The 114510-nt window shown below is 68.1% G+C and carries 105 protein-coding genes, 3 tRNA genes and 2 pseudogenes (1 of these 110 only partly in view); 69 read left to right on the top strand and 41 right to left on the bottom strand.

What is annotated here, in order from left to right:
- The 5 genes from ACWIBS_RS02370 to ACWIBS_RS02350 all read right to left on the bottom strand — a co-directional run.
- Positions 1-53, bottom strand: partial view of a Crp/Fnr family transcriptional regulator gene (locus ACWIBS_RS02370; RefSeq protein ID WP_376128568.1) — the beginning only. It extends 673 nt beyond the left edge of the window; 53 of the gene's 726 nt are visible here — the first part of the coding sequence; it begins with the start codon at positions 51-53; its stop codon lies off the left edge, out of view.
- Positions 54-68: 15 nt separating this feature from the next.
- On the bottom strand, positions 69-2099 hold the full coding sequence (locus tag ACWIBS_RS02365) for a heavy metal translocating P-type ATPase (protein ID WP_376128570.1): 2031 nt from the start codon (positions 2097-2099) through the stop codon (positions 69-71).
- Positions 2100-2149: 50 nt separating this feature from the next.
- Entirely contained in the window at positions 2150-2386 is a 237-nt protein-coding gene (locus ACWIBS_RS02360) for a heavy-metal-associated domain-containing protein (protein WP_376128572.1), read from the bottom strand.
- A gap of 195 nt (positions 2387-2581) precedes the next feature.
- Positions 2582-2654 (bottom strand) — tRNA-Lys (locus tag ACWIBS_RS02355).
- Positions 2655-2773: 119 nt separating this feature from the next.
- Entirely contained in the window at positions 2774-3433 is a 660-nt protein-coding gene (locus ACWIBS_RS02350) for a fasciclin domain-containing protein (RefSeq protein WP_376128574.1), read from the bottom strand.
- Between the two features lie 162 nt (positions 3434-3595).
- Here ACWIBS_RS02350 and ACWIBS_RS02345 point away from each other — a divergent pair, with 162 nt between their 5' ends.
- The 7 genes from ACWIBS_RS02345 to ACWIBS_RS02315 all read left to right on the top strand — a co-directional run bounded on the left by ACWIBS_RS02345 (position 3596) and on the right by ACWIBS_RS02315 (position 9932).
- On the top strand, positions 3596-5314 hold the full coding sequence (locus ACWIBS_RS02345) for a cytochrome c biogenesis protein CcdA (RefSeq protein WP_376128576.1): 1719 nt from the start codon (positions 3596-3598) through the stop codon (positions 5312-5314).
- 35 nt (positions 5315-5349) lie between these two features.
- Complete coding sequence (sigK, locus tag ACWIBS_RS02340; protein WP_376128578.1) at positions 5350-5952, top strand: ECF RNA polymerase sigma factor SigK; 603 nt, start codon at positions 5350-5352, stop codon at positions 5950-5952.
- A complete protein-coding gene (locus ACWIBS_RS02335; protein WP_376128580.1) occupies positions 5949-7304 on the top strand; it encodes an anti-sigma factor in 1356 nt (451 codons plus the stop codon). The genes sigK and ACWIBS_RS02335 overlap by 4 nt, the downstream gene beginning before the upstream one ends.
- Positions 7305-7325: 21 nt before the next feature.
- Positions 7326-7733: a helix-turn-helix transcriptional regulator gene (locus tag ACWIBS_RS02330; RefSeq protein WP_376128582.1), complete on the top strand. Its 408-nt coding sequence runs from the start codon at positions 7326-7328 to the stop codon at positions 7731-7733.
- 55 nt (positions 7734-7788) lie between these two features.
- A complete protein-coding gene (locus tag ACWIBS_RS02325) occupies positions 7789-8193 on the top strand; it encodes a VOC family protein (RefSeq protein WP_376128584.1) in 405 nt (134 codons plus the stop codon).
- A gap of 30 nt (positions 8194-8223) precedes the next feature.
- Positions 8224-8862, top strand: coding sequence for a DNA-directed RNA polymerase subunit beta (locus ACWIBS_RS02320; protein ID WP_376128586.1), 639 nt, complete (start codon positions 8224-8226; stop codon positions 8860-8862).
- Positions 8863-9044: 182 nt separating this feature from the next.
- A complete protein-coding gene (locus ACWIBS_RS02315) occupies positions 9045-9932 on the top strand; it encodes an aminodeoxychorismate lyase (protein ID WP_376128588.1) in 888 nt (295 codons plus the stop codon).
- A 146-nt stretch (positions 9933-10078) separates the two neighbouring features.
- On the opposite strand, the gene pstB is transcribed toward ACWIBS_RS02315, so the two are convergent.
- The 7 genes from pstB to ACWIBS_RS02280 form a co-directional block, all read right to left on the bottom strand.
- On the bottom strand, positions 10079-10858 hold the full coding sequence (gene pstB / locus ACWIBS_RS02310) for a phosphate ABC transporter ATP-binding protein PstB (RefSeq protein WP_376128589.1): 780 nt from the start codon (positions 10856-10858) through the stop codon (positions 10079-10081).
- A 37-nt stretch (positions 10859-10895) separates the two neighbouring features.
- Positions 10896-11981: a phosphate ABC transporter permease PstA gene (pstA, locus tag ACWIBS_RS02305; RefSeq protein ID WP_376128591.1), complete on the bottom strand. Its 1086-nt coding sequence runs from the start codon at positions 11979-11981 to the stop codon at positions 10896-10898.
- An 11-nt stretch (positions 11982-11992) separates the two neighbouring features.
- On the bottom strand, positions 11993-12955 hold the full coding sequence (gene pstC / locus ACWIBS_RS02300) for a phosphate ABC transporter permease subunit PstC (protein ID WP_376128593.1): 963 nt from the start codon (positions 12953-12955) through the stop codon (positions 11993-11995).
- Positions 12956-13070: 115 nt separating this feature from the next.
- Positions 13071-14180 (bottom strand): phosphate ABC transporter substrate-binding protein PstS, encoded by a 1110-nt coding sequence (locus ACWIBS_RS02295; protein WP_376128595.1) that lies wholly within the window; start codon positions 14178-14180, stop codon positions 13071-13073.
- 141 nt (positions 14181-14321) lie between these two features.
- The gene (locus tag ACWIBS_RS02290) at positions 14322-15260 is read right to left on the bottom strand and encodes an NUDIX hydrolase (RefSeq protein WP_376128597.1); all 939 of its coding nucleotides are present in this window, start codon (positions 15258-15260) and stop codon (positions 14322-14324) included.
- Complete coding sequence (locus tag ACWIBS_RS02285; RefSeq protein WP_376128599.1) at positions 15257-17422, bottom strand: RNA degradosome polyphosphate kinase; 2166 nt, start codon at positions 17420-17422, stop codon at positions 15257-15259. Before ACWIBS_RS02285 ends, ACWIBS_RS02290 begins: the two co-directional genes overlap by 4 nt.
- Before the next feature lie 42 nt (positions 17423-17464).
- The gene (locus ACWIBS_RS02280) at positions 17465-18181 is read right to left on the bottom strand and encodes a response regulator transcription factor (RefSeq protein ID WP_376128601.1); all 717 of its coding nucleotides are present in this window, start codon (positions 18179-18181) and stop codon (positions 17465-17467) included.
- Positions 18182-18282: 101 nt separating this feature from the next.
- Here ACWIBS_RS02280 and ACWIBS_RS02275 point away from each other — a divergent pair, with 101 nt between their 5' ends.
- From ACWIBS_RS02275 to ygfZ, 3 genes are all read left to right on the top strand, one after another.
- Complete coding sequence (locus ACWIBS_RS02275) at positions 18283-18573, top strand: hypothetical protein (protein ID WP_376128603.1); 291 nt, start codon at positions 18283-18285, stop codon at positions 18571-18573.
- A 134-nt stretch (positions 18574-18707) separates the two neighbouring features.
- Positions 18708-19313 carry an FABP family protein gene (locus tag ACWIBS_RS02270; RefSeq protein ID WP_376128605.1) on the top strand — a complete coding sequence of 202 codons (606 nt, stop codon included), beginning with the start codon at positions 18708-18710 and terminating at the stop codon, positions 19311-19313.
- The gene (gene ygfZ, locus ACWIBS_RS02265) at positions 19313-20425 is read left to right on the top strand and encodes a CAF17-like 4Fe-4S cluster assembly/insertion protein YgfZ (RefSeq protein ID WP_376128607.1); all 1113 of its coding nucleotides are present in this window, start codon (positions 19313-19315) and stop codon (positions 20423-20425) included. Before ACWIBS_RS02270 ends, ygfZ begins: the two co-directional genes overlap by 1 nt.
- Positions 20426-20438: 13 nt before the next feature.
- Here ygfZ and ACWIBS_RS02260 read toward each other — a convergent pair whose 3' ends face one another.
- On the bottom strand, positions 20439-21269 hold the full coding sequence (locus tag ACWIBS_RS02260) for a class I SAM-dependent methyltransferase (protein ID WP_376128609.1): 831 nt from the start codon (positions 21267-21269) through the stop codon (positions 20439-20441).
- Between the two features lie 40 nt (positions 21270-21309).
- Between ACWIBS_RS02260 and ACWIBS_RS02255 the strand changes: the two genes are divergently transcribed.
- Positions 21310-22059: a phosphoglyceromutase gene (locus tag ACWIBS_RS02255; protein ID WP_376128611.1), complete on the top strand. Its 750-nt coding sequence runs from the start codon at positions 21310-21312 to the stop codon at positions 22057-22059.
- Position 22060: 1 nt separating this feature from the next.
- Here ACWIBS_RS02255 and phoU read toward each other — a convergent pair whose 3' ends face one another.
- On the bottom strand, positions 22061-22753 hold the full coding sequence (gene phoU, locus ACWIBS_RS02250; protein WP_376128613.1) for a phosphate signaling complex protein PhoU: 693 nt from the start codon (positions 22751-22753) through the stop codon (positions 22061-22063).
- 185 nt (positions 22754-22938) lie between these two features.
- On the opposite strand from phoU, the gene ACWIBS_RS02245 reads away from it, so the two are divergent.
- Together ACWIBS_RS02245 and ACWIBS_RS02240 are read left to right on the top strand one after the other, a co-directional pair.
- Positions 22939-24150 carry a sensor histidine kinase gene (locus ACWIBS_RS02245; protein WP_376128615.1) on the top strand — a complete coding sequence of 404 codons (1212 nt, stop codon included), beginning with the start codon at positions 22939-22941 and terminating at the stop codon, positions 24148-24150.
- Positions 24147-24830 carry a response regulator gene (locus tag ACWIBS_RS02240; RefSeq protein WP_376128617.1) on the top strand — a complete coding sequence of 228 codons (684 nt, stop codon included), beginning with the start codon at positions 24147-24149 and terminating at the stop codon, positions 24828-24830. Before ACWIBS_RS02245 ends, ACWIBS_RS02240 begins: the two co-directional genes overlap by 4 nt.
- Before the next feature lie 12 nt (positions 24831-24842).
- Here the strand turns inward: ACWIBS_RS02240 and ACWIBS_RS02235 are convergent, their stop codons facing one another.
- A complete protein-coding gene (locus tag ACWIBS_RS02235; protein ID WP_376128619.1) occupies positions 24843-25346 on the bottom strand; it encodes a DNA modification methylase in 504 nt (167 codons plus the stop codon).
- A 131-nt stretch (positions 25347-25477) separates the two neighbouring features.
- On the opposite strand from ACWIBS_RS02235, the gene ACWIBS_RS02230 reads away from it, so the two are divergent.
- Complete coding sequence (locus ACWIBS_RS02230; protein WP_376128621.1) at positions 25478-25960, top strand: CarD family transcriptional regulator; 483 nt, start codon at positions 25478-25480, stop codon at positions 25958-25960.
- 26 nt (positions 25961-25986) lie between these two features.
- Complete coding sequence (gene ispD / locus ACWIBS_RS02225; RefSeq protein ID WP_376128623.1) at positions 25987-27174, top strand: 2-C-methyl-D-erythritol 4-phosphate cytidylyltransferase; 1188 nt, start codon at positions 25987-25989, stop codon at positions 27172-27174.
- 6 nt (positions 27175-27180) lie between these two features.
- On the opposite strand, the gene ACWIBS_RS02220 is transcribed toward ispD, so the two are convergent.
- The gene (locus ACWIBS_RS02220) at positions 27181-28107 is read right to left on the bottom strand and encodes a DMT family transporter (RefSeq protein WP_376128625.1); all 927 of its coding nucleotides are present in this window, start codon (positions 28105-28107) and stop codon (positions 27181-27183) included.
- An 80-nt stretch (positions 28108-28187) separates the two neighbouring features.
- Here ACWIBS_RS02220 and cysS point away from each other — a divergent pair, with 80 nt between their 5' ends.
- Genes cysS through ACWIBS_RS02205 form a run of 3 tightly spaced genes read left to right on the top strand, consistent with a single transcriptional unit; the run spans position 28188 to position 31260 of the window.
- Positions 28188-29624 (top strand): cysteine--tRNA ligase, encoded by a 1437-nt coding sequence (cysS, locus tag ACWIBS_RS02215; RefSeq protein WP_376128627.1) that lies wholly within the window; start codon positions 28188-28190, stop codon positions 29622-29624.
- Positions 29624-30613 (top strand): 23S rRNA (guanosine(2251)-2'-O)-methyltransferase RlmB, encoded by a 990-nt coding sequence (gene rlmB / locus ACWIBS_RS02210; RefSeq protein ID WP_376128629.1) that lies wholly within the window; start codon positions 29624-29626, stop codon positions 30611-30613. The genes cysS and rlmB overlap by 1 nt, the downstream gene beginning before the upstream one ends.
- Before the next feature lie 5 nt (positions 30614-30618).
- A complete protein-coding gene (locus ACWIBS_RS02205) occupies positions 30619-31260 on the top strand; it encodes an NAD(P)-dependent oxidoreductase (protein ID WP_376128631.1) in 642 nt (213 codons plus the stop codon).
- A gap of 12 nt (positions 31261-31272) precedes the next feature.
- On the opposite strand, the gene ACWIBS_RS02200 is transcribed toward ACWIBS_RS02205, so the two are convergent.
- Both ACWIBS_RS02200 and ACWIBS_RS02195 read right to left on the bottom strand, forming a co-directional pair.
- Entirely contained in the window at positions 31273-32577 is a 1305-nt protein-coding gene (locus ACWIBS_RS02200; protein ID WP_376128633.1) for a DUF4032 domain-containing protein, read from the bottom strand.
- A gap of 64 nt (positions 32578-32641) precedes the next feature.
- Complete coding sequence (locus ACWIBS_RS02195) at positions 32642-33745, bottom strand: ABC transporter ATP-binding protein (RefSeq protein ID WP_376128635.1); 1104 nt, start codon at positions 33743-33745, stop codon at positions 32642-32644.
- 246 nt (positions 33746-33991) lie between these two features.
- Here ACWIBS_RS02195 and ACWIBS_RS02190 point away from each other — a divergent pair, with 246 nt between their 5' ends.
- The 3 genes from ACWIBS_RS02190 to ACWIBS_RS02180 all read left to right on the top strand — a co-directional run bounded on the left by ACWIBS_RS02190 (position 33992) and on the right by ACWIBS_RS02180 (position 36057).
- Positions 33992-34948 (top strand): DsbA family protein, encoded by a 957-nt coding sequence (locus ACWIBS_RS02190; protein WP_376128637.1) that lies wholly within the window; start codon positions 33992-33994, stop codon positions 34946-34948.
- A gap of 63 nt (positions 34949-35011) precedes the next feature.
- A tRNA-Thr gene (locus ACWIBS_RS02185) sits at positions 35012-35084 on the top strand.
- 1 nt (position 35085) lies between these two features.
- Complete coding sequence (locus tag ACWIBS_RS02180; protein WP_376128639.1) at positions 35086-36057, top strand: DMT family transporter; 972 nt, start codon at positions 35086-35088, stop codon at positions 36055-36057.
- Here ACWIBS_RS02180 and ACWIBS_RS02175 read toward each other — a convergent pair.
- Positions 36054-36605, bottom strand: a complete 552-nt coding sequence (locus tag ACWIBS_RS02175) for a nitroreductase family protein (protein ID WP_376128655.1) — start codon at positions 36603-36605, stop codon at positions 36054-36056. The two genes, ACWIBS_RS02180 and ACWIBS_RS02175, sit on opposite strands and share 4 nt — an antisense overlap.
- A 56-nt stretch (positions 36606-36661) precedes the next feature.
- Entirely contained in the window at positions 36662-37069 is a 408-nt protein-coding gene (gene msrB / locus ACWIBS_RS02170; RefSeq protein WP_376128641.1) for a peptide-methionine (R)-S-oxide reductase MsrB, read from the bottom strand.
- A 263-nt stretch (positions 37070-37332) separates the two neighbouring features.
- Between msrB and ACWIBS_RS02165 the strand changes: the two genes are divergently transcribed.
- The 4 genes from ACWIBS_RS02165 (at position 37333) to groL (ending at position 40886) form a co-directional block, all read left to right on the top strand.
- Complete coding sequence (locus ACWIBS_RS02165) at positions 37333-38322, top strand: DUF2332 domain-containing protein (RefSeq protein WP_376128643.1); 990 nt, start codon at positions 37333-37335, stop codon at positions 38320-38322.
- A 9-nt stretch (positions 38323-38331) separates the two neighbouring features.
- Positions 38332-38574, top strand: a complete 243-nt coding sequence (locus tag ACWIBS_RS02160) for a DUF3263 domain-containing protein (RefSeq protein WP_376128645.1) — start codon at positions 38332-38334, stop codon at positions 38572-38574.
- A 9-nt stretch (positions 38575-38583) separates the two neighbouring features.
- Complete coding sequence (locus ACWIBS_RS02155; protein ID WP_376128647.1) at positions 38584-39156, top strand: LytR C-terminal domain-containing protein; 573 nt, start codon at positions 38584-38586, stop codon at positions 39154-39156.
- Between the two features lie 110 nt (positions 39157-39266).
- Entirely contained in the window at positions 39267-40886 is a 1620-nt protein-coding gene (groL, locus tag ACWIBS_RS02150; RefSeq protein ID WP_376128649.1) for a chaperonin GroEL, read from the top strand.
- Positions 40887-41019: 133 nt separating this feature from the next.
- Here groL and ACWIBS_RS02145 read toward each other — a convergent pair whose 3' ends face one another.
- From ACWIBS_RS02145 to ACWIBS_RS02130, 4 genes are all read right to left on the bottom strand, one after another.
- Positions 41020-41307, bottom strand: a complete 288-nt coding sequence (locus tag ACWIBS_RS02145; RefSeq protein WP_376128092.1) for a WXG100 family type VII secretion target — start codon at positions 41305-41307, stop codon at positions 41020-41022.
- A gap of 135 nt (positions 41308-41442) precedes the next feature.
- Positions 41443-43185, bottom strand: a complete 1743-nt coding sequence (locus ACWIBS_RS02140; protein ID WP_376128091.1) for a HAMP domain-containing sensor histidine kinase — start codon at positions 43183-43185, stop codon at positions 41443-41445.
- Positions 43186-43212: 27 nt separating this feature from the next.
- Positions 43213-43905: a response regulator transcription factor gene (locus ACWIBS_RS02135; protein WP_376128089.1), complete on the bottom strand. Its 693-nt coding sequence runs from the start codon at positions 43903-43905 to the stop codon at positions 43213-43215.
- A gap of 203 nt (positions 43906-44108) precedes the next feature.
- Positions 44109-44660, bottom strand: a complete 552-nt coding sequence (locus tag ACWIBS_RS02130) for a TetR/AcrR family transcriptional regulator (RefSeq protein WP_376128087.1) — start codon at positions 44658-44660, stop codon at positions 44109-44111.
- Between the two features lie 67 nt (positions 44661-44727).
- On the opposite strand from ACWIBS_RS02130, the gene ACWIBS_RS02125 reads away from it, so the two are divergent.
- On the top strand, positions 44728-45600 hold the full coding sequence (locus ACWIBS_RS02125; RefSeq protein WP_376128085.1) for an alpha/beta fold hydrolase: 873 nt from the start codon (positions 44728-44730) through the stop codon (positions 45598-45600).
- A 32-nt stretch (positions 45601-45632) separates the two neighbouring features.
- Here the strand turns inward: ACWIBS_RS02125 and ACWIBS_RS02120 are convergent, their stop codons facing one another.
- Positions 45633-47273 carry a DNA repair helicase XPB gene (locus tag ACWIBS_RS02120; protein WP_376128083.1) on the bottom strand — a complete coding sequence of 547 codons (1641 nt, stop codon included), beginning with the start codon at positions 47271-47273 and terminating at the stop codon, positions 45633-45635.
- 90 nt (positions 47274-47363) lie between these two features.
- On the opposite strand from ACWIBS_RS02120, the gene ACWIBS_RS02115 reads away from it, so the two are divergent.
- A complete protein-coding gene (locus ACWIBS_RS02115) occupies positions 47364-47648 on the top strand; it encodes a DivIVA domain-containing protein (protein WP_376128081.1) in 285 nt (94 codons plus the stop codon).
- 43 nt (positions 47649-47691) lie between these two features.
- Here the strand turns inward: ACWIBS_RS02115 and ACWIBS_RS02110 are convergent, their stop codons facing one another.
- Both ACWIBS_RS02110 and ACWIBS_RS02105 read right to left on the bottom strand, forming a co-directional pair.
- Positions 47692-49392, bottom strand: a complete 1701-nt coding sequence (locus ACWIBS_RS02110; RefSeq protein ID WP_376128079.1) for a helicase-associated domain-containing protein — start codon at positions 49390-49392, stop codon at positions 47692-47694.
- On the bottom strand, positions 49393-49668 hold the full coding sequence (locus ACWIBS_RS02105; RefSeq protein WP_376128078.1) for a multidrug ABC transporter ATPase: 276 nt from the start codon (positions 49666-49668) through the stop codon (positions 49393-49395).
- A gap of 111 nt (positions 49669-49779) precedes the next feature.
- Here ACWIBS_RS02105 and ACWIBS_RS02100 point away from each other — a divergent pair, with 111 nt between their 5' ends.
- Positions 49780-50163 (top strand): cold-shock protein, encoded by a 384-nt coding sequence (locus ACWIBS_RS02100; RefSeq protein ID WP_376128076.1) that lies wholly within the window; start codon positions 49780-49782, stop codon positions 50161-50163.
- A gap of 415 nt (positions 50164-50578) precedes the next feature.
- Complete coding sequence (locus ACWIBS_RS02095; RefSeq protein WP_454136373.1) at positions 50579-51277, top strand: DUF3027 domain-containing protein; 699 nt, start codon at positions 50579-50581, stop codon at positions 51275-51277.
- Positions 51278-52210: 933 nt separating this feature from the next.
- Here ACWIBS_RS02095 and serC read toward each other — a convergent pair.
- Positions 52211-53329 carry a phosphoserine transaminase gene (gene serC / locus ACWIBS_RS02090; RefSeq protein ID WP_376128072.1) on the bottom strand — a complete coding sequence of 373 codons (1119 nt, stop codon included), beginning with the start codon at positions 53327-53329 and terminating at the stop codon, positions 52211-52213.
- 131 nt (positions 53330-53460) lie between these two features.
- On the opposite strand from serC, the gene ACWIBS_RS02085 reads away from it, so the two are divergent.
- The 8 genes from ACWIBS_RS02085 to ACWIBS_RS02050 all read left to right on the top strand — a co-directional run bounded on the left by ACWIBS_RS02085 (position 53461) and on the right by ACWIBS_RS02050 (position 64799).
- The gene (locus ACWIBS_RS02085) at positions 53461-54162 is read left to right on the top strand and encodes a metal-dependent transcriptional regulator (RefSeq protein ID WP_376128070.1); all 702 of its coding nucleotides are present in this window, start codon (positions 53461-53463) and stop codon (positions 54160-54162) included.
- Between the two features lie 204 nt (positions 54163-54366).
- Entirely contained in the window at positions 54367-55230 is an 864-nt protein-coding gene (locus ACWIBS_RS02080) for a M23 family metallopeptidase (protein WP_454136370.1), read from the top strand.
- Positions 55231-56079: 849 nt separating this feature from the next.
- Positions 56080-56577 (top strand): HNH endonuclease, encoded by a 498-nt coding sequence (locus tag ACWIBS_RS02075; protein WP_376128068.1) that lies wholly within the window; start codon positions 56080-56082, stop codon positions 56575-56577.
- A gap of 272 nt (positions 56578-56849) precedes the next feature.
- Positions 56850-57416 (top strand): cysteine hydrolase family protein, encoded by a 567-nt coding sequence (locus tag ACWIBS_RS02070; protein ID WP_376128066.1) that lies wholly within the window; start codon positions 56850-56852, stop codon positions 57414-57416.
- 160 nt (positions 57417-57576) lie between these two features.
- On the top strand, positions 57577-58284 hold the full coding sequence (locus ACWIBS_RS02065) for a hypothetical protein (protein ID WP_376128065.1): 708 nt from the start codon (positions 57577-57579) through the stop codon (positions 58282-58284).
- Entirely contained in the window at positions 58281-60065 is a 1785-nt protein-coding gene (locus ACWIBS_RS02060; RefSeq protein ID WP_376128064.1) for a DNA polymerase Y family protein, read from the top strand. The genes ACWIBS_RS02065 and ACWIBS_RS02060 overlap by 4 nt, the downstream gene beginning before the upstream one ends.
- Positions 60066-60386: 321 nt before the next feature.
- A complete protein-coding gene (locus ACWIBS_RS02055) occupies positions 60387-64004 on the top strand; it encodes an error-prone DNA polymerase (protein WP_376128062.1) in 3618 nt (1205 codons plus the stop codon).
- Between the two features lie 126 nt (positions 64005-64130).
- On the top strand, positions 64131-64799 hold the full coding sequence (locus ACWIBS_RS02050; protein WP_376128094.1) for a polyamine aminopropyltransferase: 669 nt from the start codon (positions 64131-64133) through the stop codon (positions 64797-64799).
- 65 nt (positions 64800-64864) lie between these two features.
- On the opposite strand, the gene ACWIBS_RS02045 is transcribed toward ACWIBS_RS02050, so the two are convergent.
- Positions 64865-65140, bottom strand: coding sequence for a Fe-S cluster assembly protein HesB (locus ACWIBS_RS02045; RefSeq protein WP_454136367.1), 276 nt, complete (start codon positions 65138-65140; stop codon positions 64865-64867).
- A gap of 158 nt (positions 65141-65298) precedes the next feature.
- Here ACWIBS_RS02045 and ACWIBS_RS02040 point away from each other — a divergent pair, with 158 nt between their 5' ends.
- Positions 65299-65661: a nuclear transport factor 2 family protein gene (locus ACWIBS_RS02040; RefSeq protein ID WP_376128058.1), complete on the top strand. Its 363-nt coding sequence runs from the start codon at positions 65299-65301 to the stop codon at positions 65659-65661.
- Positions 65662-65703: 42 nt separating this feature from the next.
- A tRNA-Arg gene (locus ACWIBS_RS02035) sits at positions 65704-65775 on the top strand.
- Between the two features lie 209 nt (positions 65776-65984).
- Here ACWIBS_RS02035 and ACWIBS_RS02030 read toward each other — a convergent pair.
- On the bottom strand, positions 65985-67124 hold the full coding sequence (locus tag ACWIBS_RS02030) for a tyrosine-type recombinase/integrase (RefSeq protein WP_376128057.1): 1140 nt from the start codon (positions 67122-67124) through the stop codon (positions 65985-65987).
- Between the two features lie 402 nt (positions 67125-67526).
- On the opposite strand from ACWIBS_RS02030, the gene ACWIBS_RS02025 reads away from it, so the two are divergent.
- The 7 genes and pseudogenes from ACWIBS_RS02025 to ACWIBS_RS01995 all read left to right on the top strand — a co-directional run bounded on the left by ACWIBS_RS02025 (position 67527) and on the right by ACWIBS_RS01995 (position 79109).
- Positions 67527-69557: a type I restriction-modification system subunit M gene (locus ACWIBS_RS02025; RefSeq protein WP_376128055.1), complete on the top strand. Its 2031-nt coding sequence runs from the start codon at positions 67527-67529 to the stop codon at positions 69555-69557.
- Positions 69554-70837, top strand: coding sequence for a restriction endonuclease subunit S (locus ACWIBS_RS02020; protein WP_376128053.1), 1284 nt, complete (start codon positions 69554-69556; stop codon positions 70835-70837). Before ACWIBS_RS02025 ends, ACWIBS_RS02020 begins: the two co-directional genes overlap by 4 nt.
- Positions 70838-70866: 29 nt before the next feature.
- Positions 70867-73932, top strand: coding sequence for a type I restriction endonuclease subunit R (locus ACWIBS_RS02015; protein WP_376128052.1), 3066 nt, complete (start codon positions 70867-70869; stop codon positions 73930-73932).
- 16 nt (positions 73933-73948) lie between these two features.
- Positions 73949-75313, top strand: coding sequence for an AAA family ATPase (locus ACWIBS_RS02010; protein ID WP_376128050.1), 1365 nt, complete (start codon positions 73949-73951; stop codon positions 75311-75313).
- Positions 75306-76139, top strand: coding sequence for a hypothetical protein (locus tag ACWIBS_RS02005; RefSeq protein WP_376128048.1), 834 nt, complete (start codon positions 75306-75308; stop codon positions 76137-76139). Before ACWIBS_RS02010 ends, ACWIBS_RS02005 begins: the two co-directional genes overlap by 8 nt.
- A 225-nt stretch (positions 76140-76364) precedes the next feature.
- Positions 76365-77234 (top strand): annotated as a pseudogene (locus tag ACWIBS_RS02000) (relaxase domain-containing protein); the annotation flags it as partial.
- 177 nt (positions 77235-77411) lie between these two features.
- Positions 77412-79109, top strand: coding sequence for an ATP-dependent DNA helicase (locus ACWIBS_RS01995; RefSeq protein ID WP_454136523.1), 1698 nt, complete (start codon positions 77412-77414; stop codon positions 79107-79109).
- A gap of 158 nt (positions 79110-79267) precedes the next feature.
- On the opposite strand, the gene ACWIBS_RS01990 is transcribed toward ACWIBS_RS01995, so the two are convergent.
- Positions 79268-79909, bottom strand: a complete 642-nt coding sequence (locus ACWIBS_RS01990) for a hypothetical protein (RefSeq protein ID WP_376128044.1) — start codon at positions 79907-79909, stop codon at positions 79268-79270.
- A gap of 205 nt (positions 79910-80114) precedes the next feature.
- Here ACWIBS_RS01990 and ACWIBS_RS01985 point away from each other — a divergent pair, with 205 nt between their 5' ends.
- From ACWIBS_RS01985 to ACWIBS_RS01975, 3 genes are all read left to right on the top strand, one after another.
- The gene (locus tag ACWIBS_RS01985) at positions 80115-80762 is read left to right on the top strand and encodes a helix-turn-helix domain-containing protein (protein ID WP_376128042.1); all 648 of its coding nucleotides are present in this window, start codon (positions 80115-80117) and stop codon (positions 80760-80762) included.
- A 464-nt stretch (positions 80763-81226) separates the two neighbouring features.
- A complete protein-coding gene (locus tag ACWIBS_RS01980) occupies positions 81227-82546 on the top strand; it encodes an SIR2 family protein (protein WP_376128040.1) in 1320 nt (439 codons plus the stop codon).
- Positions 82547-82569: 23 nt separating this feature from the next.
- The gene (locus ACWIBS_RS01975; protein WP_376128039.1) at positions 82570-83016 is read left to right on the top strand and encodes a TIR domain-containing protein; all 447 of its coding nucleotides are present in this window, start codon (positions 82570-82572) and stop codon (positions 83014-83016) included.
- An 84-nt stretch (positions 83017-83100) separates the two neighbouring features.
- On the opposite strand, the gene ACWIBS_RS01970 is transcribed toward ACWIBS_RS01975, so the two are convergent.
- Positions 83101-83484 carry a hypothetical protein gene (locus ACWIBS_RS01970; RefSeq protein ID WP_376128037.1) on the bottom strand — a complete coding sequence of 128 codons (384 nt, stop codon included), beginning with the start codon at positions 83482-83484 and terminating at the stop codon, positions 83101-83103.
- A gap of 77 nt (positions 83485-83561) precedes the next feature.
- Between ACWIBS_RS01970 and ACWIBS_RS01965 the strand changes: the two genes are divergently transcribed.
- From ACWIBS_RS01965 to ACWIBS_RS01955, 3 genes are all read left to right on the top strand, one after another.
- A protein-coding gene (locus ACWIBS_RS01965) for an IS3 family transposase (protein WP_376128035.1) occupies positions 83562-84751 on the top strand; the annotation gives its coding sequence in 2 pieces (ribosomal slippage) (positions 83562-83840 and positions 83843-84751; 1188 coding nt in all).
- A 421-nt stretch (positions 84752-85172) separates the two neighbouring features.
- Positions 85173-85658 carry a TIR domain-containing protein gene (locus ACWIBS_RS01960; RefSeq protein WP_376128033.1) on the top strand — a complete coding sequence of 162 codons (486 nt, stop codon included), beginning with the start codon at positions 85173-85175 and terminating at the stop codon, positions 85656-85658.
- Complete coding sequence (locus ACWIBS_RS01955) at positions 85655-86140, top strand: HIT family protein (RefSeq protein WP_376128031.1); 486 nt, start codon at positions 85655-85657, stop codon at positions 86138-86140. Before ACWIBS_RS01960 ends, ACWIBS_RS01955 begins: the two co-directional genes overlap by 4 nt.
- Here ACWIBS_RS01955 and ACWIBS_RS01950 read toward each other — a convergent pair.
- On the bottom strand, positions 86091-86537 hold the full coding sequence (locus ACWIBS_RS01950; protein WP_376128029.1) for a hypothetical protein: 447 nt from the start codon (positions 86535-86537) through the stop codon (positions 86091-86093). The two genes, ACWIBS_RS01955 and ACWIBS_RS01950, sit on opposite strands and share 50 nt — an antisense overlap.
- A gap of 148 nt (positions 86538-86685) precedes the next feature.
- Entirely contained in the window at positions 86686-86865 is a 180-nt protein-coding gene (locus tag ACWIBS_RS01945) for a helix-turn-helix domain-containing protein (protein ID WP_376128028.1), read from the bottom strand.
- Between ACWIBS_RS01945 and ACWIBS_RS01940 the strand changes: the two genes are divergently transcribed.
- The 3 genes from ACWIBS_RS01940 to ACWIBS_RS01930 all read left to right on the top strand — a co-directional run bounded on the left by ACWIBS_RS01940 (position 86864) and on the right by ACWIBS_RS01930 (position 89730).
- Positions 86864-87592 carry a hypothetical protein gene (locus ACWIBS_RS01940; RefSeq protein ID WP_376128026.1) on the top strand — a complete coding sequence of 243 codons (729 nt, stop codon included), beginning with the start codon at positions 86864-86866 and terminating at the stop codon, positions 87590-87592. The genes ACWIBS_RS01945 and ACWIBS_RS01940 overlap by 2 nt on opposite strands.
- A 626-nt stretch (positions 87593-88218) precedes the next feature.
- Positions 88219-89046, top strand: coding sequence for a nitroreductase family protein (locus ACWIBS_RS01935; protein ID WP_376128024.1), 828 nt, complete (start codon positions 88219-88221; stop codon positions 89044-89046).
- A gap of 450 nt (positions 89047-89496) precedes the next feature.
- Positions 89497-89730, top strand: a complete 234-nt coding sequence (locus ACWIBS_RS01930; RefSeq protein WP_376128022.1) for a hypothetical protein — start codon at positions 89497-89499, stop codon at positions 89728-89730.
- 549 nt (positions 89731-90279) lie between these two features.
- Here the strand turns inward: ACWIBS_RS01930 and ACWIBS_RS01925 are convergent.
- Entirely contained in the window at positions 90280-91947 is a 1668-nt protein-coding gene (locus ACWIBS_RS01925) for a dihydroxyacetone kinase subunit DhaK (protein ID WP_376128020.1), read from the bottom strand.
- 194 nt (positions 91948-92141) lie between these two features.
- On the opposite strand from ACWIBS_RS01925, the gene ACWIBS_RS01920 reads away from it, so the two are divergent.
- The 8 genes from ACWIBS_RS01920 (at position 92142) to ACWIBS_RS01885 (ending at position 99790) form a co-directional block, all read left to right on the top strand.
- Complete coding sequence (locus ACWIBS_RS01920) at positions 92142-93041, top strand: dihydrodipicolinate synthase family protein (protein WP_376128018.1); 900 nt, start codon at positions 92142-92144, stop codon at positions 93039-93041.
- A 75-nt stretch (positions 93042-93116) separates the two neighbouring features.
- On the top strand, positions 93117-94142 hold the full coding sequence (locus ACWIBS_RS01915) for a DctP family TRAP transporter solute-binding subunit (protein WP_376128016.1): 1026 nt from the start codon (positions 93117-93119) through the stop codon (positions 94140-94142).
- An 87-nt stretch (positions 94143-94229) separates the two neighbouring features.
- The gene (locus ACWIBS_RS01910) at positions 94230-94793 is read left to right on the top strand and encodes a TRAP transporter small permease (RefSeq protein ID WP_376128014.1); all 564 of its coding nucleotides are present in this window, start codon (positions 94230-94232) and stop codon (positions 94791-94793) included.
- Positions 94790-96073 carry a TRAP transporter large permease gene (locus ACWIBS_RS01905; protein WP_376128012.1) on the top strand — a complete coding sequence of 428 codons (1284 nt, stop codon included), beginning with the start codon at positions 94790-94792 and terminating at the stop codon, positions 96071-96073. The genes ACWIBS_RS01910 and ACWIBS_RS01905 overlap by 4 nt, the downstream gene beginning before the upstream one ends.
- A 1-nt stretch (position 96074) precedes the next feature.
- Positions 96075-97112: a LysR family transcriptional regulator gene (locus ACWIBS_RS01900; RefSeq protein ID WP_376128011.1), complete on the top strand. Its 1038-nt coding sequence runs from the start codon at positions 96075-96077 to the stop codon at positions 97110-97112.
- Positions 97109-98101: a Gfo/Idh/MocA family protein gene (locus ACWIBS_RS01895; RefSeq protein ID WP_376128009.1), complete on the top strand. Its 993-nt coding sequence runs from the start codon at positions 97109-97111 to the stop codon at positions 98099-98101. Before ACWIBS_RS01900 ends, ACWIBS_RS01895 begins: the two co-directional genes overlap by 4 nt.
- Positions 98098-99045 (top strand): fumarylacetoacetate hydrolase family protein, encoded by a 948-nt coding sequence (locus tag ACWIBS_RS01890; protein ID WP_376128007.1) that lies wholly within the window; start codon positions 98098-98100, stop codon positions 99043-99045. Before ACWIBS_RS01895 ends, ACWIBS_RS01890 begins: the two co-directional genes overlap by 4 nt.
- A gap of 52 nt (positions 99046-99097) precedes the next feature.
- Positions 99098-99790, top strand: coding sequence for an SDR family oxidoreductase (locus tag ACWIBS_RS01885; protein WP_454136356.1), 693 nt, complete (start codon positions 99098-99100; stop codon positions 99788-99790).
- 10 nt (positions 99791-99800) lie between these two features.
- Here the strand turns inward: ACWIBS_RS01885 and ACWIBS_RS01880 are convergent, their stop codons facing one another.
- The 3 genes from ACWIBS_RS01880 to ACWIBS_RS01870 all read right to left on the bottom strand — a co-directional run bounded on the left by ACWIBS_RS01880 (position 99801) and on the right by ACWIBS_RS01870 (position 107951).
- On the bottom strand, positions 99801-100787 hold the full coding sequence (locus tag ACWIBS_RS01880) for a hypothetical protein (protein WP_376128003.1): 987 nt from the start codon (positions 100785-100787) through the stop codon (positions 99801-99803).
- A gap of 41 nt (positions 100788-100828) precedes the next feature.
- Positions 100829-103528 (bottom strand): OmpL47-type beta-barrel domain-containing protein, encoded by a 2700-nt coding sequence (locus ACWIBS_RS01875; protein ID WP_376128001.1) that lies wholly within the window; start codon positions 103526-103528, stop codon positions 100829-100831.
- A gap of 241 nt (positions 103529-103769) precedes the next feature.
- Positions 103770-107951, bottom strand: a complete 4182-nt coding sequence (locus ACWIBS_RS01870; protein ID WP_376127999.1) for a DUF5979 domain-containing protein — start codon at positions 107949-107951, stop codon at positions 103770-103772.
- A gap of 208 nt (positions 107952-108159) precedes the next feature.
- On the opposite strand from ACWIBS_RS01870, the gene ACWIBS_RS01865 reads away from it, so the two are divergent.
- Positions 108160-108555 carry a hypothetical protein gene (locus ACWIBS_RS01865; RefSeq protein ID WP_376127997.1) on the top strand — a complete coding sequence of 132 codons (396 nt, stop codon included), beginning with the start codon at positions 108160-108162 and terminating at the stop codon, positions 108553-108555.
- Between the two features lie 4 nt (positions 108556-108559).
- Here ACWIBS_RS01865 and ACWIBS_RS01860 read toward each other — a convergent pair whose 3' ends face one another.
- Positions 108560-109246: a hypothetical protein gene (locus tag ACWIBS_RS01860; protein WP_376127995.1), complete on the bottom strand. Its 687-nt coding sequence runs from the start codon at positions 109244-109246 to the stop codon at positions 108560-108562.
- A gap of 169 nt (positions 109247-109415) precedes the next feature.
- On the opposite strand from ACWIBS_RS01860, the gene ACWIBS_RS01855 reads away from it, so the two are divergent.
- Positions 109416-109862 (top strand): SRPBCC family protein, encoded by a 447-nt coding sequence (locus ACWIBS_RS01855; RefSeq protein WP_376127993.1) that lies wholly within the window; start codon positions 109416-109418, stop codon positions 109860-109862.
- A 42-nt stretch (positions 109863-109904) separates the two neighbouring features.
- On the opposite strand, the gene ACWIBS_RS01850 is transcribed toward ACWIBS_RS01855, so the two are convergent.
- Positions 109905-110246: a DUF6804 family protein gene (locus ACWIBS_RS01850; protein ID WP_376127991.1), complete on the bottom strand. Its 342-nt coding sequence runs from the start codon at positions 110244-110246 to the stop codon at positions 109905-109907.
- A 237-nt stretch (positions 110247-110483) separates the two neighbouring features.
- On the opposite strand from ACWIBS_RS01850, the gene ACWIBS_RS01845 reads away from it, so the two are divergent.
- Together ACWIBS_RS01845 and ACWIBS_RS01840 are read left to right on the top strand one after the other, a co-directional pair.
- Positions 110484-111593 carry a cystathionine gamma-lyase gene (locus ACWIBS_RS01845; RefSeq protein ID WP_376127989.1) on the top strand — a complete coding sequence of 370 codons (1110 nt, stop codon included), beginning with the start codon at positions 110484-110486 and terminating at the stop codon, positions 111591-111593.
- A gap of 254 nt (positions 111594-111847) precedes the next feature.
- Positions 111848-112234, top strand: a complete 387-nt coding sequence (locus ACWIBS_RS01840; RefSeq protein ID WP_376127987.1) for a hypothetical protein — start codon at positions 111848-111850, stop codon at positions 112232-112234.
- 101 nt (positions 112235-112335) lie between these two features.
- On the opposite strand, the pseudogene ACWIBS_RS01835 reads toward ACWIBS_RS01840, so the two are convergent.
- A pseudogene (locus ACWIBS_RS01835) lies at positions 112336-113196 on the bottom strand (LLM class flavin-dependent oxidoreductase); the annotation flags it as partial.
- Positions 113197-113299: 103 nt separating this feature from the next.
- On the opposite strand from ACWIBS_RS01835, the gene ACWIBS_RS01830 reads away from it, so the two are divergent.
- Positions 113300-113698, top strand: coding sequence for a glucose-6-phosphate dehydrogenase (locus ACWIBS_RS01830; RefSeq protein WP_376127985.1), 399 nt, complete (start codon positions 113300-113302; stop codon positions 113696-113698).
- Between the two features lie 62 nt (positions 113699-113760).
- Complete coding sequence (locus ACWIBS_RS01825) at positions 113761-114243, top strand: SRPBCC family protein (protein ID WP_376127983.1); 483 nt, start codon at positions 113761-113763, stop codon at positions 114241-114243.
- The last annotated feature ends 267 nt before the right edge of the window (positions 114244-114510 follow it).

The following is a 114510-nucleotide window of genomic DNA, read 5'->3' as shown; positions in this document are numbered from 1 at the left end:
ACACAGAGGTCCGGCTGTTCCTCATGCTCATCGGTTGATCCATTCACAGACATATCCGCCTTCTGCTCTCACCGGGATGAACTGCGTGCTGTCGTGCCTCTTGTGTGCTCAGAACGAGTCCGCGCAGATCGTGTGCGCTCGCTCTTGGGCATGGTCGTGGTTCCGCGGGTGTTTCGCAGTAGCCGCATCGCATTCAAGATCACGATGAGCACCGATCCCTCATGCACGAGCATGCCTACTGCCATCGTGACACCACCCGCGAAGACGCCGACGAGCAACACGATGACGGTGACGAGTGCAACCCAGATGTTCTGCCGCATCACGGTCACGGTGCGCTTGGCCAGTCCGATCGCCTCGGGCAGCTTCAAGAGGTTGTCGCCCATGAGCGCGATGTCGGCGGTCTCGACAGCCACGGCGGATCCGGCTGCGCCCATCGCCACCCCGATGTCGGCTGTGGCGAGCGCGGGGGCATCGTTCACGCCATCTCCCACCATCGCAACGGTGTGTCCGTCGCGTTGCAACCGCGCCACGGCGTCGAGTTTGTCTTCGGGGAGCAGCGATGCGTGGATCTCGTCGATCCCGACTGCGTGGCCGATGGCTTCGGCTACGAGCCGTGTGTCTCCCGTGAGCATCACGACTTTGTGCACACCGCTGGCGTGCAAGCGCCGGATCATCTCCGGCGCATCCTCGCGAATGGTGTCTGCGACACCGATCACTCCGAGCACCGCTTCATCGACCGCGACGATCATCGGGGTCTTGCCTGCGGTGGCGAGTTCGTTCGCCGCCGCACGTGCCCCCGCCTCGGTGGGCACACCGTATTGCGCGAGCAGCGGGGCATTGCCGATGAGCACCCTCCGGCCCTCGACGTCGGCCACGATCCCCTTCCCGACGACCGGTGTGACCGAGCCCGGGACGCCCTCGGGCGCGACCCCTTCATCTCGCGCACTGTCGAGAATCGGGCGGGCGAGTGGATGCTCGGACCCGGCCTCTGCGGCGGCAGCCCATCGCAGCACCTCCGCTCGATCCGCGGAAGGGTCGAGCACGATGATGTCGGTGAGTTCCGGGCGGCCCTCGGTGAGTGTGCCCGTCTTGTCGACCGCGACGGCCGAGATCTTGGCGGACGTCTCGAGGTATTCGCCACCCTTGATGAGAATGCCGTTGCGTGCCGAACGGCCGATGCCGGCCACGATCGCCACCGGAATCGAGATCACGAGGGCGCCGGGGCAGCCGATCACGAGCAGCGTCAGTGCAAGCACGACGTCGCCCGAGATGAGGCCGGCCGCAAGCGCCAGCACCACGACGGCCGGGGTGTACCACTTCGAGAAGCGGTCGATGAACGCCTGCGTCTTCGCTTTCGCATCCTGCGCCTCTTCGACGCGGTGGATGATGCGCGCAAGCGTCGTGTCCGCACCGATGCCCGTCGCCAACACCTGCAAGAACCCGCCCCGCGAGATCGTGCCCGCGAACACATGGTCCGATCTGGTCTTTTCCACCGGAATCGACTCACCCGTGATCGAGGCCTCGTCGATTGCTCCCGTTCCCGACACCACCTGCCCGTCGACGGGAACCTTCGCCCCGTTCTTGACGAGCACGATCTCGCCCATGCGCACCTGATGCGCTGCGACCTCGACCTGGTCTCCGTCGCGCATGACGACCGCCACGTCGGGCGCGACCGCGACGAGCTCAGCGAGCGCGGCACGGGTCTTGTTCATCGTGCCCGCCTCGAGCGCGTGACCGATCGCGAAGAGGAAGGTCACGGCGGCAGCTTCCCAGAAGTTGCCGATGAGTGTCGCGCCGATCGCCGCGATCGATACCAGCAGGTCGATGCTGATGAACTTCACCAGCAGCGCACGCACAGCCTTCACGACGATGCCGTAGCCCGCGACGACCGCGGCCGCGAGCATGAATGCGTTCGCGAGCGTGAATACGTGGCCGGAGCCGTGGGCATGCTCACCCGCGTCGATCCACCACTGCGGGCTCAGGGTCGTGTTCCAGGCGCCGCCCAGCAGATTCTCGATGCCGAACGAGACGAGGATGAGAAGACCCGAAACAGCCGGAATGAACCAGTTGCCGTACCGCCATTTGCGCAGCGCGTTCACGAGTGTGCCGCCTTTCGACGCGGGGATGACATGTGTGGAAGGCTGTTCGGTCAGAACGCAGAGGCCTTCGACGTGTAGCCGGCCTTGTCGACAGCCGCGATCAGATCCTCGACCGTGCTCTTCGTCTCGTCATGGTCGATTTCCACGCGCCCCGACGCGAAGTGCACCGTCACGTTCTCGACGCCGTCGAGCCTGCCGATCTGCTTCTCGATCTTGGTGACGCACGACGGGCACGAGAAGCCTTCCGCACGCAGAAGAGTGTGGGTGGTTTGCGTCATGTCCGTCATGATTGTTCCTCTCGTCTGGCCCCGGCTCGGGGTGTGACCAGGGAATTATCCTGGTCTTCGATGCCTAGGCTACGGGGTGGGCAGAGGGTGCGCCTTGACGTCGATCAAGTCACGACGACCGGCACGCGAACCGACATGCGGAACGGAAAACGCCGCGATCCCCTCGAGGGTGGGATCGCGGCGATCGAAGAAGAGTGGGCCCCGTGGGGCTCGAACCCACGACCCGCGGATTAAAAGTCCGATGCTCTACCGACTGAGCTAGAGGCCCGTGACCTCCAGCCTACTTCGCCGACAGGCCCTTCCGCGCACGACGAAGCCGCCGGCGAGGACTCTCCAGGCGCACCGGCGGCTTCATCGCCCGGCCGCACCCACGCGGCCGGATGCTCGTCACTCAGCGGGCGGCATCAGCACCGCGTCGATGAGGTACACGGTCGCGTTCGCGGTCTGGACGCCGCCGCAGATCACGTTGGCGTCGTTGACCATCCACATGTCGCCTTCGCCCGTCACCTCGACGTCGGCGCCCTGCACGGTCGTGTGCATGCCGGCGATGTCGGCAGGTTCGATCTGGCCCGGAACCACGTGATACGTGAGGATCGACGACAGCATCTCGGAGTCGGTCTTGAGAGTCTCGATCGTTGCCGCGTCGATCATCGCGAACGCGTCGTCGACGGGCGCGAACACCGTGAACTCGTCGCCGTTGAGCGTGTCGACGAGGTCGACCTCGGGGTTGAGCTGGCCGCTGACGGCCGAGACGAGCGTCGTCAGCATGGGATTGTTGGATGCCGCCACCGCGACCGGATCCATCGACATTCCTTCGATCGACCCATCGCCGGAGGGCACGGCCTCGGCGTAATCGGCACAGCCGGGGCCGACGAGGTTGGCGGCGGGGTCCATCTCCATCGCCGGCGCGGACTCCTCCATCGTGGGCGTCGACATCTCTTCGGCCGGTTCGGCCGTGTCGCCGCCCATCGCACAACCCGACAGGGCGATCGCCGCACCGAACGCGAACGCGAGGCCCGCCGAGATCTTCTTCTTGCTGCTGAGCATGACATCCTCCATGTGTCTGATCCCGCCGCCGGTAGGCGACGTACATGAAGTGTTCGCAGCCCTGCGCGCATCGGATGGGACGAATTCCTCCGCGGCGTCTGAGTGCATTCACCCAATCCGAACGCGCACCGAGAGCGAACAAGCCCCGAACAGGGGAGAGGCATGTCGCTCATCATCATCGGTCTGCTCGGGGGACTGATCACGGGCATCTCGCCGTGCATCCTGCCGGTGCTGCCGGTCATCTTCCTCACCGGCGGCGCTCAGTCGGCGCGCTTCGACGGCGAGCCCATCCCGGCATCCCGGTGGAGGCCGTACTTCGTGATCGCGGGACTCGTCACGAGCTTCACCCTCGTGACGCTCGTCGGCTCGCTGATCCTCGGCGCGCTCGGCCTCCCGCAGGACGTCCTGCGCTGGATCGGTATCGCCGCTCTCGTGCTGATCGGCACGGGCCTGCTCGTCCCGCGGATCGAGCAGCTGCTCGAGAAGCCCTTCCAGAAGCTTGCGCGCCGCACCGAAGTGCGCAACCGCGGCAACGGGTACGGTGTCGGACTCGCCCTCGGCGCCGTCTTCGTGCCGTGCGCCGGCCCCGTGCTGGCGGCCATCATCGTCGCGGGCTCGACGGGACGGATCGGCCTCGACACCGTCGCCCTCACGATCTCGTTCGCGATCGGGGTCGCTGTGCCGCTCCTCTTCTTCGCGCTCGCCGGCCGGGGCCTGATCGAGCGCATCCGTGCCTTCCGCTCCCGTGAGCGCGGTTTGCGCATCGCGGCCGGCGTCGCGATGCTGGCGCTCGCCGTCGGCCTCGTCTTCAACGTGCCGCAGCTTTTGCAGCGACTCGTGCCCGACTACACGGCGGGCATCCAGCGCGAGCTCACCGACAACCCCGACGCGCGACGTGCACTCGACCTCGGCGGGCTCGTCACCGACGAGAACAGAGACCTCGACCGGTGCTCGAACGGCGCGACCGAACTGGAGTCGTGCGGCACGGCCCCCGGCATCCGGGGAATCGAGACCTGGCTCAACACGCCCGGCGGCGCGGCGGTCGACCTCGACGACCTGCGTGGAGAGGTCGTGCTGATCGACTTCTGGGCGTACTCGTGCATCAACTGTCAGCGCAGCATCCCTCACGTCGTCGCGTGGGACGACGCGTATCGCGACGCGGGACTGCGGGTCGTCGGCATCCACTCGCCCGAGTACGCGTTCGAGAAGGATGCCGCCAACGTTGCGGCAGGCGCAGAGGATTTCGGCATCAGCTACCCGGTCGGCCTCGACAACGACCTGTCGACGTGGACCAACTACCGCAACCGGTACTGGCCGGCCCACTACCTGATCGACGCCGAGGGAACCGTGCGCCACATCGCGTTCGGCGAGGGCAACTACGCCGCGACCGAGCAGCTCATCCGCGAGTTGCTGACCCAGGCCGATCCCGGTGTCGAACTGCCCGCGTCGACCGACGTCGAGGATGCGACGCCCGAGAGCGGCGCACTCACGCGAGAGACGTTCCTCGGCTCGTCGAAGGACGTCAACTTCGCCGGACCCGCGCCCTACCGCGCGGGCGAGGGCACGTACGGCCTGCCCGACGCGCAGCCGGCGGACTCATTCGCGCTCGACGGCGACTGGCGGATCGAGACGCAGTACGCGACGCCCGCGACGGCTTCGGGTGGCAGCATCCGGCTGGACTTCCGAGCGAGTGATGTGCGGATGGTGCTCGCGGGCGAGGGCGAGGTGCGCGTCCGCCTCGACGGCGGGGCGGTGCGCGTCGTCGAGGTGGCGGGCACGCCGCGCTCGTATGCCGTCGTCGAGGGCGCGGACGGCGACCGAGCCGTGCTCGACCTCGAGGTGTCGGCGGGAGTGCAGGCGTACTCCTTCACCTTCGGATGACGCAACCGGGCGGGGAAGAGGCAGGTGAATGCGGCATGCTGGTGGACATGGTGATCGACGGTATCGACGTGCCCGAGGGTGGCACGGGCGCCGTGGATCGCGTCGGCGAGCTCCTGCAGCGCGTCGCCGCGGGGGACCAATCGGCCTTCGCACGGCTCTACGATCTGCTGTCGCCGCGCGTCTTCGGACTCATCGTGCGGGTGCTCGTCGACCGCGCGCAGAGCGAAGAGGTGCTGCAAGAGGTCTTCCTCGAGATCTGGCAATCCGCCGGGCGGTTCGCTCCGAACAGAGGACAAGGCAGATCGTGGGTCCTCACGATCGCACACCGCCGAGCGGTCGACCGCGTGCGAGCGTCGCAGGCGTCGAGCGATCGCGACGTGCGTGCGGGTCTGCGCGACCTCGGGGTCGCCCACGACTCGGTGGCCGAACAGGTCGAGCTCCGGCTCGAAGGTCGACGTGTCGCGACGGCGCTCGCCGAGCTGCCCGAAGCACAGCGCGAGGCGCTGATCCTGGCCTATTACGGCGGTTACTCTCAGAGCGAGATCGCGGCGCTCGTGGGAGCACCGCTCGGAACCATCAAGACGAGAATGCGCGACGGCCTGTCGCGACTGAGGATGCACCTGGGGGTGACGTCGTGAACGAGCAGGAATTCGCCGAGCTCTCGGCCGGCTACGCGCTCGGCGCCCTGTCGCGGGAGGACTTCACGGCCTTCCGAGCGGCGCTCGCGGAGCACCCCGAATGGTCTTCGATCGTGGATGCGGATGCCGCGACCGCGGCCGCCCTCGCCGGCGACACCGACACCGTGGCACCGCCGCTGACGATGCGTTCGACGCTGCTCGCGCGGATCAACGGCCTGCCGCAAGGGCTTCCGCCGCGCCCGCCCCTGCCGGTGCACCGCGCCGTCGTCGAGTCCGTCGCCGCTCCTGAGCTCGAGACGGGCCTCGGGCCGAACGTCGCGCTCGGCCCGGGGGTTGCGCTTGGACCGGGGTCTGCGCTCGGCCCGGATGTCGCACTTGGACCGGATGTCGCACTTGGACCGGATGTCGCACTTGGACCGGACGTCGCGCTCGGACCGGCGGTCGTACGCGAACCCGAGGCAGCGCCGACGACCGAGACCGACACGGTGACGTTCACCGAGACCGACGCCGACGCTGAGGCCGAGACCGGGACCGGGGTCGAGACTGAGACCGGGATCGAGACCGAGGCGGCGCCCGGCGCCGAGACTGAGACCGGGATCGAGACTGAGGCTGCGCCCGACGTCGAGACCGAGACCGGGGTCGAGACGGAGACCGGGATCGCGACCGAGGCGGCGCCGAACGCCGAGATCGAGACCCAGACCGAGGTCGTGGCGACGGCCGAAGCCGTCCCGTCGCCCGAACCGGCGCCCGCGCCCGAACCGGAGCCGGAGCCGCGCACGGACACCCTGACGTTCACCGGTCTCCTCCAGGCCGCGGGGCCCGATCGGCCGCCCGCGCGCGGCTCGGACGAGCCTCCGCCGACGACAGCTGCGATCCAGACGGTCTCGCGGCGCAACTGGACCCGTGGCCTGCTGGGTCTCGCCGCGTCGCTCGTCGTGCTCGTCGTGCTCGGCTTCGGCGCCGTGAGCATCAACGAATGGGTCAACAGGCCTCCCGCGGTCATCGCGCTCGCCGAGATCAAGGCGGCACCGGACGCCCAGTCCGCGACGGTCGACATCGTCGACGGGGGAGTCGCGACGGCGCACTGGTCGGAGTCGCTGCGAAGCGCCGTGCTCGTCACCGAGGGCCTGCCGCCCATCGAGTCCGACGACACGTTCGAACTCTGGTTCGTCCGCGAAGGCGGGGCGGCCATCTCGGCCGGGGTCTTCGACCCCGAGGGCGAACAGACCACGGTGCTCCTCACGGGAGACCTGGAAGAGGGCGACACGATCGCCGTCACCGTCGAGCAGGCCGGCGGCTCCGCGAACGGCGAGCCGACGACCGACCCGATCGTCGCGATTCCGACGGTCTGACCCTGCGACTAGCGTGGGGGCGTGGCATCCGGCGTCCTCACCATCGACACGCTCGCGCACCTGCGCCGCGCGCGAGACCTGATCGATCGTGCCTACGCCGAGCCCCTCGACGTGCCCACGATGGCCGCGCGAGCCCACATGTCTCCCGCGCACTTCTCGCGCGAGTTCAAGGCGGCCTACGGCGAGACGCCCTACGCCTACCTGATCACACGCCGCATCGAGCGGGCGATGGCGCTGCTGCGGCGAGGAACGAGCGTGACGGATGCCTGTACCGCCGTCGGCGCGACATCGCTCGGGTCGTTCAGCTCGAGCTTCACCGAGATCGTCGGCGAGACTCCGAGCGCGTATCGCGCACACCCGCACGACGCGGCCGAGGCGATGCCGCTGTGCGTCGCGAAGATCCTCACCCGGCCCGCCCGCTACGTCTGAGGATCGAGCACGATCCGAGAAGCACCGGCTGGCGAGGGGTTCTAGCGTGGCATCCATGACAGTCCATCTCGCCTACTGCCCCATCACGGTCGACGACGTCGACGCCGCGGTGCCGTTCTATCGCGACGGTCTCGGCCTCGAGATCGTCAACGACGTCTCCTACGACGGCCACCGCTGGGTGAGCTTCGGCTTCGCCGGCCAGCCCGGTGTCGCCGTCGTCGTGTCCGATCCCACCGCAGGGCGCTCGCCCGACGACGGCGACGCCCTGCAGCGACTCGTCGTCAAGGGCTCGGGGCCGGGACCCTACGTCTTCTCGACCGACGATCTCGACGCGACATTCGAGCGCTTGCGGGCATCGGGCGCCGAAGTACTGCAGGAGCCCATCGCCCAGGACTGGGGCCCGCGCGACTGCGCGTTCCGCGACCCCAGCGGCAACCACATCCGCATCAATCAGACCTGACCGCCCGGTGGCGCGGGTAGCGTTGATCGGGTGAGCGACGCGTCGAGGGATTTCCACAAGCCCGTGCGGCGGCCCGCCGAGCTCTTCGACCGGCTCTTCGCCGCGGAAGACCCCGCCGAGGTCTCGCGCGTCGCCCATTCGACCGCGCAGGGCCTGCTCGCGCGGGCGCGCACCGACACCTCGGGCGCCGTCGTCGACCGCCTCGTGGCGTTCACGGCGCAGCACGGGATCGACGACATCGCCGAGCTGTGGTCGCGGTCTCCCGCGAAGTCGCTGCCCGGAGCGCTGTGGCGGTTGTACCTGCTGCAGCTCATGATCCACGACGATCCCCACACGGCGGCGTTGCTGTACGACCGCGGACGGGTCGAGATCGGCTCGGCCGATCCGGTCGTCGCGGGCGCACCCGCACCGGCGGGTCCCGACGAGCTCGTCGCGCTCATCGACACGATCCTGCGCGGCCTGTTCGAGGGGGACTTCGCCGTCGCGCTCGACCGCGCGGCCGCGTTCTGCCGCGTGCACGCGTCGGGAGCGACGCACCTCGCCGACGACTACGAGCAGACCGAGCCCGAACGGGCCTCGGCCTTCACGACGCGCGCTCTGCGCCTGTCGACGTACGCCACCGACCTCGTGGCAGCCGCTGCGCTGTGGCGGCGCGACGCACTCGTCTGACGACGGCGAACCGGATGCCGGCCGAAGCGGCGCCGGAGAAGATAAGTGCCGGGCCGCAGAACGCCTCTCGGCGCGAGGCCGCTCGTAGCGGCAGAAGATGGAGCCCGGGGTTACTGCGGCCCGGCCGATCAAGTGTAACCGAGGCGCGACGAGGGGTATTCCCTGGCCGTAGGCTTCAGGGCATGACCTGGCGATTCGCGCTCGTGATCGACCCCGCGGCATCCGAAGACACCCGTGCGGACTTCTCCGCGACCTTCCGCGAGGTCGAACCATCGGCGCCCGCGCTCAGCATCGGAGAGCTCAGCACGCAGCGCGGCGACGGGGTCTTCGAATCGATCGGCATCGTCGACGGCCACCCGCAAGAGGTCACGGCGCACCTCGAGCGCCTCGCGCACTCCGCGCACGTGTGCGACCTGCCGTACCCGAACGTCGACCAGTGGCGACAGGCGGTCGTGGTCGCCGCCGAGCACTGCCCGAGCGAAGGCGAAGCCGTCATCAAGCTCATCCTCAGTCGCGGCGTCGAGCACGGTCCCGCCCCGACCGCGTGGGTCACGGCGGCCGATGCACCCGACAACACCGGCGTCCGCGAGCGAGGTGTGCGCGTCGTGACCCTCGACCGCGGATACGACAGCAGCGTGCCCGATCGCGCTCCGTGGCTGCTGCTCGGAGCGAAGACGCTGTCGTACGCCGTCAATATGGCGGCGATCCGCGAAGCGCGCAGGCGCGGCGCCGACGACGCGATCTTCGTCACGACCGACGGGTACGTGCTCGAGGCGCCCACGGCGTCGCTCATCCTGCGGCACGGCGACCGGTTCCTCACGCCGCCCCCCAACGGATCGATCCTGCAGGGGACGACGCAGCTGAGCCTGTTCGAACACCTCGAGCGGCAGGGGTACGAGACGGGCTATGAGCTGATCGCGATGGGAGCCCTCGCCACAGCGGATGCCGCGTGGCTCGTCTCGAGCGTGCGACTCGCGGTGCCCGTGCTCGCGATCGACGCGGTCGAGTTCGAGGTCGACGGCGAGCTCACGGCGGCGTTCAACGCGTACCTGCTGTCGCCGCGGGACTGACCGGCATCTCGATACGCGCTTCGCGCTACTCGATGACCGGTGGGTGCGGTCGTGCTACGCGATGAGCGGTGGGTGCGGTCGCGCTTGGCGGTGACCGGGTGGGTGCGGGCGCGCTACGCGATGAGCGTGTGGGTGGGGCCTGGGGCTCAGCCGAAGCGGCCGGAGACGTAGTCCTCGGTGGCCTTGACCGCCGGCGTCGTGAAGATCGTGCGGGTGTCGTCGTACTCGATGAGCTTGCCGGGCTTGCCCGTGCCGGCGATGTTGAAGAACGCCGTCTTGTCCGACACGCGCGACGCCTGCTGCATGTTGTGCGTCACGATGACGACCGTGTAGTCGTTCTTCAGTTCACCGATGAGCTCCTCGATCGCATAGGTCGAGATGGGGTCCAGGGCCGAGCACGGCTCGTCCATCAAAATCACCTCGGGCGATACCGCGATCGCACGAGCGATGCACAGACGCTGCTGCTGCCCGCCCGACAGGCCCGAGCCGGGCTTCTCGAGCCGGTCCTTGACCTCGTTCCACAGGTTCGCACCGCGCAGCGCCGACTCGACGAGCGCGTCGGAATCCGACTTGGACATCCGCTTGTTGTTGAGCTTGACCCCCGCGAGCACGTTCTCCTTGATCGACATCGTGGGGAAGGGGTTCGGCCGCTGGAAGACCATGCCCACCTGGCGGCGCACGACCACGGGGTCGACGTGCGGTCCGTAGAGATCGTTGCCGTCGAGCAGGACCCGCCCTTCGACCCGGGCTCCCGGAATGACCTCGTGCATGCGGTTGAGCGTGCGCAGGAAGGTGGACTTGCCGCAGCCGGACGGGCCGATGAACGCCGTCACGCTGCGCGGCTGGATATCGATCGAGACGCCTTCGACGGCGAGGAAGTCGCTGTAGTAGACGTTGAGGTCACTGACTTCGATGCTCTTGGACACGTGGGTTCCTCAGTTGGCTTTCGGGTCGGGATGCCGCTCAGCGGCCGAACTTGGGGGCGAACCGCTTGGCGATGAGTCGCGCGAGCAGGTTGAGCACCATGACGATGATGATGAGCGTCAGAGCTCCCGCCCACGCGCGCCCGAGGGCCGCGTCGATATTGGTGCCGGGGTTGGAGAACTGCGAGTAGACGAAGACCGGCAGCGTCATCATGGGCTGATCGACCAGGTTGAGGTTCAGCGAGTTGGTGAACCCGGCGGTCAGCAGAAGCGGGGCGGTCTCGCCGATGACCCGCGCGATCGAGAGCATGATGCCCGTCGTGATCCCCGCGATCGCCGTCGGCAGCACGACCTTGGCGATCGTGAGCCACTTCGGCACACCCAGGGCGTAGCTCGCCTCCCGCAGCTCGTTGGGCACGAGACGCAGCATCTCCTCGCTCGAGCGCACGACGACGGGGATCATGAGCACCGTCAGCGAGAGGGCTCCCATGATGCCCATGTAGCGTCCGGGTCCGATGATCAGCGTGAACAGCGCGACGATGAACAGACCCGCGACGATCGACGGGATGCCGGTCATCACATCGACGAAGAACGTGATGGCCTTCGCGAGCCGGCCCCGGCCGTACTCGACGAGATAGATCGAGGTGAGCAGACCGATCGGCACGGAGATGACGGTCGCGGCGAGCGTGACCAGGAGCGTGCCCCAGATCGCGTGCAGGCCGCCGCCGCCTTCACCGACCACGTTGCGCATCGTCCAGGAGAAGAACGTGGGATCGAAGCGCTGGATGCCGTTGACGACGACCGTGAACAGCAGCGAGATGAGGGGGATGAGCGCGATCGCGAAGGCCAGGCTCACCAGGATGGTCGCGAGCCGGTCGACGGCGCGGCGGCGGCTTTCGACGATGCTCGACATCACGATGACGATGATCGCGAACAGGACGAAGCCGACGAAGAGCGCCGCGGCGATGTTGAAGTCGCCGACGTCCTCGCCGATGTTCAGGATGGCGAAGAAGACGAACGACAGTGCCATCGTGACGGCCAGTGCCGTCCACGGCAACCACTTGGGGAGCTGACCGGCGGTCAGCGTGTTGACCGTCGCGGGTGCCGTCGCACGGACGGTGGTCATGGGCGCGGCCATCAGTTCGCTCCCGAGAACTCGGCCCGGCGGCTGACGATCCAGCGCGCGGCGGCGTTGACGGCGAACGTGACGATGAACAGCACGAGACCCGTGGCGATGAGGGCGCTGACGCCCGTGCCGTGCGCTTCGGGGAACTTCAGCGCGATGTTCGCGGGGATCGGTGTCGGGTTCGTCGCGGTGAGCAGTTCGAAGCTGATGACCCCGGACGCCGAGAGGACCATCGTGACGGCCATCGTCTCGCCGAGCGCGCGCCCGAGCGCGAGCATGGCGGCCGAGACCATGCCGCCGCGTGCGAACGGGAAGACGGCCATGCGGATCATCTCCCAGCGCGTCGAGCCGAGCGCCAGCGCGGCCTCTTCGTGGAGCTTCGGCGTCTGCAGGAAGACTTCGCGGCAGATCGCGGTCATGATCGGGAGGATCATGACCGCGAGGACCAGCGCCGCGGTCAGGATCGTCCGGCCGGTTGCCGACGCCTGGCCGCTGAACAGCGGGATCCAGCCGAGGTTGGCGTTGAGCCAGACGTAGAAGGGCTGGATGAACCCCGAGAAGGTGAGCGCTCCCCACAGGCCGAACACGACCGAGGGGATCGCGGCGAGAAGGTCGATGATGTATCCCAGCACCGACGCGATGCGACGCGGCGCGTAGTGCGAGATGAACAGCGCGATGCCGATCGCGACCGGGGCGGCGAAGATCAGCGCGAGAATGGACGACCACAGGGTTCCGAAGACGAGCGGAGCGACGTACTCCACGAAGCTCCGGCCACGCAGGATCGAGTTCTCCGCGGGATCCTCGGTCAGGGCCGGGAGGCTCTGGACGAACAGGAAGACCGTGACCGCGGCGAGCACGGCCAGGATGATGATGCCGGCGCCGAGTGCGGTCCCGGAGAAGACGGCGTCGCCCAGCCTGCGCCGGGGGCGCGGCGTGCCCGTCCGGGTGGCTGGGGGTTTGGTTGCGGTGGTCATCGTCTCCTCATCGCGCAACGATCTGTCGGGGGATGGTCGGGTCGGGGCCGACCCAGGCGATGCCCCAGCCGCCGTATGACGGCGACTGGGGCATCGTTGCGGTGTGCAGTTGTGGTCAGCCGATCAGGTCGATCGCGGCGGTCAGCCGGTCGCGCAGCGAGTCGGAGATCGGAGCGGACCCCGCGGCATCCGCGGCGATGTCCTGGCCCTCAGCGCTCGTGACGAACGTGAAGTACTCCCGGACGAGGTCGGCCGTGGCCGCGTCGTCGTACGACTGGCACGCGATCAGGTAGCTCACGAGCGCGATCGGGTAGGAACCTGCCGGCGCCGTGGCGGGGTCGACCTCGAAGACGAGGTCGCCGTCTCCGCGACCCTCCGCGAGAGGCGAGGAGTCGACGAGCGCGGCAGCGGCCTCCGACGAGTACGGGACGAACTCGCCCGACACGCCGACGGCGATCGTGCCGAGACCGTCCGCCTGCGATGCGTCGGCGTAGCCGATCGTGCCGTTTCCGTTCGTGACGGCGGCGACGACGCCCGACGTGCCCTGAGCGGCCTCGCCCGAGTTGAGCGGCCATTCGTCCGACGCCTCGTGCGGCCACGCGTCGGGCGCGACGGCCTCGAGGTAGGACGTGAACGTCTCACTCGTGCCCGACGGGTCCGAACGGTGGACGGGCGAGATCGCCAGGTCCGGCAGCTCGACGTCGGGGTTGTCCGCCGCGATCTCCGGGTCGTTCCAGTTCGTGATCTGCTCGTTGAAGATGCCGCCCATGACCTCGGGGGTCATGTTGAGCGAATCGACGCCCTCTAGGTTGAAGATGATGGCGACGGGGGAGATGTAGACGGGGACCTCGACGATGTCGTCCGTCGTGCAGGTGCCGTTGCCGGCCCATCCGCCCGCAGAGATCTCATCGTCGTTGTATGCGCGGTCCGAGCCGATGAAATCGCTCGCACCCTCGAGGAAGTTGTCGCGGCCGACGCCCGAACCCGTGGCCTGGTAGTTGATGGTGACGTCGGAGTTCGCCGTCTGGAACGAGGCGATCCAGGCCTGCTCTGCGGCATCCTGCGACGAAGCGCCCGTGGCGTTCAGCGTGCCGGTGAGCGACGAGCCGCCCTCGGACGCGGTCGAGTCACCGCCGGTGGCGGGCTCGTTTGCTGCGCAGCCGGTGAGGGCGAGGGCCGCGACTGCGGCGACAGCGCCCACCTGGGCGATGCGGGAGATCTTCACTGTGTGAATCCTTCACGTGTTCAGAGATGGATGCCCGTGATGAGGGGCTTCGGGTGGGTGCCCGGTGCGGGGCACGCACTGAACGTAGGAGTGGACTCTTAAGAGAGTCCGCTCAGAAGGTGAACAGCAGGTGAACGGGCTTCAGGCTTTCGGCTCGTGCGTCTCGATCGCGACGATGCCCGATCCGGGATTCTCCAGCGGCAGGTGCACGACGGAGAACGCGCCGGGATCGAGCGCGGAGGCACTCCCGAGGTACGACCCCCGCAGGGTTCCCGTCGCGAGGGCCATCTCGCTCAGGATCTCGGGCAGCACGGGACCGTGGCTGCACAGGACGGCGGGCTTGCGCGACCGCACACGCTGCCCGACGATCGTCCGCGCGTCGGAGTCGCCCTTCTCCCACGCATCCTGACTCAGAAGATCCGACGTTCTGACGTCGCGATCGAGCGCCTTGGCGAGGGGAGCGACCGTCGAGACGCACCGCACGGCCGGGCTCGACACGATCCTGCGCGGCCCGAACGCCCGCAGCGGACCGACGAGGGCCTTGGCCTGCTTCTTGCCGCGTGGGGAGAGCGGGCGGTCCGTGTCCTCGCCGTCCCACTCGTCGCGCGAGAGCGCTTTGGCGTGCCGCAGCACGATGAGCGGAAAGGTGCGCAGGACGCCTTCTTCGACGAGCCGGATGAAGTTCTCGACGATCTCGACGTCGACGGGATAGCTGAGGCGCTTGAGGGCCTTCGCGGGCGAGATCCACTCGAGACCGGCGATCTCCTTGTTCGGCACGAAGGCCGAGGTCCGGATCGCCGCGTCCGTCGCCTCGGCCGCCCAGTAGTGCACGATCTTGCGGCGCTTGTTGGGCAGGCGATAGCTCGAGACGCCGACGGGCACGCCGAGCACGACGCGGATGCCGGTCTCTTCGAAGATCTCCCGCGCGGCCGTCTCGGCGAGCATCTCGCCGGGATCCACCTTGCCCTTGGGCAGGCTGAAGTCGCGGTAGCGCGTACGCGCGACGAGGAGCACCTTGAGCTTGCCGTCGACGAGCCGCCACACGACGCCTCCGGCCGCGTACACCGCGGTGGGCGTCATCGGACCACGCGCGCCCGGCGCCGGCGCTGCACCGTGCTCATGGTCTTGTCCTGCAGATCGACCAGGGGCGTGCCGTCTTCGCCGAGGTGGTGGCGGGTCCACACGCCGTCCGCGCCGAGGTGCCACGAGCTCGTCGTGTCGGCCATCGCGAGGTCGAACAGGTCGGTCAGTTCCTCGATGTGCGCGGGTGCCGCGACGCGCACGAGCGCCTCGACGCGCCGATCGAGATTGCGGTGCATCATGTCGGCGCTGCCGATGTACACCTGCGGGTCGCCGTTGCTGTGGAACGCGAAGATCCGCGAGTGCTCGAGATACCGGCCCAGGATGCTGCGCACCGTGATGTTCTCGCTCATGCCCGCGACGCCGGGCTTGAGCGAGCAGATCCCGCGCACCCACACGTCGATGGGCACGCCCGCCTGGCTCGCGCGATACAGGGCGTCGATGATCTGCTCGTCGACCATCGAGTTGACTTTGATCCGGATGCCGGAGGGCTTGCCCGCCTCGGCGTTGCGGCGCTCCTTGTCGATGAGGCGCAGGAGCCCCTTGCGCAGGTGCAGGGGTGCGACCAGGAGCCGCTTGAACTTCTTCTCGATCGCGTAGCCGCTCAGTTCGTTGAACAGGCGCGTGAGATCGCGACCGACCTGCTCGTCGCACGTGAACAGGCCGAAGTCCTCGTAGATCCGGCTCGTCTTGGGGTTGTAGTTGCCCGTGCCGATGTGCGAGTACGAGCGCAGGCGGCCCTCTTCCTCGCGGATGACGTGCATGAGCTTGCAGTGCGTCTTCAGACCGACGAGCCCGTAGACGACGTGCACGCCGGCCTTCTCGAGCTTGCGCGCCCACACGATGTTGTTCGCCTCGTCGAAGCGCGCCTTGACCTCGACGAGGGCGAGCACCTGCTTGCCCGCCTCGGCGGCGTCGATGAGCGCCTGCACGATGGGGCTGTCGCCCGATGTGCGGTACAGCGTCTGCTTGATCGCGAGCACGTGCGGATCTTTCGCGGCCTGATCGAGGAAGGCCTGCACGCTCGTCGCGAACGACTCGTAGGGATGGTGCACGAGCACATCGGCCTTGCGGATCGCGGCGAAGATGTCCGCCCTGCCGTTCTGCTCGACCGGCTGGAAGGCCATCGGCGTCGTGGGCACGTGCGGGGGATAGCGCAGCTCGGGACGGTCGAGGCCGCCCAGCGCGAAGAGCCCGCGCAGATCGAGCGGACCGGGCAGGCGGTAGACCTCCTGCTCGGTGATGTCGAGCTCGTCCAGCAGCAGCGCGAGCGTCACGTCGTCCATGTCGTCGGTGATCTCGAGCCTGATGGGCGGGCCGAAGCGCCGGCGCAGAAGTTCCGCCTCGAGCGCCTGGATGAGGTTCTCGGTCTCGTCCTCTTCGATCACGACGTCTTCGTTGCGCGTCAGGCGGAACGCGTGGTGATCGAGGATCTCCATCCCCGGGAAGAGGTCTTCGAGATGGTGCGCGATGAGCACTTCGAGCGGCAGGTAGACGACCTGGTCGCGGGCGCGTGACACTTCGACGAAGCGCGGGAGCATGGGCGGCACTTTGAGGCGCGCGAACTCCTGCCGCCCCGTGCGGGCATTGCGGATGCGGATCGCGAGGTTGAGGCTCAGCCCCGAGATGTAGGGGAACGGGTGCGCCGGATCGACGGCGAGCGGCATCAGGACGGGGAAGACCTGCTCCTGGAAGTACTCGTACAGCCGATCGCGGTCCGCCTCGGCCAGGGCGTCCCACGTGACGATCTCGATACCGGCGTCGGTCAGGGCGGGCTTGACCAGGCGCGCCCAGACCTCGGCGTGACGCAGCTGCAGCGCGTGGGCATCCTCCGAGATGTCGGCGAGCACCTCCTGCGGTGCGCGGCCGACATTCGTGGGCACGGCGAGTCCCGTGATGATGCGACGCTTCAGACCCGCGACGCGCACCATGAAGAACTCGTCGAGATTGCTCGCGAAGATGGCGAGGAAGTTCGCGCGTTCCAGCACGGGCAGGGTCGGATCCTCGGCCAGCTCCAGAACACGCTGGTTGAACGCGAGCCAGCTCAGCTCGCGATCGAGATACCGGTTGTCGGGAAGCTGCGCGTCGAACGTCTCGCGGAAGTCGAAGTCGTCATCGTCTGCGTCTCCGAGCCCCGCGTCCAGGGCCTCGTGTTGCATCATGCCTTCATCATTGCAGGGCGACCCCCGCCCTGCGCACGCGTTTCAGCGGATGCCGCGTTCCTCTGCCGGCGCCCGCTCGGGTGCCGCGGGCACCTGGTCGTCTTCGGCGACGGTGAAGCGGTAGCCCACGTTGCGCACGGTGCCGATGAGCTGCTCGAGGTCGCCGAGCTTGGCACGCAGGCGCCGCACGTGCACGTCGACCGTGCGCGTGCCGCCGAAGTAGTCGTAGCCCCACACCTCGCTCAGCAGCTGCTCGCGCGTGAAGACGCGAGACGGATGCGTCGCGAAGAAGTGCAGGAGCTGGAACTCCTTGAACGTCAGGTCGAGCGGCTTGCCGCGCAGCTTCGCGGAGTACGACGATTCGTCGATCGTGATGCCGGAGGTGTGCACGCGCGCGGGCGCATGCTCTGCCGTCGCGCGTCCGATCGCGAGGCGCACGCGCGCGTCGATCTCCGCGGGCCCCGCCGTCGTGATGATGACGTCGTCGATGCCCCAGTCGGCAGAGACGGCCGTGAGGCCCCCTTCGGTCACGACGAGCACGAGCGGCGCATCCAGTCCCGTCGTCGTGAGGATCTTGCACAGCGACTTCGCCGCGACGAGGTCGGCGCGCGCGTCGACGAAGATGACATCGGCGCGGGGCGCATTGACGAGCTGCGCCGGTTGGGCGGGGATCTGCCGGACGCGGTGACTGAGCAGCTCGAGCGCGGGCAGGACGGCATCTTCTGGCTGCGTCGAGCTCAGAACCAGTACCTCTGCCACGAACGTCCTCCCTCCGGACGTGCGCATCAGTGTACGCCCGTGCCGAGCCCTGTTCCGACTCGGCCGTGCGCCGGATGCGCGTCGTGCGCGACAATGGGACGGTGTCCGCTCCCGAACTCGCCCCGCGCCGCACGGTCGGCGGCATCGTCGCGGTCTGGGTCGTCGCCGCCGTCATCGGCGTCGTCGTCGGACTCTTCACGGGCGACGACTGGCGGGGCGCGTGGCTCGCGGTCGGGATGGGCGGATGCCTCGTGCTGGCGTTCGGCATCCAGCTCGTGTCGGGCCGCTCCCAGGGCTTCACGCGCCGCGTCGCGGCGAGTGCGCTCGGCGCTCTGGTCGTGTTCGGCGTCATCAGCCTCGGCTTCGGCCTGGCGACGGTCGTTCCCGGCTAGAGTGTGACGCATGGATCTTCTCGCGCTCGAACTCTTCTTCGTCGGGCTCCTGGGGCTCGCGTCGCTCGCGATCGTCTTCGTCTCGGGTGTCGTGCTCAAGAACCTGTACCGCGGCCAGCGCTGAGGTCACCGTCGTGCTGGAGCTTCCCACGGACCTGCCCGCCGAGCTCGTGCCCTTGTCGTGGCTCATCGGCGTGTGGGAGGGGACCGGCGTCATCGACTACAGCGTCGGCGATCAGCGGCTGACGGGCGAGTTCACGCACCGCGTCAGCTTCAGCCACGACGGCGGAGGCTATCTGAACTACTCCGCCAGCGCGTGGCTCGACACGGACGAGGGCGCCCCGCCGTCGCCGCTCGTCTCTGAGGTGGGCTTCTGGCGCCTGGCGCTGCCGGCGACGGACGCCGATGCCGGGCCGGGGCTGTTGCCGGCGGCATCCGAGCGGGTCGTGCGGACGGTCGACGACATCGAAGCGCTGCGCACCGCCGACGGGGGATTCGAGATCGAGGTCGCTCTCGTGCACTCCGACGGCATCAGCGAGCTGTACCTGGGCAGGATCACCGGCCCGCGCATCGACATCGCGACCGATGCCGTCGTGCGCACGGCCGGAGCGAAGCAGTACACCGCGGCGTCCCGCATGTACGGCCTGGTCGACGGGCACCTGCTCTGGGCGTGGGACATCGCCGCGCTCGGACAGGACCTCGGCTCGCACGCGTCGGCGCGCCTCGCGAAGGCCGACTGATGTCCGAGGCGTACACGGCTGTTCCGGGCGCCGTCGTCGACGACAGGGGCCTGCGACACCTGGGCAACCCGCTCGGCGAGCAGCGCGCCCTCGCTGCCGGCCGAGCCGTCGCACCGCTCGGCGACCGGACGGTGCTGGCGGTCGCCGGCGTCGATCGGCTCTCGTGGCTCGACTCCCTCACGTCGCAGGCGCTCGCCCGCCTCGCCCCCGGGCAGAGCACCGAGATGCTCGTGCTCGACCCCCACGGGCGCGTCGAGCACGCGGCATCCGTCATCGACGACGGCGAGACGACGTGGCTCATCGTCGATCGCGCGGATGCCGCGGGGCTGCTCGCCTGGCTGTCGCGCATGCGGTTCCGGCTGCGCGTCGAGGTGCGCGACGCGAGCGACGAGGTCGCCGTGGTCGGGGGCACCCGCGCCGCGCTCGACGCCGTCACGGCCGCGGCGCCCGCCGGTGTGCCGCTCGTGTGGCACGATCCGTGGCCCGGTGTCGCCCCGGGCGGGTGGGCCTACGCGCTGGCCGATCCGCATCCCGGCGCAGAACGCGACTGGTCCGAGGCCGTCGTGTCGCGCGAAGAGGACGCGCGTGTGGCCCGTGCCGCCGAGACCGGCGAGATCGCCCTCGCGGGTCTGGACGCGGTCGACGCCCTGCGCATCGCGGCGTGGCGCCCGCGACGATCGGATGCCGATGAGCGGACGATCCCGCACGAACTGGACTGGCTGCGCACCGCCGTGCACCTGAGCAAGGGATGCTACCGCGGCCAGGAGACCGTCGCGAAGGTGCACAACCTGGGCCACCCGCCGCGGCGCTTCGTCGCGCTGCAGCTCGACGGCAGCGACAGCGTGCTGCCCGCCCCGGGAGCCGACGTGCTGGCCGGCGACACCGTCGTGGGCGCCGTGACCTCGGCCGCCCTCCATCACGAAGAAGGACCCATCGCGCTCGCCGTCGTGCGCCGGTCGACGCCCGCCGACGCCGACCTGCGCGTCGCGACCGCCGACGGAGCCGTCGCGGCGGCGCAGGAGCTCATCGTGCCGCCCGAGGCGGGGGCGGCGGCGAACGTGCCGCGCCTGACGCGGCTGTCGCGGCGCAAGGTCGTCGACCCGCCCGCCTGACTGAGACGCCCGGTCAGCCGGCCGCCGGTTCGACGGCGCTCCACGGCACGGTCACCTCGCCGAGGGACCACCTCCCGCGCGGGCCGAGCGGCCAGCCCGCGGCATCCATCGCCTCGAGAGCCGTGCGCCAGCGGTGCACGGGGCCGAAGGGCGCGACGGCGGCGGCGCGATCCCATTCGGCATCGAGGGTGCGCAGCAGGTCATGCACCCGCTCGCCGGCGACGTTGCGGTGGATGAGCGCCTTCGGCAGCCGCTCGGCGGCGATCGAGGGGCGCTCGAGCCCCGCCAGGCGAAGCGAGATCGTCAGGCTGCGAGGCGTGGCATCCGGATCGATCGCGACCCACGTGCACACGCGCCCCAGCTCGTCGCACGTGCCCTCGACGAGCAGCCCGTCGGGGGCGAGGCGGCCAGCCATCGACCGCCAGGCCGCCGCGACGTCGTCTTCGTCGTACTGGCGCAGCACGTTCATCGCCCGGATCACGGCCGCGTGCCGAGCGTGCGGCAGCGGAACCTCGAATCCGCCCCGACTGAACGACACGCGCGCATCGCGAGGGAACGACGAGCGCCCCGCGCGCACCTCGGCGAGCTGCTCCTCGGCACGGGCGACGCGCTCCGCATCGATCTCGAGGCCGCGCACCTCGACGTCGGCGCGCGTCCGGGTGAGCCGGGCGGCCAGCTCGAACGCCGTGACGCCGCTCGCGCCGAAGCCGAGATCGACGACGAGCGGATCCTCGGCCCGGCGCAGTGCGGGATGCCGCGCGATCCAGCGATCGACGCGCCGCAGCCGGTTCGTGCCCGTCGTGCCACGTGTGGCCTGCCCGACGGGGCGGCGAACGGACGGCATGACTCCATCATCCCAGCCGGGCCCTCGATAAGCTGTCAGCATGAGTGCGCCCTACACGCTGATCCTGCTCCGTCACGGCCAGAGCGAGTGGAACGAGCTGAACCTCTTCACCGGCTGGGTCGACGTCCGCCTCACCGAGCGGGGCAGGGCGGAGGCCCTGCGCGGCGGCGAACTGATCGCCGAAGCGGGGCTCCTGCCCGACGTGCTGCACACCTCGGTGCTGAGCCGCGCGATCCAGACCGCGAACATCGCGCTGGACTCCGCCGACCGGCTGTGGATCCCCGTGAAGCGCTCGTGGCGTCTCAACGAGCGCCACTACGGCGCGCTGCAGGGCAAGGACAAGGCCGAGACGCTCGACGAGTTCGGGCAGGAGCAGTTCATGCTCTGGCGTCGCTCGTTCGACGTGCCGCCGCCCGACCTCGCCGACGACAGCGAATGGAGCCAGGCCGGCGACCCCCGCTACGCCGACATCGACGGCGACGTGCCGCGCACCGAATCGCTCAAGATCGTCATCGACCGCATGCTGCCGTACTGGCACGACGAGATCGTGCCCGACCTCGAGGCCGGCAAGACGGTGCTCGTCACGGCGCACGGCAACTCGCTGCGCGGCCTCGTCAAGCACCTCGACGGCATCAGCGACGACGACATCGCGACGCTGAACATCCCCACCGGCATCCCGCTCGTGTACCGGCTCGACGAGAACCTCGAGCCGATCGGCGCGGCGGAGTACCTCGACCCCGAGGCGGCCGCCGCGGGGGCTGCGGCCGTCGCCTCACAGGGGAAGGGCTGACCTACAGCTCGGGGTCGGCCGCGGCGGCGACGATGTCGAGGGCATCGGTGGGCGCCGTCCAGTCGCCCGTCGACAGGTAGGCGACCTTCTTCGCGACCGAGACGGCGTGGTCGGCGAATCGCTCGTGGTAGCGGCTCGCGAGCGTCGCGTCGACCGTGGCCGCGGCCTCGCCCTTCCACGTGTCGCTCAGCACCTTCTCGAACACCGATGCGTGCAGCTCGTCCACCTCGTCGTCGACGTTGCGGATGTCCTCGATGATCGCGAGGTCCTGCGTGCGCAGCAGATCCGTGAGGTGGCGCGCGGCCGCGACATCGAACTCCCCCATGCGCAGGAACGTGCCCTTGAGGCCCTTGGGGATCGCCCGCTCGGGGAAGCGCATGCGCGTCAGCTGCGCGATGTGCTCGGCGATGTCGCCCATCCGCTCGAGGGACGCGCTCATCCGCAGGGCGCCGACCACGATGCGCAGGTCGCCGGCGACCGGCTGCTGACGCGCGAGGATCTCGATGGCGAGCTCATCGAGCTCGAGGGCCTTCTCATCGATGATGAAGTCCGCGTCGATGACCTCTTCGGCCAGCGCGACATCGCTCGTGCCGAACGCCCGCGTGGCCTTGTCGATCGCGACCGTGACGAGGTCGGCGATCTCGACGAGGCGTCCTTGGACGTCCTCGAGTGACTGGTGGAACACTCCGCGCATGACAGCACCCTCTCTTGATCGTGGCGGCCGCTTCCGGCTCGTCCACGGCGGCACAACGACGATCCCGGAAGATTGTCATCGGGAAAGGTTAACGATCGGTGCCGACCCGGTGAATAGTACCCGTCGTACGGCGTGATGGTCGCGGAACGGGCGGACGGCACCCGCCCGGGCCGTACTGTGGAGGCATGGATCGCACGCAGCTGGCGCTGCTCGCCCTCTTCGCGGGAGTCGTCATCGGCGGCGTCATTTCCATCGTCGTCGTCGGTGCCCTGCGTGCCCGCGACCGCGCCCGCGTCCAGCGGTCGGCCGGCCTGCCGGGCGGCATGCGCGAAGTGCTGCACGGCATGGACGATGCCGCCGTCGTCGTCGACGGCTCGGGCACGGTCACCGCGGCGTCCGCGGCCGCTTCGGCGTTCGGGCTGCTCGAGGGGAGCGTGCTGCCGTCCGAGGAGCTGCGCGACCTGGTCCGTCGCGCGCGCGACACCGACCTGCCGGCGACCGAGAACCTGCGTCTGCGGCGCGGGGCGGCTTACCTCGAACCGCGTCTCGTCGCCGCCCGGGCGACACGCGTCGCCGCGCAGCTGACCTTCGTCGTGCTGCGCGACATCACCGAGCGCGAGCGCATCGAGCAGATGCGCCGTGACTTCGTCGCCAACACGAGCCACGAGCTGAAGACGCCCGTGGGCGCCGTGAGTCTGCTCTCCGAGGCCATCGAGTCCGCCGCCGACGACCCCGCCCAGGTGCGTCATTTCGCGAGCCGGCTGACCGCCGAGGCCACGCGTCTCGGTCAGCTGACGGCCCGCATCATGAGCCTGTCCCGGCTGCAGTCCACGGATGAGCTGACCGAGGACCGCATCATCTCGATCGACGAGATCATCGCCTCGGCGGTGGACGCGCACCTGATCCAGGCGGATGCCGCGGGGATCGAGATCGTGCGCGGCGGCGAGCGCGGAGCGCACGTGCGCGGCGACGCCCAGATCCTCGCCGAAGCCGTCGGCAACCTGCTCGCCAACGCCATCGCCTACTCGCCGAGCGGGTCGAAGGTCGGCGTCGGAGTGAAGGTCGCCGACGACGTCGTCGAGGTCGCCGTGACCGATCGTGGCGTGGGGATCCCCGAGGGAGAGCAGGACCGCCTGTTCGAGCGGTTCTATCGCGCCGACCCCGCTCGGGCCCGCCGCACCGGCGGCACGGGGCTCGGCCTGTCGATCGTCAAGCATGCCGTGCAGCGACACGGCGGCGAGGTGCGCCTGTGGTCGCGACCCGGGCGGGGGTCGACGTTCACCGTCCGGCTTCCCCTCGCCGCGCCGCCGGCCGACCCGCCGCGCCCCCGGCGCAAGAAGAGCCACCCGCGAGACGTCCTCATCGAGACGTCGTCGCAGAACGGAGAGTCCGCATGACCCGCGTCTTGATCGTCGAGGACGAGCCCGATCTCGCCGACCCCCTGGCCTATCTGCTGCGCCGGGAAGGGTACGAGGCCGAGATCGCCGAGGACGGCCCGGCCGCCCTCGAGGCGTTCCGTGAGCGCGGCGCCGACATCGTGCTGCTCGATCTGATGCTGCCCGGCATGCCGGGAACCGAGGTGTGCCGCCAGATCCGGACCACCTCGAGCGTGCCCATCATCATGGTGACGGCCAAGGACTCCGAGGTCGACATCGTCGTGGGACTCGAGCTCGGCGCCGACGACTACGTCACGAAGCCCTACTCGTCGCGCGAGCTCCTCGCCCGCATGCGGGCCGTGCTGCGGCGTCTCGCGCAGGCCGATGCCGACCTCGACGAGCGCGTGCTCGAGGCCGGACGGGTCGTGCTGGACATCGACCGGCACACGGTCGCGGTGGGCGGCGCCGAGATCGCGATGCCGCTCAAGGAGTTCGAACTGCTCGAGGTGCTCATGCGCAACGCGGGACGCGTCCTGACGCGCGGTCAGCTGATCGACCGCGTGTGGGGGAGCGACTACTTCGGAGACACCAAGACGCTCGACGTGCACATCAAGCGCATCCGCTCGCGCATCGAAGAGAGCCCGAGCAGCCCGCGCATGCTCGTGACGGTGCGCGGCCTCGGCTATCGCTTCGAGGCCTGAGCCCCGCGCGGATCAGTCGCGGGGAACGAGCGCCGTGAGGTAGTCCAGGCGGCCGTCGAGCACGGGAAGGACCGTGATGTGGCTCTCGGCGCCATCGGTCGAGAACTGCGCGGGCACGTCGGTGCCCGGCACCATCTCGATGCCGTCGAGCTCGATCGGCTCGAGGTCGTCGGTGCCGAAGCTGAGGGTCTCACCCGCGGGAACCCGGATCGAAAGGTCGATCGAGTCGCCCTCGCCGATCGAGAGGTTGAGTGTCTGCATCTCGTCGCTCGTGTTGATCACGGCGGCGACGAGGTTGCCGAGGTCGCCCTCGTCATTGGCGACGATGAAGGCGTTGCGCACCTCGAGGACACCCATCTCGTAGACGTTGATGCCCTCCGCCGCAGCGTAGGTGATCGTCGACGACTGCGGCGTGATGAAGGTGCACCCGGTGGTTCCGAGGACGACGGCGGCGCCCACGGCGAGCGACGCGATGAGGCGCGATTTCACGGATCCTCCCAGAGTGGATGACGGCATCCGTCCCATCCTATGGGGTAGCGGCCGCGCGCATCGGCGCCTCGATCGAGCAGTGTGCGGCATCGCGGACGGAGAACCTTAGCGTATGTCGGGCTGTGATATCATAGAGGTTGCCGAAAGGACATAACTGCATGCTTTTTGAGGTTGGCGAGACGGTTGTCTACCCGCACCACGGGGCCGCGAAGATCATCGAGGTCAAGGAACGCGTGATCAAGGGTGAAGCGAAGAAGTACCTGAAGCTCAATGTCACACAGGGCGACCTGATCATCGAGGTCCCCGCTGAGAACGTCGACCTCGTGGGTGTGCGTGACGTCATCGGTCAGGAAGGCCTCGAGCAGGTCTTCGAAGTGCTGCGCGCTCCGTTCACGGAAGAGCCCACGAACTGGTCTCGTCGCTACAAGGCGAACCTCGAGAAGCTCGCTTCGGGCGATGTCATCAAGGTGAGCGAGGTCGTCCGCGACCTGTGGCGCCGCGACCAGGACCGCGGACTCTCCGCGGGCGAGAAGCGCATGCTCGCCAAGGCGAAGCAGATCCTCGTCTCCGAGCTCGCGCTCGCCGAGAAGACCGACGAAGAGAAGGCCGGAGTCCGTCTCGACGAGGTCCTCGCCTCCTGACGACTCGTCTCCGGTAGCGTGACGGCGTGAACATCACGCCCGTCCCCCGCGTAGCGGTCATCGTCGTCGCGGCCGGTTCCGGCTCGCGACTGGGTGCCTCGGCGCCGAAGGCTTTCGTCGGTCTCGACGAGCACACGATCCTGCGCCATGCGCTCGACCGGGTCGCCGGCCTCGCGGGCGCCCAGATCGTCGTCGTCGCACCGTCCGGTCGCGAGGGCGAGGCGCTCACCGACGCCCGCGCCGCGTTCGACGACGCGCGCGACCTCGTCTCGGTCGTGACGGGTGGTGAGACGCGCCAGGCCTCCGTCGCGGCCGGCCTCGCGGCCGTCTGGGCCGACGTCGAGATCGTCCTCGTGCACGACGCGGCCCGCGCGCTCACCCCGCCCGCGGTCTTCGAACGCGTCGTCGCGGCGATCGACGGCGGCGCCGAGGCCGCCATCCCCGTGCTCGCGGTCGTCGACACCATCAAGCGCGTCACGGGCGACGAGATCGTCGCGGCCGTCGACCGGTCGCAGCTCGGCGCGGCGCAGACGCCGCAGGGATTCCGGCGCGACCTGCTCGACGCCGTCTACGCGGCAGCATCCGAGCACTTCACCGACGACGCCGCGCTCTTCGCCGCCGCAGGACACCGCATCGCCGCGGTCGCGGGCGAGGACATCGCGTTCAAGATCACCACGCCCGCCGACCTCGACCGCGCGCGCGCACTCGTCACTCCGCCGCCTCCGGCCGGGCGCGCCGTCGCGATGCCGCGCGTCGGGATCGGAACCGACGTGCACGGCTACGGCGGGGAGGGCTCGCTCTGGCTCGCGGGGCTTCAGTGGCCGGGGGAACGCGCGCTCTCGGGGCACTCCGACGGAGACGCCGCGGCGCACGCGATCGTCGACGCGCTGCTGTCGGCCGCGGGGCTGGGCGACATCGGGACGCACTTCGGCACGTCGCATCCGGAGTATGCCGGAGCCCACGCCGACGTCTTCCTGGCCCGCACGCGCGACCTGCTCGAGCAGGCGGGCTGGCGGATCGGCAACGTCTCGGTGCAGCTGCAGGCCAACCGTCCGCGCTTCGCGGCCCGACGCGCCGAATCCGAAGCGGTGCTGTCGGCGGCGCTGGGCGGTGCTCCCGTCTCGGTCGCCGCCACGACGACCGACGGACTCGGCTTCACCGGTGCCGGCGACGGCGTCGCGGCGTTCGCCGTCGCGCTCGTCGTTCCGGTGTGAGCCGCGTCAGCCTTCGACGGCGAACGGACGCACGTCGCGCGGCGAGCGCGAACCCCACGCGAGCAGCGCGAGACCGAACCCCAGCACGACCAGCCCCCCGACCGCGAGGGGCGAGAGCCGTTCGCCCAGCACGACGATCCCGAGGATGCTGGCCGTCAGGGGCTCGGCGAGGGTGAGCGTCGCCGCGGTCGCCGCCGTGAGCCCGCTGAGCCCCCACGTGAACAGCGTGTAGGCGACGCCGATCGTGGCGATCCCGAGCCAGAGGGCGAGAGCCCAGCCCGCCGCGGAACCGAGCCACGTCAGGCTCACGAAAGGCAGCACCGCGGCACTCAGGACGGCGCCGCTCGCGCCCATCGAGCCGACGACCGTGAAGGGGTCCCACCCCTGGTCGAGGAGTCGACGCTGCGCGTTGGCGATGACGGCGAACGCCGCGGCGGCGCCGAGCGAGCCCAGAAGGCCGATCGGGTCGGTGCCGCCGTCGCTGCGTGCGTCGCCGCCGAAGCCGAGCAGCACGACGCCGACGGTCGCCACCGCCGTCGCGGTGAGCCACGTCGCGGTGGGCCGGCGCCGGGTCATGGCCCATTCGATCAGACCGGCGAGGATGGGCGCCGCCCCGAGGGCGACGACGGTGCCCACCGCGACGCCGTTGCGCTCCATGCCCAGGAACACCAGCGGCTGGAAGACCGTGAGGCAGGCGCCCGTGAGCACCATGAGCAGGAGCGGGCGCACTCCGAGCCGGGGCCGTGCGGCGAGCGGATCGCGGCGCGCGTGCCGCACCGCGAGCGAGAAGGCGATGACGGCGAGCACGATGCCGCCGAGCACCATCCGGACCATGCCGACCGAGAGCGCCGTCGCGCCCTCGGGACCGAGGGCTTTCGCCGTTCCGATCGTGCCGAACAGGACGGCGGCGGCGAGGACGGCGAGGACATGCACTCTCTAGTTCTATCGGTTCCCGGCGCCCGGTCTCGCCGCGCTGCCCCGAGCCTCTGCGGCGCGGCCGGTAGGCTGGCGCAGTGACGATCCGGCTCTACGACACGCGCGCACGAACGCTGCGTGACTTCACCCCCGAGGACCCGGGGAACGTCACGATGTACGTCTGCGGTCCGACGGTGCAGTCGGGCCCGCACATCGGCCATCTGCGCGGGGCGCTGAGCTTCGACCTGCTGCGGCGCTGGCTGGCGCACCGCTACGGACGCGTCACGTTCGTGCGCAACGTCACCGACATCGACGACAAGGTGCTCGCGAATGCGTCGCCCGACGAGCCGTGGTGGGCGCTGGCGTACCGCATGGAGCTCGCGTTCACGCGTGCCTACACGGCCATCGGCATCCTGCCGCCGACGTACGAGCCGCGGGCCACGGCATCCATTCCGCAGATGACCGAGCTGATCGAGCGCCTCATCGCGGCGGGGCACGCGTACGCGTCGACGGATGCCGCAGCGGCAGGCGACGTCTACTTCGACGTGCGCTCGTGGCCCGAGTACGGCGCCCTGACGAACCAGTCGCTCGATGCGATGGAGCCGGCGACCGACGCGGATCCGCGCGGCAAGCGCGACCCGCGCGACTTCGCCCTCTGGAAGGGCGGCAAGCCCGACGAGCCCGCGTCGGCGACGTGGGATTCGCCGTGGGGCCCCGGACGCCCCGGCTGGCACATCGAGTGCTCGGCGATGTCGCGCCGCTACCTCGGACCGTCGTTCGACATCCACGGCGGCGGGCTCGATCTGCGCTTCCCGCACCACGAGAACGAGCTCGCGCAGTCGACCGCGGCGGGCGACGCGTTCGCGCGGTACTGGGTGCACAACGGCCTCGTGACCGTCGGCGACCAGAAGATGTCGAAATCGCTCGGCAATTTCGTGCTCGCCGACGACCTGCTGCGCGATCGCGACCCGCTCGTCGTGCGCTACGCGCTCGCCGCGGCGCACTACCGTTCGACGCTCAGCGTCACGGAGGCATCCTTCGACGAAGCCGACGCGGCGCTCGGTCGCATCCGCACGTTCCTCGAACGCGCCGAGCGCGTGCTCGGGGCGGCCGACGACGGGACCGCTGCGGCAGACGTGCCGCAGGCCTTCGCCGACGCGCTCGACGACGACCTGGGCCTGCCGCAGGCGCTCGCCGTCGTGCATGAGACCGTGCGCGCCGGGAACGCGGCGCTCGACGCCGGCGACCGCACCGCGGCAGCACGCGCGTCGACGGACGTGAGCCGGATGGTCGGGGTCCTCGGGCTCGATCCACTCGACCCGCAGTGGCGCGACACCGGCACGACGGCGGAGACGGCGGCGCTCGACGCCCTCGTGCAGACGATGATCACGCAGCGCGAGGATGCTCGTGCGGCGAAGGACTGGGCGGCGGCCGACCGCATCCGCGACGCGATCGCGGCGGCGGGCATCGCCCTCGAAGACACACAGCAGGGCACGCGCTGGAGCATCGAGCGCGCGCCCGAGAAGGAGAACTGATGGCCAAGCCAGGGCGCCCCGGCGCGAGCAAGGGCGGCAAGGGCCCCACGAAGGGCACGGGCGGCAAGAACAAGCGCTCCCTCGAGGGTCGCGGACCGACACCCAAAGCCGAAGAACGCGCGTGGCATCCCGCGGGCAAGCGCAAGGCCGCGGCCGAGCGGCTGGCAGCGGCGGGCGGCAAGCCCAAGCCGCGCACGAGCAGCACGAACCGCACGTCGCGGTCGAAGTCGGCCGATGACACCGAGACGGTGACCGGCCGTAACTCGGTGCTCGAGGCGCTGCGCGCCAAGATCCCCGCGACGACCCTGTATATCGCGCAGCGCGTCGAGATGGACGACCGCGTCAAGGAGATGCTCTCGATCGCGACGCATCGCGAGATCCCGATCCTCGAGGTCATGCGTCCCGAGCTCGACCGCATGGCGGGCTTCGACGGTGTGCACCAGGGCGTCGCCCTCAAGGTGCCGCCGTACGAGTACGCGCACCCGCAGGACCTGCTCGAGAACGTCATCGACACCGGCGCGGTGCCGCTGTTCGTCGCACTGGACGGCATCACCGATCCGCGCAACCTGGGCGCCATCATCCGCTCGACGGCGGCATTCGGCGGGCAGGGGATCATCCTGCCGCAGCGTCGCTCGGCGAGCGTGAACTCCGCCGCGTGGAAGACGAGTGCCGGCGCCGCCGCGCGCATCCCCGTCGCGCTCGCCCCGAACCTCACGACGACCCTCAAGGACTTCAAGAAGCAGGGTGTGTTCGTGCTCGGCCTCGACGGCGGCGGCGACGTCTCGCTGCCCGCGCTGGAGCTCGCCGACCGGCCCGTCGTGGTCGTCGTCGGCTCCGAGGGCAAGGGACTGTCGCGCCTGGTCACCGAGACGTGCGACCAGGTCGTGTCGATCCCGATCTCGGGGGCGACCGAATCACTCAACGCCGGCATCGCGGCCTCGGTCGCGCTGTACCAGATCGCGACGCTGCGCGCCGCAGGAAAGGACTGATCTGCATGGCTCGCATCGCCGTCATCGGGGGGACCGGCTACGCCGGCAGCAACATCGTCGCCGAGGCCGTGCGCCGCGGGCACACGGTCGTATCGGTCGCCCGCACGATTCCGTCCGACCGCGTCGACGGCGCCACCTACATCGAGGGCACCCTGCTCGATGTGCCGACGCTCATCACCGAGATCCAGGGCGTCGACGTCGTCGTCTCGGCCGTCGCCGCCCGCGGCGACATGCTCGGCAACGTGCGTCCGGCGATGGCGCAGCTGGTCGCCGATCTTCCCGATGAGGTGCGGGTGGGTGTCGTCGGCGGTGCCGGCGGCAGCCTCATCGCCCCCGGTGGCGAGCGGCTCGTCGACCAGCCCTCGTTCACCGAGGAGTACAAGCCCGAGGCGCTCGAGGCGATCGGCGTGCTCGAGGACCTGCAGACCACGCCCGCGTCGCGCGACTGGTTCTACGTGCATCCCGCCGGCGGTTTCGGGTCGTGGGCTCCGGGCGAGCGGACGGGTGAGTACCGCGACGGCGGTGACGTCCTCGTGACGGATGCCGCGGGGGAGTCCTTCATCTCGGGCGCCGACTTCGGCGTGGCCGTGCTCGACGAGATCGAGAACCCGAAGCACCGCCGTGAGCGCTTCACGGTGGGTTACTGACCGCGCCGGACGTCAGACGAGGTCGCGCCAGTCGACCCCGTCGTCTCCGGTGTCGAGCGGGATCGCGGCCGTGATGACGGGGATCGCCATCGTCTCGGTCGGCGGGCCCATGACGGTCGCCTCGTCGCGGCGGTGGCGCAGCACGGTGTCGATGTAGCTCGCGAGCACTTCGGCGAGCGGCGTCGACCGATCCTGCGCCTGCGACATGTACCAGCGGTGCTCGAGCACCTGGTGGAACACCTCGGCGGGCTCGAGCTTGGCGCGCAGGTCCCACGGGATCGCCTTGACGACCGGTTCGAAGACGCGCGTGAGCCATTCGTGGGCGACCATCTCCTCATCGGCGCCGAGCCGCGAGATGCGGGCGCTGAACTCGTCGAGGTCGTTGAGCAGGCGCCGCGCCTGGTTCTCTTCGACGTCGAGCCCGGTCAGCCGGAGCAGGCGGCGCTGGTGGTGTCCGGCATCCACGACCTTCGGTCTGATCGATACCCGCGTGCCGTCGCTCGTCGCCTCGATCGACATCTCGCCGATGTCGAAGCCGAGATCGTTGAGCCGTCGCACGCGCTCCGTGATCCGCCAGGCCTCGTCGGCGCGGAACGTCTCGGCTTCGGTCAGGGCGTTCCACAGCGCCCGGTACGAGCTCACGATGCCGTCGGCGATCGCGACGGCGTCGACGCCGCCCTCGAGACGGCCGCCGGCCTCGAGGTCCATGATCTCGCCCGCGATGTTGGTGCGCGCGACGTCGAGATCGTGTTCCCGCTGTCCGCGCGTCAGTCCGCTCTCATGCAGCTCGCCCGTCTCGGCGTCGACGAGGTACGCCGCGAACTCCCCGGCGTCGCGGCGGAACAGCGTGTTCGACAGCGAGACGTCGCCCCAGAAGAAGCCGACGTTGTGCAGCTGCACGAGCAGCGCCGCCAGCGCGTCGACGAGGCGGGTCGCGGTGTCGGGGCGCAGCACCTGCGTGAAGAGCGCGCGATAAGGCAGTGAGAACCGCAAGTGCGCCGTGACGAGGGCCGCCGGCAGGGGCGAGCCCGCGGGAGTCGACCGGCCCGCGATGACGGCGACGCGCGTGACGCACGGCACATCGAGCCGCGCGAGGTTGCCGAGCATGTCGTACTCGCGCCGAGCCATCTCCTCGGTCGTCTCCTTGACGGCGACGACACGGCCGGACAGGCTCGAGAACCGCACGAGGTGACGCGAGAGGCCCTTGGGCAGCGACACGATGGCGCTCGAGGGCCAGTCCGCGAGCGGGGTGGCCCAGGGCAGTTCGAGCAGGGCCGGGTCGACCGAGCTCGCGGTGATGCTGAGGGCGTCGGGCACAGGTCCTCCGAGTAAGCGAAGGCGCGGGGGTCGCTGTGACCGCCCGCGCCTTTGCCGTGGAATGTCAGATCGAGGCGGTCACCGTGTCGTTGAGACGGTCGCCCGTCTCGAGGTCGAACGCGTGCACGTGGCCGGGCTTGGCCGCGAGCGTCACCGTCTCGCCCGCGTCGGGGTGGTTGCGCCCGTCGACGCGCGCGACGATGTCGGTGCGCGTGCCGGCGATCTCGGCGTGGCCGTAGAGGTAGCCGTCGGCGCCGAGTTCTTCGACGAGGTCGACGACGACGCTGAGGCCACGACCGTCGGCGGGTCCGACCTCGATGTCCTCGGGGCGCACGCCGACCATGACCTGGCTGCCGTGCGCGCGGCCGACGGTGTCGCGGTCCAGCGGCACGACCTCGGTGCCGAACTGCACGCCGCCCTCGGCGAGGTCGGAGGGGAACAGGTTCATCGCGGGCGAGCCGATGAAGCCGGCGACGAAGACGTTGTTCGGGCGCTCGTACAGGTCGCGCGGGCTGCCGACCTGCTGCAGCAGGCCGTCTTTGAGGACCGCGATGCGGTCGCCCATCGTGAGGGCCTCGGTCTGGTCGTGCGTGACGTAGACGGTCGTGACGCCCAGTCGGCGCTGCAGCGACGCGATCTGCGTGCGCGTCTGCACGCGCAGCTTCGCGTCGAGGTTCGACAGCGGCTCGTCCATGAGGAAGACCTGGGGCTGACGCACGATGGCACGGCCCATGGCGACACGCTGACGCTGACCGCCCGAGAGGGCCTTCGGCTTGCGGGTCAGGTACTCCTCGAGGTCGAGCAGCTTCGCGGCCTCGAGCACGCGGGTCGCGCGCTCCTCCTTGCCGATGCCGGCGATCTTGAGCGCGAAGCCCATGTTCTCGGCGACGGTCATGTGCGGGTACAGCGCGTAGTTCTGGAAGACCATCGCGATGTCACGGTCTTTCGGCGGAACATCGGTGACGTCGCGGTCGCCGATCAGGATGCGACCCGAGTTGACCTCTTCGAGGCCCGCGAGCATGCGCAGCGAGGTGGACTTTCCGCAGCCGGATGGACCGACCAGGACGAGGAATTCACCGTCGGCGACCTCGAGGTTGAGCTTGTCCACGGCGGGGCGCGTGCCCCCGGGATACAGGCGGGTTGCGTTGTCGAACGTGACGGACGCCATGCTTTCTTCTCCTTCACCGGCAGGTACGTGCCGGACGATCCGTAGTGATGGATGAGCGGGAGCTATCCCGCGCGCCCGCCTATGGGCGCACGGCCAGTATGCCACGGGGTCTGCCGAGCCCGCTTCTGGTCATTTCCCAGGGTGGCTGGTTAGCATCGTCCTCGGCCCGATCGTGGTGAAGCCCCCGTCCTTCTCGCGGCGCGCCCCCGCCGATACCGGCCGAAACGCACCGCCCCGAGAGGTCCCATGTCCAGCGACGAGTCTTCGAACGCCCCGAGCGAACGTCGTGATGCCGTGCGCGAAAAGGCGCAGCAGGTGCAGGCGCGCCAGGCGCGCACGCGACGCCTGCGGGCCCTGTCGGTCGTGGCATCCGTCGTCGCCATCGTGGCGATCGCCGCCGTCGTCGTGGCGTGGGCCGTCGGCTCGGCGGCATCCAAGCCTCAGCTGAGCCCCGCGAACGTCGCCGACGACGGCTTCTTCGTCACCAGCGCCACGGGTCTCGCCGACACGGGCGGGCCCACGTCGGGGACCCCGACGCCGACTCCCGCGGCCGACGAGGGCGCCGAGCCCGAAGAGACCGCTGCCGAGACGGCGACGCCCGAGCCCACCGAGCAGTCCGTCGTCGACATCCGCGTCTACGTCGACTACCTTTCGGCGGGTTCGCGCGAGTTCCAGCTCGCGAACGCCCCGCAGCTGTCCAAATGGGTCGGTGAGGGTGCCGCCGACCTGACCTATTACCCCGTCGCGATGCTCACGGCGAAGTCCAACGGCACGAAGTACTCGCTGCGTGCCGCGAGTGCGGCGGCGTGCGTCGCGACGCATTCGCGCGACACCTTCTTCGCCTACAACCACGCGCTGCTCTCGCAGCAGCCCGAGCTCGACTCCGACGGCTTCACCGATGTCGTCCTGGCCGACATCGCGCAGGCGAGCGGTGTCGACTCGCCCAAGGTCGTGCGCGCGTGCATCCAGGATCAGTCCTTCGCCGCGTGGGCCAAGGCCGCGACCGAGCGCGCTCTGTCCGGACTGCCCGACACCGACGGCGTCGCGCTCACCGGAACGCCGATGGTGCTCGTCAACGGCGCGCCCTACGTCGGAGCGCTCGATGACCCCAAGGAGTTCGCGCAGTTCGTGCTGACGATGGCGAGCGACGCGTACTACAAGGCGACCCCCACGCCGACTCCCACCGCGACCCCGGCGGAGTGACCCGCGGCGGTCGCTCATCGGCGACCGAGTAGCCCGCGGCATCCCGATAGAATGGGTGACTTCGCCGGCTTGGCGCAATTGGCAGCGCACCTGTCTTGTAAACAGGGGGTTGCGGGTTCAAGTCCCGCAGCCGGCTCGTGACGGCTGACTCCCGTGGCAGCGGTGGACGTCTGCCCGTCTGGATCGCGCTCGCCGGTGCCGCGTTCATCGGGGCACTGACAGCCGTGCAGGCGCGCATCAACGGCGTCCTCGGCATGCGCCTGGACGATGGAATTCTCGCGGGCGGCGTGTCCTTCGGCACGGGGCTCGTGCTCGCCATCGTGCTCTCCGCCGCGCTTCCCCAGGGCAGGCGGGGCTTCCGCACGCTCGTCGCGGGAATGCGCGGACGATCGATTCCCTGGTGGATGCTGGTGGGCGGCGCCGCCGGAGCCCTGACGGTCGCCACGCAGGGCCTCGCGGTCGCCGTCATCGGCGTCTCCCTCTTCACGGTGGGCGTCGTCGCGGGACAGGCCGTGAACGGGCTCGTCCTGGACCGGCTCGGCTTCGGGCCGGCCGGCGTCGTCGCCGTCACGATCCCGCGCCTGCTCGGGGGGCTCCTCGCGCTCGTCGCGGTCGGCGTGTCATTGGTCGGCGACGGCGTGCGCGGCATCCCGTTGTGGATGATCGTGATGCCGTTCCTGGCGGGAGTCGGGATCGCGTGGCAGCAGGCGACGAACGGCCGACTGCGTCAGCGCGTCGGCACGCCGCTCACGGCGACGCTCGTGAACTTCATCGGCGGAACGCTCGTGCTCGTCGTGGCGGCCATCGTGAGCGGCATCGTCTCGGGACCGCCGCGGGCGTTTCCGACCGAGCCGTGGCTCTACATCGCGGGGCCGCTCGGGGTCGTCTACATCTTCCTGTCGGCGGCGCTCGTCGCGCACACGGGGGTGCTGCTGCTGGGCCTGGGCACGGTCGTCGGTCAGCTCGTGACGTCGGTCGTGCTCGACGCGCTGTGGCCGGCGGCCGATGCCCCCGGCATCCTGCAGGTGAGCATCATGGTGGGCATCGCCCTGGCGTCGGTCATCGTCGCCGTCGCGCCGTGGAGACGGCCGCGGCGCGGACGTGATTAGGACTTCTTCGTGCCCGTCGGCATCGGCGAGATGAGCGATCGCGCATCGACCTCGCGGCGACTGCCCGTCTTCGCCGAGGGCTTGCCGCCGACGTAGAGCCAGCCGAGCAGCTCTTCGCGCTTTCCCAGGCCGTGCGCCTTCGCGACCGGCTTCGAGCGCGTGTGCGACCCCGTGCGCCAGATGACGCCCCAGCCCGCGTCATCGAGTAGCAGGCTGAGCATGTGCGCGACCCCCGACGCGACGGCCTCCTGCTCCCAGCGCGGCACCTTGTGGCTCTTGCGGTAGCTCGCGACGACCGCGATGAGCAGGGGTGCGCGCAGCGGCTTGCGCGACGGCTCGTCATCGCCGGCGGCTTCGGCCAGCGCCGCGCCCAGGCGCTCGCGGTCGGGCCCGCGCAGCTCGATGAGCCGCCACGGACGCAGCGACGAGTGGTCGGCGACGCGGGCGGCGGCCGACACGAGCGTCAGCAGCTCGTCGTGCGTCGGAGCCTCGTCGGTGACCTTCGACCACGAGCGACGCGCGCGCACCGCCTCGAGGGCCGGGCCCACGCGCCCCGAGGCTCCGCGCGCCGCGTCCGCGGCGGGGGGAGAGGGTGCGGGGGCCGTCACGCCTCGCCCTCGGGGGCGAACGACAACGACAGCGAGTTCATGCAGTACCGGTCGCCCGTGGGGGTGCCGAAGCCGTCGGGGAACACGTGTCCCAGGTGCGAACCGCACGTCGCGCAGCGCACTTCGGTGCGCACCATGCCGTGGCTGTTGTCCTCGATCAGCTCGACGGCCTCGGGCCGGACCGATTCGTAGAAGCTCGGCCAGCCGCAGTGCGAGTCGAACTTCGTGCCGCTGCGGAACAGCTCCGAGCCGCACGCCGCGCACGCGTAGAGTCCCGCGCGGCTCTCATCGAGCAGCTCGCCCGTCCAGGCGCGCTCGGTGCCCGCCTCGCGCAGCACCGCGTACTGCTCGGGGGTCAGCTCTGCGCGCCACTGCTCGTCGCTCTTGTCGATTTCGTACGCCATGTCGTCCTCCTCGGTGCTCTTGTTCATTCAACCGCAGTCCGCGCTCCACTGTTCCTTCGCATGACGCGGCGCGGCACCCCGTCGACTGACGCCTCACAGACTTCGGAGGTCGGGGCCAGGTTCGGAGTGCGGGTCGTGATGGATCCGGAGTTGGCGCGAGATTCCGGGGTTGGTGCGAGATTCCGAACGTCGTGGACTTCGGAGGTCGGGAGGAAGGTCGGGGGTCGGCGCGCGACTCGTGATGTCCCCGCGAGAATGAGGACATGCATCCGGATGCCGCCGCCACCGCCGATCGTTACGCGCGGTTCGCCGTGACCGAGGCGCGGGGGCGATCGGCGCTGTACGAAGACTGGGCGGCCGGCGTCGCGGGCGACGCGCCCACCGCGGCGATCCTCGCGCGGATCCCCGAGACCCGGCGGCAGCCGCCCCTCGTGTTCGCCGTCGCGCGGATGCTCGGCGCCCCCGAGAAGCCGTTCGCCGAGTGGTCGGCGTGGGTCGCGGAGCACGCCGACGACCTCGTCGCCGAGGCATCCCGTCGCCGTCTGCAGACCAACGAACCCCTGCGCTGCGCCGCGCTCCTGCCGGCGCTCAGCACGATCGACGGCCCGATCGCCCTCGTCGAAGTGGGCGCGAGCGCGGGGCTGTGTCTGTATCCCGACCGGTACTCGTACCGCTACGACGGCGGTCCGGACCTCGACCCGTCCGAGGGGGAGTCGGCCGTCGTCCTCGCGTCGGCCTTGAACGGCGGTCCGCCGCTGCGGCTGCCCGAGATCGTGTGGCGCGCGGGCATCGACCTGGATCCGAAGGATGCCGCGCATCCGGCCGATCGCCGCTTCCTCACGGCCCTCGTGTGGCCCGGCGAAACCGGTCGCGCCGAGCGGATCACGGCGGCGCTGGATATCGTCGCGGCCGATCCGCCGCTGCTCGTGCGGGGCGATGCGACCGAGCCGGGCGTGCTGGAGGGGGTCGTCCGCCGGGCTCCGGAGGGCGCGCGCGTCGTCGTCACGACGCCCGGTGTGCTGCCGCACATCCCACGCCGCGGCCTGGACCGGCTCATCGAGATCGTGCAGCGCCTCGAGGCCGTGTGGGTGACGATCGATCCGCCGGGGCTGCACGATGCGTGGCATCCGCCGATCGACCCGGCCACGTGGGGTGGCTTCGTGCTCGGCCGCGACGGCGTGCCGCTGGCGGCGGTCGATCCGCTCGGGCGGAGCGTGGAGTGGCGCGCGGGCGCAGCGGCCCCGGCGCGTTAGCGTGAAGGCGTGCCCCTCAGCGACCGTGACCGCGCCCTCCTCGATTTCGAGGCGGAGTGGCGGCGGCACGCCGGCGCAAAAGAAGAGGCGATCCGGGCCGACCTCGGCATCTCACCCGCCCGGTACTACCAGCTGCTCGGTCGCCTGCTCGACACGGCCGAGGCGCAGGCCCACGATCCGATGCTCGTGAAGCGGCTCCGGCGTCTGCGCGACGCGCGTGAGCGCGCGAGGCTTCGTCGCGCGGACGGGTAGCATCGGGGAGTGCCGAAATCGACCTTCCCGCGGGATCGCTTCGATGACATCCCGGCAGAAGTGGGCCGCGTGGGCGCCCATCGCGCCGAGAACCCCCGCATGCGCGGCTGGGTCGTGCTGCTGTGGGCCGTCCTCGCGACGATCGTGCTCATCGTCATCGGGATCTTCGGCACGCTGCTCGCATCGGGGCGCATCGAGCTCTTCCCCACGCCGGAGCCGACGCCCGAGCCGACCGTGCAGATCGAGCCGGTCATCGACACGACCTACGCCGTCAACGTCTTGAACGCGACGCCCGAAGAGGGGCTGGCGACCCAGCTGAAAGACGTCGTGGTCGCCGCGGGCTGGCCCGCCGACAGCGTTCTGGCCAGCGGCGCCGGCAGCGACGACTTCACGATGACGACCGTCTTCTATCTCGACGCGGACGACGAGGCCGCTGCCCTCGGCCTCGCCGACGTCATCGGCGGAGCCGAGATCGAGCAGAGCGAGGCGTATCAGCTCGGCGATCCCGACACGAAGCAGCTCACGATCGTCATCGGTCTCGACCGCACTTCGACTCCTCCTGAGCCTGCGCCGACCGAGTGACACGGGGCGCGGCTTGCACTCGCATAGGTCGAGTGCCAGAATGAGCGTTAGCACTCCGTACCTTTGAGTGCTAATTCCGCAAGCCAACGTCCGGGAGGGACGAGACAGACATGGCAAAGATCATCGCTTTCGACGAGGAGGCCCGTCGTGGCCTCGAGCGCGGCCTCAACACGCTGGCTGACGCCGTCAAGGTGACGCTCGGCCCGCGTGGTCGCAACGTCGTACTCGAGAAGAAGTGGGGCGCCCCCACGATCACGAACGACGGCGTCTCGATCGCCAAGGAGATCGAGCTCGACGACCCGTACGAGAAGATCGGCGCGGAGCTCGTCAAGGAGGTCGCGAAGAAGACCGACGACGTCGCCGGTGACGGCACGACGACGGCTACCGTCCTCGCTCAGGCGCTCGTGCGTGAAGGCCTGCGCAACGTCGCAGCCGGCGCCGACCCGATCGGCCTCAAGAAGGGCATCGAGAAGGCCGTCACGGCCATCTCCGACGAGCTGCTCGCTTCGGCCAAGGAGGTCGAGACGAAGGAGGAGATCGCTGCCACCGCATCGATCTCGGCCGCTGACGAAGAGATCGGCGCGCTCATCGCCGAGGCCATCGACAAGGTCGGCAAGGAAGGCGTCGTCACGGTCGAGGAGTCGCAGACCTTCGGCACCGAGCTCGAGCTCACCGAGGGCATGCGCTTCGACAAGGGGTACATCAACCCCTACTTCGTCACGGACCCCGACCGCCAGGAGGCGGTCTTCGAGGACCCGTACATCCTCATCGCGAACCAGAAGATCTCGAACATCAAGGACCTTCTGCCCGTCGTCGACAAGGTGATCCAGGACGGCAAGGAGCTCGTCATCATCGCCGAGGACGTCGAGGGCGAGGCTCTCGCGACGCTCGTGCTCAACAAGATCCGCGGCATCTTCAAGTCGGTCGCCGTCAAGGCGCCCGGCTTCGGTGACCGTCGCAAGGCTCAGCTGCAGGACATCGCGATCCTCACGGGCGGCCAGGTCATCACCGAAGAGGTGGGCCTCAAGCTCGAGAACGCGACGCTCGACCTGCTCGGTCGTGCGCGCAAGGTCATCGTCACGAAGGACGAGACCACGATCGTCGAGGGTGCCGGCGAGGCCGACCAGATCGAAGGTCGCGTGACCCAGATCCGTCGCGAGATCGACAACACCGACAGCGACTACGACCGCGAGAAGCTCCAGGAGCGTCTCGCCAAGCTCGCCGGCGGCGTCGCCGTCATCAAGGCGGGCGCGGCCACCGAGGTCGAGCTGAAGGAGCGCAAGCACCGCATCGAGGACGCCGTTCGCAACGCGAAGGCGGCCGTCGAAGAGGGCATCGTCCCCGGTGGTGGCGTCGCGCTCATCCAGGCGGGCCAGAAGGCGCTGTCGGAACTCGGACTCTCGGGTGACGAGGCGACCGGCGCGAACATCGTCCGCGTGGCCATCGAGGCACCGCTCAAGCAGATCGCGCTGAACGCCGGTCTCGAGCCGGGCGTCGTCGCGAACAAGGTCTCGGAACTCCCCACGGGTCACGGCCTCAACGCCGCCACGGGCGAGTACGGCGACATGTTCGCACAGGGCATCATCGACCCCGCCAAGGTCACGCGCTCGGCGCTGCAGAACGCCGCGTCGATCGCCGGGCTGTTCCTGACGACCGAGGTCGTCGTCGCCGACAAGCCTGAGAAGGCCCCGGCGATGCCCGCCGACCCGACCGGTGGCATGGACTTTTGACGCAGCGCGGGTCAATGCGGCGAAGCCGCGTTGACCCGCGATGGGTCAAGGTCGAGGAGCCGCCGTAGGCGGCGTATCGAGACCCCAGCCTCACAGCGAAGGGCCTCTCCCCAGCGGAGAGGCCCTTCGTCGTTCAGCGGAACAGGCTCATCGACGCCTGCTCGGCGTCGGCGTACTGGCGGCCCGCCGTGGCGAGTGCCGCGTTGAGCCCGGTCAGCGAGTCCTCGACGGTGCGCTGCGTCGCGCGCCACTGCTCGACGCTGGAGTGGAAGGCGACCGACGCCGCGCCCGTCCACGAACCCTGCAGCTGCGTCAGCTGCCCCATGAGCGCGGCGACTTCGGCCTGCAGCCGGTCGATCGTGCCGCGTACGGCGGTCGTGGACGAGAGGACGGCGTCGCTGTCGACGGAGAAGACGGCCATGGACGAAACCCTTCCGGACGGGGCTGCCGGATGCTGCCCGCTCTGCCGCAACGGTAGGCGCCCGGTCCGTCTCGCCGAGGCCGTGCCGACCGAGCGGTGGACGGATGATCCCCGGGCTCGGTTGGGGAGGAGCCGTCAGCGACCGGCGTCGTCGGCGAGGCTCTGCGGCAGACGGGGGAGCGGCTGCGTCTCGAGGTGCAGATGCTCGGCGGCATCCCGTCCCTTCGCCAGCGGAAGCGAGAAGCGGAAGGTTGCACCCCCGCCGGGGGTGTCGACGACTCCGACCGACCCGTGCAGGGCCTCGACGATCGACGCGACGATCGACAGGCCGAGACCCGAACCGCCCGTCTCGCGCGTGCGCGACGTGTCGGCGCGCCAGAAGCGCTGGAAGATCTTCTCCTTGATCTGATCGGGCACACCCTCGCCATGGTCGACGATCTCGACCCATCCGGTGGATGCCGCGGCATCGACTCCGATCCGCAGTTCGATCGGCGAGTCCGCCGTCGTGAAGCGCCGGGCGTTGCCGAGCAGATTCGTCACGACCTGCCGCACGCGGTTCTCGTCGCCCAGCACGATGGGCACCGGATCCGCGGGGGGATGCGCGACGATGGGCGGTTCGGCCGGCTCGGCCGGGGATGCATCCGGCGCCGGGTCGGTCGGCGCGGGCTTGGGCTTGCGACGCAGAAGCGCCGCGATCGCCGAGGTCGAGGGGCGCTTGCGCTCGCTCTCAGAGATGTCCTCGCGCGGCGTCGTGGGCGGGCGCGGAGGCTCGTGGGCGGTCGTGTCGATGACCGTGACACGGCGACCGGGCGCCGTCGCGCGCACGTCGAGCGCGGCATCCCGGGCGATCGGTCGCAGGTCGACCGGCGTGATCACGACGTCGCGGCGTTCGTCGAGACGCGCGAGCGCGAGGAGGTCCTCGACGAGCAACCCCATGCGCTTCGCTTCGCTCTCGATGCGGTCCATCGACTGCGCGATGTCTTCTTCGCTGCGGATCGCACCCATCCGGTACAGCTCGGCGTAGCCGCGCACCGTGACGAGGGGAGTGCGCAGCTCGTGGCTCGCGTCGCCGATGAAGCGTCGCATCTGCCGCACGGTCGCATCGCGCTGCGTGATCGCGGTGTCGACGCGGCCGAGCATCGCGTTGATGGCCGTCTTGAGCCGCCCGACCTCGGTCGTCGTCGGCTCGATGTCGGTCATGCGCTGCCCGAAGTCACCCGCCGCGATCGCCATGGCGGTGGATTCGACCTGGCCGAGGCTGCGGAAGGCGAACGTCACGAGCCAGCGCGTCGCGAACGCCCCGATCACGAGCACGATGAGCGCGAGGATCGAGTAGATGCTGAGGAAGGTCGTCACGACCTGATTGACGGGGGCGACCGAGGCGGCGACGAGCTGCGGCACGAACGTGCCGCCCGGAAGCTCGAGGGGCGCCACGCTCGCGACGAACCGCGTCCCCGTCTCCGGATCGGCGAGCTCGAACGGGGTGGTGCCCTCGCCATGGGTCTTCTGCAGCGAATAGTCGGCGGGGAACGCCGGTGTCGGCGCGCCCGCGCCCGCCGAGATGACGAGCTCCCCGGGATCGAGGGACTGGTAGAGGGCCACGTGGTAATCGGTGCGCGGGACCTCTTCCTTCTCGGTCGCGTCCACGACGCCCTCGTTGAGCGTGATGTCGAACAGCCCGAGGCCGATCTCGGTCGCCGCGACCTGCTGCACGGTGCTCTCGAGGTTGACGATGAGAGCGTTGCGCAGGAACACGCTCGCACCCGCACCGGTCGCGGTGAGCCCCAGCGCGAGCACCGTGACGGTCACGCCGGTCACCTTGGCGCGCAGGCTCGTTCCGCGCCACCATCGGGTGACCGGGTCAGTCTGGTGCGCCACGCGGCCCCCTCGCGTCTGTGCGACCGATCAGGTGGTCTTGCCGACCTTCAGCATGTAGCCGAAGCCGCGCTTGGTCTGGATGAGCGGCTCGGTCGAGTGCGGGTCGATCTTGCGGCGCAGATACGAGATGTAGCTCTCGACGATGCCGGCGTCGCCGTTGAAGTCGTACTCCCACACGTGGTCGAGGATCTGCGCCTTCGACAGCACGCGGTTCGGATTGAGCATGAGATAGCGCAGCAGCTTGAACTCGGTGGGGCTCAGATCGATCGAGACGTCGCCGACCTGCACGTCGTGCGTGTCCTGGTCCATCGTCAGCTCGCCCGCGCGGATGACCGACTCTTCGTCGGCCTGCATCGTGCGGCGCAGGATCGCCTGGATGCGGGCGACGATCTCGTCGAGGCTGAACGGCTTCGTGACGTAGTCGTCGCCGCCGGCGTTGAGGCCGGCGATCTTGTCTTCGGTCTCGTCCTTCGCCGTGAGGAAGAGGATCGGCGCCGTATAGCCGGCGCCCCGGAGGCGCTTGGTGACGCTGAACCCGTTCATGTCGGGCAGCATGACGTCGAGGATGATCAGGTCCGGCTCCTCTTCGAGCACAGCCGAGATCGTCTGGGCTCCGTTCGAGACGGCCTTCACCTGATACCCGGCGAAGCGGAGGCTCGTGATGAGCAGGTCGCGGATGTTCGGTTCGTCGTCCACAACGAGGATGCGCGGTGCGGTCATAGGCCAATACTGGCACCGGAAGTGATGCGGATGCTGGATATCTGTGTGCGAGCCGCCTTCACGCTCCCGCGCACGCGAGCTCGGCGGCATCCTGAGCCCGTTCGTCGGCACCGGGTGTTCTGGCCAGAACAGGCGGAATTCCGGCGGAATCGGCCGGTCCTGCCCAGGGCGACCGGTTCGGGGTGGGCGGTGGACGCGGGCGGTCAGGCGGCGAGGCAGCCGCGGACGGCGATCGCGACCACCGGGCGCACGGGGGCGTCCGGCTCGACGCTCAGGCGATGGAGGATGATGCCGTCGCTGAAAGCCATGAAGGCCTGCGTCGCGGCATCCGGATGCTGCGCACCCAGTGCCGTCAGAAGGTTCCGCGCCCACGTTGCCAGGCCCTCGCGCTGCGCGTGCAGGGGCGCGAACAGGTCGGGGTCGGACGCGGCCTCGAGGAAGAGGGCGTAGCGCGCGCGTGTGCGCACGGCGTAGACCCCGGTGAGGAGCTCGATCGCGTCGCTGAAGAGGTCGACGAAGCCGTCGACGTCGTCGAACGGCCGTGCGGCGGCGGCGCCGAGATCGCTGCTCTCGCGGTCGGCGATCCACTGCGTGACGCCGGCGAGCAGGGCCGCGCGGGTGCGGAAGTGGTTGGAGGTCGAACCGCGGGCCAGACCCGCCCGCTCGTCGACGCGGGCGTGCGTGAGTGCCCGGATCGACTGGGTCCCGATGAGCTCGACGGCTGCGTCGAGAGCACGTTCCCGGATGCTGGGCATGCGGCGAGCGTACCAGTGTCACTACGGATGTAGTGACACGGCACTACGAACGTAGTACGATCGCGCCATGGATGAGACAGGGGATGCTGCCGCGGCCGTCGAGCGCACCGTGTCGCTCGCGGGCGTCGATCTGTACGTCGTCGAGATGGGGGCGGGGACCCCCATCGTGCTGCTGCACGGGTTTCCGCAGAGTTCGCGCGAATGGGCGGGAGTTGCGTCGCTGCTCGCACCGCACGCGCGGGTGGTCGTTCCCGATCTGCGCGGATCCGGGCGCAGCGGTGCGCCGGGCGGGTCGTATCGGCTCGAGGTCCTGGGCGATGACGTGCTCGGGCTTCTCGATGCTCTCGGCATTGAGCGCGCCGTCGTGGTCGGTCACGATATCGGCGCTCTCGTGGCGGCGGACCTCGCCATGCGGCATCCGGAGCGGGTCTCTCGCCTCGTCGTGATGTCGGTGCCGCCGATGTATCTGCGCATGACGGGGTCGATGGTGGGGTCGATGAAGTACCTGTGGTTCCAGTACGCGCTCGCCGTGCCGGGGCTCGGCGCGCGGCTGCTGCGGGGCGGTCGGCAGCGGCTGCCGCGGTGGCTGTTCGCGACCTTCGCGCATCGCGGCGGCGTGTCGGCGGCCGACATCGACGCGTATCTCGCCGATCTGCGCGATCGGGCGCAGGCGCGCGCCGGATCGAAGAAGTACCGGCAGCTCGTCGTGCCGGTGTTCCTGCGGATCGTGCTCGGTCGTTACCGCGATCGGCTGCCGATCATGCCGACGCTCGTGCTGTTCGGCGCGGACGACCCGGTCGTGCCGCGCGATGCGCTCGCCGGCGTCGAGGACCACATGCCCGACGTCGCGATCGAGACGATCGCGGACGCGGGGCACTGGCTCGCCGACGAGCAGCCCGCTGCCGTCGCGCGGCGCATCGTGGAGTTCGCGGCGGCGTGAGGGTGTGATCTGGGGATGCTGCGGGCGAACCGTCAGGCGGCGATGCCGTCGGCATCCAGGATCGTGTAGGCGTAGCCCTGCTCGGCGAGGAAGCGCTGGCGGTTCTGGGCGAAGTCCTGGTCGACCGTGTCGCGGGCGATGAGCGTGTAGAAGCTCGCGGTGTTGGCCGACTGCTTGGGGCGCAGCAGGCGTCCCAGGCGCTGAGCCTCTTCCTGACGTGATCCGAACGATCCCGAGACCTGGATGGCGACGGATGCCTCGGGCAGATCGATCGAGAAGTTCGCGACCTTCGACACGACGAGCACCTCGATCTCGCCCTCGCGGAACGCCTGATAGAGCTCTTCGCGTTCGTCGACGGGCGTCGCGCCGGTGATCTTGGGGGCGCCGAGGGCGTCTGAGAGCACCTCGATCTGGTCGAGGTACTGTCCGATGACGAGGATGCGCTCGCCCTTGTGCCGCTCGACGAGCCGGCGCACGACATCGATCTTCGCCGGGGCGGTGGCGGCCAGGCGGTAGCGCTCGTCGTCGGCCGCCGCGGCGTATTCGAGGCGTTCGTACGCGGGCAGATCGACGCGCACTTCGTAGCAGACGGCGGGTGAGATGAAGCCCTGGGCCTCGATCTCCTTCCAGGGTGCGTCGAAGCGCTTGGGGCCGATGAGGCTGAAGACGTCGCCTTCGCGCCCGTCTTCGCGCACGAGCGTCGCCGTCAGGCCGAGTCGGCGGCGGGCCTGCAGATCGGCGGTCAGCTTGAAGACCGGCGCGGGCAGCAGGTGCACCTCGTCGTAGACGATGAGGCCCCAGTCCAGCGCGTCCAGCAGTGCGAGGTGCGCGTACTGGCCCTTCCGCTTGGCGGTGAGGATCTGGTAGGTCGCGATCGTGACGGGCTTGACCTCTTTCACCTGTCCCGAGTACTCGCCGATCTCGTCGGGCGTGAGCGACGTGCGCTTGAGCAGCTCGTCGCGCCACTGGCGCGCGCTGACGGTGTTCGTGACGAGGATGAGCGTCGTCGTCTTCGTGTCGGCCATGGCGGCGGCCCCGACGAGGGTTTTGCCGGCGCCGCAGGGGAGCACGACGACTCCCGAGCCGCCCTCCGTGAAGATGTCGACGGCCTTGCGCTGATAGGGGCGCAGCTGCCAGTCCGCTTCTTCGAGCTCGATGGGATGCGGCGTGCCGGGCGTGTAGCCGGCGAGGTCTTCGGCGGGCCAGCCGATCTTGAGCAGCTCCTGCTTGATGTGCCCGCGCGCCCACGCGTCGACGAGGAAGGTGTCCGGCGACGGGTGGCCGATGAGCAGCGGTTGGATGCGCTTGTTCTTGGACACCTCGGCCAGCACGGCGGCATCCGTCGACTTGAGGATGAGGTCGCCCTCGTCGGTGCGGTCGATGACGAGGCGGCCGTAACGGTTGACGGTCTCGCGGATGTCGATCGACACCGAGGGCGGCACGGGGAACCGCGACCACCGGTCGAGGGTCGCGAGCATGTCCTCGGCGTCGTGGCCCGCGGCGCGGGCGTTCCACAGTCCGAGCCGCGTGACGCGGTAGGTGTGGATGTGTTCGGGGGCGCGCTCGAGCTCGGCGAAGATCGCGAGTTCGTGGCGGGCGTTCTCAGCGTCCGGGTGGGCTACTTCGAGCAGCACCGTCCGGTCACTCTGCACGATGAGGGGGCCGTCAGACATAGCCGTCCAGTCTACCGGTGCCCGCCGGGGTGGGCGGGTCGGGGTGAAAGAGGCGGAGTTCGTGCCCGCCGCCTCGGATACGCTCGCGGCATGCACAGCTCTGACATCCGCAGAAGGCGCTTCGCGACAGCGCGGGGACTGTCCGGTCTGCGTCGTGAGCTGTACGACGTGGACGAGGTCGACGCCTTCCTCGTCGTCTGCGCCGACGCGCTCGCGGCGGCCGAGTCCGGGCGCGGTTCCGCAGCCGCCGCCGACGGCATCGTCACCCAGCAGTTCAGGGCACGTCGGTTCGGAGCCGGCTACGTCGCCGATGAGGTCGACGACTACCTCGACGAGATCGTCGTGGAACTGCGCCGTCACCTCGCGGCAGGCTGAGGCCGGGGCCTCGCGGGACGGGGCCTCCGGGACGCCGCCGAGGTCAGAGCGGGCGCACGCCCACGATGTGCGACACGGGCAGCGTGCGCTCGATGTCGGCGGCGCGGTCGAGGCCGCGCAGGCGACCGCCGCCGAAGCCCGAGGCCTCGAGGGCGAAGACGCGCTCAGAGCCGTCCGGCAGGCGCACCGTGATCTCGATGAGAGCGCGCAGGCGCACCGCCTGCTCGAGCTCGCGCCCGAGCCACGCGGCGTCGGTGTCGCCCTCGTGCCGGTCGCGCAACGTCCCGATGAGGCCCGCGTACGTGTCGGCGGGGGTGCGGGTCGGCGCTGCGGCGAGCGTGGGCGCGCCGCGATGGAGCGACTCGGGCGAACCCGCCGGATCGAGCGCGATGACGGGGTATCGCGCGTCGGCGAGCGACCAGTACACGGTGTTGCGCGCGACGCGCGAGGTCAGCATCCCCGCCTCGGGGATCAGGCCGAGCGGGCGCAGCGCCTGGTCCACCGCGATGGCGTCGAGGATTGCGGCATCCGCGCTTTCGACACGCGTCGTGCCCGTCCGCTCATCACGGTGCACGCGCACGAGACCGTGGCGCACGGCGGTGCTCTCGACGAGATAGTCGAGGGGCTGGGGGATGCCGGTGAGCGAGAGCGCGCCGAGGAAGTCGCGGATCGACGCCGCGGTCTCGCCCTCGGTCAGGCCCGTCGCGAGCGACTGGGCCGTGAACCGGTAGGTGGACGCCTGCGCGCGCGACTCGCGGTGCGCGATGCGCCGCAGCCGCAGATCGAGTGCGGGGGCGAGGGGACCGGGGGCGATCGCGGTCAGGTCGGCCTGCAGGTAGACCCGATCGATCTCGGCGGGCAGCTGCGCCGCGAAGGCGGCGGTGTCGAGGTCTGCGCCCGCGCGCAGCCGGGTGGTCCAGACCGGTTCGGTGCCGTCGTCCGAGACGAGACCCCAGCGTCGCGCGACCGTGTGCAGGCGCCGCGCCCGCGCGGGCCAGTCGGTGTCGAGCGGGTACGCGTCGGCCCAGTCCCGCGGGTCGACGATGCCGCCCGCAGTCGTGCGCAGCCCCTCGGGCATCCGCGTGATGAGGCCGTGCACGATGGTCGACCAGCGTTCGAGGGTCGACGCCTCGAGCCACGCATCGCCCGCCTCGGTGACGACCCATTCGCGGTCGACCGCGACGACGAGCCCGGCCATCGAGGCCGAGACCACGAGTTCGTCGAGCTCATCGGGCGACTCGACGGCACCGGCATCCATCAGTCGTCGCCGGTCCACGGCGCTCACGGCTCCCGCGATCGTGCGGGTGAGGGGGGCGTGCAGGCAGGCCAGGAGAACGTCGGCGAGGGCTCCCGACGTCGCGAACGCGCGCTCCGCGGCGGCGGCCTCGCCGGCGGTCGGGGTCGGTGGCCGGGTCGGCGAGGGGCGGAAGGCGTCGGGGTTCGCCTGCGCGGCGGCGGCGAGGCGAGACTCGACCGCGGCGTACGGGCGCCCGGCGTCATCGCGCAGGGCGAGCCGCTCGGGCACGGCGGAGGCGTCGCCGGCGGCCGCGGCGATGAGCGCGGCCCGCGGCAGGGTGGTCAGCGCCCGGTCGACGGATGCCGCTTCGAGAAGGGCCGCGGCGGCATCGAAGAAGTCGTGCCACCCGACGCCCGGTGAGACGCCGCGCGCGGCGAAGGTCTCGGCGAGCGCGGTGTCGTCGCGCCGTGCCAGCCACGTCGCGAGGCCCCGCTCATCGGAGACCACTCAGGCTCCGCGGTTGGCGCGGCCTCTGCGTACGAAGCTCGAGATCAGGATGAACAGGATCATCGCGAACGCGAGGATCGGGCCGACCCACACGACGACGGTGACGACCGGCCAGATGCCCGAGGCGAAGTCGGCCTGCTCGAGCCCCGTCGCCGTGCCGATCATGATCGAGAAGAAGCAGACGATGGACACCACCAGCAGGCCCAGGGCCGTGAACGCCAGAATGCTGTCGATCCGACGCGCGGGGACGTCGTCGGCGGGGGGTCGCGTGCTCATCCGCTCCAGCCTACTCTCGTCGTGCCGTGCCGTAGTCTTGAGGGTGGGGTCTCGACGGCTCCGGTTCCGCCCTGCCCGCGATCCGCGGGCCGTTCATCCAGCGAGGTTCGCATGCCCACCGGCAAGGTCAGGTTCTACGACGAGGAGAAGGGGTTCGGCTTCATCACGTCCGATGACGGCCAGGACGTCTTCCTGCACGCCACGGCGATGCCCACGGGAACCTCGACGCTCAAAGCCGGCACGCGCCTCGAGTTCGGCGTGGCCGACGGCAAGCGCGGACTCCAGGCGCTCTCGGTGCGCGTGCTCGAAGCTCCCGTGAGTCTCTCGAAGCGCTCGCGCAAGCCGGCCGACGACATGGCGATCATCGTCGAAGACCTCGTCAAGCTGCTCGACGACATCGGCGGCGACCTGCGTCGCGGCCGCTACCCGAGCGGTTCGCACGCCAAGAAGGTCGCCGCGGTACTGCGCAAGGTCGCCGATGAACTCGATGCCTGAGCCCGACGCGGCAGACGCCGGCGCTGGTCGGGACGAGACCGGCGCGACCGGTGCCGACGACGCGGGTGGATCGGCCGCGGGCGGTTTGGCCGCGGGCGGTTCGACCGCGGATGGTTCTGCCCGTGATGGTTCGGCCGTGGAGGGTTCTGCCCGCGACGGTTTGGCCGGTGAGGGTTCTGCCCGCGACGGTTTGGCCGCGGAGGGCTCGGCCCGCGACGGTTCGGCCGGTGAAGGTTCTGTCCGCGACGGTTTGGCCGCGGGCGGTTCTGCCCGCGATGGTTCGGCCGCGGACGGTTCGACGGCGGAGGGTTCTGCCCGCGATGGTTTGGCCGCGGAGGGTTCTGTCCGCGACGGTTCGACGGCGGGCGGTTCTGCCCGCGACGGTTCGACTGCGGAGGGTTCTGCCCGCGACGGTGTGACCGCGGACGGTTCGGTCGCGGAGGGTTCGACTGCGGACGGCTCCGCCCGTGACGGCGAAGAGACCGAGGCCCCCGTGACGCCGGACGCCGTGCTGCTCGCGTCGCACGACCTCGCGCTCGCAGCGCTGAAGGAGATCACTCCCGAGACGACGATCGGCCCCGCCGCGGGACACCGTGTCGAAGCCGACGGTGTCGTCTCGCTGCGGTTCCAGAACCGTCTCTCCGGCTACCCCGGGTGGTTCTGGACCGTTTCTCTCGCGCGCGCCGCCGACGAGGATCCGACGGTGCTCGAAGCCGAGTTGCTGCCGGGCGACGGAGCGCTGCTCGCGCCCGAGTGGGTGCCGTGGGACGAGCGCCTCGCCGACTACCAGGCCGCGCAGGCCGCCGCCGCGGAGACCGAGAGCGCTGACCCCGGCGCCGAGAGCTCCGACGACGACCTCGACGAGGATGACCTGGACGACGATCTCGACGACCTGGATGCCGCGGACTTCGACGAGGACGGATCCTCGATCCTCCACTCCGGAGACGTCGACGGCGTCGACATCGACGAGCTCGACGACTCGGACGACGATGACTCGGACGATGACGACGACGATGACTCGGACGATGACGACGACGATGACTCGGGCGACGACGATGACTCGGACGACGACGACTCCGACGACGACCCCGACGGGGACGACGCCGACGACTGAGGTCGGGGTGCAGCATCCGCTCGCGCTACCAAAACCTGCAGGCGCGCCTGGAAAAACGGGCGCGAGTGCAGGTTTGGGTAGCGCGTGGCGCCAGAATGCGGCTCAGGCCAGCCCAGCTCAGCCAAGTTCAGCTCAGCCTGCTACGCGGTCATGGCTCCGGCCGTGACCCCGACGAGGATGACCCCGGTGAGTGAGGTCGGGGTGCAGCATCCGCTCGCGCTACCAAAACCTGCAGGCACGCCTGGATAAACGCGCGCGGGTGCAGGTTTGGGTAGCGCGTGGCGCCGGGATGCGACTCAGCTCAGCTCAGCCCAACCCTGCCCAGCCCAGTTCAGCTCAGCCTGCTACGCGGCCAATGGCTCCGACGACGACCCCGACGGGGATGACTCCGACGGCTGAGGTCGGGGTGCGGCATCCGCTCGCGCTACCAATACCTGCTGGCGCGCCTGGAAAAACGGGCGCGAGTGCAGGTTTGAGTAGCGCGTGGCACCGGGATGCGGCTCAGGCCAGCTCAGCCCAGCCCAGCCTGCTACGCGATCATGGCTCCGGCGGCGACCCCGACGAGGATGACCCCGGCGAGTGAGGTCGGGGTGCAGCATCCGCTCGCGCTACCAGAACCTTCAGGCGCGCCTGGATAAACGCGCGCGAGTGAAGGTTTGGGTAGCGCGTGGCACCGGGATGCGGCTCAGCTCAGCCCAACCCTGCCCAGCCAAGTTCAGCTCAGCCTGCTGCGCGGCCAATGGCTCCGGCGGCGACCCCGACGAGGATGACCCCGGCGAGTGAGGTCGGGGTGCAGCATCCGCTCGCGCTACTGAAACCTGCAGGCGCGCCTGGATAAACGGGCGCGGGTGCAGGTTTCGGTAGCGCGTAGCACCGGGACGCGGCCCAGCTCAGCCCAACCCTGCCCAGCTCAGCCCAGTCCAGCCCTACCGGCTACGCCGACAGGCCCTCGACGGTCATCTCGATGCAGCGGATGAGCCGGCGCACGTCGTCGGGCTCGATCGAGACGAACGTCGCGACGCGCAGCTGGTTGCGGCCGAGCTTGCGGTACGGCTCGGTGTCGAGGATGCCGTTGGCGCGCAGGCTCTTGGCCACGGCGGCGGCGTCGACCGAGTCGTCGAAGTCGATCGTGGCGACGACGGGGGAGCGGTCGGCCGGATCGGCGACGAACGGCGTCGCGTAGGCAGCGGCCTCGGCCCACGCGTAGAGGGCATCCGACGACTCGCGCGTGCGTGCATCCGCCCACTGCAGCCCGCCGTTGTCGCGGATCCAGCCCAGCTGGTCATCGAGCAGCAGCAGCGTCGTGAGGGCGGGGGTGTTCAGGGTCTGGTTGAGGCGGGAGTTGTCGAGGGCGTTCTTCAGGCTGAGGAACTCGGGGATGTACCGATCGGATGCCGCGATCCGTTCGATCCGCTCGATCGCTGCCGGCGAGACGAGAGCGAGCCACAGGCCGCCGTCCGAACCGAGGTTCTTCTGCGGCGCGAAGTAGTAGACGTCGGCCTCGTGCGCCGAGAAGTCGATGCCGCCCGCCGCGCTCGTCGCGTCGATGACGGTGAGGGCGCCCTGGTCGCCGTGCACGCGCTCGACCGGCGCGCTCACGCCCGTCGAGGTCTCGTTGTGCGGCCAGGCGTACACGTCGACGCCCTCGACGGCTTCGGGCGTGGCGCGGGTGCCCGGCTCGGCCTTGCGCACGTCGGGAGCCTCGAGCCACGGGGCGGCGGCCGCCTTGGCGAACTTGCCGCCGAACTCGCCGAAGACCAGGTTCTGCGACCGGCGCTCGATCAGGCCGAAAGCCGCGGCATCCCAGAAGGCGGTGGAGCCTCCGTTGCCCAGGATCACCTCGTATCCCGTGGGCAGGCGGAAGATCTCGCCGATGCGCGCACGCACACTGCCGACGAGGTCCTTCACGGGCGCCTGGCGGTGCGATGTGCCGAGCACGGCGGCGCCGCGTCCGGTGAGCAGTTCGAGTTGGGCGGGCCGCACTTTCGACGGGCCGCACCCGAATCGTCCGTCGGAGGGCAGGATCTCGCGGGGGAGCAGCACGTGGGACATGCGTCGATTCTAGAGATGCCCGCCCCGGGCCCTTGACCCGGGCCCTTGATCCGGACCCGGATGCCGCGGCCCGGTGTCCGCCCTGCGGGATAGGCTGGCCTTACCTGTTCCATCGTTACGAGGGCGCCCGCATGACTGATCTCATCGACACCACCGAGATGTACCTGCGCACGATCCTCGAACTCGAAGAGGAGAAGATCCAGCCGCTGCGCGCGCGGATCTCGGAGCGGCTCGGCCACTCCGGTCCGACGGTGTCGCAGACCGTGGGGCGCATGGAGCGCGATGGACTGGTCGTCGTCGCCGAAGACCGCACGCTCGAGCTCACCGACGCGGGGCGCCAGAAGGCCGTCGACGTCATGCGCAAGCACAGGCTCGCCGAGCGCCTGCTCTCCGACGTCATCGGGCTGGACTGGGCCTACGTGCACGACGAGGCCTGTCGCTGGGAGCACGTCATGAGCGAGCAGGTCGAGCGCCGGCTCATCGAGCTGCTCGGCCACCCCACCGAGTCGCCGTACGGCAACCCCATCCCCGGGCTCGACCAGCTCGGCGACGTGGCGGCCGTCGAATTCGAGCAGGACGTCGTGGGCCTCGTCGCGCGCATGAACGAGGCGGGTGGGCCGATCCGCGGCACGGTGCGCCGACTCGCCGAGCCCGCCCAGGTGGATCCCGAACTGCTGCAGCAGCTCAAATCGGCCGGTGTGCTGCCGGGCGCGGAGGGCGACTTCCGGTACAACGAGGGCTACGTGCTCGTGCAGATGGACGGCAGCGACGAGGGCCTCGAACTGCCCATCGAGATCGCCTCGCACATCTTCCTGCTCGACGACGCGGCGTGACGTCCAGGGGTCTGCCAGGTGGGTAACGTGACAGATTCGTTACCATCGGGTAGCCTCAAACGGTCCACAGGTGAGAAGCCCGCCGACGGACTCCGCGCGGATTGCCTCATCGGTTCGTCGTCTGCGCGGTGAAACCCGCACATCGTGCCCCGACATCGAGTGTTGACGAGCCAGCGCCACGGCGCAGAGGCGCCGGAGGACAGCTTGGCTGAAGAGTACGACCAGACCGCGATCGAGTCGCAAGACCGTCCGGTCACCCCCGCGACATCGCGAACATGGATCAAGAAGCGCTCGACGAAGACGCGCCCGACCCGACCGACCGCCGCCCGCAGACATGGGCCGGTGCGCAGCCTCGTCATCCTGACGATGGTGGGCGGACTCGTCGCGACCGTCGCGATCCCCGCCTACGCCGCCAGCACGCGCATGCCGATCGAGGACAGTCAGACGCTGCAGCAGATGTCCGCCGTCGACGCGCAGTCGCTCGTCGTCGCCTCGGATGCCTCGGGCACCGAGCTCGCCCGTGACAGCTACTCGGCGACCACCGAAGACGAGATCAACAAGAAGAAGGCCGCCGAAGCCGCGGCCGCGCGCGCCCGCGCACAGGCGGCAGCTGCCGCCGCGTCGTCGAGCGTCTCGTCGGTGCCCGTCAACATCAACCTCGTCTCGCCCGGCACGGGCGAAGTGCGCTGGCCGATCCTCAACTTCACGAAGGGCCGCGGTATCGGCGACTCCGGCTACCACCAGGGTGTCGACCTGCTGGCCCCCGGCGGCACGCCGCTGTACGCGGCGGCGGCCGGTGTCGTGCGCATCGCGCAAGAGGCCTACGGCGGATACGGCGTCGCGGTCGTCATCGACCACGTCATCGCCGGACAGCGCGTGTCGACCCTGTACGGGCACATGACCTACGGCAGCCGCCAGGTCGTCGCCGGTCAGTCGGTCGAGGCGGGACAGCTCATCGGACTCGTCGGCTCGACCGGCAGCTCGACCGCGAACCACCTGCACTTCGAGGTACGCGTAAACAACGGCCTCGTCGACCCGTGGGCCTGGCTCGTCGCCAACGCCGGCTGATCCGTCGGGGGACGGCGGGTGGCGGTGGCCGCTCGGGTTGAGTTGGGTTGGTCGGGTCGGGTCGGGTCGGGTTGGTTCGGTTCGTCGAACCCGACCGTTTCTGTCGAGGCGTACGTCGTCGACGTCGAGTTCGGCGGGATCGGTACGGTTCGGTGGCCGGGGCGGGACGGTGGCGCGATCGGCTCGTCGGTGACGCCGGCTGATCCGTCGGGCGACGGCGGGTGGCGGCATCCGCTCACGTCGGGTTGGACCGGTTCGGTTCGGTTCGTCGAACCCGACCGTTTCCGTCGAGGCGTACGTCGACGACGTCGAGTTCGACGGGATCGGTACGGTCCGGTGGCCGGGGGCGGGCGGGTGGCGCGATCGGCTCGTCGGTGACGCCGGCTGACCCGGCGGGCGACGGCGGGTGGCGGCATCCGCTCGGGTCGGGCTGGTGCGGTTCGTCGAACCCGACCGTTTCGGTCGAGGCGTACGTCGTCGACGTCGAGTTCGACGGGATCGGTACGGTTCGGTGGCCGGGGCCGGCGGGACGGTGGCGCAATCGGCTTGTCGGCGACACGACACCTCCGGTTCACGCTCAACCGGCCGCGGTGTCGGTGTGGTGGGTTAGCCTGATCCCCGACGCTGAGAGAAGCGGAGGGAGCCCATGGGCAGCATTCCTCGCATCCGAACCATGGATGCGTTAGGTCGCCTCGTCCTGCGGCATTGCACGAACGGATGCCACGGTCCTACCGTGGCGCCAAGGCGCTGTCTGTAATCGACAGCGCCTTTTTCGTACCCTGACGTCGAACTCATCGTCACGAACCGAACAACCCGAGAAGCCGTCTCGGACGTTCGAGAGGATGAGCAATGCGCACACTGGTGCTGAATGCGGGCTACGAGCCGCTCGCTGTCGTGTCGTTCAAACGGGCCATCGTGCTCGTGTTGAACCAGAAGGCGACCGTCATCGAACTCGTCGAAGATGATCCTGTCTGGGGAGCGCGCGGGGTCTACGACAGACCCGCGGTCATCCTGTTGACGCGTTATGTGCGGATGCCGGGGGCCCGACGCGTGCCGGTGACACGCCGCGGTGTTCTGCGCCGCGACAGTCACCGCTGCGCGTACTGCGGCACGCCGGCGTCGACGATCGACCACGTGCTGCCGCGTTCGCGCGGCGGCGCCGATTCGTGGGAGAACCTCGTCGCGTGCTGCCTGCGCTGCAACAACATCAAGGGCGACCGCACGCCGCAGGAGATGCGGTGGGAGCTGCGGCTGTCGCCGGGCGTCCCGCGGGGTGGGCAGTGGACGGTGCGCGGCACCGACCGTGCCGACCCCCGCTGGGAGCCCTACCTGGCGCTCGCGGCCTGACGCGGTCGTTCGAGCGCGGGGGAGTCGGGGCGGGTGCGCTCGAGCGCGGCCTCGCCGGCGCGACGCTCGCCCGCGGCCCGGCGCTCGCCTCGCCGGCCCGGCGCTCGCCCGCGCGCACCCGCGCCCCCTCTTGACCGCGAGACTGCAACGGCACGCCGAGACCGTGGGGTTCACCCGCTTTCTCGGCGCGCCGTTGCAGTCTCGCGGTTTTCGGGCGAGGGTTGGCAGCCGACGGATGCCGCGGGCCGGGGTGCGCGTGATGGGATGGGCCCATGACCCGAGCTCTCATCGTGATCGACATGCAACGCGCCTTCGACGACCTCGACTTCTGGGGTGCGACGACCAACCCCGCGTGCGAGGCCCACGTCGCGGCGCTCATCGAGGCGTGGACCGCCGCCGACGAGCCGATCGTCGTCGTGCGGCACGACTCCACGTCGTCCGGATCGCCGCTCGCGCCGTCGCACGAAGGCAACGCGCTCGTCGATGCCGTCGCCGCCGTCGACCCCGCTCTGTTCGTCACGAAGGACGTCAACTCGGCGTTCTACGGCGACCCCGATCTGCACGCCTGGCTGCAGGAGCAGAGCATCACGCAGCTCGTGCTGTGCGGCATCCAGACCAACATGTGCGTCGAGACGACGGCGCGCATGGCGGGCAACCTCGGCTACGACGTCACGGTCGCCCTCGATGCGACGCGCACGTTCGACCTGTCCGGAGAGATCACCGGCGTCGGCGTCGTCACGCGCACGGCCGAGGAGCTCATGGCCTCGACGGCGCTCGTGCTGCAGGAGGGCGGCTTCGCCCGCATCGCGACGACGGCGTCGCTCGTCCGACCCCTCTGACGCCGAGACTGCAACCGAGCGCCGAGACCGTGGGGTTCACCCACGGTCTCGCCCTGCCGTTGCAGTCTCGCGGTCAAGAGTCGAACATAGGTGTCGGAAGTGCGGGGTAGCGTCATTCCACGGGATTGAGTTAATAGAACATCAGTTCTAGCCTGGTGGAATGAGGGGGATCGTGGCCGCACACGCAGACGAGCTGACCCGACTGCGCGCTCAGGTCGAGCGCATGCAGGGGCGCAAGCTCGATGCGCCCGTGCTGCCGGTGCTTCCCGCGCTGGCCGATCTGCTCCCCGGTGGGGGACTGCGCCCCGGCAGCGCCTACTCGCTCCCGCGCTCGACCTCGCTGCTGCTCGCCCTTCTCGCCCGCGCCTCGCAAGACGGCTCGTGGTGCGGAGTGATCGGGATGCCGCGCCTCGGCGCCGAAGCAGCCGAGTCGATGGGCGTCGACCTCTCACGCCTCGTGCTCGTGCCCGACCCGGGCCGGCGCTGGCTCGCCGTCGCCGCGACGATCGCCGACGTGCTGCCGGTCGTCGCCGTGCGTCCGGCGGGGCGTGCCCCCGACGGCGAGATCGCCCGGCTCGCGGGCCGGCTGCGCGACCGGGGCGCCGTGCTGCTCGTGCAGGGACCCTGGCCGCAAGCCGAAGCCGTGCTCGAGGTCGGCGACGCCTCGTGGACGGGCGTCGGCCGCGGCCACGGCTACCTCGCCGAACGCACCGTGACCGTGACGTCGGCGAGCCGACGGTGGCCCGTGGCCCGCACGGGGCGCATGCTGCTTCCGGATGCCGCGGGCACGGTCGCCGCCGCCCCCGCGAGGCTCACCCGGGTCGAGCACGGCACCGAACGCCCCACGGAATGGTCGAAGGCCGGATGAGCGTGCGCACTCTCGTGCTCTGGTTCCCCGACTGGCCGATCACGGCACTCACCCCCATCGACCCTTCGGCGAGCTCAGGGACCGACCCTTCGGCGGGCTCAGGGACCGACCGGGGGTCGGGGGTCGGCCCTTCGGCACGCTCAGGGATCGACCCTTCGGCGAGCTCAGGGACCGAGTCGGGGCCGGGGGTCGGCCCTTCGGCGAGCTCAGGGACCGAGTGGGGGTCGGGGGGCGACCCTTCGGCGAGCTCAGGGACCGAACCGGGGGCGGGGGGCGAAGGGTCGCCCGCCCAAGCCGCCCGCCCGATCGCCATCGTCCACGCCAACCGCGTCGTCGCGTGCTCGGCTGCCGCGCGGGCCGAGGGCGTGCGCCGCGGGCAGCGTCGCCGCGACGCGCAGGCGCGCTGCCCGTCGCTCGAGATCGTCCCCGCCGACGACGCCCGCGACCACCGCGCATTCGCCCCGGTCATCGCGTGCATCGAAGAGCGCGCACCCGGAGTCCAGCTCGTGCGCCCCGGACTCTGCGCCCTCAAGGCCAAGGGCCCCGCCCGCTACTACGGCGGCGAGGTCGACGCCGCGCGCGTGCTCGTCACCGCTCTGCGCGAGCTCGGCCTGCCCGACGTGCGGGCGGGCATCGCCGACGGACCCTTCACGGCCGAGCGGGCCGCGATGGCGGCATCCACCCGTGCCGAGCCGATCTTCACGGTGCCCGCCGGGGGAGCGGCCGGCTTCCTCGCACCGCTCCCCATCACCGCGCTCGACAACACCGCAGCCAAAAAGACCGAACACGCCCCCGACGACCTCATCAGCCTCCTCACGCGCCTGGGCATCCACACGCTCGGCGCGTTCGCGGCCATGCCCGACGAGCGCGTGCGCGAGAGGTTCGGACCCCGCGGCATCCGTCTGCACGCGCTCGCGGGCGGGCGCGACTCGCAGCCCGTCGACCCCCGCACGCCACCGCCCGAGCTGCACCGCGAGGTCGCGTTCGAGCCGCCGATCGAGATCGTCGAGCAGGTCGCGTTCGGCATGCGCATCGCTGCCGACGAGTTCATCGGGGGACTCGGCGCGCTCGATCTCGTCTGCACCGAGCTGCGCGTCGAGCTCGTCGGCGATCGGGGTGAGCGCAGCGAGCGGGTGTGGCTGCATCCGGCGTCGTTCGACGCCTCCGCCGTCGTCGACCGTGTGCGGTGGCAGCTGGGCGAGGACTCCGAGGCGCTGCGCAGCGGCGTCACCCTCGTGCGGATCGCACCCGAAGCGGTGGATGCCGCGGCGCACCACCTCCCCGCGATCTTCGGGTCGGGTCCCGAAGAGCACGTGCACCACGCCCTCTCGCGCGTGCAGGCGATGCTCGGCCACCGCGCCGTCGCGACCCCCGCGATCGGCGGCGGACGCTGGCTCGCCGAACGGCAGGTGCTCGTGCCGTGGGGCGACCGCGCCGTGCTCGACAGGGAGCGCGCGCGACCGTGGCCGGGGAGCCTTCCCGACCCGCTGCCGACGACCGTGTTCACCGAGCCGCCGACGGTCGAGGTGACCACGCTCGGCGGGTACGCCGTCGAGGTCGATGAGCGCGGCACCCTCTCGGCGGCGCCCGGCGTGCTCGTCGAGGGCGGCCGCCGCCGCGCGATCGAGGCGTGGGCGGGGCCCTGGCCCGTCATCGAACGAGGGTGGGATGCCGCGCGCGCACGCCGCGCCCACCGCTTTCAGGTCGTCGACGCCGACGGCGCCGCATGGCTGCTCGTCTGCGAGAGCGGCCGGTGGACGGCGGAGGGGGCGTATGACTGAGCTGATGGGCATTTCGGTCCCTGAGCTCGCCGAAGGGTCGCCCCCTGCCCCCGGCTCGGTCCCTGAGCTCGCCGAAGGGTCGCCCCCCGCCCCCGGCTCGGCCCCTGAGCTCGCCGAAGGGTCGCCCCTCGACCCCGCCCCGGTCCCTGAGCTTGTCGAAGGGTCGCCCCTCGGCCCCGCCCCGGTCCCTGAGCTTGCCGAAGGGTCGTCCCCCGGCCCCGCCCCGGTCCCTGAGCTTGTCGAAGGGTCGCCCCTCGCCCCCGCCCCCGCCCTCGCCCCTGGCTCGGTCCCTGAGCTTGTCGAAGGGCGGGAGGACGACTGATGGGCTTCAACAACCCGTCGGTGTCGTGGTCCGACCTCGAGCGCGTGCTGAGCGATCGGCGCCGCCCCGATCACCGCCCCGCCGGAGCCGACGGCGGCGACAGTCCCGCGTGGTCTCGTAAGCGCGGACCCTACGTGCCCATGCCGATCGAGCGCCCCGCCGACGTCGTGCCCTACGCCGAGCTGCACGCGCACTCGTCGTACTCGTTCCTCGACGGGGCCTCCTCTCCCGAAGAGCTCGCCGAAGAGGCCGAGCGGCTCGGACTGCACGCGCTCGCCGTCACCGACCACGACGGCTTCTACGGCATCGTCCGGTTCGCCGAAGCCGCCGAGACGCGGCAGCTGGCGACCGTGTTCGGCGCCGAACTGTCGCTCGATCTGCCCGCCCCGCAGGCGGGCCAGCCCGATCCCGTCGGCGAGCATCTGCTCGTGCTCGCGCGCGGCGAAGAGGGGTATCACCGCCTCGCGGGAGCCCTCACACACGCCCAGCTGCAGGGCGCAGAGAAGGGGCGGCCGCAGTACGACCTCGACGAGCTGTCGGCGCAGCTGGCGGGGCACACGGCCGTGCTGACCGGATGCCGCAAGGGCAGCGTGCGCCGCGCGCTCGGCGCCTCCGGAGCAGGCGCCGCCGCGGGCGAACTCGACCGCCTGGTGCACCTGTTCGGCCGCGACGGGGTCTATGTCGAGCTGATCGACCACGGCTCCCCGCTCGATACCCGCGACAACGACGTGCTCGCCGGGCTCGCGCGCGAGAAGGGGCTGCCGACCGTCGCGACCAACAACGTGCACTATGCGGTGCCGCAGCGCCAGCTGCTCGCCGCCGCCGTCGCGGCCGTGCGCGCCAACCGCGGACTCGACGAGCTCGACGGATGGCTGCCCGCGCACGCCGGAGCGCACCTGCGCTCGGGGGCCGAGATGGCCGAGCGGTTCACGCGGCATCCCGATGCCGTCGCCCGCACGGTGCCGCTCGCCGATGAGCTGGCGTTCCCGCTGCGGCGCGCGAAGCCCGCCCTGCCGAAGCAGAAGGTGCCCGAGGGGCACACGCCGATGTCGTGGCTGCGGCACCTCGTGTGGCAGGCGGTGCCGCGCAAGTATCCCGATCTGTCCGAGGCGAACCGCGCCCGCATCGAAAAAGAGCTCGGCGTCATCGAGATGAAGGACTTCCCGGGCTATTTCCTCATCGTGCATGGCATCGTGCAAGAGGCTCGGCGCCGCGGCATCCTCTGTCAAGGGCGCGGATCCGCCGCGAACAGTGCCATCTGTTATCTGCTCGACATCACCGCCGTCGACGCGATCGCCTTCGACCTGCCGTTCGAGCGGTTCCTGTCGTCGCTGCGCGACGAGGAGCCCGACATCGACGTCGATTTCGACTCCGACCGGCGCGAAGAGATCATCCAGTGGGTGTACCAGCAGTACGGGCGCGAGCGGGCGGCGCAGGTGGCGAATGTCATCCAGTACCGGCCGAAGAACGCGATCCGCGACATGGCGAAGGCGCTCGGGCATTCGCCCGGGCAGCAGGACGCCTGGTCGAAGCAGGTCGAGCGGTGGGCTCCGGGTCTCGATACGCCGACGTCGTCGGCTACTCGACCACCTGGGGGCGCGGGGGGTTCGGGCCGCTCGGTTGCCGGGCCTGCCGACGCACATGACATCCCCGATCAGGTGCTCGAGTTCGCCGGTGAGCTGCTGAAGGCGCCGCGGCACCTCGGTATCCACTCCGGGGGCATGGTGCTCACCGACCGGCCCGTGGGTGAGGTGGTGCCGATCGAGCACGCGCGCATGGAGGGGCGCACGGTCATCCAGTGGGACAAAGACGACGCCGCCTGGATGGGCCTGGTCAAGTTCGACCTGCTGGGCCTCGGGATGCTCGCCGCCCTGCAGTACTGCTTCGACATGATCCGCGCCGCGACGGGGGAGGAGTGGGAGCTGTCGACCCTGCCGAAGGAAGAGAAGGGGGTCTACGACATGCTGTGCCGGGCCGATTCGATCGGAGTGTTCCAGGTCGAGTCCCGCGCGCAGATGGGGCTGCTGCCGAGACTGCAGCCGCGACGCTACTACGACCTCGTGATCGAGATCGCGCTGATCCGGCCAGGGCCGATCCAGGGCGGGGCGGTGCACCCGTATGTGCGGCGCAAGCTGGGGCGCGAAGAGGTCACGTACGCCCATCCGAAGCTCAAGCCCGTGCTCGAGCGCACGCTCGGGGTGCCGGTCTTCCAGGAGCAGCTCATGCAGATGGCGGTCGCGATCGGCGAGGTGAGCGGTGAGGATGCCGACCTCTTGCGCCGCGCGATGGGATCGAAGCGCGGCATCGAACGCATCGATTCGCTCAAGACCAAGCTCTATGAGGGGATGGCGCGGAACGGCCTCGTGGGAGAGGAGGCCGACGCGATCTACGCCAAAATCCAGGCGTTCGCGAACTTCGGGTTCGCCGAATCGCACTCGCTGTCGTTCGGGCTGCTCGTCTATGCCAGCTCGTGGATCAAGCTGCACTATCCGGCGGCGTTCCTCGCCGGGCTGCTGCGCGCGCAGCCGATGGGGTTCTACTCACCCGCGACGCTCGTCGCCGACGCCCGCCGCCACGGCGTCGAGGTGCGCCGCCCCGACCTCCACGCCTCCAGCGTCGACCCCCTGCTCGAGCCCTCGGTCCCTGAGCCCGCCGAAGGGTCGCCCGCCTCGGTCCCTGTGCCCGCCGAAGGGTCGCCCGCCCCGGTCCCTGAGCCCGCCGAAGGGTCGCCCGCCTCGGTCCCTGAGCCTGCCGAAGGGTCGCCCCCTCCCCATGAACCGGTCCCTGAGCCCGCCGAAGGGTCGAGACCCCCCACCGGCCTCCCCTCCTGCACCGCCCGCCACCAGCCCCCCACCGGCGACTTCGACCCCACCGCCCCCGACGACTCCGCCGCCCACCGCCGCGACGGCGCTTACGCCGTGCGCCTCGGTCTCGCCGCTATCAAAGGCATCGGCAAGAACGTCGCCACCCGCATCGTCGAAGAGCGCGACGCGGCCGGCCCCTACCGCGACCAGCGCGACCTCGTCCGCCGCACCGGCCTCACGGCCACCCAGGCGGAAGCACTCGCGACCGCCGGAGCGTTCGACTGCTTCGGACTCACGCGCCGCGAGGCGACGTGGCTCGCCGGATCCGCCGCCCAGGACCGTGCCGAGTTCCTGCCCGATTCGCTCGCCTTCGTGCAGCCGCCGCTGTTCACCGACCCGACGAGTTATGACGTGCTCGCCGCCGATCTGTGGGCGACGGGCGTCTCGGTCGACGATCATCCGCTGACGCACTACCGGTCGAGGCTCGATGCGCGCGGTGTGCTCACGTCGCGCGAGCTGCGCACGCACGAGGCCGAGAGAAGAGTCGAAGTCGCCGGGCTTGTCACGCATCGGCAGCGTCCGGCGACAGCATCCGGAATCACGTTCCTCAACCTCGAAGACGAGCACGGCATCGTCAACGTCATCTGCTCGGTGGGGGTGTGGAACCGGTATCGCAGGGTCGTGCGCGATGCGCCGGCGCTCATCGTGCGGGGCCTGCTCGAACGCTCTGTCGAGGGGGTGACGAACCTCGTCGCCGACCGCGTCGAGGATCTGCGGGTGGGCGTGCACCACCAGTCGCGCGACTTCCGCTGATGCGCCGGAGCACAGGGCGACGAGCTGGGAAGTAGGGGAGGAGCGCCCCGCCGCGTAGTGTGGGCACCCTACGACGGGACGTCTGTGATCGCACGGTTCGAAGAGCTCGATTGGCAACCGACTCCGATGGGAGACCTCACCCTCCGGCGACGGTCGGAACCTTCGGTGGGGCAGGAGATCTACGAGGTCAAGCTCGGCGACGAGTATCTGATGTCGAGTCTGTTCACCGTCGCCGAAGAGGCGCTCGCCGACCTCGGGCTGGCCGCGGCATCCGGGAGCCGTCTCACCGTGCTCGTCGGCGGACTCGGGCTCGGATACACCGCCGTCGCCGCCCTGCGCGACGCGCGCGTCTCGGCGCTCACCGTGATCGATCGGCTCGATGCGGTGATCGGCTGGCATGAGCGGATGCTGCTCCCCGCCTCGCGTGAGCTGGTCGGCGACCCGCGCACCACGCTCGTCAGCGACGACTTCTTCGCGCTGATGCGCCGTGAGCCGGTCGATGCGGATGCGCGGTACGACGTGATCCTGCTCGACGTCGACCATTCCCCCCGGCACCAGCTGGACCCGACCCACGCCGACCTCTACACGGCCGACGGTCTGCGCGCCCTCGACCGGCATCTGACGTCGGGTGGCGTCTTCGCGCTGTGGTCGGACGACCCGCCCGACGCGGAGTTCATGACCGTGCTCGCCGAGGTCTTCGACGACGGTGCGGCGCATGTCGTGGACTTCGACAATCCCGTCACCGGTGGAACCTCGTCGAACACGGTCTACGTCGCCCAGAGCCGCACGGTGTGATCAGGCACGCGATCTTCTGACACGACGAAGGCGGGCCCCCGCAGGAGCCCGCCTCGCGGAACGTGTCAGCCCTGGGTGCCCAGGGCGAAGCGCACAGAGCCGTCCTGCGCGAGTTCGGCGTCGAGCACGCGGTCATCCAGCGCCGCGGCGGCGCCGACGTCGAGGAACACGTTCGCTCCGCTTTCGGCGACGACCGTGTCGGTCTCTTCGGGCGCCGGTGCGACGCTCAGCTCGAAGCCTTCGGCGGTGCCGGTGTCGCGGATGCGCACGCCGCCCTCGTCGGGCACATTCGGCACGCGCGAGACGATCGCCTTGACGGCTTCAGCGGCGGTATCGGTCATGGTGAGCATGTCGGTCCTTCCGTTTCGGGCAATAGGACCGGCCACGATTCCGAGATCCGCGCCGGGATGCAACCGTGCGCCGGCGATCCGCCCCGATTCCCACGCAATACGGAGGAACCGCCCTGGCGCGGGGGTGAGCGTCGTGCCAGTGTCGTCGCATGAGCAACGCGGAGCGGTTTCTGAGCGGCTATGTCGAGGCGTGGCGCACGAACGAACCCGATGCGATCCGCGCGCTGTTCACCGACGATGCGGTGTATCGCGGGTCGCCCGACGATCTCGAACCCGCCGTCGGCATCGACCGAATCCTCGCGCTGTGGAGCGATGAGCGCGACGAGCCGGGGGAGTGGACGTTCGACGGCCACGTCGAGATCGAGACGACGGATGCCGCCGCCATTCGCGGCGTCACGACGTATGCCGCGGGCGCCAAGGTCGGGACGTACGACAACCTGTGGCTCGTGCGGTTCGCCGACGACGGCCGCGCGAGGGAGTTCACCGAGTGGTGGATCGAGCGCAAGCACTGACGGCTGCCCGGCCGTGGAGCCCCGGTAGACTCGGTCGGGCCAGCCTCTGTAGCTCAATGGAAGAGCAGTTGCGTCCTAAGCAAACGGTTGGGGGTTCGAGTCCCTCCAGGGGCACAGCCGTTTTTTGCCTCTGACCGGGGATTCCTTCTGTGGTCAGACCACAAAGATCGCGTTTTTGCCCGTTTTTTGCCCGCATTTATCAAACTCTGGGCACACCGACAAGCCACTTCAAGGCCCTTCGATCGGCGTCCTAGAACGCCAAAATGAAGCGTTTCGCACAGGATCCAGCCCTGTCGAAAAAGTGAGCAATCTGCTCCCCGCTGCTAATGCAGTCGTTGCGGCCGGGCGTAGCGAGTCTGCGGACCCGACGGTAGCGCCACCAACGGCATCTGCGCATTCAGCCGCGTCGCGACTTCGTCCAGATCGTCCTCGAAGAGGTCGGCGTATGTGTCGAGTGTCATCGCAGCCGACGCGTGGCCGAGCATCCGCTGCACGGCCTTTACGTTTGCTCCCGAGCTGATCGCGAGGGACGCGGCTGTGTGACGGAGGTCGTGCGGAGTGAGCCGCGGGATCGACGGATCGAACTCCTGCGCCCGCCGCACCGCGTTCGCGAACCAGCCCTTGTCGCCTGAGTTGCGCATGTGATTGACCCCGTCGCCGAAAAGCAGTCCCTCCGGGCCCTTGCCGGCGCACGCCTGCTCGATCATCGGGGCGAGACGCGCCGGGTAGGGGACTGAGCGGCGCTCCTGTGTCTTGGGCGTACCGACGTGGATCTCGTAGGCGATCATGACGGCGTTCTCCTCGATCACGAAGCGCCGGCGCAGCCGGTTCACGCTGCGCACCCGCAACCCCGTCGCCTCCCCCCAGCGCAGACCGCAGTACGCCAGTGTCAAGACGAGCGTGGGATGTGCTGAGCACGCCGCCAGCGTCGCCACCTGGTCATGTGTGAGGTAGATGCGTCGCTTGCCCGGCCCGTGCCGAGGAAGATTGCGAATGTTGCGCGCCGGATTGCTCGCGAGGCGACGATCGTCGATCGCAACGTCAAGGATGCCGGCCAGAATCCCCAGCGCGCGAAGAACCACCGTACGCGACTTCCTCGCCGCGAGATCTGACACCCAATCCTGGACTTCTGAGCGCCGGATAGACGAGATCTCGCGGTCAGCCCACACCGGCGCGACGTGGTTCTTCCAACCCTGCTCGAGCGTCGCGTAATACGACGGCTTTGACATCGGCGGCTGCTTCGATTTCAGCCAGCTGTCCGCGAACATCCGGACCGGAACCCGGGATGAGGACGGATCGATGTACTCGCCCTTGGACTTCGACACCGTGACCATCGAGAGGTAGAGCTTCGCCTCACGCATCGTCGTGAAGCCGCGCTTCTCCGCCTCGGTGCGATCGGGCTTGCGATAGCGCACACGATAGCGGCGGCCCTTCGCCGTCTCGTACGGGGTGATGTAGCCCATCTCGACCTCCGTTCGGTGCGGATTGACGGTCCCTATCGGGACAGTGTCGGACACCGATCGGTCGTCGTCAACGCGACTGAGACGAGATGTGGATAGATGAAGGAAGACGTCGCCAACTGGCGCCGCGTGGAGGGGCGCCTCCCTCCGACGCCGAGAGAGTAGCGATCGGTCGCGGCTCCGTTCTCGTCGCTCACTCCTTGCAGACTCCGCGCTGGCGCGCGTCCCTTAGCAGCCGTTCGACGACGAGCACTGCGCCGCTTCCCGATCGCTGGGTTTGCTGATTGTCGGAGAGCCTGCGGACTGAGTGATCTACGAGTTGCTCGAGAACACACGTGAGCGCTGCTTGTGCTGGCGGCCGCAGGAATCAACTCACGCTAGGACTCCTTGACGAGTGAGCGGATAGTGGAGAGAGTTGCGCCAGGATGGGAGGGTTCGCGGCGTTATTGCCGCTTTTTCGTTGCTCTACAGCAGGAGTGCTCACTTGTGGTGAATCACGTCGCTTTCATCTGGAACATCGCCGAGTCCCTTCGCGGTCCGTTCAAGCCCTCTGAGTACGGGTCGGTGGTTCTCCCGTTCACGGTGCTCCGCCGCCTCGACGCCGTGCTCGCCGACACGAAGCCTGCTGTGCTCGAGGCCGCGAAGTCCATCGCGACGCTCCCTGAGATGCTGCAGGCGATCAAGCTCCAGGAAGCCGCCGGTCACCAGTTCTACAACGCGTCACCCTTCGATTTCGGCAAGCTCGTCGCCGATCCAGCCGACCTCCGCGCGAACCTGTCCTCCTACCTGGCCGGTTTCTCCCTGAACGTGCGCGACATCTTCGAGCGGTTCGAGTTCGACAAGACGCTGAACAAGCTGGCGGAGAAGAACAAGCTGTTCGCGGTGACGGAGAAGTTCGCGCAGGCGGACTTCCACCCCCGCACGGTCAGCAACATCCAGATGGGTCTTGTATTCGAGGAGCTCATCCGGTTCGCGAACGAGAAGTCAAACGAGACCGCCGGTGACCACTACACCCCGCGCGAGGTCATCAAGCTCATGGTCGAGCTGCTGTTCGCACTCGACGACGACGCCCTGTCGAAAGCAGGTGTGGTGCGGTCCATCTACGACCCGACCGCCGGCACGGGCGGCATGCTCTCCGTCGCTGACGAGTACCTCCGCACGTTGAACCCGGGCATACAGCTCAACCTGTACGGGCAGGACTATAACGACGCCTCGTACGCGATCTGCAAGGCCGACATGGTCCTCAAGGGCCAGGACGTCGACAACATCGCCCTTGGCGACACCCTCACCGAAGACGCCTTCGACGACAAGAAGTTCGACTACAGCCTCTCCAACCCGCCCTTCGGCGTCGACTGGAAAGACCAGCGCACCTACGTCGACGACGAACACACCAAGCTCGGCTTCAACGGCCGCTTTGGCCCCGGCACCCCCACCGTTAGCGACGGGGCGATGCTATTCCTCCTCCACCTGGTGTCGAAGATGCGCACACCCGAAGGTGGCGGCTCCCGCATCGCGATCGTCCTGAACGGGTCACCGCTGTTCTCCGGCGGTGCCGGAGGTGGCGAGTCGAACATCCGCAAGTGGCTGCTCGACAACGACCTCGTCGAGGCGATCATCGGGCTGCCGAAGGACATGTTTTACAACACCGGCATCTCCACATACATCTGGGTCCTCACCAACCGCAAGGCCGATGACCGCAGGGGCCGGGTCCAGCTCATCGACGGGCGCGAGATGTTTACCAAGGTTCCGAAGACCCTCGGCTCCAAGCGCAACGAACTCTCGCCGAAGAACATCGAGACCATCGTCGGCCTGTACGCCGAGTTCGAGGAAGGCAAGAACTCGAAGATCTTCCGCAACGAGGAATTCCTCTATCGCACCATCACCGTCGAACGTCTACTCAAACTCAACTGGCACGCCACCCCCGAGCGCATCGACACCGTCTTCGAAGCCAAGGCCATCCAGAAACTGAACGAGACGGATTCCGCCGCCCTCCGCGCCGCTCTCGACCGGCTCGGCACTGACACAGTGTGGAAGAACCGCGCCGAGTTCCAGAAGGCGCTAAAGGACGCCGCGAAAGCCGAAGGCCTCACCCTCCCCGCACCGCTGCTCAAGACCGTGACGACGGAGCTCGGCGAGCAGGACGACACCGCCGACACCTGCACCGACGCCAAGGGGGACCCTGAGGCCGATCCGTCGCTCCGCGACACCGAGAACGTGCCATGGGACGAGGATGCAGACGCCTACGTTGCCCGTGAAGTCCTCCCGTACGCGCCCGACGCATGGGTCGACTACTCCAAGACCAAGGAAGGCGCGGAGATCCCCTTCACCCGCCACTTTTACCAGTACATCCCACCCCGTCCACTTGAGGAGATCGACCGCGACCTCGACGCCGTCATGGACGAACTCCGCGCAATACTCAACCAGGTGGAGGCGTGAAGCGTCACAGGCCGCATGCCGACTACCGGGACAGTGGGATCGAGTGGCTAAGCGACGACAAGATCCCGGCGTCCTGGGAAACCATCAAGCTCGGTCTGATTGCGCGCTTCAAGAGTGGCGACGCTATCGACAGCGCTCGGATCAATGAGTCAGGTGAGTATCCCGTGTACGGCGGCGGCGGGTTCCGCGGGTACACGGACTCGTTCAATGTCGACGCGGTGGCGCCCATGATCGGCCGACAAGGTGCCCTGTGTGGGAAAGTCTGGATAGGACACGGCAAGGTCTACGCAACCGAGCACGCGATTGTCGCCTACTCGGGACGCCGCTGTGATCCTGAATGGCTTCGCTACATCCTCTCCGTCATGGACCTCGGGCAGTATTCCACCAGTGCGGCCCAGCCCGGAATATCGGTCGAAACCGTCGCCTCCAAGCGGGTGCCGGTCCCGTCGCTCCCCGAACAGAGAGCCATCGCCGACTATCTGGATCGGGAGACGGCACAGATCGACGCGTTCATCGCGAAGAACGAGGACCTCATCACCCTCCTCACCGAGCGCCGCGCTGCGGTCATCGCGCACGCTGTTACCCGTGGTATCGATGCCTCAGCCCCGCTGGCAGCGAGCGGTGTCGAGTGGCTCGGAGATGTCCCAAGCCACTGGTCGGTTCAGCGGTTGGCCTCGACGGTAGCTCGCGCCCGGAATGGCGTCTGGGGTGCTGACCCAGAAGGGGGGGGAGAGGATCTCCGTTGCGTGCGTGTCGCTGACTTCGATCGGCCAAAGCAGCGGATCCACGACGATGCGCACACTCTTCGGAAACTGAGTGCGTCTGAACGAGCCGGTCGGGTCTTACGGAACGGCGATCTGCTGCTCGAGAAATCCGGTGGGGGTGAGAAGTCCCCGGTCGGCTTCGTCGTGCTGTACGACCGAGATGAGCCGGCAGTTTGCTCGAACTTCGTAGCTCGCGTAGAGCTGCGAGCCGGAATGGATCCCCAGTTCTGGACGTACGTCCATGGAGCGATGTATCGACTGCGCATCACCGAGAAGTCGCTTAAGCAGTCGACTGGGATCCAGAACCTCGACCAGTCCGCGTACTTCAACGAGTACGTCGCAGTGCCGCCCTACCGTGAACAGTGCGCGATCGCTGAGCAGGTGGAGCGACGGACGGCGGAGATTGACGCTGCGGTAGGCACAGCGCGGCACAGCGTCGCGTTGGCGCGGGAGCGTCGTGCCGCCCTGATCTCGGCGGCTGTGACGGGGAAGATCGATGTGGGGGTGGCTGTGTGAGTGGTGTTGCTGGGTCGCATCTGGAATCGGTGCTCGAGAACGAGATCGCGGAGCGTCTCGCCGCGAACGGCTGGTTGTATTCGCCGACCGATGCCGGTTACAACCGTGAGCTCGCGCTGTTCCCTGAGGACGTGCTCAGCTGGTTGGCGGACTCGCAGCCTATCGAGTTCGCGAAGGTTGTTCGGCCCGGTGACACTCAGACGCAGCGCAAGGCCGCGGGCGACAGCATCCTGAATCGCCTTGCGAAGTCTTTGGATCTGGATCCGTTGAAGAACGGTGGGACGATCCGGATTCTGCATGAGGGGTTCTCGATGGTGCCGCTGCATGGGGGTGCGGTGAAGTTCCGGTTGGCGCAGTTCCGGCCGGCGACGACTCAGAACCCTGACACGCTCGAGGCGTACGCGAAGATGCGGGTGCGGGTGGTGCGTCAGGTGCACTACTCGGTGAAGCATCCGAACAAGGCCTTGGATCTGGTGCTGTTCGTGAACGGTATCCCGGTCGCGACGTTGGAGTTGAAGACGGACTTCACGCAGTCGATCGGGAACGCGGTGAACCAGTACCGGTTCGACCGGTCGCCGGCGGGTGAGCCGTTGTTCGGGTTCGCGAAGCGGTCGCTGGTGCACTTCGTGGTGTCGAACTCCGAGGTGCGGATGACGACGAAGCTCGCCGGCGCCGCGACCCGTTTCCTGCCGTTCAACAAGGGCGCGGATGAGGGCGCCGGGAACCCGGTCAACCCGAACGGGTCGGCCTCCTCGTACTTCTGGGAGGAGATCCTGCAGCGCGACACCTGGCTGCAGCTGCTGGGATCGTTCGTGCACCTGCAGGTCGATGTCGATGTCGACCCCGACACAGGCAAGAAGACCAAGACCGAGAAGGTGCTGTTCCCCCGATACCACCAGTGGCGGGCTGTGACCCGTCTGGTTGAGGCGGCGCGGGTGGAGGGGCCGGGGAACCGGTACCTGGTGCAGCATTCGGCGGGGTCGGGGAAGACGAACTCGATCTCGTGGCTCGCGCACCGCCTCTCCCAGCTCCACGACAACCAGAACGTGCGCGTGTTCGACACGGTCGTGGTGGTCACGGACCGGACGGTGCTGGACAAGCAGCTGCAGGATGCAATCAGCCAGTTCGAGAAGCAGGCCGGGGTGGTGCAGTCGATCACGAAGGACGCGGGCGAGTCGAAGTCGAAGCAGCTCGCCGCCGCGCTGACTGGCGGCAAGAACATCGTGATCGTGACGATCCAGTCGTTCGAGGCGCTGATCACCGCGATCCAGACCCTGCCAGAGCTGCAGGGGCGTCGTTTCGCGGTGATCGCGGATGAGGCACATTCGTCGCAGACCGGGTCGACCGCGGGCGCGTTGACGAAGGTGCTGTCGCCGGATGAGCAGGCCGCGGTCGCGGAAGGCGCGCCGATCAACTCGGAGGCGTACCTGCAGTGGGCGATGGAGGTCACGGCGTCCGCTCCGAACATCTCCTACTTCGCTTTCACAGCGACCCCGAAGGGCAAGACGCTCGAGCTGTTCGGGCGTGTGCGAGAGGGTGGGGGTCTGCCGGAGCCGTACGACCTGTACTCGATGCAGCAAGCAATCGAGGAAAAGTTCATCCTCGACGTGCTGCAGAACTACACGCCCTACAAGGTGGCGTGGAGGCTGCAGCATCCCGACTCGGAGTACGACGACGCCGGTGAGGTCGATGAGTCGACCGCGGTGAAGGCGCTGGTGCAGTACGTACGGTTGCATCCGACGAACATCAGCCAGAAGGCAAAGATTGTTGTCGACCACTTCTGCACCTTCGTGCAGCCCCTGCTGGACGGCAAGGCCAAGGCAATGGTCGTCACCGGATCGCGCATCGAGGCGGTGCGGTGGAAGAAGTACCTCGACAAGTACATCGCGGACTCCGGAGTGCTGGGGGTGCGGTCGCTGGTTGCGTTCTCAGGCACCGTCGAAGACCCGGACGACGTTGGCGAGGGGCTGACGGAGCGCACTCAGAATCCGGGGGTTCCGTCGGATCTCGCAGAGGCATTCAAACCGGCCACATTCAACGTGATGATCGTGGCCGAGAAGTTCCAGACCGGGTTCGACCAGCCCCGCCTGGTCGCGATGTACGTCGACAAGAAGCTCGGCGGCGTCCAGGCCGTGCAGACCCTGTCCCGCCTGAACCGCACCTACCCGGGCAAGGACAAGACGTTCGTTCTCGACTTCGTCAACGATCCCCTCGAGGTGCTGGACGCGTTCCTGCCGTACTACCGGAAGGCGACCCTCACCGCGACGACCGACCCGAACCTAATCTACGACCTCGTGGTCAAGCTCGACGCCGCAGGAATCTACGACATGACGGAGGTCGAGCAGGCGTTCGATGCCGCACTCGCCGGTGGGGTGAACGTGAACTCGAAGGTGTCGGCGGCGACCGCCCCGGCGGTGGACCGGTTCCAGAAGCGGTGGGTCGCAGCTGTGCTGGACGACGACAAATCCGAGCAGGACGAGTTGCGGCTCTTCAAGGCGGACGTGGGAAACTTCGTGAAGTTCTACGATTTCATCTCCCAGGCCCGCAACCTCGAAGACACCGACCTACCCCGTCGGCACTACTTCTTCCGCCGCATCCTTCCCCAGCTGTCCACTGCGACAATCCTCGAACCGGTCGACATCTCGGACGTGACGCTCGTCGGCTACAAGATCTCCGCAGGCGAAGCGGTCAAGCTCAACCTCGAGCAGGGACCGGGGCTGGACCCGATCACCGCGATCGGATCCGGCGCGATCCACGAGAAGCACCGCAGCGCGCTCGAGGAGATCATCCAGAAGCTCAACGAACGCCTCGGCGACAAGTACGGCGTCGGCGTCATCGACCTGCAGATGAACCACATCGTCGGCAAGCTCGCCCTGGACGTCGAACTTGCTCGCCAGGCCGAAGTGAACACGCCGCAACAATTCGCCGAGTCGCCGGCGCTGCCGAGGGCGTTCACCAAGGCAGTCGTCGAAGTGCGAGACGAGACGCCCGCTTTCATTGACGAACTGCTCGGCGACAGCGGGCTGTTCGCGGCGTTGAGTAAAGCGCTCCCCGCCATGCTTTATGACCACTTCAGAAGTGTGGGTCCAAATTGAGGAACGAAGGAACCCCATGAGAACCGTCACCAGAATCGAAATCGTCGGGCTATTTGGCTATGCACACCATGTGGTGAACCTTCGTTCAACCGAGCCAACAATCATTGTCGCGCCCAACGGTGCCGGAAAGACCCACGTGCTCCGCCTGACGGCTGCACTTCTCGCCCTTGACGGTCAGACCCTCATTGAGACGACGTACAGAAAACTGACGCTGGAGTTCAGCGGCGGTAAGGCGCTCGTCGTCGACCGAGAGGTCGGACCTGACGGGCCCACCGTCCGCATATCTGCTGCAAGCCAACCCGGTGAGGAGACGGAGAGCGTTGTGTTCACGCTTGAAGAGCTCGACATTGAACGCGCGCTGCCTGCAGGAATCGTGAAGACGGCGGCGGGGCGTTGGTTCAACGAGCGGACCGGAGCTTACCTATCAGAGAACGATTTGCGCCGCCGGTACGACTTCGATGTCGATGCACTCGCGACCCGCGCTAGGAAGGTCCCAGCAATCGCCGAACTCTGTGGAGGCAATCGCCCGGTCTTCATCGATACCTGGCGCCTGGACGCTCGCGCAGAGGACCCGCGCATGCTCGGCGAGTGGGGCGGCCGTCGTATTCGGTCAAATACCGCGGCGGCATCAAGAATTCGTGGTTATACACACATGCTCAGTGAAGAGATAACCGAAGCCCGGCGTGCTTCAGTGCAGGCCACGCAGAGTGCAGACCTTAGTTTCGCGCGGCGCGCCCTGCAAGGTGCCCGGTCGACGGTGCGAGAGTCCGACCTTCACAAGCGCTACGACAATACAGTCGAGCGATATGAGGCTCTCGCTCGGAACGGACTAGCAGTTGGCGAAAGACCGATGGCGTTTCCGGACAAGACAACGCCGACCGATCGCCGAATACTGAGCGTTTTTCTAGATGACTGGGATCGCAGACTTGAGCCCCTGCTTCCAGTCAACGAGAAGCTGGAAGCGCTTCGCGACATTCTTGACACGAAACTAGCGCCATCGGGAAAGAAGACCTCGATCTCCGCGCGCGGCGGTCTCGAGTTCCACAATGTGGCAGGTCATCGGCTTCCCGTGGCGCGGCTCTCATCCGGCGAGCAGCACCTGGTAGCCCTGTTCACCCTTCTGCTGTTCGCTGCCCGTCCCGGGTCCCTCGTCCTTATCGACGAGCCCGAAATCTCGCTTCACGCGGCCTGGAAGCACGCATTCCTCGCAGACATCACCCGCGTGGCTGCTCTCAGCAATCTCCAGGTGCTCCTGGCCACGCACTCGTCGGGGATCGTAAACGGCCGATGGGATCTCACAGAAGAGCTCGAACTCACATCCCAGATCCCTGCGACTGCTTCGGAGGACATCGACGACCTCAGCGAAGACTTCGATGAGTAACTCACTGCGTGACCTGGATCGCCTCGAGGATCGTATCCGTCAGCATCGTCAAGTAGATAAGTCGCCCGTATTAATTGTAGAAGGTCCGGACGACCTACTTACGCTCCGAGCGCATCTCGATCGGGTGACCATGTTTGCCGCCGACGGGAAACCGAAAGCCCTGACCGCGGTGCGAGCGCTCAAGGCGTGGGGGCAGGTGGGAGTACGAGCGATTGTCGACGCCGACTTCGATGATGAGCCCGATGCCGAGCTTGAGGGTATCGTACATACTTACGAACAGCGAGATCTCGAAGCGATGCTCGTATCGTTGGGAGTGCTCGCGCATCTGCTCGAGCATCTAGCTTCGTCGACGAAGCTCAGCGCAGTCGGCGGGGCGGAGGCGGCAGCTCAGACCGTCATCGACTCAGCGGGGCCCCTTGCGGGCATCAGGCATGCCAGTCGGGTGAATGACTGGGGGCTGCGGTTCGATGCGATTGACCCGACCGCGAAGGCAAACAAGGTCACCCTGACCCTTGATGTTCGACGCTACGCCGCCAGTTTGCTGAGTGCCAGCGACTGCGCGGTAGCGGTTGCCGACGTAGTTCTAGCTAGCGCTCACCCGCCGCCAGACGGACGGGGGTCGCGTGGCAAGGATATTGCGGCCTTCGCAGGACTGTCACTTCGCGCGAAGTTCGCATCGCTCTCTCACACTGCGGTGGGCATGGAGTTGATCGCCGCGCAAATACGTTCCAGCGGCGGATTTGCGCTGGCTCAGTCTCAGTGGCTTCTCACGGTTCGTGAGTCGCTCGCTGCAGCAGAAGACGAGCTTCGAGTCTTCGCGGCCTGAGAAGCTACCAATCCCGTGTGATGATCAGCGGACTCCGCGTAACGCGCTTGCTCCGTGATTGGCCGCAATGCACCCATTGAGCTCAGTGACCGTATTGCAACGCTATGACCGTAATGCACGCAGGCACCGATGGTGGACGACGCCCTTTGAAACCACTTCGCTACAGCTACCTGCATCCTAGAAAAATCCCTGGATAACCGCGAAAACCTAGCCTACTCTGGCGCCATGCGCGGAGGTCTGGAGCGATGGAAGAGGGGTGTCGAATCCCGCGGGGTTCGGCACGCGATCTCGTATGCTCTCGAGGGCACGTGCGACGCCCACATACCCCACCCGACGGGCGCCGAAGCGCTCGAGGCGTATGGCGCAGCATCCGATTCAACCGTCTCTCGGTTCGTCGTCGACAACGGCGTCATCACCTCCGACGAACTCACAGCCGGCGGACTTCGTGTCTGGCTGACCGGGCACGACCCGGTCACGGGGGAGGAGCGAGGCCACCAGCGGCTGAGCCCTGACGCGGACTTGGTTCTCGACGGGACGCTCAATCACCCGAAGTCGTACAGCATCGCGGCGCTGCTGCATCCGGAACTCGCTGCAGAGTTCGAAGCGCTACAAGACCGGCTGCGTGAGCGCATCCTGCTCACGTGGCAGACCGAGCTCAACGCTCGGCGCGGCCACGGCGGTCTCCTCCGCGAGGAGGTCACGCGCATCGAGGTCGTCGAGCTGCAGCATCGTCGCTCTCGCGCGCTCGACCCGCACATCCACCGTCACCTGTGGCTGAACATCAAGGTGCTCGGCGCGGACGGTAAGTGGTCGAACCTTGACTCGCGCGTCGCGATGAAGCTGCATACGGTCATCAACGCCGAGGGCGAGCTCGCCGCGCGCACAGATCCCGAATGGATCGCCGCGCTTGCACGCCACGGGTACAGACTCGACGACTCGGGCGGGATCGCCGGACTCGCCGGCGCCGTGCGTCCGCTCTCGCGCAGGTCGGGCCAGATCGAGCGGAACCGAACGCGCTTGATCGCGGAGTGGTCGGCGGCGCACGGGGGCTCGGCGCCCAGCGCGCAGGTGCTGCATCAGATCGACCGGCGTGCGTGGGCGATCGCGCGACCGAACAAGCCGGTAGACCTGGAGGAGATGTCGTGGGAGTCGCGCGTCCGCGACGAGATCACGGCGATCGATCCGAGTCTGATCACCGCGCGTGCACCGATTGCCGTCGCTGCGACAGACCTGCACGCCCTCGATCTGGATCTGCTCGCTGCTGCGGCGATCGTGGATGCGGACCAACGGTCCACATCATGCGGCGGGCGATTCAGTACCTTCGACATCCGCGCCGGCGCAATACGCGCGCTCTCGCGGACGGGCATCGTTGCGGAGCGCAGCGAGCTCGATGGCGTGATCCTCGAGATCACGACGCGCGCCGCGAAGGCCGTCTATCGGCTCGTTGCGGAGGTTCCGCCGGCGCATGTGAAGGCCTTCATGGCGACCGAGACAGTGCGCGCGAAGGTGCGCCTCGCCGGACGCCTTGATGTGCTCGCCCAGCCGGGGCGCTCACTCCTGCCGAATGTGCTGTATCGGTTCGCGCCCAACGAGGGCATCTCGACGCTGGACGCCTCGCAGGGTGTTGCGGCGTGCGCTATCGCCGGGACTGATGGGCTCGTCGCGGTCACCGGCCCCGCTGGCACAGGCAAGACGACGATGCTGCGTGTTGCTTTCGCAGCCCTCGGTGCGCAACGGCGGCAGATGCTCGTCGTCGCTCCGACCCGGAAGGCGGCGTCGGTGGCGTCTCGCGAGGTTGGGGCTTCCGCATCCAGTATTCATGCACTGCTCGCAGACCACGGCTACCGGTGGGGTGCCGATCCGACCGGTGCAAAGGTGTGGACACGACTGCGCGTGGGCGAGATCGATCCCAGCACGGGTGTCGCGTACAGCGGGCCGACGCAATTCGTGTTGCGTTCTCGCGATCGGATCGTGGTGGACGAAGCGGGCATGGTCGATCTGCAGACAGCGAACGTCCTCGCCGACCTTGCGATCGAACAGGGGTTAGGGCTCGCGTTCGTGGGTGACCCGCACCAAGCGCTGCCGGTCGGGCATTCCGGTGCGATGGGTTCAGCGGTCCGACACGCGAATTCAGCGGTCGAGCTCGACACGGTGCATCGGTTCCGTGATCCCGAGTACGCGGCGCTCACGCTGCGGCTGCGTAACACGAGCGATCGCGAGCATGCATTGACGGTTGCCGGTGAGTTGGCGGAACGCGGTCACGTCGTACGGGTTGCTCATCACGATGCAGCCCGTGAGCGGATGATCGACGCGTACTTCGAGTGGCAAGCGCATGGCATGCGGGTGACGTTGGTGTCCGGTACCAACGCTGAGGCGGATGCCATCAACGTCGCGATCCAGCAGCGGCGAGTCGATCACGGCGACCTGGATCCCGGTGTGGTCGCGTGGGGGATGGGGGAGCAGCGCATACTCGTCGGTGACACTGTCCAGACCCGCCGTAACGACCGGCTCACGGGCGTCGAGAATCGTGCGCAGTGGATCGTACGCGGCATCCGTGAGGAGTTCGTCGATCTTGTGTCGGTTGGCGACAGCGGAGAGTTGCGGCGAGTTTCTGCCGAGTATGCGCGGGAGCACCTGCAGCTCTCCTACGCGTCGACGGTGCATGGCGTTCAGGGCGACACGGCCGATGCTTCCGTGGTCGGGCCGGATGTCGACGCGGCGGGCCTGTACGTCGGCCTCACACGCGGGCGAGTGCACAACGTCGCAATCGTGGTCGCGCGGACGGATGCGGCCACCCGCCAGTGTCTCGCCGAGTCGATGCAGCGCGGCACGCCGGAGCTGACGGTGCAGGATGCTGTGCTCGCGGCTCAGGCGGAGTTGCGGCGAGCGGCGCGAGCGCGGGACTTGGCGGCGACGGCGACCGGTCCGGTTGTTGGGGCGTCGAGTGCGGGGCGTGGGATGGGGATGTAGCGGCGTTCGATTCGCGGGGCTCTCAGCGGGCAGGCTTCGGGTCGGTATCCGGGGCGGGGTGGATGGGGGCGTGGGCGCAATCGCGACATCTCGTCGCGTGGTCTGGCGGAGGACACAACGAGCGGGCGAGCTCTAGACCGGCCCGCTCTAGTCGTCTACTAAGCCGCGACGGCCCAGGCCTCCCGATAGGCCAGCGATTCTGTTCGGAGGAAGGAAATGCGTTCACGGGTCAGAGCTACCGCCGGGTCGATCGGACGGGCAACCCCGGTTCGCGCCAAGACGATCATCGGCTGCAGGTTCGGATCGATCTGCTGGACCGCTTTCGCGACCGCGGTCTCCATCAGATCCATTTCCGGCTGAGTGATCGGATTGCCCGAGAAGTGAACCACTGCGCCAAAGTTGCCAGAGGCGGCCTCGAGAACAAGATGTACCCGCAAGCTGACGAGGGGATAGCCATCGGTATCGAGAACCACGATGTTCCTCTGTCTGCGGGACGCGCTGGTCGGGTTCAGGCCTTGGAGAACCTGCGCCATACCCTTCGCCGCCGCAGCATAGCTGGGCTTCATGCGGTCACTGGCGTCGAACACCGCCTGGTCGAGGGCCCCGCCCCGGTTACCGGCACGAACGTACTCGATGATTCGAGTAATCAATCGTTCGTAAACGAAAGCGAAGACGCGATCGTCTGCGGGTGCTTCGACCTGACGTCGGTCGCTCTCGACATGGGTAGCGCGACCGTTAGCTCGCGCACGCGCGAAGTCGCGAAGGTGACCGAGCGAAGGGGTATGACTTTCGGGTGCCATCTGAGATCCAATCGTTGATGCGGGGCTTCGACGCAACGCACTAACGCACGCGGGATACGATTGGATCGCTGATGAACCATCGCACCACGGGCCTGAAGTAGTTGTCGCTACTTCAGGCCCGCCATCTTTGTCTTTTTCGACAAGCCTTGTAGTGGTAAGCATAAATGCTTGGGCTTGTGTCCGCAACGGCATAGAGTTGCTTTCTATGACAACCTCCGTAACGTCCATGACGCAAGAAGAGGCCTTTGGTCGAGCCGTGGCCTTCTGGCGGGGTCAGCGAGAGCTCAGTCAGCGCCAACTAGCGGATCGCCTGACAGTCCGAGGCATGAAGCTGGACGCGCCGGCGGTTTCGCGCATCGAGTCCGGCGCGCGCTCGGTTCGCCTGACGGAAGCCATGCTTATCGCAGAAGTGATGGATCTCGAGCTTGATGCGTTAGTCGGCTTCGCGCTCTCACCGCCACAGCAACTGCATCGCCTACGACGTGCTGCCGACTCCGCGATGAACGAACTCGAACCGTTTTTGCAGCGCTGGCTCAATCGCCTAGCGATGGTGCGCGAGTTTCTCGTGGAACACCCCGACTTGCTCGCCAATCTGCCCGATGCAGAGGGCGACATTCGCCCCGATCAACCAGACGAGTACTTTGACTGGGTGCAACAGCGACTCGGCAAGCTGGCTGTCTCTGCACTACCTGAGGACAAGAAGCGCGCGCGTGTCGATAACGAGATGATCGTCATCGTCGAGAGCGAACAAGAGCGTTCGGACCTGGTTGAGCTTGCCGCTGAGTACGCGCGGGCACAGGTGCTCCTCTGGACCGAAGTGCCAGAGCAGCCTTCGAGCACTGGTACTGACTAGCGCTTATGCGAAAGATGGGTCGCGCTCAAGGGAACGATTGCCTCTCGGAACGCGTACTCGTCGATGTCCGCTCTTGTCAGTCGAAATCCGGTTAGCGAGTTCGAGTCCGCTCGTCCAAGCTAGAGCGGAGCGGGGTGTAGAGCAGGCTTGCGCTCGAAGCCTGTAGAGCGGAGCGAGGTCCAGAACTGCCATATGAGGGCGCGCCAATATGCTGGTGGGGCGTGACTGGCTCGGGTATGTCGGGGTCGGAGCGATTTCCTTGACCGAAGGTGGCCCGGTGGCAAAGACACGACGATTCGCGAACTGCGCTGGAGCTGGGACATCGTGAAAGCGATCCTCGCCTGAGGTCAGCGATGTCAGCCTCGATAAGCCGCGCCGACTTTCTGCGGCAGTATGGACAGGCCTTGCGTCGGGGCGAGGCGGCTTCGTTCGTTGGTGCAGGACTCAGCCGTGGCGCGGGGTTCGTGGACTGGAAGGGTCTCTTAGAGGAGTTCGCGTCGGATCTCAAACTCGATCTGGATGTCGAGCAGGACCTCACCGTTGTCGCCCAGTACCACCTGAACCGGGAGCCCGCGCGGAGCCGGCTGCGACTCCATGCCAAGCTCGTGGAGGAGTTCTCAAAGTCGGGGACCTCGGCGGCGCACGATGCCTTGGCCAAGCTGCCGATCGATCTCGTCTGGACGTCCAACTACGACACCCTCGTTGAGGACTCGTTCCGCGCGGCTGGCCGAACCGTCCGCGTCAAGAACAGCTCCGCCAAGCTGATCGAGGCTGGTTCGAAAGCCGCGACGACGGTCTTCAAACTTCACGGAGATCTCGAAGACCCCAAAACGATAGTTATCACTCGCGATGACTATCGGACCTACACGCGGAATTTTCCTGGGTTCCGGGACCGCCTGCGCGCGGACCTATCTGAGAGAACCTTCCTCTTTCTCGGATTCAGCTTTACGGATCCGCACCTCGACCTCATTCTGAACGAGCTTCGGTTGGCGTTCGGTGACTCGAAGCGCGAGCACTTCGTCGTAATGCGGAGAGAGCCACTGGGGCGACGAGGCACCAAGCGTTACGGCTACGCGAGGAACCGCCAAATGTTGAAGGTCGAGGACCTCGCAACCTTCGGCATCCGAACCCTTCTCGTTGACGCTTTCGACGAGGTCCCAAGTCTGTTGCTCGATCTCGATCGACAGTTGCGGCGCACGCGCGTCTTCATCTCTGGCGCCGCAGATGATTTCGAACCACGAGGTCAGCGTTGGCTTGAGGGCGCTGCTCGGGAGCTCGGCCGCCAGCTCATCGCCGACGGATACGACATCATTTCCGGGTTCGGGAAGGGCATCGGCCCGCACCTCCTGAGCGGTGCGCTGGAACAGTTGTACTCCGAGGGAGCAACGAACATTGACCGACGGCTGATCCTGAAGCCCTTTCCTTACAGCTCTCCGCGACGAGATCTATACACGAAGTATCGGACGGACCTACTTGCCAGCGCTGGCTTCGCGATCTTCATCGCCGGCAACAAGGTCGCATCGGATGGCTCCACGACTGTGCCCTCCGACGGCGTCCACGAGGAGTTCCGGCTCGCGCTTGAGGGTGGTGCGATCCCGCTCCCGATTGGCAGCACGGGCTGGGTAGCCGAGGAGCTTTGGCCGCAAGTGAAGGGGGACTGGCAGAGCCTCATGTCAGCGACGGCCAGCAAGCGCGACTTCAATATCCTGAATCGCAGGAGCACGACCGTCCCAGAGATACTGGAGGCGCTGGCTCGCCTCATGACTGCAAACCGCACCGCGTAACTGATCACCTACGGAGTACACGGATGGCACGTCGAGTCTTCTTCAGCTTCCACTTTCAACGCGACATTTTCCGGGCGAATGTTGTTCGCAACAGTTGGGTTACTCGCGATCGTGAGGCCGCCGGATTCTTCGATGCATCTCTGTGGGAGGAAGCGCAGACCAAGGGCGATGCAGCGGTCCGGGCAATCATCGCCGCGGGATTGAGGAATACGTCCGTCACCGTGGTCTTGATCGGGAAGGAAACGGCGTCTCGCCCATACGTGAAGTACGAGATCGAACAGTCCATTGCGCGCGGCAACGGATTGCTCGGCATCCGGATCGAGAAGATCAAGGACATTCGAGGCAACGTCGACGACGCTGGTCCGAACCCGCTGCCCGCTGGATACCCCATGTACCTATGGAACAAGGACGATGGGTATACAAACCTTGGCGTTTGGGTTGAGCGAGCGGCGAAGGCTGCTGGGAAGTAGCTCGTCGCGCGGCCGCCTATGAGTCCCCTCGCCGTGGTGCGCTGCGCGACGACAGTGGACTCGCTTTCAGCGCCCAGATGTGGACTAGCGCACGCGCCATGAACTGCCGCCGCGCGCTGCGACGAGCTCGGACAGGGACTTCTGCAGGGTTACAGGACCCATCCGCTTGGTGACGATTGGAGCGGACAACGAAGACCAGTCGGGTTTTTCGATCTGTGGATAAATGTCCAGATACTCCTGACCGAGTCGCTGTCCCTCGTACTCGACGAGCGGCATAATGGCGATCGCTTCTTGGCCTTTTCGGCCGTCGAAGTATCCGAGCTCCCACGGCATCCACTTCGAAGTGGCTGCGGCATTCGTCGCCGCATACACCATAGACGCGCACTGCCTCATACGCTCGCGCAGCGTTCGTGCCGATGCGGCCGTCACGCGGCTACGGTCCAGTTGCGGGTCGTCGATCCAATCCACGTACGCCGTCTGGGACTGCCCCGAGTTTGGTTGACGTCTGATCTGTGAGGATTCGTCCTCGCTGGAAGGATGTCCCTGTGGCAAAGCCGTATCCCAAGGAGTTCCGAGACGACGTCGTGGCGGTGGCCCGACAGGGCCAGACGCCGCTGTCGCAGATCGCGAAGGACTTCGGTGTCTCCGAAGGGTCCTTGTCGAACTGGATGAAGCAAGCAGACATCGAGGACGGACGACGTCCCGGTCTCACCGGCGCCGACCAGACGGAGCTGCGCGAGGCGAAGAAGCGCATACGTCTGCTCGAGCAGGAGAACGAGGTGCTCCGCCGTGCGGCGGCGTATCTGTCGCAGGCGAACTTGCCGGGAAAATAGTCTTCCCGCTCGTCCGTGAGATGGCCGCGGCCGGCGCTCCGATCAGGGTGCCGGTCGTGGTGGCGTGCAGGGTTCTGGGCTTATCGACCCAGGGGTACTACAAGTGGCTGAAGGCCCCGATCTCCCAGCGGGACTGGGACGATGCTCACCTCATCGACGTCCTTTACGAGGCTCACCGCGATGATGCGACCCTCGGCTACAGATTCCTCACCGATGAACTGTCCGACGAGTACGGCATCACCGTCGGCGAGAACCGCGTGCATCGGCTCTGCCGCATCGCTGGAATCACCGCCAGCCATCACAAGAAGCGTTCCAAGCCCGGCTCCACCGGGCCTGCCCCGCATGATGACCTCCTCGCGGTCGTCGACGAGCACGGCGTCGTCCGGCATGAGTTCGCCGCCGATGCCCCGAACAAGGTCTGGCTCTGGGACATCTCCGAGCACCCCACTCGTGAGGGCAAGCTCTACATCTGCGCGATCAAGGACGTCTGCAGCAACAAGATCGTCGGCTACTCGATCGACTCGCGCATGAAGGGATCGCTGGCGCGGTCGGCGCTGCGCAACGCGATCGCTCTGCGGCAGCCGGTCGGCACGATCTGCCATTCGGACAGAGGTGGCCAGTTTCGCGCGAAGAGGACCCAACGGCTGCTCGAGAACAACGGGCTGGTCGGGTCGATGGGGCGCTCCTACGGCGCGGGCGACAACGCCAGCATGGAGAGCTTCTTCGCGCTCCTGCAGAAGAACGTCCTCAACACGCGCCGCTGGGAGACGCGGCAGGAACTCCGCCTCGCGATCGTCACCTGGATCGAGACGAAGTACAACCGCCGCCGCCGTCAACGAGGCCTCGGAAAGCTCACACCCGTCGAGTTTGAGATGATCTACAGAACCGCAGAAGCGGCCTGAACACCCCGACCCCTACCCGTCAACCAAAGTAGGGGCAGTCCCTCTTGCCGGAACGCTGCAACAACTCCCGAACCCCGAGGATAAGGTCGGCGTCCGCGAAACTATGACTCAGGAAGATGTCGAAGTTCCCAGGCTGTTGCGCGGAGTGTCGGAGGACGTCACGGGATGTCGCGGATTGGCGAAACGCTTGCTCGCGCCCGATTCGTTGCACTTCTCGAATGGTGTACTGAGTCATGTGTCTCCTGGGTCATGGTGCGGAGGCTCCAGCGAAGAGCTTCGAAGTCTGACCGCTCTGCCAAATCGTCGCAGGGGAATGCTCTCCCGCGAGCGACCGGCAGGCGGTTCGTGCGGATTCTTCGATGTGTCGCAGGCCGCCGCTAGCCTGAGCATGCGCCAAGAGGCGGCATATAGAAGGGGCGAAATGGCTAAGTCAGTGTTCTACAGCTTCCACTACGACAACGATGCGTGGCGGGTACAGCAGATCATCAATATGGGTGCAGTGGAGGGGCAGCCGCTGCTCAACTCTCAGGAGTGGGAAGCGGTGAAGGCGAAGGGCAAGGCCGCGATCGAGAAGTGGATCGACGATCAGATGGCATACAAGAAGGCCGTAATCGTGCTGATCGGATCCGAGACGGCCGATCGCCCGTGGGTGGACTATGAGATCCGCAAGGCATGGAACGCGAAGAAGCCGATCATCGGCGTCCGCATTCACGGGCTTGCCGATTCCTCCGGAAACACCGACTCTGCGGGCGCCAATCCGTTCGCGAACGTCTCATTGAAGGACGGGACGAAGATCTCCGACTACGTGAAGGTCATCAAACCCAGCGGATCAACCAGCAAAGATGTGCACGCCGACATCAAGGCGAACCTTTCGGGCTGGGTCGACCAGGCTTACGCCCGCTCATGAACGCGGCCGGCGGGGACGAGGACTGCCCGTTCTGCGAGATCGTCGAACGTGATGCTCCGGACGCTCGCGAAGTGTACCGGGATGAGCATACGGTGGCCTTCTTCCCCACCGAGCCCGCTGTGTTGGGCCACACGATGGTCATCCCTCGCGCTCATGTGCCCGACATCTGGCATCTCGCCGATGCCCAGGCCGCGCAGCTCAGCCTGACCACGCTACGAATCGCGACCGCGATCCGCGACAGTTTGAACCCGGACGGATTGAACGTCATTCAATCCAACGGCAGGGCCGCCAGTCAGAGCGTGATGCACTTGCACATTCATCTGGTGCCGCGCAACGAGGGCGATCGTATCGGGCGGATTTGGCCGCCGGAGAGCAACTACAGCGAGGCGCAGAAAGACGACGCTTGGGAGGTGCTGCGGGCTGCGTGTCGAACTATCGGCAGTGCAACCACACAAGCAGAGCAACGCCAACGAGCAAGATGATGCCGTAATAGTCGCGCACGGACCACGACCACACCACTTTGCCCCATCGGATGGACTCGCATTCGGAACGGGCGAGCGTCCCGCAGTATCTTGTCGCGTTCATTTCGTAGATCTCGACGGTGCCAAGTCGAGCAGCATCGAACAGCAGCCGATACTTGCGTTCTTCCCGGAAGTAGCGAGCGTCGACGGTAGCGAACGACAGCACCGCGAACATTCCTAGCAGTGCCACCACGGTCGACGAGTTCGTGCCGGCGTATCCGTAAGCAGCTGTGGCTATGGTCAACGCCCATCCCTTAGCTACGGCCGAAGCCGAAGACATCCGCCCGACCGCTGTCTGGATGAAGTCCAGGTGCTGGCGCCGAGCGTCGGAATACTGCACCGGATCGTGATCCGTCACCCCTGCCTCCACCTCGTCGTGGCATCAGCATATAGATGCATCCGGCTGGGTAAGAACACCTGACGTCCCATCACCGGCATGCGGAGGATCCTCCTTCAGCTCACGCAGAGGGGGTTTGCATCGAGGGGCTCGCGCGCATCAGCGCCTGTCAGTCGTTGATGCCGAAAACGCGCAGCAACGGCACGCGGGGGATCATCCGCCGCGGGCCCAGCTGGATCGTGGGGATAGTCCCGCTCTCGATGCCGAGCTTGATCGTGCGGTAGTCGACGCCGACGAGTTTCGCAGCATCCTTCATAGTCAGCGCGAGTGAGGTGGATGACGTACTCATGACATTCTCCTTCGGTGGGCAGCTAATGACATCACTTGCTCACGCACTGTACACCCATGAATGTCCGATGTCATCGCTTGCTCAGAGTCGGGCGAACTGGCACACTCGCAACATGCCCGAACTTGCCATCGAACAGGTCGACGCGGAGATCATCGACGCGGGGGACGGCATCCACGTTCCACGCTCGTGGCGCGCGGTCGTCACGGGTCTCCCCGGGATTCCGGGCGCGGTCCATGCGCGCATCGTGTACGACCCGACATTGCGGCGTGCGGCGGCTGAGTCGGTTCGCGTCGACCGCGACGGGCTGGGGGATGAGGTGACCACGACGCTGCTGCGCGACATCCGCGTGCAGGCGATCGTGCAATGGGCTGCGGGTCGCGTCGTTCGCATCGAGCGTGACGGGGGAGACCCTGAATCGTATAGCGGGTACATCGGGCGCCTCCGCAGGGAGGAAGGGCGCTCCGAGGAGCAGAACCTGCGTGAGGCGGTCAGACTGTATCGACTTGGGTCGGTGATCAATGACGGACCGCTGAAGCTCGTCTCCGAGGAGCTCGGTGTCAGTATCAGCACGGCGACGCGAATGATGAATCGTGCCCGGGTCGCCGGCCTTGTGGACGAGGAGACCGGTCGCGAGGTCTACGTCCAGGCTCGCGAACAGCAACTTCGCGAGCAGGCCACGGGACCCGTCGCTGGCCCAGGGTCATCAGGTCCGTCGGTCGACCGCTGATCATCGCGTTCGCGACGCTTCATCAGCATGCCCGCTGGCGTCGGAGCGACTGCGCGGGCAATCGGCCGATTCTCACTATTGGCGGCATGAGTACCCAAGTGTTGATCAATGTGCTCAGACTTCGCGGCGTCCACGGATGCGGGCAAAAGTGAGTCTCCCGAGTGCCTGATCTAGGCCCGGAAACCCGCGGGTTTCTTGCCCGCAATTTGCCCGCATCCCATCTGAAGCTAGGTGTTTTTGCATGTTCCGCGATGCAGTCGAAGTCTCGAAAACCCGCGTAATTCCGCGGAAGTTGCCGGTAGATGTCGCTATTGAAAACGCGCTGATTCGGATTCGAGTCCCTCCAGGGGCCACAGTATCTTTTGCCGCTGACCAGGTCAGACCACGCAGGAGTTTTTTTGCGCGTTGTTCGCCCGCACCCCTCTTTGCCAGGCATTCGAGTGTCAACCATCAGTGACTCTGCCTCCTCTTCCGCTTGCAGCGGCACTTTCCGCCGGGACGGCGCCGCCGCTGCTTATGCTTGCACCGCTTCGGGAGTGACTTCTGCCTCAGCTCGCGCGTCTTCCCCTCGCGCGGACCAGACCCGAGCACGCAGGCCGGCTCACGGTCGTCTCTACACTGGACGAGTGACCATCCCCGACGTCAACGCCCTCCTCAGCCAGCGGTACGGGGCAAGCGCTCCCGTGCTGGAGGACCCTGCCATCGTCTCCTCGGAGCCGCTCGGCCTGCTTCTTCGGCACCGCTCGGTGCGCGCGTTCACGCGCGAAGAAGTCTCGGACGAGCACGTCACGGCGATCATCGCGGCGGCGCAGTCCGCCGCCAGCTCGTCGAACAACCAGTCATGGAGCGTGGTGGAAGTCCGCGACCCCGACAGGCTTCATCGCCTCGTTACAGAGGCAGGAGGCAGCGAGCTCCTCGCCGATGCGCCCGTCGTGCTGCTGTTCGTCGCGGATTGGTCGCGGGCATCCGACATCGCACGCTGGCACGATGAGCCTGCGCATGCCGCCTCGTACCTGGAGAGCACTCTCGTTGGGTTCGTCGACGCGGGCATCGCGGCGCAGAGCGCTGTGGTGGCCGCCGAGGCGCTCGGGCTCGGCACCGTCTATCTCGGGTCGCTGCGCAACCACCCCGAGGTCGCCGCGGCCGAGATCGGGCTTCCGCAGGGTGCGGCCGTCGCCTTCGGCGTGGCGATCGGATGGCCCGACCCGGCTGACCAGGCGGGCATCAAGCCGCGGCTGCCGCAGAACGCCGTCCGATCGCGGGAACGGTACCGGCCCATCGCACGCGAGGACGTCGAAGCGTACGAGGGTGAGCTCGCGGCGTACAACGCCTCGCAGGGTCGCGCCGGCAACTGGACCAGGCAGGTCGTCGCGCGCGTCCGCGACGTCCAGGGCCTCCACGGCCGCGAGAACGCTCGCGCCGCCCTCGAGCAGCGCGGCCTGCCCTCCCGTTAGAGGAGGAGAGGGCGGTATCCAGCGTTCCCGCCCGATAGGCGGAAGAGCGATCTGCAGGACCCGCGCGGCGGTCGGGCGGGCAGTCCCGCCCACCTGCGGCGAGATCAGCTCCCGCCGCACCGCAGCGGCGCTCCACCGTCCCAGCATGGCGCCCGCGGCGGTGTCCGTGATGTGGTGCTGGCCGCGGTAGACCCGCGAGAACGCGATCGCTCCGGGAATTCCGTACCGAAGGACAGGGCCGAGGAGCCGCGTGCCCCGGGCGCCGTGGCGATCGAGCAGGTCGGCGAGCGTGCCGTGGAGCGCGAAGGCTACTGCCGTGAGCGCGACGTCCGGCCACACGTTGGCGCTCAGGTGGTGGCGATTCGGTCCGAATCACTTCGCGTGGCGGACTCTCGCCCTCGTCGATAGCCCGGGGACGTATGCGTTCTCGCTGGTCGGTATTCTCCGAGTATGACTACGACCATCAAAGTCAGCGGCGAACTCCGCGACCGGCTCAAGGAGCAAGCCGCCCGTGACGGGCGCACGCTCGGGGCGCACCTCGCGCATCTCGCAGATGCCGAGGACAGGCGATGGCGTCTTCACTCGCTGAAGTCCTCGATCGACACGTCGACGAGCGAGGATGCAGAGTCGTACTCTGCGGAGACTGAAGACTGGGAGCGCACCGAACTGTCCGACGCTTCGTGACGACCGCCGACCTCGCCCCGGGGGTCATAGCCTGGGCGGCACCCGAGCCTGTCCGCGGCAGAGAGCAAGGTGTTACTCGATCTCTGGCCATCGGTCTGTGGCGACATCGCGATTTGAAGGCCATTGGAGCATATTGCTCCTGTGAACGTCGTTCGGGCGTTCCTATAGAGTAATGTGCTCATTTGACGGCAAGTGTCTGAGGGCCTCCTTTGAGCGCCGGAGTGACACCTCCACGGATGTCCCATAGGTCCGATTTACCGGGGATTATTGCCCGCATTTTTCCCGCGAACTGGTTGCCGCAACCTGCTTTCCGGCGTCGCGCGATGTTGCTTGAGTCCTCGAAATGCCGTGTAATTCCGGGGTTTTTCAGGTTCAGGGCTGATTGAGCATTATGCTCAGTCGTGTTCGACTCCCTCCAGGGCAGTGCAGTTGTGGTGACCGTTGTTTAGCCAGGCTCGCGTCTGCGTGCCGGACAGCTGCGGGGCTCAGCCTGGCACTCGCGTTGGGGAGCCCCCGAATCGCTCTCGTCCATTGGGGAACGCCTCTCCTCTAGTCCAGTACGCGCGCCACGACGGCACGCACTTCGTCCGTCTCAGCGGGGGCGAAGTGCTCAGCGACGGCGCCGAGGAGCACCGCAACTCCCGCGGCTCCGGGATCAACGTGTCCGAGTGCGCGATCTCCGACGTAACTCGCGCGACCGCGCGCGGCTTGCATTTCCGAGGTGGCAGTCGCCCCCGAAGCCGTGGCTACCACGACAGTGAGCAGTCCGCCATCGGAATCCTCGACAGGCACCAACGCGTCGAGCAAGGTTCGGTCTCCACGCTCCGCACCACCGAGTCTGTGAATCGAGTCGCTCGCTTGGAGGACTGCGCGGCGGGTCGCCGAAGCATAGTCGTCGGGCGAGTCCGCACGTCCCAGTTCCACCCTGAGGTGCAGGAACAGCAGGCCGAGGAGGGGACCACTCGAGCCTCCGACATGATCCATGAAGGCATCGCGCAAGGCGTCAAGACCGCTCGTGTCGCTGTCGTCGGCTGCGTGTGAGACTGCCCAGCGGACGCCGGCCAACAAGTTGTCCCCGAAATCGCCGTCACCCGTCGCCTGGTCGAGCGCCGTCAACCGTTCATGCGCTGCGGTCACCCGCGCCAGAGTCACGCGAAGCAACGGGTTATCGAGGCCGCTACCTCTTTCGGTTGGGCGCAGGCTCGGCGCGGGCGGTATCCAGCGGCTCATGCGGGGCATAGCAGGAGTGGCCGTCTCTGTCAGCCACCAGCGCATGCGCTCGTCGTCGCTGCTTGTGAACGTGATGGAGAACCCACGCATGTCCAGCGCAGACGCGAGAGTCCCCACCGCGACGCTGTCGACCGTGATTTTCTCGTCCATCAGGCGCGCACACAGGAGTTGGTTGACCGAGTGCAACTCGAGGGCGGTCGTTCCACCCAGCCCGTTGACAAGCACGATAACCCGCTCTGGACGACGGGGGAATGCGGAAAGAACATCGTGCATCATCCGTTCGACAAGGTCGTCCAGAGTAGGTCGCGCGACGGTCTGCCGAGCTCGTTCGCCGTGAATGCCGACGCCGTACTCCACCTCGTGGGGCGAGATCTCGAAGGCAGGCTCACCCGTGCTCGTAGACGTGAGCGCGGTGGAGGCGACAGCCACGCTACGGCTGCTGTCGATGATCGCGTCGCCATGCCGTTTCAGTTCCGCGAGGGACAATCCTTCGTCGGCCGCCGCCCCGAGCAACTTTTCGACGACGACCGTCGCACCCGTACCGCGTCGCCCGGTGCGAGTGTGTGCACTGTCCGTTGCTACGTCGTCGTCCACGACGATCCGTTCTACAGATATTCCCTCGGCGCGAAGCCGCTCCATGGCTGCACCGAAGTTGATGAGATCACCGGTGTAGTTCTTGACGATGTGCAGCACGCCGTCGCTCTTTGCGACGTATCGGCTCGCGGCGTAGACCTGTCCCGCATGCGGACTGGCGAAGACGCGCCCCGGCACCGCAGCATCTAGACAGCCTTGTCCGACGAATCCGGCGTGCATCGGCTCGTGCCCGGATCCGCCCCCGGAAACAAGGCCGACGCGGCGGTTTGGAAGCGGGGCTCTCGCCGCAACGAAGGACGGTTCGTCGTGATAGACGACCATGTCGCCATGCGCTGCGCACATGCTGACGAGCGCGCCGGGGACCGGGTCTGCGGGGATGAACATGTGCGACATTGCAGGTCTCCTCAGGCGCGTCGACGTGGCCTCTGCTGGCCGACGTTACCAACAGAGGCGCGTGTTGAGGCATTCGAATCACGCATACTCTGCATGCGAAGATTGCGCTATGCGAATGCGCAAAGCGTTGGCAGTCTGGGCATTCGGACCACAACGAACCGTGGTCGCTATGGCGAGAACGAAGGAGTTTCACAATGCCCGTTGGTTACCGAGGAGTTATCCCGCCCATCGTCACCCCCTTCCACGAGGACGGTTCGGTCGACGAGCAGGCGCTCCGGGACGAAGTCGACTTCCATCTCTCGGTGGGCGTCAACGGACTCTGCGTCACGGGAACGTCGGGTGAAGGCCATGCACTCAACAAGGAGGACTCAGCCGAGATTGCGCGGATCGCTGTCGACCAAGTCGCCGATCGTGTGCCGGTGATCGCCGGAATCATCCAGAACTCCACGTCGACATCGGTTGAGTACGCCGAAGCGATCGCCGAGACCGGTGTTCACGGCCTGCAGATCACGCCCGTTCACTACCTTTTCAAGCCCGGCACCGACGAAACCGTCTACCACTACCGGACGCTCGCCGACTGCGTAGGACTGCCCCTCGTCATTTACAACGTCGTGCCGTGGTCGATGGTCGAGGTGCCGGCGCTTCTCGAACTCACTCGCGAGGTGCCTGAGGTCGTCTCGGTCAAGCAGAGCGGGGGAGACCTGCACAAGGTGGCGGACCTGCTGTGGGCGCTGCCCGAACAGACGACGATTCTGAGTGCAGTAGATGACCTGCTCTACCCTGCTTTCACGATCGGCGCGCATGGCTCGGTCTCCGGAACGTCCTCAATCGCTCCGCAGCTCGTCATCCAACTGTGGGAGGCCGTGCAGAACGAGGACCACGCCACCGCCCGCGACATTCACCGGCGCCTTCTCCCGCTGTGGCGCGCGGTCGAGGGATCGAACATGAACGCCCTCATGAAGGAAGCCATCACTCTGCAGGGGCGCAAGGGCGGATACGCGCGACGCCCGATCAACCCGGTGACTCCCGCGCAACGCGAGCGGCTCAAGGAGGCCGTCCAACTGGCCGGCCTGCTCGACCCCGCCCTGGCCTGACTGCGGTCTCCTCGCTCGAAGACAGGCACGAACGACCCGAAGACAGTCACGAACGATAGGAAGGTAGAAGGACATATGAACACGCGTACAAAGATGTGCGGCGCTGTCGGCTCCGTCGCTGTGGTCGCGTTGGCGCTCACAGGATGCGGCACCAATGACGCAGGGGACGGTGCCGAGGCGACGGTGGACATCAGATTCGGTCACCTCTATGAGACGACGCATCCGTTCCACGAATGCGGAGCGCAGCCCTTCGCCGAGGCGATCAACGGATCAGACCTCGGGTTGAAGGTCTCGATCTATCCAGCCAGTCAGCTGGGCAACGAGCAAGAGCTGGTGCAGTCCATCGCCTCCGGTGACATCGACATCGCTCTGGGCGGGCCCGGAGCAGTTGCCAACTGGTACGAGCCGATCAGCGTGCTCGATGCGGCATACGTCGTGGATGACTGGGATCACATGAAGCGCGTGTGGGACAGCGAGATCGGCGACGAGTTCCGTACCGGTCTCGAGGAGTCCGGCATCGTGCCGCTCGATCTTTGGCTCTACGGATCGCGCCATCTCACCACCGGCGACAAGCCGATCCACTCGCCCAGCGACCTCGCCGGGTTGAAGATTCGTGCGATCGACACCCCGATCAGCCTCGCGAACGCGACGGCGCTGGGATCGAGCCCGGTCCCCGTTGCCTTCGACGAATTGTACATCGCGCTGTCTCAGGGCGTCGTCGACGGTCAGGAGAACCCGATCCCGACGATCGACTCGCTGAAGCTCTTCGAGGTTCAGGGATATCTGAACCTCACCGGCCATCTCCTGCAGTCGACGGTGATGCTCGCTTCGACGGGGCTCATGGAGAAGCTCAACGACGACCAGCGTGCCGCGATTCACGACGAGATGGTTGCTGCCGGGGATCGTGTGCGCGAATGCGTCGAGACGATCGAGACCGATCGTTTGGCCGAGTGGGAGGAATCAGGTGCGTGGACAGAAATCGTCCACCCCGAGGACATCGATCTCGAGGCCTTCAGGCAGAACGCGCAGAGCGAGTTGCCCTCTAAGTTCAGCGACACGTGGGGAGACCTCTACGAGCGTGTCCGAGCGATGGCGGACTGAACGCTCTCATCGCCGATGAATGAACGGTCGTCGGGGGATTCGCAAGGTTCCCCGGCGACCGGTCTCGAAGTGTAAAGGAGCACGACGATGACGGACTACGCGGGCCTTCCCCACGCAGATGGGAGATGGCGATTCGAGCGCTGGCTGATCCACGTCGAAAGATGGGGCACATATCTCTTTCTGATCATGGTGGTGGGACTTGTCATCCTGCAGGTCGCGACGCGCTACGCCCTGTCGAGCCCGCCCCTTTGGACGGAGGAGTTCGCCAGATACTCCCTCGTGTGGGTGACCTTTCTGGGCGCCGCATGGCTCGTCGCGATCAACGACCACATCACGGTTCATGGCGTCGACCTGCTCCTCGGTGCCCGCGGTAAAGCGGTCCTCGATGGTCTGGTCCAGCTCGTGCAGGCCGCCGTCGCGATCGTCATCGTCGTCAGCGCGCCGGACTTCTTGGAGCGCGTCTCGAAGCAGCACAGCGCGGCTGGCGCCCTCTCGATGGGCTGGGTCTACGGCAGTGTCGTCGTGGGCTTCTCGCTCATCGCGATCCACTCGGTCCTCGTCCTCGTGAAGGACTATCTTGCCGCGTCGGGACGCGGCGGGTTCGACCACTTGCACGCGCAGGGTGTCTATGAGGCGGAGGTGCTGCCATGACCGTCCTTCTCATGGTTCTTGGGCTTCTCGTCTGCCTGCTCGTCCTGCGCCTGCCGGTCTACCTCTCACTTCTGGTGCCCTCGATCGTCTACATTCTGCTCAGCGGCGGGAAGCTGTCCTTCTCGGTCCTCCTTCAGCAGTTGACGAGCGGCGTTGACAGTTTTGTCCTTCTCGCCGTGCCGATGTTCATCCTGATGGGAAATCTGTCCAACGCATCCGGGATCACCGACCGCATGTTCGACGCGGCGAAGGCCGCGCTCGGGCGTGTGCGCGGAAGCCTCGGATACGTCAACATCTTCGTGTCACTGGGCTTCTCGTGGATGAACGGCTCGGCGCTGGCTGATGTGGCCGGTACGGGCAAGATCGAGATACCGACGATGATCAAGAACGGATACGACAAGCGGTTCGCGGTCGGTCTGACTGGAGCGTCGGCGCTTATCGGCCCGATCATGCCTCCCAGCATCCCCGCTGTGATCTTCGCCCTGACGGCGGGTGTGTCGCTCGGGGGCATGCTGCTGGCGGGCATCGGGCCCGCGTTCCTGCTGACGGCGTCTCTGATCGTGTGGGTATGGGTGCTCATGCGCAAGCAGGAGCACCTCCGGCTCGCGCGAATTCCCACCCGACAAGTCGCGCTGCGTCTGCTCAAGTCGCTGCCGGCTCTTGCGACACCCGTCATCCTTGTCGGCGGAATCCTCGGCGGCTTCTTCACCCCGACAGAAGCTGCCGGGGTCGCGGTGATGTACGTGTTCATCCTCGGACTGGTGTACCGGGCGTTCACGATCGCGAAGCTCAAAGAGGTGCTGCGCTCGTCTGCACACGCAACGGCGGGCGTCATGATCATCATCGGCTCGGCGTCTCTGTTCGCCTGGATTCTCACGGTCGAGGGGGTTCAGGTGATCGTCGGCGATGCCCTTCAGACGATCGTGCACGAGCAGTGGCAGTTCCTGCTGATCGTCAACATCCTGCTCATCGTCGTCGGGACGGTGATGGAAACGACCTCGTTGATCCTCATCCTGGTTCCGATCCTGATGCCTCTTGCGTTGAGCTACGGTGTGGATCCCCTGCACTTCGGTGTCATCGTTGTCTTCAACCTCATGGTTGGCCTCCTGACACCACCGATGGGCCTGCTGTTGTTCCTTCTCAAGTCCGTCACGGGGATGAAGATGAAGGACGTCATCCTCGGGGTCGCGCAGTTCGCTGTCCCTATCTTTGTGTGCATGATGCTTCTCACGTTCGCGCCAGCGATATCGACGACGATCCCCAGACTTGTGGGACTTTGAGATGAGCAACTACCGTCTGCCGGCCGGGCGACTCGGAGTTCTCGGTACGGAGAGGTTGACGAGCTTCCTTGCGGTGATTGACCGCGGCGGTTTCAGTGCCGCGGCCGAGACGCTGATGAGATCGCAGTCCCGCGTCAGCATCCATGTGAGCGAACTCGAGACTGCGCTGGGAGCGCCGTTGATCGATCGAGCATCTCGGCCAGTCGTGCCCACCGATATCGGGCTGGTTTTCGCGACTCATGCGCGCAAAGCGTTGGATGAGTTGCGCATCGGCGCCGAGCACGTGGATGCTCTCCTCAACCTTGAGGAAGGAGAGGTGAGGGTCGGCAGCTATGGCAGTGCGAGCATCAGTTTCTTGCCTGGAGTGTTGCAGACCTTCGCCGCGAAGTATCCCGCCATCCACGTCGCGCTGCTCGAGTCGACCGCCGTCGAGGCCGAAGCGGCGCTCGCGAACCGCGTCGTGACCCTCGCGATCCGCACGCTCCATCCGCCGATCAAGACTGCCGGAGTCCGGCTGCGTCCACTGTGGAACGAGCGCCTCGTGCTGGTGCTGCCCGAGGATCACCCGGCGAAAGAGCGCATGACGCTGGCTGGGGTGCGGCGGCTGCTGCGCCGCGAGAAAGTCATCTCGGTGGGAGCGGGCCCCGGCGCTCCCGCTCTCGATGTGTCGAAGGATCTCGATACCGTGAAGCTCCTGCATGCTCTCGGAGTGCCGGTCGACCGCGTCGTGTACACGCTGCACCCCCAAGCGCTCATTTCAATGGTGCGTGTCGGCCTCGGCGTCGGGATCGTCAACAACCTCGCCGTGGAGTCGAGCGACCATCGGGGGATCGTCAGGGTGCCGCTCGATCTGCCTGAAGCACAACGTCAAGTGGGGCTCTGCTGGTATGAGGGGCATTACCACTCGATGGCCGACCGGATGCTCTTCGACGAGATCGTCAAGGCACCACCACCTGTAGGAACAGTCGCTCTCGGCGAGGCCGACAAGGATCTTCACCAGCTGAGAGGGAGCAGCAAGCAGGGAGGGGCCGACTCATGACCGGTGTGGAGCGTGAACCTCTTCGATGGGCCATCGTCGGCACGGGCACGATCGCCAACCGGATGGCGGCCGACCTGACCGGTGCTATGGACGCGCGCCACGTGGCCACACTCTCCCGAAACCTTGCGCGTGCCGAGGCCTTCAACCAGACGCACGGACTTGCAGGTGCGTTCGACGACGTCGACGAACTCATCGACGAGACACGGCCCGACATCGCGTACATTGCCACCCCTCATGCGCAGCACCCCGAGTCCGCGCGCGCGTTCATCCGTCGCGGGGTCGGCGTTCTGGTGGAGAAGCCGTTCACCTGCACCGCGGAAGCCACCGTCGATCTGTTCGAGCAGGCTCGGCGCGCCGATGTGTACGCGTGCGAGGCGATGTGGATGCTCTTCAACCCCGTTGTTCGGGCCCTGCTCGACGCCGTCTCGTCCGGCGAGATCGGCGACGTGCTGCGGGTGGAGACAGCCCAAGGCTTCGACTTCCCCTTCGACCCGACTTCGAGAGTATGGGATCCCGAACGCGGCGGCGGGGCGACGCTTGATCTCGGCTGCTATGCCGTCGCACTGCTGGTAGCGCTGCTCGGGCCCACGAGGGTTGACACCGTCGAAGCAGCCCTCGCGCCGAATGGACTCGATGCTTCTGCGGATGTGGTGCTGCGCTCCGAAGGGGGAGCGATCGCACAGGCGGTGTGGTCTTTCGAACGGGATCTCCGCGGGGAGGCCCGTGTGGTCGGTCAGAAGGGGCAAGCGGTGCTCGCGGCACCGTTCCAACGGGCAACACGACTCACCGTGAACGGCGCAGGCGGTGAGCGCACAGTGAGCGAACCACTCCGCGGGCTGGGCTTTGTGTCGATGATCGAGGCCGTCAGCCGGGATCTTCGCGCGGAGCGCACGCGAAGCGCTGTTGTGACGGAGGGAGCGAGCATTTCCGCCGCACACGTGCTCGATCAAGCGCTCGCGATCATCCATGCGAAGGAGACGGACCGATGAAGCTCGCGAATGCCGTGGACGGTGCCGACGTCGTCCTCGCGGTCGGACGCGGAAACGAAGTGATCTTCGTCGCCGAGGCGGCGGCCGCGCTGAAGGCTTGCGGTGTCGCCACGTCCACGGTTCCCACGAGCGTCGAAGACTGCGTCGCCGATGAGGCGGCGGGTGATGCGCTCGCCGAGCTTCTCGAACTCGTCCACCGCCAGGGCGCTGCGATGCATCGGCTGTGGCGAGCGGAGAGCGACGTCACATTCGTCGCACCCGTGCGTCGCCCGGGTCAGATCCTCTGCGTCGGGCTCAATTACCGTGATCATGCCGCCGAAGTCGGACTCGACGCCCCCGACCGTCCGCTGTACTTCGCCAAACTTCCTTCCGCGGTGACCGGACCTGGTGGCGAGATCGAGTTTCCGGCAGAGTCCATCCAACTCGACTATGAGGCCGAGCTCGCTGTCGTCATCGGCGCGACGGCGCACCGCGTCACCGCGAACGAGGCGCGAGCCCACATTGCCGGCTACACGATCTTCAATGATGTATCGGTGCGGGATGTCATGTTCGCCGATGGTCAGTGGACACGCGGGAAATCAGGCAACACTCACGCGCCGATGGGGCCGTATCTCGTCACTCGGGCGGCAATCGCAGACCCGCAGTCCCTGGCCGTGCGCACTACCGTCAACGGTGCAGTTCGACAGGAATCCACCACGGCGGAAATGATCGTCGGGGTCGATGCGCTCGTGGCTGATGCATCGCAGTGGTTTACGCTGCGGCCCGGCGACGTCATCGCCACGGGTACCCCGGCGGGAGTCGGACTGGCGCGGCAGCCTCCTGCCTACCTCGAGCCTGGAGATGTCGTCTCGGTATCGATCGACGGTCTCGGCACGCTCACGAACACTGTCGGACCGCGTCACAGTCATGCGACCCCGGCGGCCTCGAATATGGACGTTTCATGACAATCACGATGGAAAGAGGCAAATGATGGGTGCCCTTGACGGTTATGTTGCAGTGATCACCGGCGCGAGCTCGGGGGTGGGCGCCGCGAGTGCGCGTCATATCCTGCGGGAGGGCGGCCGAGTCGTCGCTGGCGCGCGTCGCGTCGAGCGAATCCGAGAGCTGCTGGACGGGCTCGACGGATGGACGGCGGTCGAGTGGGATGTGCGTGAGTCGGCTCATGCCGAACGGGCCATCGCAACCGCAGTAGCGGAGTACGGCAAGATCGACGGACTCATCGCCAGCGCCGGCATCGGCATGTACGGCGGCATTTTGGACCACACCGATGACGAACTGCAGGAGATGCTCGCCACCAACATTGCCGGCACCGTGTGGCCTGTCCGTTCAGCCGTGCGCGCAATGCGGGAACGCGGGAACGGCGGCGACGTTGTGATCATCAGCTCGGTGGCCGGGCTGCGTGGTCGGGGCAACGAAGCGGTCTATGCGGCGACGAAGCACGCCCAGGTCGGACTGGGTGGTGGACTCGACAAGGAACTGCACCGCGAGGGGATCCGCGTTTCGACGCTGTGCCCCGGGGGCATCGCAACAGAATTCGCCATGGGTGCTGGACGCACCGAGACATCGCCTGAATTGTCGGTGATGATGTCCGCGGATGAGGTCGCGGCGCAGGTGCTGTGGACGATCACCGCGCCGGCGAATATGCGCACGCTCATCCATTCGTTCCGAGGGCTGGGCGAAGAGGACTGAGTCGCGCGTCTCACCCGACGGGCCGATTCAGCGCCACCACAAACGGCGCCCACTTGCTCGCGTTGTTGAACCGGCGGTCTCCGATCTGGAACGGCGCTTCCGCCGCATAGGCCACCGCGCTGCCAGCCCCCGGAACCACGGCGTCCAATGCGCCCTGGACGGCGGGGACGCCGAACGACCGGAAGACGTGCGGATCCTTCAGATACCGCTCGGACAGCTCATCGACCGTGGCGAACGCGGCCTGCGAGATCTCCTTCGCGAGGCTGATCCCGTCGGCGACCGGGGCATCGATGGCGAGCAGGTACTGCCGGAACTCGGCGACATCACGGCGATCCCGGATGGCCTCGAGGCCCTCGTGGTAGGAACCGGACGGACCGAGAATATTGGGCACCTGCAGCGCCGCGAGCTGCGTCGCCGCTGAGCGCTTCGTCATGCCGAAGTACTGACTGTCGGCGAGTTCGCGCTCGAGTTCCTTGTTCAGGGCTTCCTGAGCGGGCGACCCGAAGATGACGTCGGTATGGCTGAGGCCCAGCTCGGCCACGACCCACAGGTCGCGCAGCGCGTTGTCGAGCCGCATCCCATTGCCCACCACCTCGGTCCGCCCGACATGCAGGTTGTGCGTGTGGTTGTCGATCGCGAATTCGCCGGTGGCAGGCCCGCACATCTCGGCCGAGATGTCGCTGAAGAGCTCGAAACTCGGGCCGTCCATCCACCCGTCCTGATCTGCCGCATCGAACTCAGTGAGCGCGGCGACAGCGGCTTCGATCGACGACGGGTCGTCGGTGAGGAAGTGGACATAGGGCAGGTCGCGCATATCCGCAGGGCAGAACTGCGGCGCGAGAAAGACGAGCTCGTCGTAGCAGAGGAGAAGCCCCAGCACGTTCTCGAGAACAGGGTTGGGGCTGCTGCCGTCGCGCTCATCCACCCGCGGTGCCGGATTGCGATAGTCGTAACCGAACGGACCCGCGAGTCCGATGAATGCCGCATTCTTCGCCACCGCCGAATGCTACAGCGTCTCGCGGATGCACCGGAATGCGCCTACTCCTCGACGTGGAGGCGGCCGTCGTCACTGCGGACATGCAAGGTGACCATGCCGCGGATGTCGCGCTCTGCGGTCTTGTCGGGGCCGCACGAGTTGGGGTTGGTCCTCTCCTCGGCAGCATCCGTTGCGGGTTGGTCGTCGAAACCGCAGTCGTCGGTGCGGGGGTGGGATGGGGCGGCTGTTTCGGCAGAATGCTGTTGCGACCCTTCGGCAGGCTCAGGGACCGGGGTTCGGTGCGCGCGAGACCCTTCGGCGGGCTCAGGGACCGGGGTTCGGTGTGCGGGTGACCCTTCGGCGGGTTCAGGGGCCGGGGTGCGGTGTGCGGGCGACCCTTCGGCAGGCTCAGGGACCGGTGGGTGAGGCTCAGGGACCGGTGGGTGGTGCTCAGGGACCGGTGGGTGGTGCTCAGGGAGCGGGGAGCAGGGGGCGCAGGAGCCGGTGCCGGACTCGTGCACGACGATGGAGTAGTCGTCGAGGGCATCCCAGCGCGCCTTCACAACGCGGCGCGAGGCGCCGTCGCCGATCGCGACGAGTTGACGCACGCCGAGCAGCGCATGGGCGGCATTGCGGCCGACGAGACGCTCGAAGACCATCGTGTTGCGCTCGCTGCGGGGGCGCGGCTCGTCGCTTCCGCCGTCCGGCGAGACCATACGCCCGACCTGCTGCTCCCGTCGCCCCGCCCGGCGGTAGTCGTCGTACACGAGCGCGAGCACGCTCGCCTCGTACGCGAACGGCGAGCACCGCACCTTCAGATACAGCGTCGTGGTGTTGTCGGCGCGATCGCGCACCTCGTAGACGCGCAGCTCGGCGGTGTCCGAGCCGAACGGCGTCCATTCGGTGTCGACGCGCGATGTCGGGGCGATCGGTCCCGCCGGCACACCGGACAGGGCGTCGCGGCCGTGCACGAGGATGTCATCGAGGTCGGGATCGTAGAAGATATCGACCTCGGGCGCCGTCAGGTCGATGTCGACCGCGACCCGCTGCTCGGGCTCGACGTTCTGCGACCGGTCGATCGAGTTGAACGAAACGCGGTGTCTGCCCTCGCTCGGAAGGGCGATGGGGGAGGAGTAGGTCATCGGTCCGACGCCGTCGACGCGATACTCCGTGCGCGCGACGCCCGAGATGTCATCGGTCGCGGTGAGCTGCACCGCGACCGGCGTGCGGTTCCAGCCCGCCCCGTTCGGCAGGGGAGAGACGCTCGCGGTCGTCGACGGGGGAGTCGTGTCGAGCGGCAGGATCCGTGCCTGCAGCTGCGGAGTGAGCTCGGGCTGCAGCGCCGAGACGGTCGGCGGTGCGTACCCACCCGAGCCGATCGCCCCGCCGCGCAGCCGCAGGATCTGCCAGTCGTTGCACGGCTCGAGCGACGTCTGTGAGCCGTCGTTGTTGGTGTCCATCGACAGGTTGATGTTGGTGGTGAGGCCGTCACCGTCCCAGTCGATCGGGGCGGCAGCATCCGCCACCTGCACGAACCCCGCCGGTGTCGCACCCGCCGCCGGAAGCCAGCGCGACGTGCCGTATCCGGCGGAACCGGGCCCGAGACCGACGGTCTCGTTGAGCGCGACCTCGTTGAGGATCGCGAGCGCGACGCTCGAGAAGTCGATGACGAACGCGCCACCCCGGCGGATGCCCGACATCTGCCAGAGGTAGTTCATGACGCTCGGGTAGTTCGCCTTGTTGTTCACCCCGTCGCTGCCGCCGTGATCGAGACCGAGCGCGTGACCGAGCTCGTGCATGAACGTGCCGGCCACATTCAGGTCGGTGATCGGCGGCGCGAACGTGCCGAGGCTCACGATGAAGTCCGACCCGGGGGTGTGGCGGGCGACGCCGCTGTTGCCGACCGAGCCGATCTGGTGGCATGCGACGGCGTAGCGGAAGATCGGGCCACGACCCGAGGTCAGATGCCCGCCGGCGCGGGCCTTGAGCTTGTCGAAGTCGGTCCAGTCGTAGTTGATGTTGCCCGCAGCATCCGGACTCGTGGTGCCCAACTGCGTGACGTGCCCCACCGACGCCGCCCGGCTGAGCGAGCCCCACGTCGCACCGTTCGTCGGATTCAGGATGCTGGTGGGCCCGGCATCCACGTGCAGGTTGATGCCGACCGCGCCATTGCGCGCGATGTACGGCGCGTTGGCGAACGCGTCGATCACAAGCCGGATCGCGGCATCGCTCGGGCGGTGCGAGTGGGTGGCGTCGTCCATCCAGTCGAGATGCACGAAGATATCGGGCTTGCCGACCGTCGCCCCCATCGCCGGCAGGTCGACGAACTGCGGACCTGACCCGTCGCCCGGATCGATCGTGGCGCCCGAGGTCTTCCACGAATCAGGGATGCCATCACCCGTCGTCGACGCATCGGCGACGACCCAGTGGGCTGTCGCGTCGTTGCCCGAGCCGCTGCCGGTGCGCGCCACGGTCAGCACGTCGGGACCGGACTGGTCGAAGTTGTTGCTGCCGATGTAGGGGTTGTCCCAGTGCAGGCGCACGAGACCGGTCGTGCCCGGGATGTCGAGCCGGTACCAGACCGTGCCCTCGGTTCCCGTCGCGACCCCATCGGACTCGGCGACCCACTGCGCCGTCGTGCCGGCCTCGATCCGCGGCGGGGGCGGCGAGCCCCAGACGCCGTGCTGCAGGCTCTCATGATCAAACACGAGAGCGATATCGAAATCGTTCTGGACCTTGATGGTCACGCTGCGTGCAGCCATGACTCCTCCTCGTGCTTGCGGCGCGAACGCCGTCGTCAAGGAAGAGGAGGGATGCGGGGTGGTGATACGCCCTTCGGGGGGCTCGGGGGCCGACCCTTCGGCAGGCTCAGGGACCGCGACCCTTCGGCGGGCTCGGGGGCCGCGACCCTTCGGCAGGCTCAGGGACCGGCCCGGGCTCAGGGACCGGACCACCGGGGGCGCTCACGCGGGCGGCGACGTGCACCGTAGCCGCCCGATGCGGTTACGCCCGGCGTCGCCGCCACATCAGCGCGGCGCCCGCGAGGATCGCGGCGAACGCCGCCGCGACCGTCCAGACCGCGATTCCCTGCGAGCCTGTCATGGGCAGATCGGCGTCGAAGGCGAGATCGTTCGTGAGGGTGAGTGCCGCCGTCGCGGCCGATTCGCCGGTCACCGTGAAGACGGCGACCGCACTGCCGTCCTCCGTGCTCACCGTGACGTTCTCGCTGTCTGCCGCCCAGTCGGCACCGGCCCAGCGGACGCGGTCGGCGAGGCCGGTCCTCCGCTCTTCGGCGCGCACCTCGGTGCCCAGCGGCAGGTCGACGACGACGACGGGCTGATCCGCCACCAGCTCGATGTCGCGCGACTGCTCCTCGCCGAGCAGGTCGGTCCAGGTCAGCGTCACGGGGAACGCCGTGCCGGTCGAGGCGCTCGCGCCGTCACCGGTCAGCGACTTGGTCAGCGTGACGCTGCCGAGCGAGGCCACGGCGGTGTTGACGAGCGAGACCTCGGCGACATCGGCCGCGCCGATCGTCACGACGACGCTGCCGTCGTCGCCGACGGCGACGCGCTCGCCACTCCACGCGGCATCCGCCCACGTGAAGCGTGCACTTTCGGGCAGAGCCACCTCGGTCAGCGACACCTCGGTGCCGTACGCGAGCTGCCGCGGGAACTGCGCGACCGTGCCGTCGGTCGGCACCGAGATCTCGGCGGACTGGGCGCCCTCGCCGTCGACCCACGTCGCGACGACCGTGACGGCGTCGGGCACGTCGGCGTCGTCGAGGAGGACACCGGCGACGCTCTTCGCGAGCGAGAACGTGCCGGGGGCCCACGTGGCCTCATTGACGACCGTCACCAGCGTGACGTCGTTCTGCTGGCCGGACACGGTCACCGTGGCCGACCCATCGCCGGCGTCTTCGACCGCATCGCCCGAGATGGTGATGCTGCCCCACACGACCGTGTCGATGCCGGGACGGGTCTGCTCGGTGATCGTCACGACGGTGCCGGCGGGAAGGACCACCCCCAGCTCGGTCGGCTCGACGGCGTTGATGGTCAGCTCTCGCGACTGCTCGACGCCGTCGGCGCCGGTCCAGGTCGCGATGACCGGGAACTCAGTCGCCGGGTCGACCTCGCCCGCCGCTTCACCGGCGATGCCCTTGAGCAGGCTGATGCCCGCGGTCGAGGTCGCGGCGTGGTTCTCGAGCGTCACCGTGGCGTCGGCGTCACGCCCGATGGTCACGCTCGCGGAGCGCCCGGCCACGGTCACGCCGGTTCCGGTCCACACCGGGGCGCCCCAGGCGATGCTGGAGCCGTCGGTGAGCGGCACCTCGGTGAGCTTCACCACGGTGCCGATCAGGAGGTTCGCGCCGAACGGCACGGGGGTGCCGTCGGTGGGGAGGGTCAGCGTCTTGGCGCGGAGCGCGCCCTCTTCCGTCCACGTGGCGATGACCCGCACCGAGTCCGGCACGGCCGGGTTGTCGGCCTGGTCGCCGGTGACCGTCTTCACGAGCGAGAACGTGCCCACCGTGCGCTCGACCGTGTTGGTGAGGGTGACGGATGCCGCTTCGGTGGCGTGCGCGGGCGTCACGGTGACGCTCTCCGGGCTGAACACGGGCGCGGACCACGTCAGGGTGTCGTCGTCGGTGGGGCGTGCCTCGGTGAAGGTGACCGTCGCGCCGATCGGCAGGTTCTCGAGCACGACCGGCTCGCCGACGGTCAGGTCGAGGGTGCGGTCGGGCTGGGCGGGAACGTTCGCGCCGAGCGTGCTGGTGTCGATCGACGCGGTGACGCGATAGGTGCGGCCGGCGTCGACGAGATCCGCCGCGCCGCCGTTCAGCGCCTTGACGATGCTCACCGAACCGAGCAGCGCCTCGTTGGTCAGGACGACCGAGACGTTGGTGCGCGGCGCGATCGTCGCGATCGCGGTCTTGCCGTCGGCGCTCACCGTGACGCCGGGCGCCTCGGCGAACACCGGGTCACCGAAGACGACGCCCGAGATGGTCGGGAACGTGGGCTCGGTGAGCTCGACCGTCCACCCGGTGCCGCGGGCGTTCAGGCCGCTCACCGGTGCACCGTCGAGCGGAACCCGCAGGTCGTACGCGTTCTGCACCGTGCCGGTGGGGTCGATCTCCTTGACGTGCACGGTGAAGGTCGCGTCGCGCGGGATGAGCGCGGCGCCCGGCGTCTCGGCCAGGGCCTTGTCGATGGCGACGGACCCGCGGGTCACGCCCTGGCCCGTGCCGCTGCCGGAATTGCTCTGGGTCGTGCTGGTCGAGAACTGGATGCCCGAACCCGACACCGCGTTGTCGTACCTCGTGCCCGGTGCATCCATGCCCCCGCTGGCGGTGCACGTCGTGTAGGTGATGACGTACTGGTATTCGCGGCTGAACCCGTCGCTCGTGCCGGTCGGGATCGGCAGGTTGACGGCCTTGATGTCGAGCGTGAGCTCGTTGCCGTCGAGCGACAGCGCGGTGACGCCGGTCAGGTTGGCGGTGGCGAGACCGCCGTTCTGGATCTGGTCACGGGCCTCGACGCGCAGGTTGAGACGCGTGGCCAGGCCCGCTGAGGGATCGCCGGCGGGGCAGATCGTGTGCGACGCGGCGAGCGTGTCGGTCAGGGTGAGGTAGCCGCCGAGGTCTTCGATCATCTCGCCCGGAATCGTGACCGACCAGTCGAGCGTCGTCTGCGGCATGTGCTGCACGCCGTCGATCGTCACGGCGGAGGTGTTGATGCGGCCGCTCTTGCCCTGGCTGCGGGCCGGCACGGTCGCCTCGGTGCCGGTGGCCTGCCCGTCGACGTCGACCCGGTTCGCGTACGCGGTGCCGCCCTCGGGCAGCTCATCGCTCGTGACGCAGGTCGTGTAGGTGAGGATGTAGCGGTAATCGGATGCGCGGAACTCGAGGTCGCCCGCGATGTCGAACCGCACCTGGAAGGCCTGCGCCGACGACGAGATCGTCGTCGCGGTGAGCAGGTCGGTGATGTTTCGCTGCAGCTGGCTGCTCGGACCGTAACGCTCGGTGATCTGGATGCCGCTGATCGTGCCGGCGCAGAGCTCGTGCCCGGCGCCGAGGGTCTCGGTCAGGGTGAAGCCGTTCTTGCCGACGAGCTGGTCACCCGGGATGACGACGGTCCACGCGATCGTGCTGTTGCGCGCGGTGCCGTTCTGCACGTTTCCGGACTTCGTGAGCGACTGCTGCCAGGGCAGGCTGGCGACCTCGCCGATCCCGATGCCGGCTTGTCCCCAGCCCTCGATCTGCGCCGAGTTGTCGTACGTCGTGCCGGCCGGGTCGATCTGCCCGCCGGGCGTGCAGGTGCGGTAGGTCACGCGGTAGGTGACGTTCGCGTCGAACGGGCCCGCGAGGGCGAGGCCGAACTGCGCGTCGCCGGGTTCGCCGTCGAGGGTCGCGATGCTCGTCACATCGACGACCGTGCCGCCGCGCACCGTCTCGACCTTCAGCCCGGTGGGCGTGCAGAGCACGTGCCCCGCGCCGAGGGTGTCGGTCAGGTGGGCGACCTCGTCGCCAGCAGCCACGAGGTTGGCGCCGGGGATGTCGACGGTCCAGGTCATCGACCAGTTGTTCTGGTTCATCACGCCGGACTTCGAGACCTCGCCGGGCAGGTCGATGCCGTCATCGATGCCGCCCCCGCCGGGCAGGTCGACCGAGACGGGCGCGCCGTTGAGGTCGAACACGACCTTCTCCTCGGTCGTTGCCCGCACCGCCTGGACCTCGAACTGCCACGTGCCCTTCACGAGCTCGGGAGCCTCGGTCACGGCGTCGGTCAGCACGCACGTCGCCGTGCCTGTGGCCGGATCCGTGAGGCAGTTGCCCCACACGACCGCGGCGCCGCTGTCGTCCGTGCCCATGAGCGGGAAGGGCACGCTCTGCGGGAACGAGAACTCGGGCGGCAGACCGATCGTGAAGACATCCCCGGCGTGCGGGTTCGCCGTCGTGGCATCCCACTCACCGGATACCGTCAGCGTGTCACCGACCGTCGCCTGCTCGCCGGCCGGCGCGATCGTGATGTTGCTGACCGTGATGTCGGCGTTCGGCGCAGCGTGTGCCGCGCTCGGCAGCGCGACGACCGACACGAGTGCCAAACCGAAGACACCGAGTGCGGCGAGCACGCGGTGCAGCAACGCGCGCACACCGCGCGAACGCAAAGGAGACGACGGGGACGAAGACATAGCTCTCCTCCAGGCGGTGCTGTCACGCATCAGCCGATCGAATCGTGCGCGTGATAGCCCCAGTTGTTGCGCCCCCACGCGATGCGACGTGGAGACATCGCAAACGTCCTAATAAAAGCAGTGCGCGGGAGCGCGAAAAAATTTGGCATTCCGCGTTCCGGACTGATACGACCCCGCCGTCGTCGGCTGCCCCCGCTACCGTGGACCCGTGCCTTTCGTGCTCGTGCTCACCGTCGCCCTCGCGGTGCTCGCCGTGCTGCAGATCGCGCTCATCCTCGGGGCGCCGATCGGCCGCTTCGCGTGGGGCGGACAGCACGAGGTCCTGCCCGCGCGCCTGCGCATCGGCAGCGCCGTGTCGATCCTCGTCTATGCGCTGATCGCCCTCATCGCGTGGGATCGGGTCGGCGCGATCGATGTGTTCCCCGCGCCGTTCTCCGAGATCGCGATGTGGGTGATCTTCGTCTACTTCGTGCTCGGCATCGCGGTCAACGCCATCTCACGCAGCAAACCGGAGCGCTACACGATGGCGCCGCTGTCGCTCGTGCTGGCCGTGCTGTCGTTCCTCATCGCGATGGGCTACGGCGTGCTCGCGATGGCGATCTGAGCCGTCACCCGGGGATCGGCCCGGTGAGCTTCTGGCTGATCTCGATGTCGACGCCGCCGTCTTCGAGTTCGGCCTCGAACTCCGCGCTGCCGTTGGTGCCGTCATTGCGGAAGTCGAGCTCGATGTCGTCGGCGCTTTCGTCCTGCTTGACGATGGCCCAGCCATCGCTGACATCGACGCTGCCGAGGGTGAGTGTCGAACCGTCGGTGTCGAAGGCGACCACGGCGGCGCTGCCCACCGGATAGGTGCCGCCTGCGCCCCGCGTGATCTTCAGCTCCTGGGAGATCTCCATGGTGCCTCGCTCGAGCTCGACCTCGAACTTCCACCTCGTGTTGTCGCGCGTGAAGTAGACCTCGATCTCGTCGGAATCCTCGTCGCTGATCCGCTGCTGCCACCCGTCGGCGGGGCGGACCTCGACCAGGGCGAGCGAGCCGTTCTGCAGCGAGAACTCGACCTCACCGGCGTCACCCACCTGCCACGTGCCGTCGCGCAGTTCGTCCACGGCGCCGGCGGTCGACGACGTGCCGGTCGATTCCGGCGTCGGGCTCGGCGCCGGATCCTGCGTCGCGGTCGAGCCGGTGGTCGCCGGCGGCGGCGTGCTCGCCGGGGCATCCGCCTGCCCGGCGCACCCGGCCACCAAAAGCCCCACGACCAGCAGGCCGCCTGCAGCCGACACGACGTTTCGCTTCATGTTCCTCGCCCTCCAGAGCATCCGCGGCGGTGTTCGGACATGCGCCACTCTGCCCCTGTGCGCCGCTTCCGCCAAGGCGGTTGACTTTCGCCGCGGTGGCGTCGATCCTGCGCGACGGGGTGCGGCGCGCTCACGACGGTGATCCGCGCACGACTGCGATGATCGAGCCGTGGCATCCGTCGTCTCGATCGTGACCCGCTCGGCTGCGCCCGCGGAGCGGCTCTTTGACATCTCGCTCAGCATCGACGAGCACCAGGCCTCGATGGCTGCGTCGGGCGAGACGGCGATCGCGGGCGTGACCAGTGGTGCGATCGGCGTGGGCGAGACGGTGACCTGGCGTGCGCGGCACTTCGGGATCTGGTTCACGATGACCTCGCGCATCACGAGTCTCGATCGCCCGCACCGGTTCGTCGACGAGCAGGTGCGCGGGCCGTTCCGCGCGTTCCGCCACGAGCACGTGTTCGAACAGGATGCCGCCGGCACGACCATGATCGACACGCTGACGATCGCGTCGCCGATCTTCGGGCGTCTTGCGGAGCGGCTGGTGCTCGTGCCGTACCTGCGCCGGCTGATCACGGCGCGGAACCGGCACCTGGTCGATGGACTCGAGCGCTGACGGTTCGGGGGCTCCCCGTTCGCTGAGGGAGCGGCACCCCGGTCAGGGGATCGGCCGCGGCGTCTTGATCATCGCGCCGGCAGAGAGGAACGTCGCGGTCGCGGCGATGTTCGCGCCGATCCACCACGGGCCGTCGAAGACGATCGGGTAGAGCGGATTCCACACGACGGCGATCGCGAGCATCGGCACGATCCACCACCACTGACGTGCCTGGGCGGCGAACCATCCGATGATCACGGCGAGGATCGCGATGATGAACCGCGCCACGAGGTACAGCTCCTGGTCGACGAGCGCGATCCCGGCGATGCAGACGATGGCGGCCAGGATCCCCGGTGCCAGAGCGTTGCGCTGGAAGGCGGGTGATGGCGTCGGCCGTGAGGACACCGGGGGCTCCGTTCGTGTGCGGGGAGGGTCAGTCGACTGTACGACGGGATGCTGCGGGTGGGCGATTCGGCGGGGGCGACCCTTCGGCGGGCTCAGGGGGCGGGGTGGGTGCTCAGGCGGTGGAGTTCGAGGCGACCCTTCGGCGGGCTCAGGGACCGGGGTGTGGGGGTGCGGGGCGGCGGTGTGAAACCCTGAAGCGTCCGGCGACGCCGCGCCGGGCGCGGGAGGAGTGAACGAATGGATGCATCGGCCGAGCTGTCGTTCGCAGAAGTGCTGCACCACCGCGCGCAGACGCTGCGCCCTGGTGAACCGCTCTCGCCACCCCTCGTCTCGGCGAGCACATTCGCGCTGCCGGGTGACCCCGCGGGTGTGCCCTACCAGTACGGGCGGATGGGCTCGCCGACGTGGACGGCGCTCGAAGACGCGCTGCAGGTGCTCGAGCGCGCCGAGACGGCGATCTTCCCGTCTGGCATGGCGGCCATCGCCGCCGTGCTGCTGACCCATCTGCGCCCCGGCGATCGCGTGCTGCTGCCGAGCGACGGCTATTACACGACGCGCCTGATCGCCGACGAATATCTCGAGACGATCGACGTCGAGGTCGAACTGTGCGCGACGCGCGACTACGCCGATCGCGATGTGACCGGCGTGCGGCTCGTGTTCCTCGAAACCCCGTCGAACCCGGCGCTGGACGTCTGCGACATCGCCGACATGGCGCGCCGCGTGCGCGAGGCCGGCGGTCTGCTCGTCGTCGACAACACGACCATGACGCCTCTCGGTCAACGGCCGCTGGATCTCGGCGCCGATGTCGTGGTGGCATCCGATACGAAGGCGGTGAACGGGCACTCCGACGCGCTCCTCGGCCACGTCGCGAGCCGCGACGCCGGCGTCATCGAGCGGGTGCGCGACTGGCGCAAGATCACGGGCGGGGTTCCCGGTCCGTTCGAAGCGTGGATCGTGCACCGCGGACTCGAGACGCTCGAGGTGCGGTTCGATCGAATGTGCACGAGTGCGGCGGTGATCGCGGAGCGCCTCGCCGAGCATCCGGCGGTCGGTGCGGTGGCGTACCCCGGGCTGGCGTCGCACCCGCAGCGCGAGGTCGCCGAGCGGCAGATGCTGCGGTTCGGCAGCCTCGTCGGCATCACGCTCGAGAACGCGGATGCCGCTGATCGCTTCATCGAGCGTGCGAAGTTCATCGTGCCTTCGACGAGTTTCGGCGGGGTGCACTCCTCGGCCGAGCGGCGCGCGCGCTGGGGGGACGACGTGCCCGACGGGTTCGTGCGGCTGTCGGTCGGCTGCGAGCCCACCGAAGAGCTGTGGGCGGACATCTCCCAGGCGCTCTCCACCTGACTCCGTCGGCCCCCGGTTGACTCGGTCGGCCGCCCCGGTCCCTGAGCCCATCCGACACCGGTCCCTGAGCCTGCCGAAGCGTCGTTCCCTCACCCCGGTCCCTGAGCCTGCCGAAGGGCCGTCCCGCACTCCGATCCCTGAGCCTGCCGAAGGGTCGTCCCGCACTCCGATCCTTGAGCCTGCCGAAGGGTCGTCCCGACCCACGACTATCTCGGATGTCAGCCGGCGTCCGAGGCCAGGAGTAGGGTCGCCGCGTGGTCGATCTGGATGAACTGCGCACCGTCACGGCGCGTTTGCCGGGCGTCGAGGAGCGCTCGACGACGGGCGGGCCCGCGTGGTTCGTGCGCGGCAAACTCTTCGCGTGGGAATGCCACCCGTGGCCGAGCATTCCCGACGACATGCGCGAGATCATCGGGCGCGAGCTCGTCGTCGGAGTCAAAGTCGCCGATCCGGTCGACGCCCTCGCGTTGAAGGAGATGGCGCCCGATGTCTTCCTGCGCGAGACGACGCGGTGGAGCGAGCCGAAGGTCGCGTTCCGCATGAGCCGCATCGACCCCGAGCACTTCATCGAGCTCGTCACCGAGGCGTGGTACTCGCAGGCCCCGAGGTACTTGCGGCGGCAGGTGGACGAGGCGGGGTAGAGCGGCCGACCCTTCGGCAGGCTCAGGGACCGGGTGGGGGAGTGGGCGACCCTTCGGTGGGCTCAGGGGGCGGTTCGGCAGGGTCAGGGGCCGGGGTGGGCCGGGGCCGAGGGTGTGGCAGACGCCCGCTCGGCAGCGACCGTCTCGCGCACGACGGGGGCGACCTCGGACGAGAACCGTTCGAGCATGTCGGGGTCGTCGCTGCCGACGATGAACGTCGAGACACCGTCTTCGAGGGCGAGCGCCAGGAGCTGACCGGCGGTCTCCCGCCCCGAGATGTTGAGCAGGCGCACGACCTCGTCGGGGCGCCGGCCGGCGCTCGTCGCGGCATCGTCGATGCGAGCGTTCCCGGCGGCGAGGTCACCCGGCTTCATGTAGCCGAGAGAGGGCAGCCACCCGTCGCCGAGGCGGCCGGTGAGGCGCAGCATCCGGGGTTTGTAGGCGCCGATCCAGATCGGCACGCGGTGCGCGGGTGCGGGCCCGCGCTTGGCGCCCTTCATGGGGTAGTACTCGCCGCCGCGCACCCCGCCGCGCGTGTCGGTGTCCCACAGTTCGCGGATCACGCCGATGCCTTCGGCCAGCGCATCGACGGCCTCGCCGGGGGTCAAGCGGCGCGCGCCCATCGCCTCGATCGCATCCCAGAATCCGCCGGCGCCGAGACCGAGTGCGAACCGACCGCCCGAGAGCAGATCGAGGGATGCTGCGGCTCGCGCCGTGACCGGCGCCGGTCGCATCGGCAGGTTCAGCACGTTCGGCGCGAGCTGGATCGTCGAGGTCGAAGCGGCGACGTAAGACAGCAGCGTCCACGTGTCGAGGAACGCCGGCTGATACGGGTGGTCCTGGAACGTGACGAGGTCGAAGCCGAGCTGCTCGCTCATCTGCGCGAGCTGCACGGGACGCTGCGGATCGCCCGCGACAGGGGTGAGAAACGTGCCGAAGCGGATCGGATGCCCATAGTCCATACAGGGCGCAACATCGCATGCGCGCGAATGCTTCCGCGGGGGCCGGCCCGCGAGGTCGTCGCCGTCGCGTAACGTTGATCGCGGGGAAAGCGAGGCTCACCGCATGAAGGTTGCCGCATCAGCGGACTGGCGACAGTCCATTCCATTCGAGACGCCGATGCTGGTCGCCGATCTCGTGCCCGGCGAGCCGACGCGCTGCTTCACCTGCGGCATGTCGTCGGAGCCCCGTGAGCGCACCGAGCTGTGGGCGTTCAAGCACCGGCATCCACGTCATCACGACGGTTTCGTGCGCTTCTACTGTCAGCCGCATGTTCCCGTCGTCACCCGCCCGGAGCCTGTCGCTGCGCCGGCGCGTGCCCGTGCGGCATCCCGACCCGAGCGCACCAGCGCACCGCGCCGCACCCCCGCGGCGGACCCGAAGCCGCGCGCGATGTGCCCGTCGTGCTTCGTCGAGGTGTCGGCGAAGGGCGAGTGCGGCATGTGCGGCGCGTCGGTCGTATAGCCCACATGGCGCGCGGGGAAAACCCCGTGCGTCCGCGCCGTGCCGGGTGACAGAGTCGAACCATGTCGACCAACGTCCGGATGCTGCGCTGTGAACCCGAGCACGTCTTCGACGTGCTCTCGAACGGATGGCTCTACCCTTCGTGGGTCGTCGGCGCCTCGCGCATGCGCGACGTCGACGCGACGTGGCCGCAACCCGGCGCTGAGCTGCATCACTCGTTCGGGGTGTGGCCTGCGCTCATCGACGACACGACCGTGAGCCTCGAGTGGGACCCTCCGCGGCGTGCCGTGCTGCGGGCGCGCGGCTGGCCGCTGGGCGAAGCCCGCGTCGTGATCGACGTGAAGGCGCACTCCGCCGGGCGGTGCCTCGTGCGCATGCAGGAGGAGGCCGTCTCGGGCCCCGGGCGCTTCGTGCCGGCGCCCGTGCTCGATGTGCCGCTGTACTGGCGCAACCGCGAAACCCTGCACCGCCTCGCCTATCTCGCCGAAGGCCGCGCGATCACGGCCGAGCCCTCGACCGCCGAGCGCGAGGGCACGCAGGACTGAGGCCGGGCGGGCTGGGGCCAGCGGGGTGGAGCCGGGCGGGGTGGGCCAGCGGAGGCGTTGGGTGCGCGGCATCCCTTCGTTTGCCTCACTTTGCTGGCCGAGCTGTGCTCTTTGAGCACTTTGAGGCAAGTGAACTCGGGGGTGGCTGGTTCAGTTGCCTCACTTTGCTGCGCGTGGTCAGCGCGCAGCGCAGTTCGAGGCAAATGAGCTGACCGAGGTCAGGACTGCAACGGATGCTTCGGGCGCGCCCAGCGGGCGGGGAGGACG

It is taken from the genome of Microbacterium sp. NPDC055442 (assembly GCF_053644215.1).
Note: the sequence above shows the minus strand (reverse complement) of the source record. Positions and strands in the feature narration are given on the sequence as shown.

Coding starts and splice junctions, on each gene's coding strand:
- ACWIBS_RS02005 (WP_376128048.1), top strand. CDS start 75,306: ATGAGTAACTCACTGCGTGACCTGGATCGCCTCGAGGATCGTATCCGT.
- ACWIBS_RS02075 (WP_376128068.1), top strand. CDS start 56,080: ATGCGCACACTGGTGCTGAATGCGGGCTACGAGCCGCTCGCTGTCGTG.
- ACWIBS_RS02245 (WP_376128615.1), top strand. CDS start 22,939: ATGGATCGCACGCAGCTGGCGCTGCTCGCCCTCTTCGCGGGAGTCGTC.
- ACWIBS_RS02240 (WP_376128617.1), top strand. CDS start 24,147: ATGACCCGCGTCTTGATCGTCGAGGACGAGCCCGATCTCGCCGACCCC.
- ACWIBS_RS02070 (WP_376128066.1), top strand. CDS start 56,850: ATGACCCGAGCTCTCATCGTGATCGACATGCAACGCGCCTTCGACGAC.
- ACWIBS_RS01975 (WP_376128039.1), top strand. CDS start 82,570: ATGGCACGTCGAGTCTTCTTCAGCTTCCACTTTCAACGCGACATTTTC.
- ACWIBS_RS01945 (WP_376128028.1), bottom strand. CDS start 86,865: ATGAGTACGTCATCCACCTCACTCGCGCTGACTATGAAGGATGCTGCG.
- ACWIBS_RS02285 (WP_376128599.1), bottom strand. CDS start 17,422: ATGATGCAACACGAGGCCCTGGACGCGGGGCTCGGAGACGCAGACGAT.
- ACWIBS_RS02145 (WP_376128092.1), bottom strand. CDS start 41,307: ATGGCCGTCTTCTCCGTCGACAGCGACGCCGTCCTCTCGTCCACGACC.
- ACWIBS_RS02325 (WP_376128584.1), top strand. CDS start 7,789: ATGACAGTCCATCTCGCCTACTGCCCCATCACGGTCGACGACGTCGAC.
- rlmB (WP_376128629.1), top strand. CDS start 29,624: ATGGCCAAGCCAGGGCGCCCCGGCGCGAGCAAGGGCGGCAAGGGCCCC.
- msrB (WP_376128641.1), bottom strand. CDS start 37,069: ATGGCGTACGAAATCGACAAGAGCGACGAGCAGTGGCGCGCAGAGCTG.
- ACWIBS_RS02115 (WP_376128081.1), top strand. CDS start 47,364: ATGCACAGCTCTGACATCCGCAGAAGGCGCTTCGCGACAGCGCGGGGA.
- ACWIBS_RS02350 (WP_376128574.1), bottom strand. CDS start 3,433: ATGCTCAGCAGCAAGAAGAAGATCTCGGCGGGCCTCGCGTTCGCGTTC.
- ACWIBS_RS01830 (WP_376127985.1), top strand. CDS start 113,300: ATGAAGGTTGCCGCATCAGCGGACTGGCGACAGTCCATTCCATTCGAG.
- ACWIBS_RS02230 (WP_376128621.1), top strand. CDS start 25,478: ATGCTTTTTGAGGTTGGCGAGACGGTTGTCTACCCGCACCACGGGGCC.
- ACWIBS_RS01905 (WP_376128012.1), top strand. CDS start 94,790: ATGACCGTCCTTCTCATGGTTCTTGGGCTTCTCGTCTGCCTGCTCGTC.
- ACWIBS_RS01890 (WP_376128007.1), top strand. CDS start 98,098: ATGAAGCTCGCGAATGCCGTGGACGGTGCCGACGTCGTCCTCGCGGTC.
- ACWIBS_RS01925 (WP_376128020.1), bottom strand. CDS start 91,947: ATGTCGCACATGTTCATCCCCGCAGACCCGGTCCCCGGCGCGCTCGTC.
- ACWIBS_RS02085 (WP_376128070.1), top strand. CDS start 53,461: ATGACTGATCTCATCGACACCACCGAGATGTACCTGCGCACGATCCTC.
- ACWIBS_RS02260 (WP_376128609.1), bottom strand. CDS start 21,269: ATGCCGTCCGTTCGCCGCCCCGTCGGGCAGGCCACACGTGGCACGACG.
- ACWIBS_RS01960 (WP_376128033.1), top strand. CDS start 85,173: ATGGCTAAGTCAGTGTTCTACAGCTTCCACTACGACAACGATGCGTGG.
- ACWIBS_RS02290 (WP_376128597.1), bottom strand. CDS start 15,260: ATGACGCCCACCGCGGTGTACGCGGCCGGAGGCGTCGTGTGGCGGCTC.
- ACWIBS_RS02255 (WP_376128611.1), top strand. CDS start 21,310: ATGAGTGCGCCCTACACGCTGATCCTGCTCCGTCACGGCCAGAGCGAG.
- ACWIBS_RS01940 (WP_376128026.1), top strand. CDS start 86,864: ATGACATTCTCCTTCGGTGGGCAGCTAATGACATCACTTGCTCACGCA.
- ACWIBS_RS02105 (WP_376128078.1), bottom strand. CDS start 49,668: ATGAGCACGCGACCCCCCGCCGACGACGTCCCCGCGCGTCGGATCGAC.
- ACWIBS_RS01895 (WP_376128009.1), top strand. CDS start 97,109: ATGACCGGTGTGGAGCGTGAACCTCTTCGATGGGCCATCGTCGGCACG.
- ACWIBS_RS02040 (WP_376128058.1), top strand. CDS start 65,299: ATGAGCAACGCGGAGCGGTTTCTGAGCGGCTATGTCGAGGCGTGGCGC.
- phoU (WP_376128613.1), bottom strand. CDS start 22,753: ATGCGCGGAGTGTTCCACCAGTCACTCGAGGACGTCCAAGGACGCCTC.
- ACWIBS_RS02060 (WP_376128064.1), top strand. CDS start 58,281: ATGAGCGTGCGCACTCTCGTGCTCTGGTTCCCCGACTGGCCGATCACG.
- ACWIBS_RS02030 (WP_376128057.1), bottom strand. CDS start 67,124: ATGGGCTACATCACCCCGTACGAGACGGCGAAGGGCCGCCGCTATCGT.
- ACWIBS_RS02190 (WP_376128637.1), top strand. CDS start 33,992: ATGTCCAGCGACGAGTCTTCGAACGCCCCGAGCGAACGTCGTGATGCC.
- ACWIBS_RS02205 (WP_376128631.1), top strand. CDS start 30,619: ATGGCTCGCATCGCCGTCATCGGGGGGACCGGCTACGCCGGCAGCAAC.
- ACWIBS_RS01825 (WP_376127983.1), top strand. CDS start 113,761: ATGTCGACCAACGTCCGGATGCTGCGCTGTGAACCCGAGCACGTCTTC.
- ACWIBS_RS02055 (WP_376128062.1), top strand. CDS start 60,387: ATGGGCTTCAACAACCCGTCGGTGTCGTGGTCCGACCTCGAGCGCGTG.
- ACWIBS_RS02130 (WP_376128087.1), bottom strand. CDS start 44,660: ATGCCCAGCATCCGGGAACGTGCTCTCGACGCAGCCGTCGAGCTCATC.
- serC (WP_376128072.1), bottom strand. CDS start 53,329: ATGTCCCACGTGCTGCTCCCCCGCGAGATCCTGCCCTCCGACGGACGA.
- ygfZ (WP_376128607.1), top strand. CDS start 19,313: ATGTCCGAGGCGTACACGGCTGTTCCGGGCGCCGTCGTCGACGACAGG.
- ACWIBS_RS01900 (WP_376128011.1), top strand. CDS start 96,075: ATGAGCAACTACCGTCTGCCGGCCGGGCGACTCGGAGTTCTCGGTACG.
- ACWIBS_RS02195 (WP_376128635.1), bottom strand. CDS start 33,745: ATGGCGTCCGTCACGTTCGACAACGCAACCCGCCTGTATCCCGGGGGC.
- ACWIBS_RS01915 (WP_376128016.1), top strand. CDS start 93,117: ATGAACACGCGTACAAAGATGTGCGGCGCTGTCGGCTCCGTCGCTGTG.
- ACWIBS_RS02120 (WP_376128083.1), bottom strand. CDS start 47,273: ATGTCTGACGGCCCCCTCATCGTGCAGAGTGACCGGACGGTGCTGCTC.
- ACWIBS_RS02100 (WP_376128076.1), top strand. CDS start 49,780: ATGCCCACCGGCAAGGTCAGGTTCTACGACGAGGAGAAGGGGTTCGGC.
- ACWIBS_RS02315 (WP_376128588.1), top strand. CDS start 9,045: ATGACCTGGCGATTCGCGCTCGTGATCGACCCCGCGGCATCCGAAGAC.
- ACWIBS_RS02050 (WP_376128094.1), top strand. CDS start 64,131: ATGGGAGACCTCACCCTCCGGCGACGGTCGGAACCTTCGGTGGGGCAG.
- ACWIBS_RS01860 (WP_376127995.1), bottom strand. CDS start 109,246: ATGAAGCGAAACGTCGTGTCGGCTGCAGGCGGCCTGCTGGTCGTGGGG.
- ACWIBS_RS01875 (WP_376128001.1), bottom strand. CDS start 103,528: ATGGCTGCACGCAGCGTGACCATCAAGGTCCAGAACGATTTCGATATC.
- ACWIBS_RS02135 (WP_376128089.1), bottom strand. CDS start 43,905: ATGACCGCACCGCGCATCCTCGTTGTGGACGACGAACCGAACATCCGC.
- ACWIBS_RS02045 (WP_454136367.1), bottom strand. CDS start 65,140: ATGACCGATACCGCCGCTGAAGCCGTCAAGGCGATCGTCTCGCGCGTG.
- ACWIBS_RS02125 (WP_376128085.1), top strand. CDS start 44,728: ATGGATGAGACAGGGGATGCTGCCGCGGCCGTCGAGCGCACCGTGTCG.
- sigK (WP_376128578.1), top strand. CDS start 5,350: ATGCTGGTGGACATGGTGATCGACGGTATCGACGTGCCCGAGGGTGGC.
- pstA (WP_376128591.1), bottom strand. CDS start 11,981: ATGACCACCGTCCGTGCGACGGCACCCGCGACGGTCAACACGCTGACC.
- ACWIBS_RS02235 (WP_376128619.1), bottom strand. CDS start 25,346: ATGCCGTCATCCACTCTGGGAGGATCCGTGAAATCGCGCCTCATCGCG.
- ACWIBS_RS02010 (WP_376128050.1), top strand. CDS start 73,949: ATGAGAACCGTCACCAGAATCGAAATCGTCGGGCTATTTGGCTATGCA.
- ACWIBS_RS01930 (WP_376128022.1), top strand. CDS start 89,497: ATGACTACGACCATCAAAGTCAGCGGCGAACTCCGCGACCGGCTCAAG.
- pstC (WP_376128593.1), bottom strand. CDS start 12,955: ATGACCACCGCAACCAAACCCCCAGCCACCCGGACGGGCACGCCGCGC.
- ACWIBS_RS01985 (WP_376128042.1), top strand. CDS start 80,115: ATGACAACCTCCGTAACGTCCATGACGCAAGAAGAGGCCTTTGGTCGA.
- ACWIBS_RS02360 (WP_376128572.1), bottom strand. CDS start 2,386: ATGACGGACATGACGCAAACCACCCACACTCTTCTGCGTGCGGAAGGC.
- ACWIBS_RS02065 (WP_376128065.1), top strand. CDS start 57,577: ATGAGGGGGATCGTGGCCGCACACGCAGACGAGCTGACCCGACTGCGC.
- ACWIBS_RS01920 (WP_376128018.1), top strand. CDS start 92,142: ATGCCCGTTGGTTACCGAGGAGTTATCCCGCCCATCGTCACCCCCTTC.
- ACWIBS_RS01990 (WP_376128044.1), bottom strand. CDS start 79,909: ATGGCACCCGAAAGTCATACCCCTTCGCTCGGTCACCTTCGCGACTTC.
- ACWIBS_RS01870 (WP_376127999.1), bottom strand. CDS start 107,951: ATGTCTTCGTCCCCGTCGTCTCCTTTGCGTTCGCGCGGTGTGCGCGCG.
- ACWIBS_RS01910 (WP_376128014.1), top strand. CDS start 94,230: ATGACGGACTACGCGGGCCTTCCCCACGCAGATGGGAGATGGCGATTC.
- ACWIBS_RS01955 (WP_376128031.1), top strand. CDS start 85,655: ATGAACGCGGCCGGCGGGGACGAGGACTGCCCGTTCTGCGAGATCGTC.
- ACWIBS_RS01845 (WP_376127989.1), top strand. CDS start 110,484: ATGGATGCATCGGCCGAGCTGTCGTTCGCAGAAGTGCTGCACCACCGC.
- groL (WP_376128649.1), top strand. CDS start 39,267: ATGGCAAAGATCATCGCTTTCGACGAGGAGGCCCGTCGTGGCCTCGAG.
- ACWIBS_RS02165 (WP_376128643.1), top strand. CDS start 37,333: ATGCATCCGGATGCCGCCGCCACCGCCGATCGTTACGCGCGGTTCGCC.
- ACWIBS_RS02345 (WP_376128576.1), top strand. CDS start 3,596: ATGTCGCTCATCATCATCGGTCTGCTCGGGGGACTGATCACGGGCATC.